The sequence below is a fragment of the Nonomuraea sp. IBHARD001 genome (assembly GCF_056106265.1).
The window spans coordinates 288,358-402,669 of record NZ_JBWBBW010000001.1; the positions used below are offsets into that span (position 1 = coordinate 288,358).

At 68.9% G+C, this 114,312-nt stretch carries 99 protein-coding genes and 2 pseudogenes; 28 read left to right on the plus strand and 73 right to left on the minus strand.

Annotated features, from left to right (window positions below):
* Positions 1-302 precede the first annotated feature (302 nt).
* A complete protein-coding gene (locus ACTWNK_RS01160; RefSeq protein ID WP_474301596.1) occupies positions 303-4,043 on the plus strand; it encodes an nSTAND1 domain-containing NTPase in 3,741 nt (1,246 codons plus the stop codon).
* Between the two features lie 165 nt (positions 4,044-4,208).
* Here ACTWNK_RS01160 and ACTWNK_RS01165 read toward each other — a convergent pair whose 3' ends face one another.
* Positions 4,209-4,589, minus strand: a complete 381-nt coding sequence (locus ACTWNK_RS01165) for a tetratricopeptide repeat protein (protein WP_474301757.1) — start codon at positions 4,587-4,589, stop codon at positions 4,209-4,211.
* Positions 4,526-4,882 carry a tetratricopeptide repeat protein gene (locus ACTWNK_RS01170; RefSeq protein ID WP_474301758.1) on the minus strand — a complete coding sequence of 119 codons (357 nt, stop codon included), beginning with the start codon at positions 4,880-4,882 and terminating at the stop codon, positions 4,526-4,528. Before ACTWNK_RS01170 ends, ACTWNK_RS01165 begins: the two co-directional genes overlap by 64 nt.
* A 412-nt stretch (positions 4,883-5,294) precedes the next feature.
* Between ACTWNK_RS01170 and ACTWNK_RS01175 the strand changes: the two genes are divergently transcribed.
* Both ACTWNK_RS01175 and ACTWNK_RS01180 read left to right on the plus strand, forming a co-directional pair.
* Entirely contained in the window at positions 5,295-5,465 is a 171-nt protein-coding gene (locus ACTWNK_RS01175; protein WP_474301597.1) for a hypothetical protein, read from the plus strand.
* A gap of 253 nt (positions 5,466-5,718) precedes the next feature.
* Positions 5,719-5,982, plus strand: coding sequence for a hypothetical protein (locus ACTWNK_RS01180; protein ID WP_474301598.1), 264 nt, complete (start codon positions 5,719-5,721; stop codon positions 5,980-5,982).
* 835 nt (positions 5,983-6,817) lie between these two features.
* Here the strand turns inward: ACTWNK_RS01180 and ACTWNK_RS01185 are convergent.
* The 4 genes from ACTWNK_RS01185 to ACTWNK_RS01200 form a co-directional block, all read right to left on the minus strand.
* The gene (locus tag ACTWNK_RS01185; RefSeq protein ID WP_474301599.1) at positions 6,818-7,162 is read right to left on the minus strand and encodes a GP88 family protein; all 345 of its coding nucleotides are present in this window, start codon (positions 7,160-7,162) and stop codon (positions 6,818-6,820) included.
* Positions 7,163-7,345: 183 nt separating this feature from the next.
* Positions 7,346-7,984, minus strand: coding sequence for an NAD(P)-dependent oxidoreductase (locus ACTWNK_RS01190; RefSeq protein ID WP_474301600.1), 639 nt, complete (start codon positions 7,982-7,984; stop codon positions 7,346-7,348).
* 102 nt (positions 7,985-8,086) lie between these two features.
* Entirely contained in the window at positions 8,087-8,458 is a 372-nt protein-coding gene (locus ACTWNK_RS01195) for a DoxX family protein (RefSeq protein WP_474301601.1), read from the minus strand.
* A gap of 72 nt (positions 8,459-8,530) precedes the next feature.
* Positions 8,531-9,469, minus strand: coding sequence for an NADP-dependent oxidoreductase (locus tag ACTWNK_RS01200; protein WP_474301602.1), 939 nt, complete (start codon positions 9,467-9,469; stop codon positions 8,531-8,533).
* Positions 9,470-9,572: 103 nt separating this feature from the next.
* On the opposite strand from ACTWNK_RS01200, the gene ACTWNK_RS01205 reads away from it, so the two are divergent.
* Positions 9,573-10,337 (plus strand): TetR/AcrR family transcriptional regulator, encoded by a 765-nt coding sequence (locus ACTWNK_RS01205; protein ID WP_474301603.1) that lies wholly within the window; start codon positions 9,573-9,575, stop codon positions 10,335-10,337.
* A 101-nt stretch (positions 10,338-10,438) separates the two neighbouring features.
* Here the strand turns inward: ACTWNK_RS01205 and ACTWNK_RS01210 are convergent, their stop codons facing one another.
* A complete protein-coding gene (locus ACTWNK_RS01210) occupies positions 10,439-11,044 on the minus strand; it encodes an NADPH-dependent F420 reductase (protein WP_474301604.1) in 606 nt (201 codons plus the stop codon).
* A 61-nt stretch (positions 11,045-11,105) separates the two neighbouring features.
* A complete protein-coding gene (locus ACTWNK_RS01215) occupies positions 11,106-11,849 on the minus strand; it encodes a 3-oxoacyl-ACP reductase family protein (protein ID WP_474301605.1) in 744 nt (247 codons plus the stop codon).
* A gap of 123 nt (positions 11,850-11,972) precedes the next feature.
* Here ACTWNK_RS01215 and ACTWNK_RS01220 point away from each other — a divergent pair, with 123 nt between their 5' ends.
* Entirely contained in the window at positions 11,973-12,578 is a 606-nt protein-coding gene (locus ACTWNK_RS01220; RefSeq protein ID WP_474301606.1) for a TetR/AcrR family transcriptional regulator, read from the plus strand.
* A gap of 9 nt (positions 12,579-12,587) precedes the next feature.
* Here ACTWNK_RS01220 and ACTWNK_RS01225 read toward each other — a convergent pair whose 3' ends face one another.
* Both ACTWNK_RS01225 and ACTWNK_RS01230 read right to left on the minus strand, forming a co-directional pair.
* On the minus strand, positions 12,588-13,382 hold the full coding sequence (locus ACTWNK_RS01225) for an alpha/beta hydrolase (RefSeq protein WP_474301607.1): 795 nt from the start codon (positions 13,380-13,382) through the stop codon (positions 12,588-12,590).
* A 40-nt stretch (positions 13,383-13,422) separates the two neighbouring features.
* Positions 13,423-14,229, minus strand: a complete 807-nt coding sequence (locus ACTWNK_RS01230) for an alpha/beta fold hydrolase (RefSeq protein WP_474301608.1) — start codon at positions 14,227-14,229, stop codon at positions 13,423-13,425.
* A gap of 163 nt (positions 14,230-14,392) precedes the next feature.
* Here ACTWNK_RS01230 and ACTWNK_RS01235 point away from each other — a divergent pair, with 163 nt between their 5' ends.
* From ACTWNK_RS01235 to ACTWNK_RS01245, 3 genes are read left to right on the plus strand one after another with little or no spacing between them, the layout of a single operon-like run.
* Positions 14,393-15,100, plus strand: a complete 708-nt coding sequence (locus tag ACTWNK_RS01235) for an alpha/beta fold hydrolase (protein WP_474301609.1) — start codon at positions 14,393-14,395, stop codon at positions 15,098-15,100.
* Positions 15,101-15,103: 3 nt separating this feature from the next.
* A complete protein-coding gene (locus ACTWNK_RS01240; RefSeq protein WP_474301610.1) occupies positions 15,104-15,577 on the plus strand; it encodes a RidA family protein in 474 nt (157 codons plus the stop codon).
* Between the two features lie 58 nt (positions 15,578-15,635).
* Complete coding sequence (locus ACTWNK_RS01245; RefSeq protein WP_474301611.1) at positions 15,636-18,329, plus strand: ATP-binding protein; 2,694 nt, start codon at positions 15,636-15,638, stop codon at positions 18,327-18,329.
* A gap of 141 nt (positions 18,330-18,470) precedes the next feature.
* Here ACTWNK_RS01245 and ACTWNK_RS01250 read toward each other — a convergent pair whose 3' ends face one another.
* The 3 genes from ACTWNK_RS01250 to ACTWNK_RS01260 all read right to left on the minus strand — a co-directional run bounded on the left by ACTWNK_RS01250 (position 18,471) and on the right by ACTWNK_RS01260 (position 21,195).
* Positions 18,471-18,692 (minus strand): helix-turn-helix domain-containing protein, encoded by a 222-nt coding sequence (locus ACTWNK_RS01250; RefSeq protein ID WP_474301612.1) that lies wholly within the window; start codon positions 18,690-18,692, stop codon positions 18,471-18,473.
* Between the two features lie 256 nt (positions 18,693-18,948).
* Entirely contained in the window at positions 18,949-19,404 is a 456-nt protein-coding gene (locus ACTWNK_RS01255; protein WP_474301613.1) for a hypothetical protein, read from the minus strand.
* A gap of 552 nt (positions 19,405-19,956) precedes the next feature.
* Positions 19,957-21,195, minus strand: a complete 1,239-nt coding sequence (locus tag ACTWNK_RS01260; RefSeq protein ID WP_474301614.1) for an IS110 family RNA-guided transposase — start codon at positions 21,193-21,195, stop codon at positions 19,957-19,959.
* A 369-nt stretch (positions 21,196-21,564) separates the two neighbouring features.
* Between ACTWNK_RS01260 and ACTWNK_RS01265 the strand changes: the two genes are divergently transcribed.
* Positions 21,565-21,753, plus strand: coding sequence for a helix-turn-helix domain-containing protein (locus ACTWNK_RS01265; protein ID WP_474301759.1), 189 nt, complete (start codon positions 21,565-21,567; stop codon positions 21,751-21,753).
* Between the two features lie 869 nt (positions 21,754-22,622).
* Here ACTWNK_RS01265 and ACTWNK_RS01270 read toward each other — a convergent pair.
* The 4 genes from ACTWNK_RS01270 to ACTWNK_RS01285 all read right to left on the minus strand — a co-directional run bounded on the left by ACTWNK_RS01270 (position 22,623) and on the right by ACTWNK_RS01285 (position 27,570).
* Complete coding sequence (locus ACTWNK_RS01270; RefSeq protein WP_474301615.1) at positions 22,623-23,435, minus strand: hypothetical protein; 813 nt, start codon at positions 23,433-23,435, stop codon at positions 22,623-22,625.
* A 220-nt stretch (positions 23,436-23,655) separates the two neighbouring features.
* Positions 23,656-24,306 carry a hypothetical protein gene (locus ACTWNK_RS01275; protein WP_474301616.1) on the minus strand — a complete coding sequence of 217 codons (651 nt, stop codon included), beginning with the start codon at positions 24,304-24,306 and terminating at the stop codon, positions 23,656-23,658.
* Between the two features lie 127 nt (positions 24,307-24,433).
* Positions 24,434-26,905 (minus strand): hypothetical protein, encoded by a 2,472-nt coding sequence (locus ACTWNK_RS01280; RefSeq protein WP_474301617.1) that lies wholly within the window; start codon positions 26,903-26,905, stop codon positions 24,434-24,436.
* Entirely contained in the window at positions 26,902-27,570 is a 669-nt protein-coding gene (locus ACTWNK_RS01285) for a hypothetical protein (protein ID WP_474301618.1), read from the minus strand. The genes ACTWNK_RS01280 and ACTWNK_RS01285 overlap by 4 nt, the downstream gene beginning before the upstream one ends.
* 59 nt (positions 27,571-27,629) lie before the next feature.
* Here ACTWNK_RS01285 and ACTWNK_RS01290 point away from each other — a divergent pair, with 59 nt between their 5' ends.
* The gene (locus ACTWNK_RS01290) at positions 27,630-27,926 is read left to right on the plus strand and encodes a hypothetical protein (RefSeq protein ID WP_474301619.1); all 297 of its coding nucleotides are present in this window, start codon (positions 27,630-27,632) and stop codon (positions 27,924-27,926) included.
* Here the strand turns inward: ACTWNK_RS01290 and ACTWNK_RS01295 are convergent.
* From ACTWNK_RS01295 to ACTWNK_RS01310, 4 genes are all read right to left on the minus strand, one after another.
* The gene (locus tag ACTWNK_RS01295; protein WP_474301620.1) at positions 27,902-28,516 is read right to left on the minus strand and encodes a hypothetical protein; all 615 of its coding nucleotides are present in this window, start codon (positions 28,514-28,516) and stop codon (positions 27,902-27,904) included. The two genes, ACTWNK_RS01290 and ACTWNK_RS01295, sit on opposite strands and share 25 nt — an antisense overlap.
* Positions 28,516-29,670, minus strand: a complete 1,155-nt coding sequence (locus tag ACTWNK_RS01300) for a hypothetical protein (protein WP_474301621.1) — start codon at positions 29,668-29,670, stop codon at positions 28,516-28,518. Before ACTWNK_RS01300 ends, ACTWNK_RS01295 begins: the two co-directional genes overlap by 1 nt.
* Positions 29,667-30,560 (minus strand): hypothetical protein, encoded by an 894-nt coding sequence (locus ACTWNK_RS01305; RefSeq protein WP_474301622.1) that lies wholly within the window; start codon positions 30,558-30,560, stop codon positions 29,667-29,669. The genes ACTWNK_RS01300 and ACTWNK_RS01305 overlap by 4 nt, the downstream gene beginning before the upstream one ends.
* Before the next feature lie 579 nt (positions 30,561-31,139).
* Positions 31,140-31,970: a GP88 family protein gene (locus tag ACTWNK_RS01310; protein ID WP_474301623.1), complete on the minus strand. Its 831-nt coding sequence runs from the start codon at positions 31,968-31,970 to the stop codon at positions 31,140-31,142.
* 677 nt (positions 31,971-32,647) lie between these two features.
* Between ACTWNK_RS01310 and ACTWNK_RS01315 the strand changes: the two genes are divergently transcribed.
* Both ACTWNK_RS01315 and ACTWNK_RS01320 read left to right on the plus strand, forming a co-directional pair.
* Positions 32,648-32,779, plus strand: a complete 132-nt coding sequence (locus ACTWNK_RS01315; protein ID WP_474301624.1) for a hypothetical protein — start codon at positions 32,648-32,650, stop codon at positions 32,777-32,779.
* A gap of 57 nt (positions 32,780-32,836) precedes the next feature.
* A complete protein-coding gene (locus ACTWNK_RS01320) occupies positions 32,837-34,156 on the plus strand; it encodes an AlbA family DNA-binding domain-containing protein (protein WP_474301625.1) in 1,320 nt (439 codons plus the stop codon).
* A gap of 915 nt (positions 34,157-35,071) precedes the next feature.
* On the opposite strand, the gene ACTWNK_RS01325 is transcribed toward ACTWNK_RS01320, so the two are convergent.
* The 4 genes from ACTWNK_RS01325 to ACTWNK_RS01340 form a co-directional block, all read right to left on the minus strand.
* Positions 35,072-35,317: a type II toxin-antitoxin system RelE family toxin gene (locus ACTWNK_RS01325; protein WP_474301626.1), complete on the minus strand. Its 246-nt coding sequence runs from the start codon at positions 35,315-35,317 to the stop codon at positions 35,072-35,074.
* Complete coding sequence (locus ACTWNK_RS01330) at positions 35,314-35,631, minus strand: DUF6247 family protein (protein WP_474301627.1); 318 nt, start codon at positions 35,629-35,631, stop codon at positions 35,314-35,316. The genes ACTWNK_RS01325 and ACTWNK_RS01330 overlap by 4 nt, the downstream gene beginning before the upstream one ends.
* Before the next feature lie 345 nt (positions 35,632-35,976).
* Positions 35,977-36,288 carry a 4a-hydroxytetrahydrobiopterin dehydratase gene (locus ACTWNK_RS01335; protein ID WP_474301628.1) on the minus strand — a complete coding sequence of 104 codons (312 nt, stop codon included), beginning with the start codon at positions 36,286-36,288 and terminating at the stop codon, positions 35,977-35,979.
* A 32-nt stretch (positions 36,289-36,320) separates the two neighbouring features.
* Entirely contained in the window at positions 36,321-37,571 is a 1,251-nt protein-coding gene (locus tag ACTWNK_RS01340) for a helix-turn-helix transcriptional regulator (RefSeq protein WP_474301629.1), read from the minus strand.
* Between the two features lie 398 nt (positions 37,572-37,969).
* Here ACTWNK_RS01340 and ACTWNK_RS01345 point away from each other — a divergent pair, with 398 nt between their 5' ends.
* Positions 37,970-40,060 (plus strand): NACHT domain-containing protein, encoded by a 2,091-nt coding sequence (locus ACTWNK_RS01345; protein ID WP_474301630.1) that lies wholly within the window; start codon positions 37,970-37,972, stop codon positions 40,058-40,060.
* Between the two features lie 60 nt (positions 40,061-40,120).
* Here ACTWNK_RS01345 and ACTWNK_RS01350 read toward each other — a convergent pair whose 3' ends face one another.
* The 3 genes from ACTWNK_RS01350 to ACTWNK_RS01360 form a co-directional block, all read right to left on the minus strand.
* Positions 40,121-41,218, minus strand: coding sequence for a DUF6744 family protein (locus ACTWNK_RS01350; protein ID WP_474301631.1), 1,098 nt, complete (start codon positions 41,216-41,218; stop codon positions 40,121-40,123).
* A 75-nt stretch (positions 41,219-41,293) separates the two neighbouring features.
* On the minus strand, positions 41,294-42,925 hold the full coding sequence (locus tag ACTWNK_RS01355; protein WP_474301632.1) for a VWA domain-containing protein: 1,632 nt from the start codon (positions 42,923-42,925) through the stop codon (positions 41,294-41,296).
* Between the two features lie 31 nt (positions 42,926-42,956).
* Entirely contained in the window at positions 42,957-44,141 is a 1,185-nt protein-coding gene (locus ACTWNK_RS01360; RefSeq protein WP_474301633.1) for an AAA family ATPase, read from the minus strand.
* Between the two features lie 845 nt (positions 44,142-44,986).
* On the opposite strand from ACTWNK_RS01360, the gene ACTWNK_RS01365 reads away from it, so the two are divergent.
* A complete protein-coding gene (locus ACTWNK_RS01365) occupies positions 44,987-45,322 on the plus strand; it encodes a histone-like nucleoid-structuring protein Lsr2 (protein WP_474301634.1) in 336 nt (111 codons plus the stop codon).
* Positions 45,323-45,707: 385 nt separating this feature from the next.
* Here the strand turns inward: ACTWNK_RS01365 and ACTWNK_RS01370 are convergent, their stop codons facing one another.
* The 5 genes from ACTWNK_RS01370 to ACTWNK_RS01390 all read right to left on the minus strand — a co-directional run bounded on the left by ACTWNK_RS01370 (position 45,708) and on the right by ACTWNK_RS01390 (position 51,806).
* Entirely contained in the window at positions 45,708-47,294 is a 1,587-nt protein-coding gene (locus tag ACTWNK_RS01370) for a hypothetical protein (RefSeq protein WP_474301635.1), read from the minus strand.
* A 1-nt stretch (position 47,295) separates the two neighbouring features.
* Entirely contained in the window at positions 47,296-47,829 is a 534-nt protein-coding gene (locus ACTWNK_RS01375; protein WP_474301636.1) for a hypothetical protein, read from the minus strand.
* Positions 47,830-47,944: 115 nt separating this feature from the next.
* A complete protein-coding gene (locus ACTWNK_RS01380) occupies positions 47,945-49,111 on the minus strand; it encodes a methyltransferase (protein WP_474301637.1) in 1,167 nt (388 codons plus the stop codon).
* Complete coding sequence (locus ACTWNK_RS01385; protein WP_474301638.1) at positions 49,108-50,151, minus strand: ABC transporter substrate-binding protein; 1,044 nt, start codon at positions 50,149-50,151, stop codon at positions 49,108-49,110. Before ACTWNK_RS01385 ends, ACTWNK_RS01380 begins: the two co-directional genes overlap by 4 nt.
* Positions 50,152-50,852: 701 nt before the next feature.
* Entirely contained in the window at positions 50,853-51,806 is a 954-nt protein-coding gene (locus tag ACTWNK_RS01390) for an SAM-dependent methyltransferase (protein WP_474301639.1), read from the minus strand.
* A 345-nt stretch (positions 51,807-52,151) separates the two neighbouring features.
* On the opposite strand from ACTWNK_RS01390, the gene ACTWNK_RS01395 reads away from it, so the two are divergent.
* Positions 52,152-52,925 (plus strand): GntR family transcriptional regulator, encoded by a 774-nt coding sequence (locus tag ACTWNK_RS01395; RefSeq protein ID WP_474301640.1) that lies wholly within the window; start codon positions 52,152-52,154, stop codon positions 52,923-52,925.
* A 1,014-nt stretch (positions 52,926-53,939) separates the two neighbouring features.
* On the opposite strand, the gene ACTWNK_RS01400 is transcribed toward ACTWNK_RS01395, so the two are convergent.
* Both ACTWNK_RS01400 and ACTWNK_RS01405 read right to left on the minus strand, forming a co-directional pair.
* The gene (locus ACTWNK_RS01400; RefSeq protein ID WP_474301641.1) at positions 53,940-55,037 is read right to left on the minus strand and encodes an alanine racemase; all 1,098 of its coding nucleotides are present in this window, start codon (positions 55,035-55,037) and stop codon (positions 53,940-53,942) included.
* Between the two features lie 51 nt (positions 55,038-55,088).
* Positions 55,089-55,862 (minus strand): GntR family transcriptional regulator, encoded by a 774-nt coding sequence (locus tag ACTWNK_RS01405; RefSeq protein ID WP_474301642.1) that lies wholly within the window; start codon positions 55,860-55,862, stop codon positions 55,089-55,091.
* A 1,150-nt stretch (positions 55,863-57,012) separates the two neighbouring features.
* On the opposite strand from ACTWNK_RS01405, the gene ACTWNK_RS01410 reads away from it, so the two are divergent.
* Both ACTWNK_RS01410 and ACTWNK_RS01415 read left to right on the plus strand, forming a co-directional pair.
* On the plus strand, positions 57,013-57,897 hold the full coding sequence (locus tag ACTWNK_RS01410; protein ID WP_474301643.1) for a radical SAM/SPASM domain-containing protein: 885 nt from the start codon (positions 57,013-57,015) through the stop codon (positions 57,895-57,897).
* A gap of 30 nt (positions 57,898-57,927) precedes the next feature.
* A complete protein-coding gene (locus tag ACTWNK_RS01415; protein WP_474301644.1) occupies positions 57,928-59,193 on the plus strand; it encodes a methyltransferase domain-containing protein in 1,266 nt (421 codons plus the stop codon).
* 298 nt (positions 59,194-59,491) lie between these two features.
* Here ACTWNK_RS01415 and ACTWNK_RS01420 read toward each other — a convergent pair whose 3' ends face one another.
* The 5 genes from ACTWNK_RS01420 to ACTWNK_RS01440 form a co-directional block, all read right to left on the minus strand.
* Positions 59,492-60,334, minus strand: coding sequence for a hypothetical protein (locus tag ACTWNK_RS01420; protein ID WP_474301645.1), 843 nt, complete (start codon positions 60,332-60,334; stop codon positions 59,492-59,494).
* 640 nt (positions 60,335-60,974) lie between these two features.
* Entirely contained in the window at positions 60,975-61,829 is an 855-nt protein-coding gene (locus ACTWNK_RS01425; protein WP_474301646.1) for a class I SAM-dependent methyltransferase, read from the minus strand.
* Between the two features lie 102 nt (positions 61,830-61,931).
* Positions 61,932-62,573, minus strand: coding sequence for a hypothetical protein (locus tag ACTWNK_RS01430; RefSeq protein ID WP_474301647.1), 642 nt, complete (start codon positions 62,571-62,573; stop codon positions 61,932-61,934).
* A 1,303-nt stretch (positions 62,574-63,876) separates the two neighbouring features.
* Positions 63,877-66,126 carry a relaxase/mobilization nuclease domain-containing protein gene (locus ACTWNK_RS01435; RefSeq protein ID WP_474301648.1) on the minus strand — a complete coding sequence of 750 codons (2,250 nt, stop codon included), beginning with the start codon at positions 66,124-66,126 and terminating at the stop codon, positions 63,877-63,879.
* Entirely contained in the window at positions 66,123-66,464 is a 342-nt protein-coding gene (locus ACTWNK_RS01440) for a hypothetical protein (RefSeq protein ID WP_474301649.1), read from the minus strand. The genes ACTWNK_RS01435 and ACTWNK_RS01440 overlap by 4 nt, the downstream gene beginning before the upstream one ends.
* A 407-nt stretch (positions 66,465-66,871) precedes the next feature.
* Between ACTWNK_RS01440 and ACTWNK_RS01445 the strand changes: the two genes are divergently transcribed.
* The 5 genes from ACTWNK_RS01445 to ACTWNK_RS01465 all read left to right on the plus strand — a co-directional run bounded on the left by ACTWNK_RS01445 (position 66,872) and on the right by ACTWNK_RS01465 (position 73,162).
* Positions 66,872-67,546, plus strand: coding sequence for a TnsA-like heteromeric transposase endonuclease subunit (locus ACTWNK_RS01445; RefSeq protein ID WP_474301650.1), 675 nt, complete (start codon positions 66,872-66,874; stop codon positions 67,544-67,546).
* A complete protein-coding gene (locus ACTWNK_RS01450; protein WP_474301651.1) occupies positions 67,543-69,591 on the plus strand; it encodes an integrase catalytic domain-containing protein in 2,049 nt (682 codons plus the stop codon). Before ACTWNK_RS01445 ends, ACTWNK_RS01450 begins: the two co-directional genes overlap by 4 nt.
* Positions 69,588-70,712, plus strand: coding sequence for a TniB family NTP-binding protein (locus ACTWNK_RS01455; protein WP_474301652.1), 1,125 nt, complete (start codon positions 69,588-69,590; stop codon positions 70,710-70,712). Before ACTWNK_RS01450 ends, ACTWNK_RS01455 begins: the two co-directional genes overlap by 4 nt.
* Positions 70,712-71,848, plus strand: a complete 1,137-nt coding sequence (locus tag ACTWNK_RS01460) for a TniQ family protein (RefSeq protein ID WP_474301653.1) — start codon at positions 70,712-70,714, stop codon at positions 71,846-71,848. The genes ACTWNK_RS01455 and ACTWNK_RS01460 overlap by 1 nt, the downstream gene beginning before the upstream one ends.
* A gap of 474 nt (positions 71,849-72,322) precedes the next feature.
* Complete coding sequence (locus ACTWNK_RS01465; RefSeq protein ID WP_474301654.1) at positions 72,323-73,162, plus strand: phosphotransferase family protein; 840 nt, start codon at positions 72,323-72,325, stop codon at positions 73,160-73,162.
* Between the two features lie 69 nt (positions 73,163-73,231).
* Here ACTWNK_RS01465 and ACTWNK_RS01470 read toward each other — a convergent pair whose 3' ends face one another.
* The 8 genes from ACTWNK_RS01470 to ACTWNK_RS01505 all read right to left on the minus strand — a co-directional run bounded on the left by ACTWNK_RS01470 (position 73,232) and on the right by ACTWNK_RS01505 (position 79,483).
* The gene (locus ACTWNK_RS01470) at positions 73,232-74,368 is read right to left on the minus strand and encodes a tyrosine-type recombinase/integrase (RefSeq protein ID WP_474301655.1); all 1,137 of its coding nucleotides are present in this window, start codon (positions 74,366-74,368) and stop codon (positions 73,232-73,234) included.
* A gap of 290 nt (positions 74,369-74,658) precedes the next feature.
* Positions 74,659-75,000: a helix-turn-helix domain-containing protein gene (locus ACTWNK_RS01475; RefSeq protein ID WP_474301656.1), complete on the minus strand. Its 342-nt coding sequence runs from the start codon at positions 74,998-75,000 to the stop codon at positions 74,659-74,661.
* Positions 74,997-76,073 carry a tyrosine-type recombinase/integrase gene (locus ACTWNK_RS01480; RefSeq protein WP_474301657.1) on the minus strand — a complete coding sequence of 359 codons (1,077 nt, stop codon included), beginning with the start codon at positions 76,071-76,073 and terminating at the stop codon, positions 74,997-74,999. Before ACTWNK_RS01480 ends, ACTWNK_RS01475 begins: the two co-directional genes overlap by 4 nt.
* Positions 76,074-76,254: 181 nt before the next feature.
* Positions 76,255-76,683, minus strand: coding sequence for an ASCH domain-containing protein (locus ACTWNK_RS01485; protein WP_474301658.1), 429 nt, complete (start codon positions 76,681-76,683; stop codon positions 76,255-76,257).
* 96 nt (positions 76,684-76,779) lie between these two features.
* Positions 76,780-76,905, minus strand: a complete 126-nt coding sequence (locus ACTWNK_RS01490; protein ID WP_474301659.1) for a hypothetical protein — start codon at positions 76,903-76,905, stop codon at positions 76,780-76,782.
* A 162-nt stretch (positions 76,906-77,067) separates the two neighbouring features.
* Positions 77,068-77,961 carry a DNA-processing protein DprA gene (locus tag ACTWNK_RS01495; RefSeq protein WP_474301660.1) on the minus strand — a complete coding sequence of 298 codons (894 nt, stop codon included), beginning with the start codon at positions 77,959-77,961 and terminating at the stop codon, positions 77,068-77,070.
* Between the two features lie 244 nt (positions 77,962-78,205).
* Positions 78,206-78,787 (minus strand): hypothetical protein, encoded by a 582-nt coding sequence (locus ACTWNK_RS01500; RefSeq protein ID WP_474301661.1) that lies wholly within the window; start codon positions 78,785-78,787, stop codon positions 78,206-78,208.
* Between the two features lie 147 nt (positions 78,788-78,934).
* Positions 78,935-79,483, minus strand: coding sequence for a hypothetical protein (locus ACTWNK_RS01505; RefSeq protein WP_474301662.1), 549 nt, complete (start codon positions 79,481-79,483; stop codon positions 78,935-78,937).
* A gap of 390 nt (positions 79,484-79,873) precedes the next feature.
* Between ACTWNK_RS01505 and ACTWNK_RS01510 the strand changes: the two genes are divergently transcribed.
* Positions 79,874-80,140, plus strand: coding sequence for a PadR family transcriptional regulator (locus tag ACTWNK_RS01510; RefSeq protein WP_474301760.1), 267 nt, complete (start codon positions 79,874-79,876; stop codon positions 80,138-80,140).
* A 166-nt stretch (positions 80,141-80,306) separates the two neighbouring features.
* Positions 80,307-80,951 (plus strand): hypothetical protein, encoded by a 645-nt coding sequence (locus tag ACTWNK_RS01515; protein WP_474301663.1) that lies wholly within the window; start codon positions 80,307-80,309, stop codon positions 80,949-80,951.
* 62 nt (positions 80,952-81,013) lie between these two features.
* Here the strand turns inward: ACTWNK_RS01515 and ACTWNK_RS01520 are convergent, their stop codons facing one another.
* The 4 genes and pseudogenes from ACTWNK_RS01520 to ACTWNK_RS01535 form a co-directional block, all read right to left on the minus strand.
* The gene (locus ACTWNK_RS01520; protein WP_474301664.1) at positions 81,014-82,243 is read right to left on the minus strand and encodes a hypothetical protein; all 1,230 of its coding nucleotides are present in this window, start codon (positions 82,241-82,243) and stop codon (positions 81,014-81,016) included.
* Positions 82,244-82,898: 655 nt separating this feature from the next.
* Complete coding sequence (locus ACTWNK_RS01525; protein WP_474301665.1) at positions 82,899-83,180, minus strand: hypothetical protein; 282 nt, start codon at positions 83,178-83,180, stop codon at positions 82,899-82,901.
* Entirely contained in the window at positions 83,143-83,439 is a 297-nt protein-coding gene (locus ACTWNK_RS01530; RefSeq protein ID WP_474301666.1) for a DUF6247 family protein, read from the minus strand. Before ACTWNK_RS01530 ends, ACTWNK_RS01525 begins: the two co-directional genes overlap by 38 nt.
* Positions 83,440-83,601: 162 nt before the next feature.
* Positions 83,602-83,880, minus strand: a pseudogene (locus tag ACTWNK_RS01535) (transposase); the annotation flags it as partial.
* A 62-nt stretch (positions 83,881-83,942) separates the two neighbouring features.
* Between ACTWNK_RS01535 and ACTWNK_RS01540 the strand changes: the two are divergent.
* Positions 83,943-84,104, plus strand: a complete 162-nt coding sequence (locus ACTWNK_RS01540) for a hypothetical protein (protein WP_474301667.1) — start codon at positions 83,943-83,945, stop codon at positions 84,102-84,104.
* A 67-nt stretch (positions 84,105-84,171) separates the two neighbouring features.
* Here ACTWNK_RS01540 and ACTWNK_RS01545 read toward each other — a convergent pair whose 3' ends face one another.
* The 14 genes from ACTWNK_RS01545 to ACTWNK_RS01610 all read right to left on the minus strand — a co-directional run bounded on the left by ACTWNK_RS01545 (position 84,172) and on the right by ACTWNK_RS01610 (position 100,612).
* Positions 84,172-84,465: a hypothetical protein gene (locus ACTWNK_RS01545; RefSeq protein WP_474301668.1), complete on the minus strand. Its 294-nt coding sequence runs from the start codon at positions 84,463-84,465 to the stop codon at positions 84,172-84,174.
* An 841-nt stretch (positions 84,466-85,306) separates the two neighbouring features.
* Positions 85,307-85,975, minus strand: a complete 669-nt coding sequence (locus ACTWNK_RS01550; protein WP_474301669.1) for a DUF4192 family protein — start codon at positions 85,973-85,975, stop codon at positions 85,307-85,309.
* 241 nt (positions 85,976-86,216) lie between these two features.
* A complete protein-coding gene (locus ACTWNK_RS01555; RefSeq protein ID WP_474301670.1) occupies positions 86,217-87,998 on the minus strand; it encodes a hypothetical protein in 1,782 nt (593 codons plus the stop codon).
* Complete coding sequence (locus ACTWNK_RS01560; protein WP_474301671.1) at positions 87,995-88,951, minus strand: AAA family ATPase; 957 nt, start codon at positions 88,949-88,951, stop codon at positions 87,995-87,997. The genes ACTWNK_RS01555 and ACTWNK_RS01560 overlap by 4 nt, the downstream gene beginning before the upstream one ends.
* 26 nt (positions 88,952-88,977) lie before the next feature.
* On the minus strand, positions 88,978-89,340 hold the full coding sequence (locus ACTWNK_RS01565) for a WGR domain-containing protein (RefSeq protein WP_474301672.1): 363 nt from the start codon (positions 89,338-89,340) through the stop codon (positions 88,978-88,980).
* A 557-nt stretch (positions 89,341-89,897) separates the two neighbouring features.
* Positions 89,898-90,353 carry a hypothetical protein gene (locus tag ACTWNK_RS01570; protein WP_474301673.1) on the minus strand — a complete coding sequence of 152 codons (456 nt, stop codon included), beginning with the start codon at positions 90,351-90,353 and terminating at the stop codon, positions 89,898-89,900.
* A 453-nt stretch (positions 90,354-90,806) separates the two neighbouring features.
* Positions 90,807-92,594: a hypothetical protein gene (locus ACTWNK_RS01575; protein WP_474301674.1), complete on the minus strand. Its 1,788-nt coding sequence runs from the start codon at positions 92,592-92,594 to the stop codon at positions 90,807-90,809.
* Between the two features lie 191 nt (positions 92,595-92,785).
* A complete protein-coding gene (locus ACTWNK_RS01580) occupies positions 92,786-93,121 on the minus strand; it encodes a hypothetical protein (protein WP_474301675.1) in 336 nt (111 codons plus the stop codon).
* 258 nt (positions 93,122-93,379) lie between these two features.
* On the minus strand, positions 93,380-94,219 hold the full coding sequence (locus ACTWNK_RS01585) for a sigma-70 family RNA polymerase sigma factor (RefSeq protein WP_474301676.1): 840 nt from the start codon (positions 94,217-94,219) through the stop codon (positions 93,380-93,382).
* Positions 94,220-94,293: 74 nt separating this feature from the next.
* Positions 94,294-95,367, minus strand: a complete 1,074-nt coding sequence (locus ACTWNK_RS01590; RefSeq protein ID WP_474301677.1) for a DUF4192 domain-containing protein — start codon at positions 95,365-95,367, stop codon at positions 94,294-94,296.
* Positions 95,368-95,628: 261 nt separating this feature from the next.
* Positions 95,629-96,168: a single-stranded DNA-binding protein gene (gene ssb, locus ACTWNK_RS01595; protein WP_474301678.1), complete on the minus strand. Its 540-nt coding sequence runs from the start codon at positions 96,166-96,168 to the stop codon at positions 95,629-95,631.
* 352 nt (positions 96,169-96,520) lie between these two features.
* Positions 96,521-99,340 (minus strand): hypothetical protein, encoded by a 2,820-nt coding sequence (locus tag ACTWNK_RS01600; protein WP_474301679.1) that lies wholly within the window; start codon positions 99,338-99,340, stop codon positions 96,521-96,523.
* Positions 99,333-99,647 carry a hypothetical protein gene (locus tag ACTWNK_RS01605; protein WP_474301680.1) on the minus strand — a complete coding sequence of 105 codons (315 nt, stop codon included), beginning with the start codon at positions 99,645-99,647 and terminating at the stop codon, positions 99,333-99,335. The genes ACTWNK_RS01600 and ACTWNK_RS01605 overlap by 8 nt, the downstream gene beginning before the upstream one ends.
* 752 nt (positions 99,648-100,399) lie before the next feature.
* On the minus strand, positions 100,400-100,612 hold the full coding sequence (locus ACTWNK_RS01610; protein WP_474301681.1) for a hypothetical protein: 213 nt from the start codon (positions 100,610-100,612) through the stop codon (positions 100,400-100,402).
* 101 nt (positions 100,613-100,713) lie between these two features.
* Between ACTWNK_RS01610 and ACTWNK_RS01615 the strand changes: the two genes are divergently transcribed.
* Both ACTWNK_RS01615 and ribD read left to right on the plus strand, forming a co-directional pair.
* A complete protein-coding gene (locus ACTWNK_RS01615; RefSeq protein WP_474301682.1) occupies positions 100,714-101,268 on the plus strand; it encodes a hypothetical protein in 555 nt (184 codons plus the stop codon).
* 1,098 nt (positions 101,269-102,366) lie between these two features.
* Positions 102,367-104,982: a bifunctional diaminohydroxyphosphoribosylaminopyrimidine deaminase/5-amino-6-(5-phosphoribosylamino)uracil reductase RibD gene (gene ribD, locus ACTWNK_RS01620; RefSeq protein ID WP_474301683.1), complete on the plus strand. Its 2,616-nt coding sequence runs from the start codon at positions 102,367-102,369 to the stop codon at positions 104,980-104,982.
* A gap of 614 nt (positions 104,983-105,596) precedes the next feature.
* Here ribD and ACTWNK_RS01625 read toward each other — a convergent pair.
* Genes ACTWNK_RS01625 through ACTWNK_RS01635 form a run of 3 tightly spaced genes read right to left on the minus strand, consistent with a single transcriptional unit; the run spans position 105,597 to position 108,723 of the window.
* Positions 105,597-106,634, minus strand: coding sequence for a serine hydrolase domain-containing protein (locus ACTWNK_RS01625; protein ID WP_474301684.1), 1,038 nt, complete (start codon positions 106,632-106,634; stop codon positions 105,597-105,599).
* The gene (locus ACTWNK_RS01630) at positions 106,634-107,926 is read right to left on the minus strand and encodes a UDP-N-acetylglucosamine 1-carboxyvinyltransferase (protein ID WP_474301685.1); all 1,293 of its coding nucleotides are present in this window, start codon (positions 107,924-107,926) and stop codon (positions 106,634-106,636) included. Before ACTWNK_RS01630 ends, ACTWNK_RS01625 begins: the two co-directional genes overlap by 1 nt.
* Positions 107,927-107,964: 38 nt before the next feature.
* On the minus strand, positions 107,965-108,723 hold the full coding sequence (locus tag ACTWNK_RS01635) for an LbetaH domain-containing protein (protein WP_474301686.1): 759 nt from the start codon (positions 108,721-108,723) through the stop codon (positions 107,965-107,967).
* A gap of 213 nt (positions 108,724-108,936) precedes the next feature.
* Between ACTWNK_RS01635 and ACTWNK_RS01640 the strand changes: the two genes are divergently transcribed.
* Positions 108,937-110,316, plus strand: coding sequence for a helix-turn-helix domain-containing protein (locus ACTWNK_RS01640; RefSeq protein ID WP_474301687.1), 1,380 nt, complete (start codon positions 108,937-108,939; stop codon positions 110,314-110,316).
* A 17-nt stretch (positions 110,317-110,333) separates the two neighbouring features.
* On the opposite strand, the gene ACTWNK_RS01645 is transcribed toward ACTWNK_RS01640, so the two are convergent.
* The 4 genes and pseudogenes from ACTWNK_RS01645 to ACTWNK_RS01660 all read right to left on the minus strand — a co-directional run bounded on the left by ACTWNK_RS01645 (position 110,334) and on the right by ACTWNK_RS01660 (position 113,255).
* Positions 110,334-110,807, minus strand: a complete 474-nt coding sequence (locus ACTWNK_RS01645; RefSeq protein ID WP_474301688.1) for a hypothetical protein — start codon at positions 110,805-110,807, stop codon at positions 110,334-110,336.
* 19 nt (positions 110,808-110,826) lie between these two features.
* Positions 110,827-111,372 carry a hypothetical protein gene (locus tag ACTWNK_RS01650; RefSeq protein ID WP_474301689.1) on the minus strand — a complete coding sequence of 182 codons (546 nt, stop codon included), beginning with the start codon at positions 111,370-111,372 and terminating at the stop codon, positions 110,827-110,829.
* 204 nt (positions 111,373-111,576) lie between these two features.
* The gene (locus ACTWNK_RS01655; protein ID WP_474301690.1) at positions 111,577-111,861 is read right to left on the minus strand and encodes a hypothetical protein; all 285 of its coding nucleotides are present in this window, start codon (positions 111,859-111,861) and stop codon (positions 111,577-111,579) included.
* A 271-nt stretch (positions 111,862-112,132) separates the two neighbouring features.
* Positions 112,133-113,255 (minus strand): annotated as a pseudogene (locus ACTWNK_RS01660) (IS630 family transposase).
* Between the last annotated feature and the right edge of the window lie 1,057 nt (positions 113,256-114,312).

Below are 114,312 nucleotides of genomic sequence, written 5' to 3' on the forward strand. Positions count from 1 at the left end.
GACAAACAACGTCGAGCGCCAAAGGTGAGACGCTGTCATTTTTGTTTGGGCGATCACGGACTTGCAGGGTGTGTTGTTCGGCGGCTCCGCGACTTTCGCGCCCCTCGCCATGTCCCGCCCTTGCGCAGTGCCGGCCCCGGGCTGGCGGACCCGGCTCGGCCGGTCGGCGCATGAGCCGTGCGCGCGGTTGCCGGGGTTCGATAGGGGTGACACGGGGGCGGTCACAAGCGAATAATCGGCCACTGGCACGAGCACTGGCACGGGTACGGGCATTGAGACTGGAACTGGCCTGGAGGTCGGGCATGCCGCGTCCGGAGCGTCCGATCGATCCTGCGGGCGGGATCGTGGAGCAGTTCGCCGTTGAGCTGAGGGAACTACGTCGCAGCGCGGGTGATCCCGGCTACCGGGAGCTGGAGAGGCGCTCGCATTTCTCGTTCACCACGTTGTCGGACGCGGCCAGCGGGAAGCGGCTGCCGACGTTGCAGGTGACGTTGGCGTATGTGCGGGCGTGCGGCGGAGAGGCCTCTGTGTGGGAGGCGAAGTGGCACGCGGCGATGGAAGGCCTGCGGGCCAAGGCTGAGGCGGCCGGGAGCCCGCGGGCAGGGGCGCGGGTGCGGGGGCCCTACCTCGGGCTCGCCGTGTACGGGCCGCAGGACGCCGATGTGTTCTTCGGGCGTGAGCGGCTGCTGGCCACGCTGACAGCCCGGATGGCAGGGCAGCGGTTCGTGGCGGTCGTCGGAGCCTCCGGGTCGGGCAAGTCGTCGCTGCTGCGGGCGGGGCTGCTGCCCGCGACCGCGCCGGTGGGCGATCAAGGCCGGTCGTCGCTGCTGATGACGCCGGGGGCGCACCCGCTACGGGAGTGCGCCACCCGAATCGGCCAGGAGTTGGGCCAGTCTGCGGACGTGATGGCGGCCGAGTTCGCCGCACAGCCGCGCAACCTCGGGATCGCGCTCGGCCGACTCGTGGTGAGCCGGCCTGGGTGCCAGGAGGTGCTTGTCGTCGTCGACCAGTTCGAGGAGGTGTTCACGCTCTGCGACGACGCCCGTGAGCGGGACTTTTTCATCACGGCGTTGCTGCAGGCGGCACACGCCCCCGAAAGCCGCAGCCGAATCGTGGTGGGGGTGCGGGCCGACTTCTACGCCCAGTGCGCCCGCCATGCGCAGCTGGCACAGGCGTTGCAGGACGCGCAGGTGCTGGTCGGGCCGATGAGCGAGGAGGAGTTACGCGACGCCGTCACCAAACCGGCCCTGCAAGCCGGGCTGAGTGTGGAGCGGGCGCTGGTCACGGCGGTGGTGGGCCAGGCGCGAGACCGTCCCGGCGCGCTGCCGTTTGTCTCGCACGCGCTGTGGGAGACCTGGCGGCGGCGGCGCGGCACGAGCCTGGCGCTGGCCGACTATCAGGCCGCCGGCGGCCTCGACGGCGCGCTGGCCCAGTCCGCCGATCAGATCTACGACGACCTTGACGAGGACCGGCGGCGGGTGGCCAAGGACGTGCTGCTGCGGCTGATCACTCTGGGCGAGGGCACCGAGGACACCCGGCGCCGGATCCCCCGATCCGAGCTGGGCGACGACGACCGGATCGAGAAGGTGGTCGCCAGGCTGGCCGAGGCCCGGCTGCTGACACTCGGCCATGACACGGTCGAGATCGCGCACGAGGCGCTCATCGGCGGCTGGCCCCGGCTGCGCTCCTGGCTCAGCGACGACAGGGACGGGCTCGTGCTGCACCGCCGGCTCACCGACGCGACGCAGATCTGGCTGTCGGCAGAGCGCGACCCCGACCTGCTGTATCGCGCCGCCCAGCTCGATCAGGCGATGGCGTGGGCCGAACTGCCCGACCACGCCGGGGCGCTCAACGCCGACGAACGCGCGTTTCTCGACCAGGCGACCCGGTCGCGGGACAAGCGGATCCGGGCGCGCAGGCGAAGAGCCCTGCGTATCCGGGCCGTCACGACGCTCGTGGTGGCGCTGCTGGCCGCCGCGACGGTGATCACCGTGATGCAGCGCAACGACGCCCGCCAGGCGCACCGCGAGGCGGTCGCACGCCAGCTCGTCGCCGAGGCGACGGCGCTGCGCGAGGTCGACCCGCTGCGCGCGGCCCAGCTCAGCCTGGCCTCCTGGCGGATAGCACCACAGCTCCCGGCCACCCGCAACAGCCTGATCAGCGCCCAGGCGGTGGCGCTGCCCATCAGGATCGCCGGCCGCAGCGGCCAGGTCCGCGATGTGGCGTTCAGCCCGGACGGCCGGGTCATGGTGACCACAGCCGACAAGGGCGCCGTCCGCATGTGGGACAGTGCGACCCACAGGCCGCTGGGCCCACCGCTCACCGGCCACACCGGCACCGTGAACGGCGCCGCGTTCAGCCCGGACGGCTCCACGCTCGTGACCGCCTCCACCGACCAGAGGCTGTGGTTGTGGGACATTGCCGGACACCGAGGGGCCGGTCGGCCTCTCACCGGCCACACCGCAGGCGTCACCGGTGTCGCCTTCAGCCCGGACGGGCGCCAGGTCGTGAGCGGCAGCGCCGACGGCACCCTGCGGGTCTGGAACACCGCGACATGGCTAACCGTGGGAACACCGCTGACCGGGCACGACGGCCCGATCACAGCGGTCGCGATCAGCCCCGACGGCTCCACCGCCGCCAGCTCCGGCAACGACAAGACGGTCCGGCTGTGGGACCTGGCCACCCGCAAACCGATCGGCCGCCTGACCGGCCACACTAGCGTCACCAACGGTGTGGCCTTCAGCCCGGACGGACGGCTCCTGGCCTCGACCAGCGGTGACAAGACGGTCCGGCTGTGGGACGTCGCCACCCGGGCGCCGGTGGGCGACCCGCTGAGCGGGCACACCAACGTCACCTACGGCGTGACCTTCAGCCCGGACGGACGAACCCTCGCCAGCAGTGGCTGGGACAAAACGGTCCGGCTGTGGGACGTCGCCACCCGAAAGCCGCTCGGCACCCCCCTCACCGGCTCCACGAGCAGCGTGCTCAACATCTCCTTCACCCCCGACGGATCCGCGCTCGCCGGTGGCGACTCCGACGGCTCCCTGCTGATCTGGCAACTGCGGACAACCTTCCTGCCCGGGCACACCGACGCGGTGTACGCCATCGCGCCCGGCCCCGACGGCGTCATCGGCACCGCCTCCGACGACCGGACCGCACGCCTGTGGAAGATCACAGGCAACCAGCCATTCGGCGCCCCCCTCACCGGCCACACCGCCGAGGTCCGCGCCATGGCCTTCGACCCGCGAGGCACACTCCTGGTCACCGGCAGCTGGGACGGAACACTTCGCCTGTGGGACACCAAGAACCACAAACAACTCGGCGCCCCCCTCACCGGACACACCGGCTGGATCCGCGGAATCGCGATCAGCCCCGACGGAGCCCTCATCGCCACCGCCGGCATGGACACCACAGTGCGGCTGTGGGACACCGCGACACGCCAACAGGTCGGCGCCCCACTGTCGGCCCACACCAACTCGGTCACCGGTATCGCCTTCAGCCCCGACGGGCGCACCCTCGCCACCGCCGCCAACGACACAACCGTACGACTGTGGGACGTGGCGACCCGAAACCCGCTCGGCCCGCCGCTCACCGGCCACACCAGCGTGGTACGCGACGTCGCGTTCAGCCCGGACGGCACCACCCTCGCAAGCGTCGGCGACGACAAAACCGTCCGCCTCTGGGACGTCAAAAGCCGCACACCCACAGCCGTCCTGACCGGCCACACTGCCGAAGTCCTCAAAGTGGCCTTCAGCCCCGACGGACACGAACTGGCCACCACCGGCCTGGACAAGACAGTCCACCTGTGGGACACCCGAAGCCGCTCAGCCACGATCACCTTCACCGCCAGCACCGGGCTGGCCGGCGTGGCCTACGTCCCCGGCGGACTGCTCACCGGCGGCGTCACCGGCAACGTCCTGCGCTGGAGCACCAAGGTCGAGCACGCCGTCGCCTACGTCTGCGCCGCAACCGCAACCGACCTCACCGACGAGGAATGGCACAGATACGTCCCCACCTGGCCGAACCAGACCCTGTGCCACTGAACACGATCAGGCCCGCGCACCCCACCATCCCGGCCACCTCATAGGCGTGCCTCCACCCGGCCCCCTGCCCGCACCAACCCACGAAACACCCGCCGCCCAGGTCAGGCGTACAGCGTCGTCGTGTGACACGAGCGGTCACCTACGAAACACCACAACGGACAGGGGTCACTTCTCCTGGCCCCCTGCGGTGGTGTCGTCTCTCCTCGCCCGCTCCAGGTTTCTGCGCACCACTCTTGTCGTCGGGTGTTCGGGTCCGAGTATCCGCTCGCTGTCAGCGAGGGTGGCCTCGTACAGTGGGCTGGCGCGCCCCAGGCTGCCCGCCGTCTCATAAGCGTAAGCGAGGTTGTTGCGGGAGATCAGACTGTGAGGGTGGTCTGCGCCCAGTACACGCTGGCAGTCGATGAGGGCGGCTTTGAACATGGGAATGGCCTGCACGAGGTCGCCCGCTACCTGGTAGGCGTGGTCGAGGTTGTTGCGGGAGGTCAGGGTGTCGGGGTGGTCTTGGCCGAGCACTCGCTTCCGGTCAGCGAGGGTGGCCTCGTGCAGGGGATGGCCCGCCCCAGATCACCTCCTGACCCGTAGGCGCTGGCAAGGTTGTGCCGGGAGGCCAGAGTGTCAGGGTGGCCGGGGCCGTGAAAGCGTTCGGCAACGGCCAGAGCGCGTTCGAGGTAGGTGATCGCCTGTCTGTGGGTGCCTTGACCTTGCAGAAAGGCGGCGGTCCGGTCCAGGAGCCGTCTGGTGGTGGGGGTGTCGGTTTCAGGGGTGGTGTGTTCAGCCAGGGCGCTGATGTGGGGAGCAGAATGCGCCAGTGAGCGGGCAGGTTCGTGCTGGCAGGGCAGGCGTGTTCAAGGAGCCGGGGCGCTGTGTTGCGGGCGGTGGTGATGTGGTCGGGCTGGCGGTGGGGGTCAGCGGGGTCGGGGGTGCGGGCGACGGCCTGCACGAGCCGGTGCACGCTGATCGTGTCCAGGCCGAGGGCGATCATGTTGTGGGCAGCCAACCGGGCCAGTGCCGCCTGCAGCCCTGGCGCTCCCTCTGAGACCTCCTCACCGAGAGGGCGAGCAGAGTGCGGGGGATGGTGTTGGCGGCGTACCAGGCCAGGATGCGCAACAGGTTTCCTGGCCAGCGGGGCGGTGTCGCGGAGGTGGTCGAGGGGGGGTGTGCCAGACCCGGGCCATCGAACACGAACACCCCCCAACCACCGTGAGGTGCACCGGCAGCGGGCACCCGGCCCGGCCGCGAAGGGAGACACCCATGACCACCACAACCCCCCGCACCGGCATTGGTCGCATCTCGCGTGCGGGCCGGCGCCACATGATCCGCAGGCTCGCCCGCACCGCCCTGTTCGCAGCCGTCCGCGGCCTGGCCTACACCACCGGCACCACCCTGGTCAGCCTCACGATCTGGTGGATCACCCACCACTGACCCCCGCTCCCACACGACAGCCCCGGGCAGACCGGTCTGCCCGGGGCTGGGCGATCCCGAGAAGTGGATCAGAGCCGAACTAGAATGGCCATTGACAGCCGAAGAGGCGGAAACGACTCAAGGGGTGCTTCTTAGTTCTGGCACAAATCTGGCACGCGGTCGGTCGCCTGTGCTTACGTGTTCGGCGTGACCTTTGATTCGGATACAGGCAGGCCTCTCAGACCTGTTGCGGCGAATACGGAGTCGGAATTCGGTGTACATCACGCCTGTCCTTGCCTTGAGCGCGGTACTCCTTCTGATCCTCAACTGGTTCGTCGCCGGCGCATCCCTGGGACGCGACTGCGTCGTGTACGAGAGCGGCAACATAACAGAATGCGCTTGGGGGCTTTCCGAGGAGCAGGTATCTGCTGCTTCAGGACTGATCGCGCTGGTCATGCTCGCCATTCAGATAGGGCTGATCGTCGTGGTGAGACGGCGCATCCGTTTCCGGCATGCGATGAGGTTGCGTGGCGAGTGACGGGCCGGCCTCCGTCGGTGCCTCGATCAACTGATCTGGGACGTGAAGTGGGTACAGGATCAGAAAGGACCGGGCTCAGGCTGGGACTCACGCCTGGGGTACAGCCGGAGGCGTACTTCAGCAGCTGTTCAAGGTGCCGGAGAAACAGTGCCCCGATGCCGTCGCGGGCCGGCTTCGAGGTCGAGGCGGTGCTCGTTTAGGTCGTCGTGGGGTGTAATGATCCGCAGGCCGGTGGCGGCGTCGTCCACCTCGTAGCGCGCCATAATTGCTCCCAGGTTCAGTCCAGGTCATCGCCGTGGTGGGTATGGCAGTAGCAGGTGAACGATCAGCGGCCGTGGCCGCTGATCGTGCGTGAGGCCAGATGGTCGAAACGGTGCGGCACCAAAGGGCCGGCCCGCGGTGGCGGCGGCGAGCAGCTCTGCGACGCTGGGCTGCGCCGTCTTCCGCACCCGGATCCGGTGCGGGCTCCTTGATCGTCCGAGGTGAGTGCTGCTGGGTTCGGCGGCGAGCGCCTTCTCGACTTCGCCACCCGCGCCGCCGACCTGGCCAACGACCACTGCCAGCGGGGGAGTGGCGACCGGGCGTCAAGGCGTGCTTCCCTTGGCCGTGCGATGGGGCATGAATAGGGGCAGGGGCTCGAACGGGCGAGCCCGGCGGGTCAAGCACGATCCGCGCCCTTGCTGCGGCGAGGCAGGCGGGCGCAGCAAGGGCGGTGCGAGATCCGTGCGTCAGGCGGGCCCAGGCCGGGGCTGGATGGGCTGGGCAGAACCCCGCCAATCGTCCTGGGAAGATTCGGGAGCGGCCTCACGGGCGAACCCGAATGTCACCGAAGCGATCACGCGTCCGGCCGCCGACTCAACAGCGGCCGCGACCTACTCTTGCCTCGGAGCACGTCGACCTCGAGCTGCCATTCGCCGAAGGTCCGGTTTCCCTGGCGCAGCTGGAAGTGGCGGATCCGGTTGCTGGCCATGCCGACCGGTGCCGGCCCAAAAGCAGCGAGCAGGTCCGATTCCCGCTGGGAGTGGAAGCCTGCCCGCTCGATGTCCTGCTCGGTCGCGAAAACGTCCGCGATGCGGTGGCGGCCGACATCGAGCCGTTCGTCCTGCGTGCCGCCCATGGAGCAGATCCACCGCGTGTTCGGGGGCGGGTCCGGCTCGATGAGCCGCTCGTAGCGGGCCACCTCCTTGGTGTAGCTGATGGTAGAGACGGATGTTGAAGCGCCTGGAATGACCCAGCAGTGCGGGGCGTGGGCCTTGATCTGGCGAGCCAGGGCGAGCGCGGCCTCGAACTGGGCCCCGAACTTCTACGGCTCCGACGACCGCGAAGTACCTGCGCCGCTGGAGGCGGCGTTGCCGAAAGGGGTTCAGTTGCTGATGGCGGGCATGGCGCGCCGGTAGCGGGTGTCGGTGAGCTGGGCCTTGAGGAAGGCGGCGATGTCGGCGCGGCTCATCGCCGAGCCGATCCGGTCGTGGCCGAGGAAGCCGGAGCGGATGCGGCCGGTGGCGGGCTTGTCGGTCGGGTTGGTGATGCGGGCGATGGTGTAGTCGATGTCGGAGGAGGTGACGGCCTCGGTCATGCCCGTGAGTTCGGTCAGCGCGTGGGGAAAGGCGATGCGGGCCATGACCGGCAGGAGGGTGTGTTTCCAGTGTGGCTTGTCGCGCGGGTCGGCCAGGGATGGCGTGGCCAGGCCGATGAAGCGGGTCACCTGCTGTGCCTGCATGACCCGCACGATGATGCGGGTCCCCTCGCTCAGCGGGGTGCCTGTGGCTGAGCGCTTCAGCGAGGGGCCGAGCGCGCTGATGACGGCGTCCGCGCCTGCGATCGCCTGCTGGACGGCGGCCTGGTCGGACAGTTGCCCCGTGATCACGGTGAGGCCCGGGTGGGTGAGGGTGAGTTTGGCCGGGGTGCGGACCAGGGTGGTGACCTGGTGGCCTGCGTCCAGGAGTTGCTGGATGAGCAGCCGGCCGATGCCGCCGGTGGCGCCGAAGACGGTGACGCGCATCAGAGAGGTTCCTTGCTGTGGAGACGGTTCCGGGTCCGGCTGCGAGGGCTTCGGACCTGGCAAGCGGGGCAGTGTCGCGGCGGTGTCGCGGCGGGGTCGGGGTCAGAGGCTGTAGGGGCCGAAGCGGCCCCAGGCCACGAAAGCGGCCAGGGCCAGCAGCACCAGGTTGAAGACGATCGCGGAGGGTTCCCTGCGGCGGGCGTGGGTGAGCGCGGCCAGGATCATCACCACGACCAGGCCGGTGGCGGCCAGCGGGGTCAGGATCGGGGCGATGCCGGTGAGGGCGGGCAGGATCAGCCCGAGCGCGGCGGCGAGTTCGGCGAGGCCGATGAGGCGGATCGTGGCCGGGGAGAAGTCTTCCACCCAGGGCAGCTTGGGCTGCAGCTTGTCCTTGGGCTGGGTGGACTTCATCACGCCGGCCATGCCGAACATGAGCGCGAGGACGGCCTGCACGATCCACAGGGCGATGTTCATCGAAGGGTTTCCTTGATCTTTCTGGCGAGGATGGGGGGTGGGCGGGGCTGGTTCAGCCGTTGGGGTCGGGGCTCAGGAGCAGGTGACGGCGAGTTTGCCGAGGGCTCCCGTGCCGAAGGCCGCGAACGCCTCCGGAGCCTGCTCCAGCGAGAAGGTGGTGGTGACCGGCACACGAAGGGCCCCGGTGGCGGCCTGTTCGGCCAGGACGGTCAGGGTCTGCGCGGTGGGGTCGGCCATGATCGGGTGCACGGTGACGTCCGCGTCCTGGACGGCGTCGGGGGTCAACCCGATGGTGGAGGCGATCTGACCGCCCGGCCGCAGCAGAGCGGCCAGGGCGAGGCCGTCACCGGCCAGGTGCAGCACGGCGTCCACACCTTCCGGGGCCAGGGCGCGGACCTGTGCCTCGACATCGGCGCTGTAGTCGATCAGGTGCACCGGGGTGTCGGTCAGGGCGGTGACGAAGTCGGCTTCGGCGCCGGGGCGTGCGGTGGCGAGCACGCGGGCGCCGCGGGCGGCGGCGAGCTGGACGGCCAGCGCGCCGACTCCGCCGGTGGCGCCGGAGATGAGCACGGTGTGGCCCGTGGCCGGGGCGATCGCGTCCAGGCTGGTCAGCGCCGCTGTTCCGGCCAGGCCCAGGGCGCCGGCCTGCTGGAGGGTCAAGCCGTCGGGGATCGGGGCGATGCCGTAGCCGGCGGCCACGGTGACGTACTGGGCCAGCGACCCGGTGCCGAGGAAGGGCTTCATCACCACGCCGAAGACCGGCTGGCCGACCTCGAAGCCGTCGACGCCTTCGCCGAGTGCTTCGACAATGCCGGCGAAGTCCTTGCCGACGATCAGGGGGAAGCGGTGTTCCATCATCTGCTGCAGGTAGCCCGCCGCGGTGGCGGTGTCGAACCCGTTGATCGAGGAGGCGCTCACCTTCACCAGCACCTGGCCGGCTTCGGGGCGGGGGGTGTCGACGTCGGCGACGGAGGGGGTGGCGGGGACGGAGTCCAGGGTCACTGCGCGCATAGGAGCTGCCTTCCGAAGAAAGTGGAACGGTCTCCCCGTTTTGTTGTCCGTCAGCGTAACAAGAGAAGTGGGTAGGTTGTTCCACTTAGGTAGAGTGGAGGGCATGAGATCCTCCGCCGACCCCGACACAACCCCGCCAGAGCAGGCCGGACAGCAGGCCCAACAGGGGGCTGAGCAGCAGGTTGAGCAGGGGCTGCGCGCCGATGCCGAACGCAACCGCGAACGCATCCTGGCCGCCGCCCGCCACCTGTACGCCAGCCACGGGCTCGACGTCTCCATGGCCACCGTCGCCCGCGAGGCCGGTGTCGGCAAGGCGACGCTGTCGCGCCGCTTTCCCACCCGTGAAGACCTCATCGCCGCGGTGTTCGCCGACCGTATGGACGCCTACGCCGAGGCCGTCGCCGAAGCGCTGGGCGACCCCGACCCCTGGCACGGCTTCACCGGCTACATCCAGGCCGTGTGCGCCATGCAGGCCGCCGATCGCGGCTTCGCCGCCGTGCTGACCATGTCCTTCCCCACCGCCAAGGCGCTGGAGGCCCGCCGCGCCGAGGCCTACCAAGGCTTGCTCGACCTCATCGCCCGCGCCAAAGCCACCGGCCATCTGCGCGAGGACTTCACCGATCAGGACCTGGTCATCCTGCTGATGGCCAACGCCGGTGTCGTGGCCGCCACCGCCGACGCCGCCCCGAAGGCCTGGCATCGCCTGGTCGGCCAGATGCTGCGCGCCTACGCCGCACCCGGCGCCGACCTCCCGGCGTTGGAGCCCGCCCCCACGCCCACCGCGCTGTACCGAGCCATGATCCGGCTCACCCGCCCCGAGGCAGGCAAAGACGCTGAGCGAGGCGAAGGCCGACCCCACGACCGGTGATCCTTACGAGCATCAGGACATGACCTGCTGTTCCGTATGGGGATCCCTCAACGGAACACTCCAGAGTCGCTGTCGACTGGCCCCGCGTGTCCGCGGGGCGATCAGGGTTGCAGCAGGAGCTTCAGGGTCGGCAGCGGACCTCCGGGGAATTGTTGCAGCCGGCCGCCGGCGGCCAGCGGGCCGAGATCGACGGCGGCCCAGCCGGCGCTCTCGATGAGGAGGGTGATGCGGTCGTTGGCGCTGGCGTCGTCGCCTGACAGGAAGATGACGCGGCGCCCGGTGGGTGTGCGGGGGGCGGCGCCCAGGACGGCTGGTGTGAGGGTGTTGAAGGCCTTGACCAGGCGGGCGCCGGGGACGAGGTCGGCGACGACCTCGCTGGAGGTGCGCCCGCCGAGGTCGGCGACCTTGAAGTCGGGCGGTCCCAGCGGGTTGGTGGTGTCGATGACGATGCGGCCGCCCCAGTTGGCCACGTCCGCCGATGCGACGGCGGCGCCCAGGTTGCGCCATGGCACGGCCAGGATGACGATGTCCTGGGCGGCGCTCTCGCGCACCGTGGCGGGTTTCAGGTAGGGGCCGAGCTTGCGGGCCAGGCCCTGCAGCGAGTCGGGGCCGCGGCTGTTGCTGATGAGGACGTGCTGGCCGGCCGCGACGAGGCGGGCGGCCAGGGCCTGGCCGATTCCTCCGGCGCCGATGATTGCGACGGGCATGACGGGCTCTCCTTGTGGTTGGTTGACGAGCGGCTGGATCAGGGGTGGTGGCCGCCGGGGGTCAGACGGCGAAGCCGCCGTCGACGTCCCAGCTGGCGCCGGTGACGAAGCGGGCTTCGGGACTGGCCAGGTACGCGACGGCGCTGGCGATGTCGGCGGGCTGGGCGTAGTGGCCGACGGGCAGCATCGCCTTCATCGATTCGGCGAACGGGCCGGCGTCGGGGTTCATGTCAGTGGCAGTGGGGCCGGGCTGGAGGGTGTTGACGGTGATGCCGCGCGGCCCGAGCTCGCGGGCCAGGCCCCGGCTCAGCCCGGCGACCGCCGCTTTGGTCAGCGAGTACACCCCGGTGCCCGGCACGGGCACCCGGTCGGCGTTGATGCTGCCGATGGTGATGATCCGCCCGCCTGGCCCGAGATGCGGGGCGGCGGCCTGGATGGCGGTGAACACACCGCGCACGTTGACCGCGATCATCCGGTCGAACTCCTCCAGCGGGAAGTCCTCCAGCGGTGCGACGTGCGCCACGCCCGCGTTGTTGACCAGGATGTCCAGGCCGCCGAACGTGGCGATCGTCTGCCGTACCGCGGCATGCACGGCGTGCGGATCGGCGCTGTCGGCCTGGATCGCCAGGGCCCGGCCGCCGGCGGCGGCGATGGTCGCGGCGAGCGCGTCGGCCTGCTCCTTGGCGCTGGTGTAGGTGAAGGCGACACGGGCTCCCTCGCGGGCCAGGCGCTCCACGATGGCCGCGCCGATGCCGCGCGACCCCCCGGTCACCAAGGCCGACTTACCGGTGAGCTGCTGTGCCATGGCTGCTTGTCCCCTCTCCGGAACGGAATATCGAACCGATCGGTTACTATTTTGTGGTGGCGGCAACACGTCGCCGCCTAGTGGTATTCCGTCCACCGGTGCCGGTGGGGAGGGAGGACGGCCGTGACGCGGGGGCGGCCCCGTTCCTTCGACCCCGGCCAGGCGCTGGAGACGGCCATGCGGCTGTTTTGGCAGGGCGGGTATGAAGGAACCTCGCTCAGCGACCTCACCGAGGCCATGGGCATCAACCGGCGCAGCCTGTACGCGGCGTTCGGCAACAAGGAGAACCTGTTCCGGCAGGCCGTCGACCGCTACCTTCGGGGGCCCGGCGCGTTCGCCGCCCAGGCGCTGGCCGAGCCGACCGCGCGCGGCGTCGCCGAGCGCCTGCTGCACGGGGCCGCCGACGCCTACACCATGCCGGACGCCCCTCGGGGCTGCCTGCTCGTTCAAGGCGCTCTGGCCTGCGGCGGCGACGCCGGCCCGGTATGCCGTGAGCTCGCCGCACGCCGGGAGAGCGGGGTGGCGGCGTTGTGCGAACGTCTTGAGCGCGCCCACGCGGAAGGCGACCTGCCCGAACAGGCCGATCCGCGGGCGCTGGCACGTTTGCTCACCGCGGTCGGTCAGGGCGTCTCGGTGCAGGCCGCCGGTGGCGCTTCTCGCGCCGACCTGCACCGCCTGGCCGATCAGGCGCTGGCCTTGTGGCCGGCTAGCCGAAGCGAGCGGCGCTGAGCGGGCCGCTCAACCGGTGCGGGGATGGGCCAGAGCCCATGACAGCGCCCGGTCGGCGACGTCCTGCCAGCCGTCCTGGCCGAGAGTGTAGTGGGAGCGGTCAGGGTAGATGTCGTGCTCGGTGATCGCGCCGGACTTGCTGTAGCGGCGGACGTTCTCGGTGTTGATGGAAGCGGGGATGACGTGGTCCTGGCCGCCGGAGATGAACAGCAGCGGCGCCCGGTCGCTGTTGTCGAAGTGCACTTTGGTGGCGGCGTGCGGGGTGAAGTTGGCCAGTGCGCCCTCGAACAGGATGTGCCCGGCGGCGGGGACGTGGTAGCGGCGATAGACCTGCAGCGACTCCTCCTCCGACAGCGTGTTGGTGAAGGCGTAGTGGAACTGGTCGGGGGTCAGCGGCACGGCGCGGTTGCGGTTGGCCGGGTTGCCGAGCACCGGGAAGGTCGAGCGCAGGGTGGCCAGCGGCAGTTTCATGACGCCCTTGACCTGGGCGGAGTCGATGGCCACGCCGGCTGAGCCGTAGCCGCGGTCCAGCAGGACCTGGGTGAAGGTGCCGCCGAAGGAGTGGCCCATGATGATCGGCGGCTCGGGCAAGTCCTTGATGATCTGCTCGTAGTGGTCCAAGACCCTGGTGATGGTGAGCGCGGCGATGGGCGAGGGGTCGGCGTTCAGCTGTTCGACCTCGCCTTCCATGCCCGGCCAGGAGGGAGCCAGGACGTGGTGACCGGCCGCGCCGTAGCGGTCGATCCAGTGCTCCCAGCTGCGCGGAGTCATCCAGAGACCGTGGATCAAGACGATGGTGGCCATGATGCTTCTCCCTGTCAGTGGAGGGGTGGGTGGTGGCGGGTCAGCGGGCGGCGCGGCGGATGAGGTCGGCGACGGCGCCGGGGCGGGAGAGCGGGGCCGCGTGGGAGGCTCCGGCGAGCTGGACGGTGTGGGCGCCGGCGCGGGCGGCCATGAAGCGCTGGGCGGCCGGCGGGATGGCGTGGTCGGCTCCGGCGACCGCATACCAGGAAGGGACGCTCTTCCAGGCGGGCGGGCCGGACGGCTCGTTCAGCGCGGAGAAGGTGATGGGCCGCTGGGCGGCGGCCAGGACGGTGGCGCTGCCGCGGGGCTGGTCGGCGGCGAAGATGTCGCGGAAGTTCGCCGCCTTGATGTAGACGTCGACGTCGCCGGAGGGCGCGCCGGGGTAGGGGCGGGTGAGCAGCGCCTCGGGGGCGATGTGGCTGCCCTTGTGGCCGGTGGTGAGCGCGAAGGCGCTCTCACCCTCCTCGGGGGCGAACGCGGCGACGTACACCAGGGCCTTGACGTCGGGGTCGGCGGCGGCGTTGGTGATGACCGCGCCGCCGTAGGAATGGCCGACCAAAACGATCGGGCCGGGCACGGTGGCGATCACGCTGGACAGGTAGGCGGCGTCGGCGGCCAGGCCGCGCAGCGGGTTGGCCGGGGCGATCACCGGGTAGCCGGAGTCCTGCAGGCGGCTGATCACGCCGCTCCAACTCGAACTGTCGGCCCACGCGCCGTGCACCAGCACGACGGTGGGCTTGGTCCGGCCGGCAGCGGCGGGTGCGGCGGCGAAGGTGGTCGAGGCGGCGATGATGACGGCCGTGGCGAGCAGGCCGGCCAGCCTCTTCAGCGAGTGGTGGTGCGTCATGGCGTTCATGCTGCGGCCGCCGCACCCCGGGGTGCATCAGTCACATGACCCAATCGGCGCACGCCCAACCGGGCCCGCCGGTTTGGGTCAGGTGACTGATGATCCGGCATGGTCCCGGTCGATACGGTTCGGGCTCCAAGCCCCCAACTCCGAGGAGTTCACCATGTCGCAGGTCACCGTCGTGCTGGTGCACGGCGCGTTCGCCGACTCCGCTAGCTGGAGCGGCGTGATCAGCCGCCTGCAGGCGGCCGGGAACACCGTCGTCGCGGCCGCCAACCCGCTGCGCGGCCTGCCGGGTGACGCCGCCTACCTGTCCAGCGTGATCGCCTCGATCCCCGGCCCGATCGTTTTGGTCGGCCATTCCTATGGCGGTGCGGTCATCACCAACGCCGCAGCCGGCCACGACCACGTGCGCGGGCTGGTTTTCGTGGCCGCCTTCGCGCCGCGGGAAGGGGAGAGCATCTTCGAGCTGACCGGCCGCTTTGATGGCAGCACGCTCGCCGGCGCGCTCGCGCCGGTACCGCTCGGCGACGGGACGCTCGACCTCTACATCCGGCAAGAGCGCTTCCACGAGCAGTTCGCCGCCGACGTGCCCGCGGCCGAGGCGGCGGTGCTGGCCGCGACCCAGCGGCCGCTGCGCGACGTGGCGCTGCACGACGTCTGCGGAGCGCCGGCATGGCAGGAGCTGCCGTCGTGGTTCGCGTTCTCCGACGCCGATCGCAACATCCCGATCGCGATGCACCGGGTGATGGCCGAGCGTGCCGGAGCCAAGGCAACCGTGGAGCTGACCGGCGCCTCGCACGCGCTGACCGTGTCCCGGCCCGGGGAGGTCGCCGACGTGATCGCTACCGCGATCGCCGCGGCCGGGTGAGCCGTGCGCCCGGCACGCCGCTGGAGCGAGCGTCTGCTCACGCTCGGCCTGGACCTGCCGCCCGCCCCGGCCCCTTCGGCCCGGTATCTGCCCGCGGCCGAAACCGGCGGGCTGGTCTTCACCGCCGGGCAGCTGCCGGTCGTGGCCGGCATCCCCACCGTCACCGGCCTGGTCGGCGCGCGGGTCAGCACCGCTCAGGCGGCCGCGGCGGCCCGTTTGTGCGTGCTGAACGCGCTGGCCGCCGTGACGACCGTGGCACCGCTGGATCGCATCAACCGGATCGTGAAAGTCACCGGCTTCGTGGCCTCCGCGCCCGCCTTCCACGAGCAGGACACCGTCCTGGACGCCGCCTCAGAGTTGCTGCACGACATCTTCGGAGACGCCGGCCGGCACGCCAGGTCCGCGATCGCGACGACGCGGCTACCGCTCGACGCCCCGGTCGAGATCGAGCTCGTCGTAGCGCTCGGCCCCGCATAACCACCGCCAGGCGGCCATGCCTTGGCCGCACCAGCCCATCCGGCATACAGTGCCCGACATGATCGGTCGCGAACGTGAGCGGATCCGCGTTCACGAACTGCTGGACGCGGCGCAGCATGAGCAGGGCGCCGCCCTCGTGATCCGAGGCGCGGCCGGGGTCGGCAAGACCACCCTCGCCGAGCACGCGCACGCCACGGCGACCGGCCGCGGGTTTCGGGTACTGACCTGCGCCGGGGTGCAGAGCGAAACGGTACTCGGCCTGGCCGGGCTGCATCAGCTGATGCACGCCGTGATCGAGCGGGCCGAGGTGCTGCCGCACCGCCAGCGCGACGCACTCCGCAGCGTGTTCGGCGTCGGCGCCGACAACGCGCCCGACCGGCTCCTGGTCTGCCTGGCGGTCCTCGGCGTGCTCGACGACCTCGCACGCGAGCACCCGCTGCTGGTCCTCATCGAGGACGTGCAGTGGATGGACGAGCCCACGATCAGCCTGATCAGCTTCGTCGCCCGGCGGGTGACAGGCAACCGGATCGCGATCCTTGTCACCCTGCGTGACGACGGCGCCGACCCGGTCGCCCTGGGCGGCCTGCCCGAACTGCCGCTGACCGAGCTGAGCGACAGCGAAGCGGCCGCCCTGCTCAGCCGACAGCACCCCGGCCTGGAGCCGCAGCTGCGCAACCGGGTCCTGGCCGAAGCAGAAGGCAACCCGCTCGCGCTCGTCGAACTGTCGCGAGGCGCACAGGAGCGCGGCCTGCTGGAGGCGCCACCCCCGCCCCACCGGCTACCCCTGACCGCCCGGATGGAACGGCTGTTCGCCGCGCAGGTCGCCCGGCTGCCGGCACAAACCCGCGACCTGCTGCTGATCGCGGCGGCCAACACCGAACCGTCCCTGACCGAACTCCAGCAGGCCGGGGACCGGCTCGGCATCGACCCAGCCGCCCTCGCGCACGCCCAAGAAGCAGGGCTCATCCAGGTGTCCGGCCCCGAACTGGTCTTCCGCCACCCGCTCGTGCGCTCAGCCATCTACGGCACAGCGACGCCGGCACGCCGCATCACGGCGCACCGGGCACTGGCCGACGTGCTCGACGGCGAACGCCGCGCATGGCACCGGGCTGCGGCCACCCCAGGCCGCGACGAGACCGTGGCCGCCGCCCTGGACGCCGCCGCCGAGCACGCCATCGCCCGCGGCAACATGGGCGCCGCCGCCCGATCCCTGGAGCGTGCCGCCGAACTATCACCCGACCCGGCCCAGGAGGCACATCGGCTCGGCCGAGCCTGCCTCGCCGCGCAACTGGCCGGCCTCACCGACGCAGCGCAGCGCCTGATCACCACCACGGCCAGGCGCACCGACGACCCGCTCGTCCTGGCCGGCTTGGCCGTCACCCGCAGCGCCCTGGCGCTCACCGCCGTCGCGGCCTACCCCGATCCGCTGGAGTTCAGCGCGATCGCCCGGCGGGCCGCCCCCCTTGACCTGCAGCGCGCCGGCGATGTCATCTATCTGGCCTCCAGCTGGTTCAGCGCCGACGGCGCGCGCGACACCCGCGTGGCGGCGCAGATCGAAGACGCGCTGCGAGACATCGCGCTCCCGCCGGAATCGCTGCATCTGGCCGCGACCCGCTCGCTGCTGGACCCGGCCCGCTACGCCCCGCTCTGCCAGCCCGTGCTCCGGGCCGCCCTGACGCACCTGGCCGACCTGCCCGCCAACGTCGACGTCGGCCTCGCCGTGGTTTCCGAACCGCTGCAGGACTGGGCCATGTCCGGCACCTACTGGAGCGCCGCCGCGGAAGGACACCGCCGAGCCGGAGCCGTCGCCGACCTCAGCTCGTGCCTGACCTGCCTGGGCCGATCCCTGATCGTCAGAGGACGCCTGGCCGACGGGCTCGCCGAAGCCGAGCGCGGCCACCGCCTGGCCGACGACCTGGACCTGCCCATCATGCTCGCCCAATCCGCCGCAGTGATCGCGCACGCCCACGCCTGGTACGGCGACACCCAAGCCGCCACCAACGCACTCGACCTCGCCCAGCGCCTCGGCCCCCCGCAACGCCAGGACATGCAGGCGTGGCAGAGCTGGACGGCGGGCCTGCTCGCCCTGGGCCAGGGCCGGCACTGGGACGCCTACGTCGAGCTCGGCAAGGCCGTGGCCGCCCACCGCGACTTCGGGCTACCGGCCATCGCCGACCTGGTGGAAGCGGCCTGCCGGGCCGGCTGCGCCGACCTGGTCACCGCCCGGCTGCAGGCAGCCGAAGAACACGCGCGACTGATCGACGCACCCCTGCTGCGCCAGCTGCTGCACCGCAGCCGAGCCCTGCTCGGCGACCAGCCCGAACAGCGCTTCCAGCTCGCCCTCGCCGAAGAGGGCTACCCGCTGCAGACGGCCCGCACCCGGCTGCTGTACGGCGAGTGGCTACGCCGCCAGCGCCGCATCCCACAGGCCCGCGACGAGCTCGCCGCAGCCGCAGCCGCCTTCGACCACGCCGGCGCCCGCCCATGGGCCGCCCGCGCCCGCGCCGAGCTACGCGCCGCCGGCGTATCGATCCCCGCCGTCGCCACGACCACGCGCCCCGCGGTGTCCCAGCTGACCGCACAGGAACTGCAGATCGCCCAACTGGCGGCGAAAGGGCTGTCGAACAAGGAGATCGCCGACCAGTTGTTCCTGTCGCACCGCACCGTCGGCAGCCACCTGTACCGGATCTATCCCAAACTCGGGATCACCGGCCGCGCAGCCCTGCGCGACGCTCTCGCTGACCTGGCCTGACCCAACCCGGCAACCGAGTAGCCCAGGCTGCTCCTTGGCGTCCGAGCCGTCGAGAGCGAATGCGCACCCCCTCCGGTCCCATCGAGACAGCCCGCCGTACCAGCCTGCCCGCGGAAGTCTTCCAGACGTTTCTTCGGTTACTCACGCTTTCATGACGCTCTTCAGCTGCCTGCGCGAGGTGATGTCGAGCTTTCTGAACACCTTGCGCAGATGGTATTCCACGGTGCTGGCGCTGATGAACAGCTCGGCGGCGACGAACTGGGCGGGGTCGTAGACGGCGCGCAGCCGGGAGCCGGCCGGGGAGGAGGCGAGGTAGGCCTGGAAGTCCGGCGCAGGCAGGATGCGGCCCAGCACGGCGAGCATGTGGAGCCATTCATAGCCCAGGACGCCTTAGGTGCGGTCGACGAAACGGCCGCCCTGCGATGTCGGCGAGGCGGTTCTTGGTGAAGCCCACCGCGATGCGGCTGATCGGGGTGGCGGGCGCGAAACGGTCGAGCAGGCCGGGGATCGCCGCCAGCGCCTGGGCGTGCTCGTACTGGCCGGTGACGATGACCCGTGCGCTGCGGTGCTCGGCGAGCAGGTCGGCGAGTTCCTGGCGTTCGCACCCCTGGCAGGCGGGCTATTCCAGGAGCACCCGCGCGGCCGGGGTAGCCGCCAGGATCGCCCGCAGCACCGGCAGGTGGTCGACGGTGGGGGCGCAGATCGACCAGAAGCCGATCGCGGGCGCCCCCTGCGGGCAGGGCCTGCACCTGGCTTTGGAAGCTTCTGTAGGCGGCGGGCAGGTCCTGATACTTGGGGTCGACGATGGACAGCTCCCCGCCCATGCCGGCGAGGATGCGGGTGTGCATGCGCCGGCGGTGCCGTAGCCGACGACGCAGGCCGACACCCCGGTCGGCGACCCCAGCGGCCCCAGCGGCTCCGGCAGGGGCGGCGGTGCGGCCGCGCCGGTCGCGGGAGGGGTGGCGGCGGGCAAGCTCTGCAGGGGGGAGAGGTAGGTGTCGTAGTAGAGCTCGTACAGGCCGGATTCGGCGATGATGTCGTCGACCAGGTCGGTGTGCACGATGACAGCAAGCAAAAACGCTCGTTTTGCCACCCGTTCCCCAGGCGAGCACCCCTGGGACGAACACCAAGGGCACCTGCTGGTCGGCGCCCGTCTGCCACCCGGTCAGGTGCAGGCTGGCGCATCGCCGACCTCAAGCCCGCCGGGCCAAGGCATGGGCCCGGCACTCGGGTTGGGGCGGTGACAGCGACGCATCGCGCCCGCTGCGGGCGCACCTCGATCAGGTCCTCGCCACGACGGCGCCGTGCGAACCCCCACCCGGCCAAGACCCCGCGCACGACGGGCACGCTATCTTGCCTGCTCCTGATCGCCGCTCGACCTCCACGGCGTCGACCTGGTGGTCTTCCACCGGTCGCACCCGGGCGCGCAGGCCTTCAGCCACGCCAGCCACCCCGGGGGCATCGGTGTCCAACACCGATGTGCGTCTACATCCAGCGCACCTGGTCGCACCTGTTCTTGGCAGGACACCACAAGCTGGGTGAGCTGACGGACGACCGGTGTGTCGTTCCCGCGTACGAGCTCGTGGCTCGGGATGGGTCCTAGACATGATCCCGGTCACCCGTCAGCTCACCCAGCCTCAGTGGGCGGGAAAGCTGTCTCCTCGTCATAGAGGAGGCCGTGGGTCAGACAGTGGTGCAGGCAACCGAGGAGTCGCCCAGCCAGGTTCCGTAGCGCGGCGGCGTAGCGGTCGCCGTGCTCGCGTCGCCGGTCGTAGTGCCGACGGCACCCTTCAGATCGGGTGAGGCTGGCGAACGCCCACTGGTGACCTGCGGCTTTGAGTCGCTTGTTGGCGACGCGGCGGTGGCTGACGGCTCGGCTGCCGCCGCTGGACCAGGTGAGGGGTGCGGTGCCCGCATACGCGCGCAGAGCTCGCTTGGAGGCGAACCGGTTCAGATCGTCGCCCAGCTCGGCCAGCAGACGGATTCCCAGAACAGGGCCGACGCCGGGAAAGGACCGGTAGATGCGGGCGTGGGGATGCTCGGCGAAGGCTTCACCGGCCTGAGTCTCGAGAGTGGTGGCCAGGTGGTGGGCGCGATCGAGAAGATCGAGGGTGGCGAGCATCGCCTGCCCCATCGCCTCTTCGACGGCCGGAGGCTGGCGCAACTGCTTGAGGCGGAACAGGTCATGCAGACGCTGTGTGTGGTCATCCAGCAGGCGGAACCGGCCTGCGCCGGACAGCGCATCGGCGATCTGACGGCGGGTCAGTCGCGCGGCCGCGGTGGGGGTAGGTGCCAGATGGAGCATCGCGCGCGCCTCGGCGCGCAGCAGCTTGTTCGGTAGGTCCTGCCAGGCCTGCAGTGCGGCGGGATAGTAGATGCGCAGCTGGCTGCGGAGCCGGCGCACGAAGTACTGCTGCTGACGCACGGCATGGCTCTGTGCTCGCGCCAGTTCGGTGAGGGCGAGCGCGTGGTCGGAGGTGGCGGGCAGCGCCCGGTGCAGATGCGGGTCGGTGCGGATGATGTTGGCCAGTAGTTCTGCGTCCCCACGATCGGATTTGCGTCGCTTGGCGGGGGAGACGCGGCCACGGTAGCGAGCCACGACGGTCGGATTGATGGCGATCACCCGCTGCCCGGCCTGGCGCAGAGCGGTCACGAGCAGAGAGCGGCTGGTCTCGATCGCGATGGGCACGTGCTTGCGGGAGTGGCGGCGCGAGGAGCTCAAGCCCGACAGCGTCTGGAGGCATGTACGCAGACCTTCGGGGGTTTCCAGGAACCGCGTCTGTGCCACGACGGTGCCATCGGCGTCGAGCACGGCCAGGTCATGGAAGGTCTCCGACCAGTCGATGCCGCACCAGAACTGTGGCATGCCCTCTCCGTTTCCCTCTGGCTAATGGGCTGGGCCCGGGTTGCTCGTTCTCGGTCTGAGGACTCACCGACGGCGCCGCGGGAAGCGGGCACCGTCATACCGGTCCGGGGTCGCAACAGGCGTTCTCCCGGGCCCAGGCAGCACCCTACACTGATCAGCCATATATGGCTGAAAGGAAGGTGGGACGATGACTCGACACGACACACGACCCAGGACGTCACAGGTGCGGGGAGGGCCCGGCGGGTGCGCAACGACCAACCCCCCAACACCTACCTCGCCGTTGGAGAATGGCCCGTGGCTGAGCTGACCTCCGACGCCCCGCCGGGAGCCCACTACGCCCAGGAGATCGCTCGCCGCCTCCAGGCAGAGATGAACGAGCGCGGGCTGTCACAGCAGGCGCTCGCCGACCGGGCAGGCCTCGGGCAGCGCACGATCAGCCGGGTACTGCTCGGCGACGTCTACTGTGATGTCGCGACGCTGGCCCGCCTGGAGCAGGCCCTGGAGGTACAGCTGTATCCTTCCGATAGATTCGCCCGGGATCTTGAGGGGCCGAATTGAGCATCTCGCCCGCCCCTCGCTGTCAGGGATGGTTGGTGGACAACGGCACCCGCCCCAGCCGATCCGCGACCTCGCCAGCCAGATATCCGGCCACGACCTGCGCCAGCAGCGCAGAGAACTCCTCACGCACCCCGCCCCCACCAGCAGCACCGCTGCGGCGGCCGCCGCGAGCTTGGCATCGCCGTCCTCGCCGACGGCGATCACGGTGCGGCCGAGTGCTCGGGCTCGCCGTGCCACGGCCAGCGCCCGCTCCCTTGGACGGCCCGGCGGCGCGAACACCAAGGTCGGCATGTTCCGCGGGCGGGCCAGGATCTCCACGTGCTCCCACTCCTCCTGGTCTTGGGCGGTGGCGAACACCCCAGCCGTCTCGACGAGCTTGGCGGCGGTGAACTGGGCGCTGCCATAGCCGGGGCCGCTGCCCAGCGCCAACATCACCGGCGCGCCGGCCACCTGCTCGGCAACCTGGGCGCAGCCATGCCGTACCAGGTCGGCGGCCGCCGCAGCGAGCTCAGCGGCGATGTCATCGGCTTCGCCGTCGCCGAGGTGGCCGCAGGCCCTGCCGGTCTCGATCGCAACGAGGTACAGGGCCAGGAGGCTGGCCTGGAAGGTGCGGGCCCCCGGGCACGGCGGCAACCCGTGCAAAGGCAGCACCAGTGCGTGCTCGGCGGCCGCACCACCGGGCTGTCTGCGGTCGAGGTGACGGCCAGCGTCCAGTCCTGCTTGGCAGCGCGCGAGCGCGTCGACGACCCGGGACCCGGGCGTTGCCGCCCGAGGCGGACACGCCCACCACCAGCGTGTGCTGGCTGCGGTCAAGGGCCTGCGACGGCCAGGGGTGGCGGTGCAGGCCCTGTCCGTGGACCGCGGGCTGATCAGGTCTCGTTGCGGGGGTGCAGCCGAACGGTGGTGTCGCAGTTGGTGCATCGGAGGCGATCGCGTTCGAAGCGGCTGTCGCCCAGGTCCGTGAGGATCGTCGTGTCGTCCTCGTCGACGGTCAGCATGTTGGTGCGGGTGGCGAGCTCGTCCTCCCCGATGGTGTCGGCCGCCTCGCAGGCCGGGCAGATCAGCTGTCCGGCTCGGATGGTGACCAGCGGGTCCAGATTCTCGGCGAACTCCCGCATCCGGGCCAGGGCGCCAGCAGCACCGTGCCGCTTGACCAGGTCGTCGACGGCTGTAGCTGGGTCGGCTCGGTAGTCGGGGTTTAGCCGGGCAAGGTGTTCGACGTCCAGGCCTGTGTGCTCGGCGTAGGCGTGCACGCCGGACGGCTGTAGTTCGGCGTAGTCGATGGCGGCCTGGACCAGGAGGTGGTTGCGCAAGGAGATCAGCTCGCTGAGCACCGACCGGATGAACGCTCGGCCCGGCTTGCGCCTGGCCTGGATTGGGTTGCCGTCGGAGCTGATGAAGGTGCGCATCTCCAGGTGGGCGGCGGTGGTCAGGCACAGGTTTCCGGTGGCCACGGTGAGGAGGAAGGTCTCGTCGTCGTGCCCGCCTGTGGCCCACGCCCCCAGCCCCTGGAGCGGCTGGCAGGCGTGGTCTTCGGTGAGGCCTGGGTGCAGGGCACGCTGAGCCTCGGCCAGTAGATTGGCCAGGTCGGCGAAGTTGAGGAGGGCGAAGTCCGGATCCACGCGGTCGAGAACGGTTTGCCATTGAGCGTTGGTCAGCGTCAGGGGACTGATGTCGGGCATGGCGAGATCTCCTGGCGGGAGTGAAAGGAGTGAGAGGGAGCGCGGTGTGCGTGGCCGAGGGGAGGCCGCGGCTGCGGTAGTTGGGGAGCCGGGCGGTAGTCGGCGCCGCACTGGGCTGGTGACGGACTCATCGGCCCCGGGCGAGGGTGGCCGGACGCCGGAGTGGGAGGAGCGCGACTGCTTCTCGCGCTGCGTCGTGCGGATGGCTGTCGGCTTGCGGTCAGGCGTGCTCACCCGTGGGGTGGTCAGCATCTGGCAGGAGCGTGAGCAGGGTGAGTTCTGCGGGGTTGAGGTGCACGTCGTGGATCACCTGGTTGCTGGCTGATCTCCAGTACGCGATGCCCTCCTGGCTGACACGGATCAGTGTCCGGCCGTCGTGGGTGCTCACCGCGCACCCGGTGGGGAAGCGGCTGAAGGCTTGCCGCAGCGCGGTGCGACGCGCGTGCGCTTCGGTCATCGCCGCCTCGAAAGCTGCGTCAGCGGCGTCGCGGTCCCAGCTGGCAACGTTCACGTCCCAGCCGTAGGGGATACGCTCGGTCACGCTGCTGGTGGTCTGGTCGAGCGAGACGATGGTGCCGTTGCCCAACCCAGGAAACTCCAGATCCTCCTCCCGTTGTCGGGCGGGCTCCTGGCCTGTCGCGTACGGCAGGCGGCCGCGCAGGAGGTGGAGGGACCGCCGTTCGGGCAGGGCGCGAAGTTCCTGGATCGTCTGGATCGAATAGCCTTCATCCGACCACTGGCCGGCGATGTACTGCTCAGCCAGTTCCCGGGTGGCGGCCACCATGACGGGCTGGGCGTACTTGTCCCACGTGCAGACCAGGTACTTCTCGACCGTCTGGGCGTAGCGTGAGTCGGGGGCGGGTTCAGTCATGATCAGTCTGACTCCAAGGACGATGGTTGATCGTGGTCACGGGGAGGCCGCGTGGAGGGGTGCGCTCGCAGCCGGCCGGGGCCGCGGCAGGTGAGCGGCCTGTTGCGCTCAACGCGCTGCGGTCGTCCTAGCCGCGATCGCGGCGGGCTTGCTCGGCCGTCAGCGCCTGAACGGCGGGATTCCAGCGGCCGGCCCGCTCGTCTCGGTCGGGCAGGCTGCTGAGCAGGTAGTCGGCCCAGCACCGGCGGGTGCTGGCGGCGTAGTCGGCGGCGCCTCGCAGCTGTTCGCTGTCCAGCGTGGTCAGGTCGACCCGCTCGCCGTCGCGCAGGCGTCGGGCGACGTCGGCTCCTGCGAGGTAGCGCTGCTTTGGCGGGAGCAGGCCGCGGCGTGTCCGCTCGGCGGCGATCGCGGTGAGGTCGGCGGCGAAGACGCCGTCCATCAGGGAGTCGTTGCCCGCCGGGTTGCCGATCCTCCAGCTGTTGATCACTTCAACGGCCTGGGGGCGCACGTCCAGATAGGTGCGGATGCCGGTGATCAGCTGGTCGAGCTCGGCGTCGGGCACGGCGCGCAGCCGCCGAAACCGTCGGCGGGCGTCGACCGGCAACCGGTCGGCGAACGCGCCGCTCAGCGCCTGCACCATGCGCTGGACCGACGCGGCGGGCAGACCGTAGACCGCTCCGATACGGGTGAGACCTTCGGCGGTGGGAAGGACGCGATCGGTTTCGTCGTCGCGGCGCAGCAGCACCCGCCGTTGGTGCTCGGCCGTGCGGAAGGTTCCCTGCCGCAGCGGGCCGCTGCGGCCGTCTTCGGTGTGCCAGGTGGCGTGCGGCTCGAAGCTCCAGATGACGCCCCGCTCGGCGGCGTGCCGCAGCTCCGGTTCACACCGCAGGCGGCCCCGGATGGTGAGCGCGGTATACGGCTCGGCTGGCGGGTCGTCCCCGTCGAGCAGATTCTGGTTGGTCCAGCCGCCCAGGGTTCCGGGCCTGCGCGTATCGGTGACGGTGGCCTCCAGCTCGATCTCGTCACCGGCCACCAGGTCCCCGACGTCACCAATGCGGTAGCCGCCCGCCGTGGCCCGCTCCTGCAGCGCCCGGGTGCGCCGCCTGCTCTCCTCAGCCGACCGGAACCCTCGCGCGGCGGCGCTGTCGGGTCGGCCACCGTCGATGTCGTGCTGGCCCAGGGCGGCCAGGGTGGCCTGGCGCAGGGTGCGGCCGTCCGCGTCACGCCAGTCCTTCATGTCGGCGAGCAGGGTGGGTGACGCCCAGGGGACCGGGATGCCTTCGGCGTCGGTGATCGCCTCCAGCACGGTGGCCACCGTGCGCGCCTGCGCCTTCGACGTCAGCGTGGTGCCCAGGGTGACCAGGCGGACCTGCCACGGGGCATACACCTGCCAGCCGCTGCCGCGCTCCGTGCCCTTGACGATCGCCAACCGGCCCGTCGAGGAAAGCTCCAGCGTCGGGTCGTCGGCGAGTCCGGCCAGGAACGCGCGCCGTGCCGCGTCGTGTTCTGCGAGCGTCTGGCGAAGGTGAGCGCGCAGGGCTTGCACGGTGGGAAAACCGCCGTCAGGAGGCTGCGCCTCGGGCGGACAGGCGGAGGCGGGCTCGGGGCCGCCCGTGATGATGCGTGCCACCGCTTCAGCTGCGCTCTCGCCGCCGCGCGTGCGGAAGGTCTTGACCCGGGTGAGAAAGTCCGGGGCGTTGAAGTCCAGCCGGTTCCCTGCGACGTCGACCAGCTCACGTTCGATCCGGTCGGCGAACTCCCGTGCCTGCTTCTCGCTGGGCAAGCCCTCGCGCACGCAGGTGCCATCGATCGTGGTGACGCCCCAGAGGAGGCCTTTGCGGACACGGACCAGCATGAGCTGGCCACCGGGTGACACCTTCAGATCCTGGGCGTTGTCGGCCATCCATCGCATGTGGCCACGGTTTTGCTCCCATCGGGCGGGGGAGACGTCCCCGGGGTCGTCGCGGCCGCCGCGTGCCCAGTAGGCGCGGACCGCCGCCGCGTCACCGACCTTTGTGCGGCCCTGGCAGCCGCGTGTGCTCGCCGCGGTGTCGCAGGCGGCGCGGTGCTCGCGCGTGATGCGCTCGGCGGCGGCCTCGAACCCTTCGCCGCGCGCCGATCGCCAGCCGTAGCGCTGATCCTCATTCGGGTTGTTCCAGTCCAGCGCGAGCCCGTCGGCGTCGACGAGGTCGCGTTCCATCCTCTGGGCGAGGTCACGCACCCGGGTCAGCGTCGCCACCTCGCCGCCGAAGGTGGGCCGCGCCCTCAGATCCAGGACTCGCCAGGGTCCACTGCGCAACTGGCGGGCAAGGACGAGGCCGCCGTCGTCGGACAGGCGCACCTCAACGTACTTGTCGGCGGCGTGCTGCAGCCGCCGCCGGTCCGTGCTGGGGCCGGGCTCCGCTTCGCCACCGGATTCCCAGAAGGCGCGCACCGCCTCGGGGGAGTTCAGGAGTATCCGCAGCGGGTCGGCGGTGTCCGCCTCCGGCCACGCGGTGTCGGCGGCCACTGCGTCGTGGGGCGCCAGGTCGGAAGCGGGCTGGTCACCGATGCCGGGGCCAAGGTCGGCGACGGCCTGGTAGTCGGGTTTCTGGCTCACCGAGCCACCCGGGGCGGCGGGCCTGGCACTTTGATGGGCTGCGGCTCGGGAAACCAGCGGCGAATCTGGTAGTCGCGCAGGCCGCTGGTCTGCCCGAGCTGGGCGACATGCGCGGTGATGTCGTCACTGAGCCGGATCGTTTCCCCGCCCCAGCGCCGCGTGGGGCCATCCAGGTGCTCACGGCAGACACGCCGGATCCGGGGGGCGGCGCTGACGGCTTCTTCCCTGCACCTCTTGTAGCCGCACAGCCGGTCATCGCCGTACAGGCCGTAGGAGACGCCCCGCAGATACCCGCTCAGGCAGATGCCGCACCGATCGCCCGTCAGGCACTGCGGCATGCCGCACGCCCGGCACAGGGTGCGTGCGTGGTCGCGGTCGGCGTGGCCGCAGAAGCGGCAGGGTTTCCAGGAGTAGCCGGGGCGGACACCGGTTCCCCACCTGCCCTGTTCCAGCTCGCCACTGGAACTGCGGCCGTCCAGGACGGCGTCGACCGCCGCTGCCAGATCGGGAAAGTCGGTGATGTTCCGCTCGTCGATCGGGTCGCCGGTCAAGGTGAGCAGCTGGATCGTTTTGCGATCTCTGCCAGGCAGGTGGACGCGATAGCCGAGCCGGATCGCCGCGGCCACACGAAGCTGGAGGTTCCGGCAGGTCAGAGGGTTGATCATGAGGTTCCCAGTTGAGAGGTTGTGGTGGACATGCGCGAGGCCTTTCGTGATCGCAGCGGTTGAGCTGGCAGGTCGCCGTGGTGAAGCTCGGCGCCACGATGAGGGGGATGCAGGGGAGGTTGCCCGGCGCAGCCGTGTCGGGCGGCACGTCCGCGTCGGCGGCAGAGTCAGGTGTCCAGGCGGTGGCCGAGAGCGGTGAATTCCTCCACCTCGCCAAGGAGGAACGGGCACCTGGTGCCGAGCTGCAGCAGGCGCCGGGCACGGTATGCCGCCTCAATCACCAGTCGGCCGTCGTCGGAAACAGACGAGCGGGCAAGAGTCTCGCCCGGCTCTATGACCGCAGCGGTTCCGGGTAGCGGTACACCCAGAGCCCTCGCGCGCCGTCAGCGATGGCGTTGGCGGCGCTCGGCTGCTGATGGCCGCCGCCTTTGGCCCCTTTGCTGGTGCGGATGCGCTCGAAGCCGTCAAAGCGGTACATGCTGCCGGGCGTGCCGGGCAGACTTGTGCTGGACAGCGCCGCGATCGTGGGCTTGCCGCAGAGTTCGGCGCTGCGCGCGTCCCACCGGGGGTAGGTGCCCAGCCACAGCGGGGCCAGGTAGTCGCGCGTCAGCCGCAACACGGCTCGCAGACAGGTTCGGTCCCGGCGGTCGGGGCTGCGCGCGATTCTGGCGAGGTCGAGGGTGTTGTACCTGTGCCAGCCTCTGGCCTGGGAGACACTGGAATTTACCGTGCTGGCCAGGACGACAGCGGCGGCCCGCCGGCCGTGCTCTTCCATCACGAACGCCAGACGTCCGTACGGCCGGGTGTACGGCCTTCCGGCCGGGTAGTCGGCGTCGGGCAGATGGAGGGGGTGGCGCCACTGAATCAGCAGTTCCTGAGCTTCTGCCATCTCCACCTCGTAGAAGGCGATCACCGGCGACACCCGCAGCGTCAACTGGCGGCTCATCAAGCTGCCGACGTTCGGCGGCGCGGGTCACGGGATTCAGGCTCGCCAGGATGATCGTGCTTTCGGCCGGCACTGCCCGGATCGAGGTGCAGGACGACGAACCGGCAGGGCTCATCCGGCGCGAGGTCGGGGTCGCACCCGGCCACGGGCTCGGCAAGCAGCGGCTGGTAGCCGTCCGCCAACGGTGGCCCGGAGACCCACACTTCATCATCCGGCGGGAACTGGCGGAGGCTGTCGATGAGGCGTGCGGCGGTGAGCCGACCGGGGACGGTGACGCTGTTCGTCCGGCGCGCTGCGGCGGCGCAGGGTGCGGCCTCGTGCGGCAGGACCTGCTGACAGGGGGCGGATTCCCGCAGCGCGAAGGTGTCCGGATCCTTCGGCGACCCCTCGACCGCGTCGCCAGGCAGGCAGGTAGCCCTTGCGGCACCGTTCACGCGACGCGATCGATGTGTGCCCAGACCACGCTGTCGGCCGCGTCGGGATCGAAGCCGCGCTCGCCTCCGTGGTAGATGAATCGGTACCCGGCCAGGCGTCACCTCCACGACGGTGTCGCTCCAGCCGAGGGTAGCGGGGTCACCGCCTCGCGCTTGCCACGCCAGCAGGTCGGCGATGGAGTAGGCCCACAGATCCGTGCAGATGCTGGCCAGACGGTCGCTTTCAGGAAGCGAGGGGTTGTCGTCATCGTCATAACCCGGGGTGGCGATGACGTAGCTGGACGGGCCGGTCCGGTAGAGACCCAGCTCGCAGTTGCTCGCCGCGCCGAACGCGCAGCCGATCGCGGCCATGTCCTTGATCGCTTGTGCTTGGCCGACGGCCGTGCTGTAGCTGCCGGGTGAGGCGTTCTGCCAGTCATAGATGGGATGCAGGCTGTCGCTGACCAGCAGCTTCCCGGACGGCACGTCGATGGCGATCTCGGTGGTGAGGCCGTCGGGGAGAGGGCACGGGTCGCGGACGACGGCAGCGCCTTCAGCCGCGACCAATGTCGGCAGCAGGCCACACACGGCGCAACGATGCGTGCCGCTCAGCACCAGGAGACGTTCGCCGTCGACCGGTCGCAGCACCCTTAGATGGGTCGCCCGTGAGATCAGATGGCCGTTGCTGCGGAGCGGCATGGTCTCGATGCCGACCCTGAACGGCAGGTCATGCTCATTCATCGATCTTTCGCCTCCTCCTCGTGGTTACCGCCGGAGGGGCCGGGTTGGCCGTCGAGGCCGTGGTCGGTGAGGAGGTGGTAGGCACGCTCAGCGAGTTCTCGCTGGCGCGTGGACAGGTCGGCGTCGGGGTCGTGCCCCATGATGAGCTCGCCTGCGGTCTTGGCGAGGCATTCGAGGTCGCGGTCGGTGAAGCTGTCACCCATGTTCGTGTGAGCGGGTTCAAGGGGGTGGGTTTGCCCGTCTTGCGGGGAGGTCGAGGCGGGCACGCCCGGTCGGGGCGCCGCCCCCATCTGGTCGATCCTGACGAGGTCGGGGACGGCGTCATCGATCTCGCCGCACGACAGCGCCACGTGCTCGCTCGTAGCGCCAAGCTCGACGTCGGCCATGTCGTGCAGGCGTTCGCGTGCTTGCCTCTCGCTGGTGGCCTTCACCATCGCGGTGAAGATCATAGGGAGGTCGAAGACGTACTCGCGGATGACATGACCACCGCGCAGGGTGTCGGCGACCTGCTCGCGGGCGGCCATGAGGTGGTCTTCTTGGTCGAAGTCGATGAGCTCGGCGGCGGCAACATCGGTGCCGCGGTCGCGGTTGTCGAGGACAATCGTCGGCCCGGACGCCGGGCAGCGGGACGCGCCCTGGATGCCTCGTGCGCCGGGCCTGGGCGGCGGGGCGGTCGGGAGCCGCTGCTGGAGCAGGTCGGTCACCCGCTGCCCGAATTCGTGCAGGTCCGTGGGCGATCCTTCGATCGCGAAAGCCGAGGACCAAGGGTTGCCGATGACCAGGGCGTAGTTGCCGGCGTCGAGGTCGAGATGGTGCTCCTCCGGGTCGTCATCGGGGGTGAGGATCTGCAGGTCGGTGGCGGCGTCGTCCACCTCGTAGCGCTTGGACACGATCGCTCCCAGGTTCAATTCAGGTCGTAGCTGTCGTGGGCGTGGCAGTGGCGGTTGAAGCAGCGGTGGCCATGGCCGCAGGTGGGGCGCGAGGCCAGATGCTCGAGAACCGCGCGGTACCAGACGGCCGGGTCGGGCTGCGGCGGCGAGCGGCTCTGCCACATCGGGCTGCGGTGGCGGCCGGGGCTGTGTCGTCTTCCCGCGCCCGGATCCGGTGCGGGCTGCTTGGTCGCCGGAGGCGGGCGCTGATGGGTTCGGCGATGGGCGCCCTTCTCAGCGTCGCCGCCCACACGGGCGACCTGGCCCACGGCCGCTGCTGGTGGGTGATGTGGCGACGGGGCGGCGAGGTGCTCGTCGTGGTCGTGCGATGGGTCATGGAATGGGCCGCGCCTTTCGCGGATGCGTGGGAGCGCCCCGCGGAAGGTGAGGGTGGCAGGATGGGCAAGCCGGTCTGGTCAAGGCACGGTTGGCGAGCCTCCTTCAGTGGGTGCGTAGGCACGGCAGAGGGCGGTGCGGGATCTGGGGCGGCGGGCGCAGGCCGGGGCTGGATGGGGCTGGATGGGGCTGGGCAGAGCCCAGCTACTGGTCTTGAGGAGATTCGGGGGCGCACCTGGAGCGGCTCCGGATGTCGCCGGAATCGGTCAACGCGTCTGACCGGTGGATCAGCAGCGGTCGTGACCTGCTCTTGCCCCGGTGCACGTCGACCTCGAGTTGCCATTCGCCGAAGGTCCGGTTTCCCTGGCGCTGCTGGTAGTGGCGGATCGGGTTGCTGGCCATGCCGACCGGTGCCGGCCCGAACGCGGCGAGCAGGTCGGATTCCCGCTGGGAGTGGAAGCCTGCCCGATCGATGTCCTCCTCGGTCGGGAAAACGTCCGCGATGCGGTGGCGGTCGACATGGAGACGTTCGTCCTGCGTCCCGCCCAGGGAGCAGATCCACCGCGTGTTTGGGGGCGGGTCCGGCTCGATGAGCCGCTCGTAGCGGGCCACTTCCTTGGTGTAGCTGTAGAAGAAGGTCTGCGGGTTGGCGCGCATGACGCGTAGCCAAGCGAGCGTGTATCGGTCGGAGAAGTAGTCGCCTGCGTCATGCACTCGGACGTAGCTGCCGACGAATCGTGGCGCGGCCAGTTCGGCCATCATCGCCGCCTCCCACCCCGCAAGGTCCTCAAGAACGAACAAGAGGTTCCGCAGATGCGCGGCGCGCACGTTGGGGTAGTTGTAGCTGCCGTTGCGCGCGTAACATACCTCGGCGCACACACCAGCCGACGGGCACGTTCGCACGGTCCGGCCATCGGGCAACGTCGCTTCATAGGCTGGGATGGCCCAGCTCCAGATCTTGTCGCGGGCGAGATTGCGGTTGCTGTTGGACAGCAGTCGTCGGGGCCGCGACGACTGCTTGACGGCTGCGTGCATGAATACTCCGTCAAGGATTGGTGCCTCACGGTGGCTCGTCTCGACCCGGTTCTCCGGGCCCGCCGATCGGGCGACGCCGAATCTGGGCGGCCGGACCGCAGCGGGCTCGGTCACCCGCTGGCTGCTCGCCGATCTCCTCATGCATGCGCGGAGTGAAGGAAGGCTCGCCCGCAGGGCGACCGCGCGCAGCGCGGCATCGGCCTTCCTGCACGCAGCGCATGCATGACATGCTCCTCGGCGGACAGCGGGGTCCGGTGCGTAAACCAACCACCATCACTCACGGGCCGTTGCTGAGACGGCTGGACAGAGGTCGCAAAATCCCGTTTGGTCATCACGATCAGGCGGGATCTTGTCGCTTCCGAAATTTCCGAATCGGGTTCGTCCGGGTTCGGGCCTGTGGATCGACGAGATGAGATGCTCTGGTGCTGCCCTGCGGTCGGGGCATGGCGAGGCCTGTGGCTGGCTGGGTGCTGGGTCGTGCGGCGGCGGGGTGCAGGTTGGGCCTGCGCTGGGGACGTTCCGTTCGGCGTGAGTGGCTCGCCTGGCTGCTGGTCAGTGAGTGTCTCGATGGTGCGTGTTGCCGTGACGTCTGGCTGGTGAAGGTGGCACCACTGGTCGAGAAAGTCATCTGTTTCCGGTGGTGAGCTGCAAAGGCTCTCACCAATCGCGCACGTGCCATGATCCGCGCCGCCGCCGCCGACGCCTGCCTGCCGCTCATGGTGGCCGCTTCTGTCAGCGATCTGGGCACCGAGGTTCGGTTCACCGCTGATGCGATGGAGCAGCATGCCCCGGCCTGTCCGGACGAATGAGAGTCGAACCTGGAGAACTGCGTTCCTCGCCCATGCAGGTCCGCGATGATGGCCGCTGTGTCCTTGATCCAGGCTCTGCTTCATGGCGCCCCTTCGCAGGTGACGATGGAACGGATCCGTCGGCTGGTGCAACTGGTGGGCCCGGAGATGCCCACCGTCGAGTACAAAGCCGACATGACCCAGAGCATCGCCAAAGCGGTGGCCGCCTTGGCCAACGCCTACGGCGGGCTGGTTCTGGTCGGTGTCAGCGACAAGCGGGTGATCACCGGAGTCAAGGAGTCAACGATCGAGGCCGTCGCTCAGCACTGCCACAGCAACCTCGAGCCGCCGTGGGCTCCGGAGATCATCCCGGTCCCGATGGACGACGACTCCGGCCGCTATGTGGTGATGCTGCGGGTGGTTCTCGGTTCGGCGCCCCGCCCCTTGCTCGTCGAGGGGGCCGCACCGATCCGCAATCACAACACCACCCACCCGGCCAGCTGGCAGGAGCTGGCCGCATTGTTCGTCGAAGGCGACAGGCGCACCCAGGCCGATCCGTGGACCATCCAGCGGCCCGACATCCCTCGCGATGTCACTGGAACAGATGAGCAGGCCGATCTCGTCATCCGTTCCGGCCTCAGCATCGACGTTGACCGGCGGGCAGTCTGGCGTCCACTGGGCGAGCAGCACGCCGACCAACTGGCACAGGCGCTGAGCCACTCGCAGCTGCCCGCCGTCCTGTCCGGGTTGGTTGCTCGAGGTGGCGATAACAGGCCCTTCGAACGGCGGGGGCACAACCGCTCACGCGTAATCCGTCTCCATTGGCAGGCGTTCCCGGCCGATCGCAGGCGAAACCCGCTGATGCCCGTCGAGGCGTCACTGACGGCCGAGATGCCTGGCGGATACGGCCACTATGGCACTCATCTGCGTGTTCATCTGGACGTCACCACGCGCCTGGCGGGCTGGGCTGCGCTCCAGGAGGAGGGCTGGCGGCCGGTGAGCGGGCGGCAGCCGCCGCCGGGGGAGCCGTGGCTGATGAGCGTCGAAGCGCTCGGCTTGGTCGTGGAAGCGATGATCTCGTCCCTGGTGGAGAAGCAGGTCGTCGGGGCTCTGGCCGGGCTGGCCTTCGTTGACGCGCTGACACTCGCGCAGCCCCGCGTCCTGCACATCGTCGCCGCGCGTCCGATCCCGCACGTTCTTGACACGGGCGACCTTGCTCCGATCCCTGAGGCTGGCACCTCTAGCGGCGCGCACCTGCTGGCCGACCCCGGCCTTGACCTGGCCGATCCCCTGCAGCGCCGCGAGCAGGTGGAGGCATGGCTGATCCAGACCGCTCTGGACGCCGGGCTTTTGGGCATGGAGCGCCATCTGCGTGCTCACCCGCTCCCGCCCATCTGAGGATCTTCAGTACCGTATGGGCCAGAGACTTGTCCGAGCACAGTGAGGATCCCGGTCACGCACCTGACGCGCTCCTGCACCAGGTCGAGCGAACTGGCGTGCCCCCTTCCCTTGTTTCGTCCTCGCTGGACATCCGCGACTGGCACGCGGTGGCCTGTTCCTCGAACGCCGCAGGTTCAGAATCCATCGAAAGCAAAGGAGTCGGGGCGTGCAGGTTGTCGAATGAACCAGCTGATTCACCATCTCCTGGGCTCAAGAGCCACCGAGGCCGAGATGAACGACCCGTTCACCTCGGAGGTGTGCTGCGGCTCTGCCCGCCTGCGTCCTGCGCGACCACGATCTGCGGCTGCCCGAGGTCGCAGCGGAGCGGCGGTTTGAGAGCGGGATCGTGGTGCTGGTCGGTATGTCGTCGAGCCGGGTGGGCGTATCTCGGCCGTCCCATGACGAGTTGAGTTCGCCGTCGCGGTGGCCGTATCGCGGTTCCACCGCAGCGGTAATCATGTTGCGGATGCGGCGTCAAAGCGTCACTGACGGGTGCGTGGTGTCGCCGCACTCTCGCCCCGACTCGTCGTATCGCCGCATGGAGACCTGACCGAGTTCGCTCGGCCGATCATCATCGCTGAGACCAGTTCGAACTTCCCCGGTTCACCTGCAGGTACAGCTCACTACTCACCCAACCACCCTAGTAAATGATCTTCACCAGTGTGGGATCCGATGTTCTCTGCGGCCAGAGAATCCCAGATCGGAGGGGTTTCGTCGGTAGGCCCAAGAAGGTGAGGTTGGGGAGCGTCCATCCTCGGCGGACTCGGGCGAGGTGGGAGGGCGCGGGCCATCGGGAGCAATGACCTGCGCGAGAGGTGGGGGCTGGCACCACCAACGCCGATCACAGGTGAGCGGGTACCCGCGCCTGGAGAGTCAGCCTGCCCACAGGATCGAGTAGACGTGCACCATCGCGGCACCGTCGTCGATCACGTATCCAACCAGGCCTGCGCTGCCGAAGAGCTGCTCGCGAAAGCGCGGATCCTCCGGATCAGGCAGGCCTCGATGGTGTGGGTCCGAGCCGATGATCAAAAGTTCCTCGACCAGAGCCTGCCAGGCGTCGGCGGGCAGGCCGGGAATCTCGGTGGCGGCGGATGCGTGGAAGTTGATGCGGTACTTCACGCCGGGCGGCTTGTGCGGCGGGCGGCCAGGTCGGCCCAGCCGGGAACGACGTCCTCGGCCGGGACAGTACCGACGCCGGCGGCTGCCTCGGTGCGGGCGAGTTCGTAGCCGGGCTTGCTGTAGGCCAGCGAGCGTAGGTGCCAGAGCCTGAGCGTCTGTGCGAGATGCTCCCACCGCCAGGTCTCGTGCGCGGCGGCGATCATCGCCGCCCGGTAGTCGGCCAGGAAACGGGCGCGGTACAGCTCGGGCAGACGGGTGAGGATCTCGTCCGGGTCGTGCTCGATCGGGTGCGGTTCCACCGGCTGCGCGCTCACGCTGTAGCCCTTCCTGCACGGGTCTGTACACCTTCAGCGTAGCCGCAGCACACCGAGGGCGGCGAGATCATGGCCCCCTTCCGCGCTGCAACGGCCCTGTTTCGAGCTTCTCATCGCCCTACCCGACTGTCCGTCCCCTGTCTGGCAGGTGGTTCACACCGCCGCTCTCGCTCCTTTGAAACACGTCGGGGCGTTGGTCTTCGGGATGGAGCGCGTGCAGGCGGTCGTCGCACGGACGGTTCCACAGTGTGTGCGCGAACCTGCCTCATCTCGGCCGGGTCCATGCTGAGCACCATCAACCAGCTTTGCGGGCGTGGTCTCACCAGAGCCGGGCACCTCTGCGGCTCACACGGGCCGGGCCTGGTGCCCGGCGGCTATGGCGTCGATGTGGGTGGCCAGCTCGAAGTCTTTGGCGGTCAGCCGATGCCCGGCGTCATGGGTGGTGATGCGGAAAGTGATGCGCTGCCAGCGGATGTCGATGTCGGGATGGTGGCCGACCTCGCGGGCCTTGGCCGCGACGTACATGGCCAGGTGCACGCACTCGTGCCAGGTGTGGGTGAAGCTGCGTTCGATCGCGTCGCCGACCCGCCGCCACCCGGGCAGGCCCGCCAGCCGGTCGCCGATTTCCTGATCGGTCAGAGGATGAGGCAGAGCCATCGTGGATGGATCCTGTTCCGGGCCGGAGCCTGTCAAAGGGAGATCGAGGTCAGCAGGTCATCCAGTGTGCGGCCGTGACGGGTGCGGGCCCACGGGTGCATGGCGCCGCGCAGGGTGGACAACGCGGTGCGCATGCGAGCCGAGCCGGTCTCACCGGCCAGTTTGATCGCCGGAGCGGCCAGGGCGAGGGCGTGCTCGGCCTCTCCTTCGACGGCAAGCGATGCGGCGTAGCGCGCCCGGAAGACACCGACGTCCCGCTGGGAGGTGGCAGGCTGGGCTGCGAGCGCCTCGGCCCACAGGGCGGTGGCTTGACGGTGAAGCCCCATTCGCCCGTAGCAGGTGGCACGCTGCACCCCCAGATGGTGCGGCGTCCGCCGGGCGGCGTTACCCCACTGGAAGGAGTCGTCGATCGAGCTGGACAAGGCGGCGGCCTTCTCCAGCGCCCGATCGCAGGCAGCGCGCTCACCTGTCAGGGACCGGCCGTGAGCACCCTGCACGAGCGCCAGGACGCGTACTTTAGGACACAGGCGTGACGCGTCCGCGAGCGCAGCCCCGGCGAGGTCGACCACGCCGGGGCCGTCGCCGGTGTCGGTACGCAGCATCGCCTTGTTGATCAGCGCGTAGGCGATCAGCTGATGGTCGTGGGCGCGGTGAGCCAGATCCAGTGTGTGGGCACGCCATCCAGCCGAACGGCGCAGGTCTCCGGCGTCTTGGTAGAGCCAGCCGATGAACGCGGCGTAAGCGGTCTGGACCTGCAAGAACCGGCGCCGGAGCTCGTCGGGCGCCTGGGCGGCCACGCCGGTGATCGTCTGATGTGAAACGATCACGCTGGGAAGCAGCTGGTGGGGGCCATGGAGCATGTCGGCCCGGTAGTGGCCGCTCAGCTGGGAGCTGAAGTAGTCGACGAGCTCCGGTGCCACGTGGGGCACCGCCATCGTGGGATGAGGGGCGATCTCCCAGGGCACCGGAAGATCGGCGCTGTCGTGGCCGGTGAGGGGAGCGAGGGCCTCGTGCCCGACCGCCGGGGGTAGCCCCTTGGCGAACAACTCCTCGACGGGGACGCCGAGAACACGGCTGAGAAGGGTCTTGTACAGCGCGCGGGGCTGGTACTCGCCCGCCTCCCAGTCGCGCAGGGAACGCAGAAGGCTGGCCTGCTGGGGAAGGCGAACCTCAGGGCCAGCTGCCTGGCGAAGCTGCGCTGCAAGGTCTTTAGGGCTCAGCAGGAGAGCTTCCCGGATGGCACGCAGCCGTACCGCCCACGCGGGCCTGTGCTGGTCTCTCATCTGCGGAGAGCTCCATCCATTGTTCCGGGTTCCGGGCTGAATCAGCGTCTCGCTCCACCCTAGCCTTCGCCAGTGTGCGGTCTTCGACGCTAGACGGTCTTTGCAGACAGTGACGCACCAGTTCGTCCAGGAATGCTCGACAGACCCTGCCCGCTATGGCCTGTGTGGGACCCCCTAGATTGGCGGGTTCACTCTCTGACAACAAAAACACTCGTTTTAGCATGCAGGATCAATCTAGCAAATGAGATCGGCGGCTCTCATGTTCAGGCGCTCTCGTGTCATAACTTCGTCCTGGAGGCCGACAACGTCTCCAGAGCATCGGCTGCTGACGGCGGCTCACGCTGTCCTTTCCTCCAAACGGCTCCTTGTGATGTTTCCGCTGCGCGATCATGAGGGGCATGTCGGGACGCGTTGTGAAATGGGCGGGCCTTGTCCTGTTGGTCGTCACCCTTGGTGTGATGGGCCTGTACGTCATCCAGGTCGAATGGGACCAGGCCGACCAGACGGCCAGCGTGGCCGGAGCGTTCATCAGTGTGATCGGCCTTGCGCTGACCCTCTACGGCATGCGCGCCGACCACGCTGCACGGGCAGCGTCGGTGCCAGCCGAGGAGGTCCTCTCGGCGGCCAAGAAGCGACTGACCGTCCAGGTGTTGCAACAATGGCGCACCGAGGAGACCATCCGGTCCCTCGATAAGCCCCAGCCGATGCCGGTCTCGTGGCGCTTGACCGGCGACGCGGGTTTGATGGATCATCCGCGTTTGGTCGGCGAGCACCCTCTGACGTTCACCGGCTCCAGCGATCAGATCCCGGCTCTGGCTCGCACCTTTCGGAACCTTCGACGTCGGCGCCTGGTCATCACCGGCGGCGTGGGCACCGGCAAGACCACCTTGGCCATCCAATTGCTGCTGGAACTCGCTGCAGAGCAGGACGCCGCTGACCCGGTACCGGTGCTGCTCCCGGTCAACGAATGGAACACCACCACCTTCCCTCGCCTGCACGACTGGCTGGCCATCCGCCTGGCCGCCGACTACCCGGCATTACGCTCGCCCGAGTTCGGCACCAATGCCGCCAAGAAGCTGGTCGCACATGGTGATGTCCTGCCCATCCTCGATGGCCTCGACGAAATCCCTGCCCCAGCGCGTGCGGCGGCGATCTCGGCGCTGAACCAGACACTGAACAAAGGCGACCAGTTCATCCTCACCAGCCGTACCCCCGAGTACGCCACCGCGATCGAGCAGGCCGACAAGGTGCTGCCCGCCACTGCGGTCATCGCACCCGACGTCATCACCCTCGCCGACGCCGAGGGCTATCTGCGTACCAGCTTGCCCCCGCTTCCGCGTCATGACTGGGCCCCGGTCTGGGCGGCCCTGCGCAACGCCTCACACCCCGGTTTGAGTCGGCTGACTCAAACCGCGCTGGGACTGTGGTTGATCCGCACCGTCTATGTCGATCCCGCCGCAGACCCCGCACCGTTGACCAGCCCTCTGGCTCGACAGGAGACAGTGCTGCGGGCGCATCTGTTCGATCACCTCATCCCCGCAGTCATCGGCAGCCGGCCTCCCAGCAGCGATCCCGCCGAGCACTTCCGGCCGCGCACTGCTTGGAAACCCGACCACGCTCGCGATCACCTGGCCTACCTCGCCCGCGTGCTGCACCAGCACAACACCTACGACCTAGCCTGGTGGCAACTCGCCCAGCACACTCTCACACCCGCCGCGCAACGCCATGCTGTAGTACGCACCGGGCTCACGATCGGTCTCACAGTCGGGCTCGCGACCGGCCTCGTAGCCGGCCTCGCAGCCGGGCTCGAGCTTGGGATCGCTGCCTTCCTCTCGGTCGGACTCCCAGTCGGGTTGGCACTCTGGCTTACGGGTGGCAAATGGTTCACCGAGGTCCCCGGATATGCCGACCTGCGGCTAGCAGGAAGAATCGGCGACCTTGCTAGACACGTGAACAACATCCTCGCGGGCGGACTCGTGATAGGGCTCGTGTTCGGGATCTCGTTCGGGATGGGCAGCGGCATCACCAACGGGATCATGGGCGGACTCACGCTTGGGATTGCGGGCTCATTCGCAGTCGGGATGATCCTCTGGGCTGAACAACCCGCATCGATCACTGTCGCGGTCACCCCTCTGTCGAGCTGGAAGGCTGACAAGAGTCTTACGCTGCTGCGAGTCATGGCCTACGGACTTGTGTTCGGGATCGCGGCCATCCTCACGGTAGGGCTCGCGGCCGAGTTCACGCATGGACCCATCACTGGGCTCACTATCCTGCTCTTAGTTGGTTTCGTGACAGGAAAGCACCACGCTTGGCTGGCCTATACGTTTGGCGTCCGGCGATTGGCCAAGGATGAGAACTTACCCCATCATCTGATGGCCTTCCTCGATGATGCGCATCGCCTAGGTCTGCTCCGCACTGTCGGGCCCATCTACCAGTTCCGCCACGCCGAACTCCAAGACCACCTCGCCGCCCTGCCGCCAACCACTTAGGACGCAATAGAGCGAGTGAGGTCGACCAGCTGATGCTGGAGCGGATGTCAGCGCCTGCCTTCAGTCTTCGTCGTCGCTGCCGTCGGCTTGGGCGAGCAGGGACACGAGCTGTAGCTGGACCAGCCGCATGGCATCAGCGGTCTCGTCGAGGCTGGTGGACAGCAGTTCGGAGTGGGCTGCGGCTGAGGCTTTGAGTCCCTCGAAGCGCTTGAACAGGCTCTGAACGGCGGCCGCGGTGCTGCCCTGATGGGTGGTGGCGGCGATTTCGGCGGCGAGTTTGTCGAGGTCGTCCTTGGCGCGGGTGGTGAAGGCTTTGGCGATCATGTCGCGCATCTCTTCCTGGTCGGGGATGGGGATGCGGCTCAGTTCACTGGGCGCGCCCATGCGCGCCACCAGGTGGCGCAGGGCGCCCAGTGTCGCGGCGTGGGAGATGGCCACGAAGTAGACGCCGCCGGTGGGGCGGATACGGATGGCGTCCAGGCCTTCGATGTAGGCGCGGATCATGGAGCGCAGCCGGTCGCCGGTCAGGAAGTGGCATTGAGTGGTGTAGGTGTCGCCGATCTCGGTGAGGAGGTCGGCGACCGCCTTCTGCTCCGGTTCGGGCAGGGCGGCGATCGCGGCGCGGTCGGGGGTGATCTTCAGCGTGCCGGCACCGGTCAAGGCTGTGGGGGAGTTGTCGCGGACGAACACGACGTCGGCCAGGCGGGCGTCGTAGGTCAGGCGCGCTTTGCGCTCGTCGCGGACCTCGCGCACCACATGGCGGAGCAGCTGGTCGCCGTCGCGGCGGACGTGGCGGACCATGAGCAGCGCTTCGCGGGCGGTGCCGTCGGTGGGGCGGCGATCGCCGCGCCGACGGCCCTGGGGGGAGTCCAGCGGGTAGCTTCTGCGCACCCCGGCGGGGCCGGTTACCCGCTCGAACACGTCCATCGGCCGGATGGGGCCGGGCAGCAGGGCGGCGTCCAGGCCCAGCTCCCGAAACCAGAGCTCGAGCTGGCCGGGGGTGACCCGGCCGTCGAAGACGCTGTAGAGGACGACATGGCCCAGCAGCGGCATGCCGCTGGCCTCCAGCGCCGCGCTGTAGGCGTCACCGAATCCCAGACCCGTGCCGTCCTGGCCTGCCTGGTGTGCCTGGCCTGCCTCGGCCGACTGGCTGCTCATGACTTCAGTATCTCCCAAGGAAACGAAAACGAGCGTTTTAGTTCTGTCCGTGTGGGCCGGCCTCGGCCGCTGTTTCTAGATGACACGGAACATGTCGGCGGTGGCCTCGACATCGGTCAGGTCCTCGATGTGGCGGAGGTTGTCGGCCAGCGCCTCCAGCACCGGCCCGGGCCTCCGCCCCACGGCGACACCGAACAGGCGGAAGTCCAGGACGGCTTTGCGTTCCTGCCAGGAACGCATCCACGCCTCGCCGACCTGGCATTCGCCATCGGTGATCAGCACGATGTCGCCGCGCGCCCGCCCGTCGGCGTCGTACTGGGCCGCCAGCAGGTCGGCTGCCGCCTCCAGGGGGAGGGTGAAGTCGGTCCCGCCGCCGGGGAAGTGCTCGGCCATCCGCACCACCTCCTCGATGGGGGCGGGCGCCGCGGCGGGGGAGTGGAAGAGATGAAGGGGCTGGCCGGTGCCGGCGAACAGCAGCGCGGCGAAGTCGCGCCGGGATTGGCGGGCCTGATCCAGCAGCGCGAGGGTGAGCGCCTTGGCCCACGCCTCACGGCTGACCCCGGCCGTGCGCTCGGCCATGGAGCCGGAGCAGTCCACGGCGGCGATGATCGCGCCCTGACCGGAGGGGGCCTCCCCTCGCGTCTGGTAGATCATCAGGCGCCCTTCGGCGAGCCGGGCGGCGAACACCGCGCGCAGGGCCGGGACGCCCAGGGAGGCGATCTCGGAGGGAATCAGCCGCCCGAGGTCGTCGCCCAGGGTGATGCCGACGAGTTCGCCGGTGGCGTGTTCGGTGCGGCGTGCCCGCTGGCCCAGGGCCATCTGCCGGAAGCGGCCGATCAGTTGCGCGAAGGCGCCCAGCCGCCCGCCGGACAGGCGGCGGGCCAGGCGGCGGCGGGCGGCGTAGTCCATGCGCTGCAGTTGCCCGGGACCGACCCCCCACGCCGCCATGAGCTCGCTTTCCCGGCGCAGTGCCTCGGCGCCGGCCGCGGCGGCGGCGCGGGCCGCGCTACGGATCGCCGGGCCCGCGGCGGCCAAGGCCGTCTCGGCGGCGGCGTCGGCCTGCTCGGCGCGGGCGTCGGCAGCCTGGGCAGCCGCCAGCGCCCGCTCGACCTCCCGCACCGCCTCAGCCAGCGCACCACCCCCGTCACCCTCGGCTTCGTCATCATCAGCGTCGGCGTTGTGGGCGGCCTGCAGGGCGGCGGCCAGCTCACCAGCGGCCTGCAGGGCGCGGGATCGGGCTTCGGCGGCCGTGCTGGCGCCTTGCTGGGCCTGCTGGGACCTCTCCAGCAGGGTGCGCAGGTGCGAGGCCTGCGACAGCACGGCCATCGCCGCGGCGTAGGCGTCTCCGGCGCTCTCGCGCCGCAGGTCGGCGAACTCCGGGCTGGACATCAGCGCGTCCATGACGCGGTGGTTGACCACCCGGGAGGGGTCCATCCGCTCGCGCTCACGCAAGAGGGGAGCGGCTTTGTAGGCGGCGGTCCACACGTCTTTCAGCAGGTCGGTGCTGTGGTCGTAGCGCTCGGCCAGTTCCTCGGCCAGCTCGCGCAGTGCATCGGCCTGGTCGTAGATCTCGCGCCAGCTCATGTCGTCGAAGCGGTCGCCGACCACCGCAGCCACAGGCGGAGCCTCGGCGGCCAGGCCGAGCCAGCGACCGGCCGTGCTGGCTGCCCTGGCCGCCAGATCCTTCAGCTTCTCCCGCACCTTCATGAAGCCGTCCCTCTCGATCGTCCGGTGGGCGTCACAGTCCGGCGTTGATCATGGACGGGTCCATCCCCAGCGCCTCCACCATGACCCTCACGTAAACGGCCTTGTGCCGCACGGCGACCCGGTCCAGCACAGCGGTGGAACGACCGGCGGCCGCGCTGTCGGCTCGCAGCTTGCCCAGCCGCTTGCCCGCCTTGGCCAGCTTGCCGTTGGCCTCCTTGATCGCCCAGCTGTTCAGCGCCTCCTTCGACTGGCCCGCCATCGCGTTCAGCTGCGCCTCCAGTTCCTCGATCGCATCGGCCAGGTCCAGCGCTTCCTTGGCGTCGGGGTTGACCAGCTGCAGCACCTCCCGCTCCACCCGGGTGCGCTCGGCCGGTGAATCCCACAGCACCGCGGTCAAGATGTCGAGGTCGGCGGGCTCAACCTCCTCCCGCCCGGCCAGATAGGCGCTGGCCTGCAACAACCGCACCGCCGCCCGCCAGCGGCGATCGGAGGCGATCAGCTCCGCGCGCCGCAACGCGGCCCGCAGCGTGCAGATCGCCTCCACAATCGCGTCACCGACACCGACCGCGGGCACCTCCACCTCCACCGCCCGGCGCAGATCGGCCAGGTCCACGGTGGTCACCTGGGCTGGGACCTCCGGGGTGATGGCCGAGCGCACCAGCGCCGCGAAGTTGCCCGGGTCGGCCAGGTAACCGACCTCCAAGCGCACCAGCAGCCGGTCGTAGATGGCGCTGATCTCCTCCCCGCTGCCCAGCTCGTTCGAGGCGGTGATGGCGCTGATCAGCGGGCACACGATCGGTGCCCCGCCGTTCTCCGGGTGATACAGGCGCTCGTTGAGGAAGGCCAGCGTCTCGTTCAACGCCCCCGCCGAGCACTTGAAGATCTCATCGATGAACGCGATGTGCGCCTCGGTCGCTCGCCCCTCGAACACCTGCCGGTACTCACCCCGGGTGAGCGCGGCCACGTCGATTGGCCCGAACATCCGCTTCGGATCCGAAAACTTGCTCAGCAGGATCTCCCAGTACCGCGCCCCGGTGAACCGGCCCGTCAGTTCCCGCGCCAGCGCCGACTTCGCCGTACCCGGCGGCCCCAGCAACAAGCTGTGCTGACCGGCCAAGATCCCCGACAACAGCGCCCGCACCACGAAATCGCGCTCAAAGAACAGCAGCGACACCTCATCACCAACAGCCCGCAAACCAGCAGCCGTATCCACCATCACACCTCCACCACATCGCCCCACCCGACCCGGCCCAGCTCATACTGCCTGCCGACACCAGCCTGCCGGCTCGTTGTGCTAGGACTCGGACACCCCAGCGCAGTTGACGCTAGGCCGGTGGTAGAAGATCGTCAACTAAAACGACCGTTTTTGATTTGAGATCGACGACGATCCAGGTGGTGACGGCCCAGGCATGCTCGATGGCCACCGGATAGCGGTGCTCGGGTGATAAGTCCTACTCGAGGAGGAGCACAGCGCCCCCACGCCGACGGGTAGTTCACGCACCAGCCGATCATGGGGTTGGGCGTTGCCGGAAACACCCACTCATGGGCCCGCCGGTTTGATGTTGCGCGCCCTAACCTGGCCGGTAGGGCCACCAGCGATGCTCACCCATACCTCGTTTACCTCGTACGAGAATCCGTTCAGGTCCTCTGTCGCATGGGCACATGCCTGGGTCCGGCGATGCTGTGGTGCGCCCGGCCGGTGTTGCTCCGCCTGGTGACGATCGCAGCCCGCCGAGCACCCCGGCGGGCAACGACGGCGGCCTTGGGGCAGACACGGCCTGGGTGACAGCTTCCGGCTGCTCACGCAGCTCACCCAGGGCTGGCCCGGCTGGTAGCGCCGTGGCATTCCCGCAAATGACGACAGGGCGTTGATTCCACTTCGCAGCAAAAGGCGGCATGCATGTTTTCGCACAAACAATGCAATCTTCGGATAATATGCGAGTGTTGAAGTCTTCCGCTGGCTTGCGAACGAAGCCAAGCTGAATCTGTGCGGCGGATGGTTTGCGCTCACGTCGTTCGCCGGTTGCGGCTTTCGGGAATCGACACTTATCGGAGCATCATATGGCGAAGCAGATTCGAGAGTATCTCATCGACGATCTTGATGGGGGCCAGGCGCAGGAGACGGTGACCTTCGCGATCGACGGTGTCTCCTACGAGATTGACCTGAGCAGCGAGAACGCTTCTGAGCTGCGCAAGGTGGTATCGCCGTTCGCTTCTCGCGCGCGTAAGGCGACAACGGCCTCCGGATTGCGCAAGCAGCGCCGCGGGCCGACGCCGGCAATGACGCGGGAAAGGTCTGCGGCCATTCGTGACTGGGCTCGCAAGCAGAATCTTTCGGTGAGCGAGCGCGGGCGGATCGCCTCCGCCATTGTGGAGCAGTACGACGCCGCTCACTGATCGATCAGGCTGCTCGTCTTTCCTGGCCTGTCGCGCGACCGGCGCCTTCATAGGCCTGCGATCACGCGGCAGGTACATCAGGGTGGGGCGGAGCGGTTCTGCTCGTTTCGGTGAGGTTCGTATGGCTTGGGATGCGCCTTCTGCGATGTGGCGGGCGGGGCCGACCGGTGAGAGTGCGTGATTCTCAAGACGCGCGCACAGGTGATGCAGCCTGTAGTGCCTGTCAGGGCAGGTGAGGCGGGCGGCGAAAGAGCATCAGTGCGGGCGCAGGCCAATCATCGGTGATGCCATTGCGTTTGTCGTGCCTGGTCCTCACTTCAGGCCCCTGGCCCGCTACGGCTGGCGCGGCCAGTGGCACCACGATCGGTGAGGGCTGCGGCCTCCCTCACCCGTTCATGTCCCGGCGGGGTTGCGCGGGTGCGTCGCGATGGGCGCAGTGATCGGGCGTGCGCGGATGCCGGGGTGAGTGCTCGGCCCTTTCGCGTGCTGCCGCGTTCGGCGGATTCGGGTTGTGATCGGCACGGGGGATGCCCGCGTGCGTGGGGCTGTTGCCGATATCGGCGAGGTCGAGCGAGATGCGGAAGGCGGCCTCGGCCTCGTCGTGCTGGCCGCAGCTGTGCAGAGTGCGGGCGATCTGCGCCCACACAGCGGGGCGGCGCAGCGGGGGGTCGTGAGCGTCGGCCACCTCAGCTGCCGCCCGTGCGTGGGCGAGGGCCTGCTCCGGGTGCCCGGTCGCGGCTGCGGCCTGGGCGCAGATGAGCAGGGCGTGGCAGCGCAGGGCCGGGTTGAGATGGCTGCGCTGCAGTGCGCGGGTGGCGTGCTGGTGGGCTCGGTGGAGATGGCCTGCGCTGAGGGCTGCGTGCGCCAGGTGCACGTCGGCTGCGACCATGTCGCGGGCGGGGGCGTGGCAGGCGCGCAGGTCGGCGCAGGCATCTTTGACGCGTGCGTAGATGCTGTCGGCGCCTCCTTGGCCGGGCAGGAGCGCGTGCTCCAGGCGCAGGCGGGCGAGCTCGAGGTCGTTGCGGGCCTGCTGGGCGTGGCTGCAGGCGAACTTCATGGCCAGATCGGCCAGGTCGGTGCGGCCTTGTGCCGCCCATCTCATGGCGATGTTGCGGCGCAATGCGATCTTGGCTCGCGCATTGCCGAAGCGGCCGTTGAGCTCGTCGTGGAGCAGGCTGAGGTCCGGCAGCAGCGCCAGGCGCAGGGTGTAGCCCGCTTCGGTGTACAGGCGGCGTAGCACGAGCAGCAGTTCAAGGTGTTCCTCGCTCCACCTGCGGTCTGGCGGGCGGGACAGGTGAGCTGCGGTGGTGAGCTGGGCGGGGGTGAGCGAGATCAGCTCGCGCAGTTCGTCCTCGGCCAAGGCGATGGCTGCGCTGTCGTCGCCGCGTTCGTGGAGCGCTTTGCACAAGGCGTGGGTGACGGCGCAGCCCAGGCCGTCGCCGGGCACAGCCTGCGCCGGCCCGGTGCGGGTGCGCGCGGCGGTGAGCCGGTCGATGGCTTCGTGCAGGTCGCCGGCCTCGTGTGCGGTTTCGGTGAGCCACAGGGCGGCTTGCTGGATTGCGGCGGGCACAGCTGGTGTCGCAGGGTGCGCCAGGACCTCACGCAGCAGCAGGTCGGCGTCGCGGTGGCGGCCGGTGTTGAGCAGGCGGCGGGCTCGAAGGAGCTGGGTGCGCAGGTGGTCGAGGTCGGTGCTGCTGACTCCGGTGGCCAGCCATTGTCGGCAGACGTCCAGGCGTCGGCTCAGGTGAGGAAGATGAGGCAGAGGGTTGCGTCGGCCTGCCTCCAGCAGGCTGATGAGGGAGTTCGACAGGTGAGGGCGGGCCAGGTCGTTCTGTGAGCGCCGCTGGGAGATGCGGGTGGTGTGGATGCGCCGGCCTATCTCCTGGGGTGTGCCGGGCGTCGGCTCCAGGGGCCAGGGCAGAGGGTCGGGAGCCAGGAGGCGCAGATGACGGCGGGCGCGGCGGTTGCTCATGTCAGGGGTGTCCAGGGTGCGGTTGGGCCGGTGCGGGCGGCTGGAGGCGGGCGTGGCGATGAAGGATGGTCGCCGCGGCTTTGATCAGACAGTGTTCGGGCGCGATGGCCGGCTGGGAGCTGATGATGCGGGCCAGCACGTGGTAGGCGGTCGCCTCGTCGACCGCGTAGCGGGCGGCTAGGCGATCCAGGGCGCGAAGGTCGAGGGAGAAGAGGTCGGAGTCGCTGCTGTCGAGGTCGCGCTGGTGCCGGGGGGCGGCGGCGGACAGCTCGGTGCGCGCCTGCTGGAGCTCGCGGCGGGCCTGCATCAGCGGCAGCGGGGTGGCGCCTTGACCGGGCAGGCAGAGCTTCCATGCCTTCCATGCGGTGGGGTCGTCCCATCCAGGGACGTCGCCGATCCACGCGGCAGGTTGGGGGCAGGCGTGGGGGGTGTCCTTGTAGCGGGTGCGCCATGTGCTGACCAGGGCGGCGTTGGCGCCGAACAGGGCACCTATCTGTTTGAGGCCCATGAAGTGGCGGGGCGGCAGGGGTGACATGGCTCCTTCTGTTGGGTGCGGGCCGCTCACCGGGGGCGTGCCGGGCGGCGTGCGGGGTGCCCGGCGGCTGCGGCTTGCCGGGCACCCCGGCGGGCGGGGCTTGTCTGCTTGGCTGTCAGCGCGCAGGCCGGGCCAGGGTTTCGGCCTCCAGCAGGACCAGGTCGTGCGGCAGAGGATGCCTGCCGGTGATCTGCAGTCCGGCGCGCAGCATCAGGCCGTCGTATTCCAGCGCGGTGCGCTCGGCCGCCCCGGGCAACAACGCGCACATCTTGAGGTCGAGGTCGAGCACCGGGTGCGGTCCTCGCACCGAGGTCGGCATGAGCGCCTCGACGACCCACAGCCGGCTGCCGGGGGCGCGGCCCATCTGCTCGGCGACGTTGCGCAGGATGAGGTGCGCCTGCGTGTCCGGCCAGTTGTGCAGGACGCTGCTGAGTACATACAGCTGAGCGCCCTGGGGTGCGGCGGCGAACATGTCGCCGGCGACGACGTCGACGCGCTCAACCAGGCCTTGACCGGCCAGCGCGGCGCGGGCGCAGGGGGCGACATCGGGCCGCTCGAGCAGGATGGCACGCAGGTGAGGGTGCTGGTGCAGCAGGACGGCCAGCAGGTGCCCGTGGCCGCCGCCGATGTCGGCCACGGTGTGCACACCGCCCAGGTCGCGCTGGGCGAGCGCGGTGGCGATGGTGTGGGTGCGGGCGGCCATGAAGGCGTGAAAGCGTGTGGCCGCCCGCTCGTCGCCTGCCAGCCGCTCATACAGCCCGTCCTTTGCTGTCCCGGCAGGGTCGGCGGTGCGGGCGACGGTGTGGCTCAGTTGCCCGGCCGCCTGCCAGGCCACGGGGTCTGCGGCCCATTCGACCGCTGGGCGCATGCTGTCGGGGCGCTCGGCGAGCAGCGTCTGCCCGGCGGGGGTGAGGGTGTAGAAGGCGTGGCTGTCGTCGGCGCGCAGGACTCCGATCGCGACGCCTTGGCGCAGGATGCGGTTGAGCACGACGACGTCGAGGGGGTGCTCGCTGCCCTCGGGGCGGCAGCGTTCGGCCAGTTCGGTGGCGTTGGCCTGCACGCCGTCACGCAGGTGCTCGACCAGCCTCAGGCTCACCAGGGTGTGCAGGGCGGCGAAGCGGATCACCCCGTTGATGAGGTCCTGGATCAGGGTGTGCGGGTGCAGGGCCTCGGCCGGTTCCCGCTGGGTGTCGCAGGGCTCTTGCAGGCGCAGGCGCCGGGGGAGCGGTTGCGTCGGGCTGTCGGGGGCGGGCAGGTGCGGCGGGCGGGGGGAGGCGTTCATCGGGTGCTCCCCGGGGTTGGCGGTAGGGGCTGCGGGGCGTGCGGTGGCAGCGCGATCACCATGGTGGTGACATCAACGGGTTTGCCGAGGTAGCCGTAGGCGAGCATGGTGTCGGCGACGCGCTGCAGCCGCTTGGGCTCCAGCGTGAGTGGAAAGGAGCCCAGGGCGATGCTGGTGCTCAGGTCCTGGGGGATTTTCGTGTAGGTGGGCAGGATGTCGGTGACGGCGACCCGGTCACGGGCGGCCACCTGCTGGGCGCGGCTGATGGCCCGCTGAAAGGCTGAGACCAGTGCGGGCTGCTCCCGCGCGGTTTTCGCACTGGTGGCCCACCCTGCGATCGGGAAGCTTTCGGTCGGCCCTTGCATCAGGTCATACAGGCGCCGATGACCGCGGGCGTCGGCGGCGGAGATGAACGGCTCGGTCATCCAGGCGGCGATGCGCCGCGAGTCGCCGCGGTTGTCCAGGGCGGCGAGCATGTCCGGCAGCGCGATCGTGGTCTGCACGATGTCGTTCTTGCTGAGGCCGACGGTGTCGAGCGCGACCTCGGTGGTGAGTGTCCCGATGGAGTTCAAGGTGGCGGTCGCCACGATGCGTTTGTCACCGCCCGGTGCAGGCTTGAGGTCGGCCAGGTCCTTGATGTCGGAGTCTTTGGCCACCATGAGGACGAAGGCACCGGGTGCGGCGGCGTAGGCGTCGGCCACCAGCTTTATCGACCCGGGTGTGTTGCCTTCGGCCGCGAGTGCGGCCGGGTAGTTGAGCAGGGCGAAGTCCAGGCCGCCGCCCAGGAGCGGGGCCAGGGCGAAGGCTCCGCCCTGGATGGTCTCCACGCGCACGCTGAGGCCTTCCGCGCGGAAGAATCCGCGCTGTGCGGCGATGTACAGCGGGGCGCAGTCGGGGATCGTCATCGCCCCGACCTTGATCGCCCTCAGCTGATCGTCTGCGTCCGCCGAGGTGTCGCCTGTGCGGGCACACCCCACACCAACAGCCAGAAGTAATGACATCAGCACTATGAGTGTTCGTTTCATGGCGTGCTCCAGCACGAGAAGAGGTGAGGGGCCTCGTCCCGAGATAGGGCTCTCAGGAAGAGGAGGAGAGGAGGGCCTGCGGTCCGGCCAGGCGGCGCCTGTCTGCAGTCACCAGCTCATCCGCTGATGGGGCACCGCTCGCAAGGCCGGGCCGCAGGAGTCTGGGCGTGCGGCGCGCGGCTGGCGCCGGCACCACGTGCCTGCCACGCACCGCACGAATCAAGGCGTCGAAATCGGCGGCGCAGGCCGGGCCGGAACGTGACAGGCGAGCCCGCCCTGGCCTGCGCCGTCCCGGTACGAATCCGCCCCTGATTCCGTACCGGGGTGGCAGCACGCCTTCCGCCCAGTTGACGAGGAATGGCTGGGCGCACGGGCGTGCTGCGGGGGAAAGGGTCAGTGTCGAGAGCTCCGAACCTCAAGCATCGGCGTGCGCCGCGCACAGGCGGGTGGTCGCGATGGCTGCCGAGCGAACAACGACGATCTTCGGGGCGCCGACGAGGTCCGCGAGCGAGGCTGTGGGGCTGGTGAAGTCACCGTCGAGTGCGGCAGCAGCCTCACCCCATCCTCAGTCAAGGTTATCTGCGTGTGCACCGGCCACGCCTTTGCGGCTGCGAGGGGGTGTTCGCGTATCTCACGCTGCGGATCCGGCATCACCGCGATCGTGAAAGCGCCTTCTTCTCCCCGCCCCTGGCCTGCGCCCGGCGATGTCACTGTGATCACGCCGCCCCCTGTCCGGTGACGCCCTCGGCCTGGATGGCCACACCACCGACGAAGCGCGCCTCAGGGTTGCCGATCAGTTCCTCAAGCAGCGTCGGCCGCCAGCGCTGAACGCTCACCAGTGGCTCCAGCAGCTGCCAGCCCGACAACAACCCCTCGATCTGCTCATGCCTGCGTGGCCACATCGAGGCCGATGCCTTGCTGTAGACGTTGCGGGCTTGCTCGAGCTTGCGCGCGTCTTCCTCGGTGAGCTCCTGGCCTCGTTGGAAGGGGCAGGCGTGCGTGATCACCAGCCGGCTGCCCTGCGGCAGGACCTGCGCCAGCTCAGCCACGATCTCCTCAGGCCGCTCATCGGGCGCGATGAAGTGGAGCAACGCCACCATCAGCACCACCACTGGCCTGCCCGGCTCCAGCAGTGCTCTGATCGCGGGATGCTGCAGCGGATCGGCGTCCGCATCACCTGGACGGGCGATGATGTCGCGCACATCGGCGCGTACCATCACCGCCCCGGGCGAGCCCGACAGCAGGGCACGGCCGTGCACGGCGACGACGTCGTCGTGGTCGACGTAGACGACGCGGACGTCGGGGTTGATCTCTTGCGCCACCTGGTGGACGTTCCGCCTCGTGGGCAGACCGGAGCCGAAGTCGATGAAGCGATCGAAGCCCTCTTTGGCGAGATGAGACACCACGCGTCCCAAGAACTCCCGGTTGTCCTGCACCGCGGCGCGGACGTCGGGGTAGAGCTTGTGCAATTGCTCGGCTGCTTCGCGATCGGCGGGCCAGTGGTCCTTTCCGCCGAGCAGGTAGTCGTAGATGCGGGCCGCGTTCGGGACCTTCGGGTCAAGGGCGAGCGGCACCGCATCCCCGTAGTCCTTCACAGTCGGCGGCGGTGACGCTCCGGCCTGTTCGGAGACGCTCTCCGCAGCGGATGACGACGGAGTGAGCGTGCTCATCACAGCCTTCCAGCGGGAATGACCCCGACGAAGCAGCAGGGGAGAGTGCGCGTTCCCTCGGGGTTCAACGAGCCCGTCTTTGGTACGGCTGTGCACTGACTCACGACGTGTACTCCTCTCACGCGACGCACCTCCACTCAAGGGAGAAGAGTCCGGCAGTTGGACGCTCATCGGCATGCGTTGCGACGCGAGCTCGACACCGGGTAGATCGGGCTCTTCCTGGCGAGGCAAGTCAGCAACGACTACGCTAAACATTAAACGTTTGACGTATGTACTGTGGCGCGAGAAGGGGAGCTCGTCAAGGTCAAACGTTTGACGTATTCGTTCCGTTACGAAGGGAAGCAGATGGGCACCTACTCCTTCCGCGAGATCGCCGATGTCGTCGAAGGTGAAATCCGCGACGGCACCCCGACCTTCGGCGACCGGTTATCAGCGGAATCGACTCTCGCTGCGCGTTTCGGTGTTTCCCGCGGTCTGGTCAACCGGGCTTTGCAGAGCCTGCACGCCCGCGGGCTTGTTCGTCCTCGTCAGGGGGATGGCACCCGTGTCACCTACTTGCGCCCCTTCACGCACTCTCCGGCCCGCTACCAGAGCGAGCACCGCGAGCGCGATGGAGCGAAAGGTGCGTTCGACGCCGAGGTCCGTGCCCGAGGCTTGACGCCCGTCCATGAGATCACCACCGAACGGGTTCAGGCCCCGGAACGCATCGCCGCTCTGATGGGCCTGCCCGCCGGGCAGGTCAACGCAATCCGGCGCCACCGGAGACTCCTAGCCTTTCGCGGCGGCCCAGAATCCAGCGTGGTCATCCGGATCAACACCTCCTGGCTGCCTCTCGACATCGCAGCGGGCACGGCACTCGAAGAGCCCGACCCCGCCATCATCGGCGGCATCAAAACAGCCCTGACCAACCTAGGACATAGCCAGCACATAGCCTGGGAGACCGTAGAAGCCCGCAGACCCACTTCTGCGGAGGTCCGTCAGCTCGAAGTCAGTTCTGAGAGCACCGTCTACGACATCGAGCACGTGGCCAGCACCAGCGACGGCCGCGTCGTCGAGGTCACATGCGCGACGGCACCCACCCACTATCTAACTCTGCACAGCTTGGTCATCCTGGATTGACGGAACGCGACAGATGAGGGGCGAGAAGGTCATGTGTGGCCCGGCATCAGCCGAGGTGTCGTGCGCTTCGGATGATCGCTCTGCACTGCACAGGTCCGGCAGGTTCTCCCGGCCCCAACACACCCGGGCGGCCGATGATGCGCATCCTGGTCTAGCTGTACTTGGCGACAGTCGGCTGATGGCTGGCCCCCAATTTTGTAAGGCTTCGATGTGGGCCAGGCTGGCGTGGTCGTTGATGGAGGTGTTCCGATAGTCGTAGCCATCCCCGCCCGTGAACCTGTTCGCTGCGACCGCATCCCCGTGGCCGTCGCCGCCGGAGTGCGGCCGAGTCTTTGACATTCAGGTGGATCAGGTCGCCGAGGCAGGATGGTCATAGCAGTTGGCGCTGCTGCGGTCGGCCGAATTCGGGTGTCGATCAGTGGGACGCAAGCCAGCAGGGTGTCGTGGCGGCGCGAGGGACGGTGATGGTGCAGGCCGACGCGCCGCACGCTGCGACCAGCCGGCCGAGTCCTGCCGCAACTCGGTACGCGAGCGGCCAGCACGTCTTTCAGTGTGCGGCGATGAACGGCAAGGGCAGGAGTGATCCACTGCGTCGTTCCTTGAGCCCGTCCCAGTCCTGTTCACACTAGCGACGTATTCAGCGATGCCCGCATTGACGCGATACGCCCATCGACCACGGGCAGCCTGCCTCCACGAGCGTGGCGGGCCAGCAGGCATCTGCCATAGAGGGCGAGGCGAGCGATGACGTGGCTCACCAAGACCTCCGGGTGCTGGTGAAGCGGCCAACTCCACCAAGCCCGGAGGTCTTCTACGTGATCAGTTGCCTACAGCCATGTGGCACCAAGATCGCGGCCAAGTTCATCTGCGATGGCGACAGGGCGCCTTAGCACTCCGATCGAGGCATGCGACGCCCCTCTTCGGCGACTCCACATTCGATCGCGAGGCCATACGTGGCCCGGCTCTTCCTCTGACCTCACAGCGCTCGGGCGTGCTCGAAGCGCAGAATGTACTCTCTCATTCGCCGACATAGGAGAACGTCGGATGCTTGTGCATCAGGAAGTCGTGGTGACTGATGTTCCAGGCATAGGCACCCGCCATGGCGAACTCAACCACATCTCCGCGCTGCAGTGTGATCGGCACCCGGGCGGCGAGCTGATCTTTTGGCGTGCACAGCTGCCCGACGATGGTGGTCGGCTCACCAGCAGGACCAGCAACGACAGGCTGATCATGACCCTTGGTTGCAGGGGTGCGGATGTGATGCGTACCACCAGCCACGACGGCGAACTTCTGACCGTGCACGCGCTTCACGTCGATTACCTGGGTGGCGTAACGGCCGCAGTAAACGGTCAGAGATCGGCCGGGCTCGATGCGGAAGGTCTCCTCCGGTCGACGTAGCGTGGCCAGACCGCGACCGTAGGCCTCCCAGTTGAAGCGCGCATCCGGGTCGGCATAGGAGACCGTCATGCCACCGCCAAGATTGATCTCCGTCAGTCCCAGGCTGCGCGCATACTCCACGATGGCGGCAGCGAGCTGCAACATCTGCTCAGCCTGCAAACCGCTAGCCAAGTGTGCGTGCAGTCCGCGCAGCCGGACCCGTGTTTGTCCCTCCAAAAGCTTCAGGCTCTCCGCGACACCTTCGGGATCCATACCGAACGGAGTGGCGCCCCCCATGGCCAACGACGCCCCGTCGATAGGAACTTGCAGATTGACGCGTAGCAGGATGTCGGCCTCGCTACCAGAGGCGAGCAGCCGGGCCAGCTCGTCTGGACTCTCGACGTGTAGGCGGAATACCTGGGGGGCCAACGCTAGCTCTTGGTCGGTCTTACCCGGGCCGCCGAAGGCGATTGGCAGCCTTGGCTGCAACTGGTGCACGTGCTCGTACTCGCCACCGGAGGCCACCTCCAAGCCGTGCACATGCCGCGCCACGACCGCGAGCAGGCGAGGGTCAGGATTGGCCTTGACCGCGTAGTACAACTCGACCTCGCCGAGCGCCTGACGAACGGAGGTCAGGTGGCGATCGAGTGCCTCAAGATCGTAGATGAACGCGGGCAACTGGCCGACCTCGGCCAACTCGTGTGCGCGCTGTGTGAGGGAGTCGAAGACTTGGCTCATGTGGGGCTCCAGATTCCTCGAACGAATGTTGCTCAGGCAGTGCGAACGGAGTCAGGCAAATGAGATGGCGAGTTCGATGATCAGATAGTTCGCCGGAGCGATGGTCTGGGTGACCTCGACCACGCGGCCGTCGCTGGTGCTGGCCACGTGCTCGATGTCGTAGACAGTGCGCTCCGGCCCGATCTCCAAATGCGCCTGTTCAAGGGCAGCAGGGAGCCGGTTGAAGATCTTCTCGCTCGCGTTCGTCTGCCGGTGTCCTAGGTTGGTCAGGGCTGTTTTGATGCCGCCGATGATGGCGGGGTCGGGCTCTTCGAGTGCCGTGCCCGCTGCGATGTCGAGAGGCAGCCAGGAGGTGTTGATCCGGATGACCACGCTGGATTCTGGGCCGCCGCGAAAGGCTAGGAGTCTCCGGTGGCGCCGGATTGCGTTGACCTGCCCGGCGGGCAGGCCCATCAGAGCGGCGATGCGTTCCGGGGCCTGAACCCGTTCGGTGGTGATCTCATGGACGGGCGTCAAGCCTCGGGCACGGACCTCGGCGTCGAACGCACCTTTCGCTCCATCGCGCTCGCGGTGCTCGCTCTGGTAGCGGGCCGGAGAGTGCGTGAAGGGGCGCAAGTAGGTGACACGGGTGCCATCCCCCTGACGAGGACGAACAAGCCCTTCGGCATACAGAACCCCCAGAGCGCGGTTAGCGAGGCCGCGGGAAACACCGAAACGCGCAGCGAGATCGGGTTCGGGGGGAAGCTTCTCACCGAAGCCAGGAGTGCCGTCGACGATCTCTCGCCGCAGGCTGGAGGCAATGTCGCGGAAGGAGTGAGTGCTCATTGAGTTCCTTTCATGCCTTCCAGGATACGCCAAACGTTTGAGGACCCTTGACGAGCCCCACGCCCAGGGCAAGGATAAACACTAAACGTTTGATCTTTATGCGTTCGGGTTGATGAGCCTACGAAGCGGGCGCAGGACCAGGGGTCTCTCATGCCGCGGCAGATGCACCCCATCGAGCCGCACTGAGCTGACAGCGGGCCCAACCGTCACGCCCGGCAAGGAGGGTGTGTGTCAGCAAGGAAGGCGATGGCAGGTCTTCCGCAGGAGACGGTTGCTGCAACCAACCCCAGCCCGAGAGGGGGAACTGCGCCGGCCAAGCCAGCCATGCGCCGATGTGTACTCGCATACACATGTCCGGCCAGGTGCAGCGTCTACTCCGACTCCCCGCGCCCTCGTAAGCAGCCTAGAGCATTGCCCCTGATTGGGTGGCCGAAAGTCATCGCGCCTACTGCCGCTGTCGACATCATTACCATCACACTGATCGAAAGCGAGTCGCTGTTCTTCCCTGGCGTCGGCGGCCTGATCACCTTCTTGCTTGAGCAAGCACGCCTGGTTGAGGTGTGCGCCCCCGTCTTCTGGGGTTCTGGAACGCTGTGCGGTGCGCCCGGAAGGCCAAGCGTCAGCCTCGGGACAAGCTTCTGTAGTGACGACCCAGGTAGCACTGGTAGACCCACCTGCCAGCGAATCCTGATCAACATCCGCTGTGCTCTGGAATACCCCTCTTCCTACGTGTGGGCATTTCGCGCGTGGGGAGAGGGTCGGACAAGTAACCACTACGCCCACTGCACTCGGAGTGATCGACGTTGGCGTCGACCGAGGCCGAGCATTGGACGCTCAGGCGAAGGCACACATCTCCAGCCCCAGCAGATCCAGCAGTTGTGCTCATGCGGCAGCGCAGTCGCTGCTGTGCTCGCTGACGCGAGGCCAGACCATGCCCGATGGATCGCATGCTGGTGGCGAGAAGCATCTGCGAACGCCCCTTGCCGGTTACTCAAGAAAGCTCGTATCAAGACACGCCGAATCCATGCGCGGGCATCCGTCCGAGTCGGTTGTGGGCGCGCCCACCAGCAGACAGGTGCGAAACCGATGGAGCACGACGGATGCGCGCCCGCACGCTGGCCCACCAGGTCCGCTCCACGAAAGGACAACGATGGCAGTTCTCCAGGACAACTCCACTGCCTGTGCAGATAGGCGCGGTCCACGGTTTGTGTGGCTCGAGGTCACCGGCAGGTGTGTCGCCTCATGTGTGCACTGCTATGCATCCAGTTCGCCTCAGGGCACTCACGGCACCATGACCGAGACCGATTGGCTTGCCGTCATCGATCAAGCCGCCGACATCGGTACCTCCACCATCAGCTTGATTGGCGGCGAACCACTGCTCTACCCAGCACTTCCTCAACTCATGGCACACGCTCTGAATGCAGGTCTGGGAGTCGAGGTCTACTCCTCGCTGGCCGTCCGAGTGCCTCATCTCGTATGGGAGCTCCTTCAACACAAACAGGCACGGCTGGCCTTTTCCTTCTACAGCGACGACCGTGACGAACACCGTCGGATCACCAAGCGCGACACCCTCTCCTTGGTCATGGCCCACATCAGCACCGCTATGGCGGAACTGCTGAGAGTACGAGCGGGAATCGTGCGTGTTCTTCCAGCACAACGGGTCTCCCACGCCAGAGCGTTACTCGCCGCACTAGGCGTGAGGGAGATCGGCCTCGATCATCTCCGTCGCCTCGGCCGCCCCGGCAGCCATCGGCCGGACATGACGCAGTTGTGCGGCAACTGCGGTCAGCGCGCAGCCGCTGTGTTGCCCGACGGAAGCCTCGCCCCCTGCGTCATGGCGCGCTGGATGGCGGCAGGCGATGTGCGTACCGGAGGCTTCGCTCAGGCTTACCGCAGCATGGTCCCGGCCGCCGCGCGTATCGCCGACGTCGTACGACCCGTCACGATGTGCGGACCTGACAACGACGGCCAGTGCCACCCTTGTGAGCCCAGTTGCACGCCTGGCTGCGACCCAGGAGTGGAAGATGACGAATGACCAGCCCTCACCCATTGAGGAGCCCTGCCTGTGACCTCCGACGCATGGGCGTCCGCGCGCTTTCGTGAACGCGCCGACACCCTGGCCGACTACCTCACTGCATGCGGCCACATCGGTGGCCTGTCTTGGGAACAGCCGTCCTGGCGGGTCGCACTGCATGAGGTGCCGCGCCACTTGTTCGTTCCTCAAGTCGGCTACGCCGCTGCCTCCAGCCCGCTGATCGCCTCCCGGGCGATCAATCGCAAAACTAACCCAGTCGACTGGTGGAATGCCGTCTACAGCGACTGCTCGATCATCACCCAACGCGACGACGGCACCGTCATGTCCGCCGACACCTCTGGCACCCCGACCTGTTCGCTTTCGGCCCCCTCAGTCGCCTTCACCTTCTTGAATCTGCTGGAGCTGGGAGATCATCACCGAGTGCTGGAAATTGGTACTGGTACCGGGTGGAGCGCCGCCGTTTTGGCCTGGCGTTTGGGAGGCGAGCAAGTCATCACCGTCGAGGTCGACGAAGACCTCGCCAAGGTAGCCGCTGAGAACCTGCGCCGCAGTGGCTTTACCTCTAGGTTGATCGTCGGCGACGGTTCCGAGGGGTACTCAGCTGGCGGGTTGTACGACCGGGTGCACGTCACTTGCGGGATCCGTGACATCCCTCATGCCTGGATCACGCAGACCCGGCCTGGCGGGCTGATCGCCCTTCCGTACATGCCCGCAGCCGCCTCGCATCACGGTGGCCAACAACTCTTGCTTGATGTCCTCGATGATGGCACCGCCATCGGCCGCTTCCACGGCCCCGCGACCTTCATGATGCTTCGTTCCCAGCGCCGCCCCGCACAGCCCCTCAGCGACCTGGCCGCCGAACAGTCACACACTCAATTCGATCCGCGCACCCTTGTGGATCTGACTGGCAGTCGAGGCGAGGCGATCACGTTGATGCTCGCCGCGCTCGCCCCCGACATCACCATCAGCACTGAGTGGCTGCGCAACGACGACGACACATGGGCCAAGGTGGTGCGGCTTCGCTCCTCGGACGGCTCCAGTTGGGCAACATGCCTCAGCACCTCTGAAGGCAAGGAGTGCACGATCACCCAAGCGGGGACCCGTCGCCTGTGGGAGGAGGCGCAGGCCGCCTACATGTTCTGGTTGCGAGCCGGTAAGCCCAGCCGGGATCGGTTCGGTATCACCGTCACCGCCCACGGCCAGTTCCTGTGGCTGGATCGCCCTGATCGGGTTCTCGCTCCCACCGCTGATCATGCACTCCCTGCGACCAAGAGCAATTTCGCGGATCTGTCCTGACAGAGCCGACTGATATTGTTCACCCGCGCCCGGCCCCGCCGGATACTTGGCCCGGGGGTAGGTTCCGCGGCGTTGACGGCGCCGGGCACCGTGGTTCGGCTACGGCGAAGCCTGACGAGGGCCCACTGCGGGTTCGCATGCGAACATCTAAGATGATCATGCTGATGGTGTCTGCTTACTGCGTCACGGATCAGCGCGTGTGTCCTGGAAGCCGAGGTAGGGTGCGGATTTCCGCCTTTCCCGCTGTGCTCGGGGCTGCCCTGCAAAGGCCCGCTGCGTTGTATCGGGCAATGGCCGCTTACCGTGCGTGTGGCGGGCGGCGCCGCCGACGTTGTGGTTCGGCCTGGACGAAGTCGGTATGGCAGGTGCCGCAGGTGATCGGGCCGCGCTCGAAGCTTGCGGGACTGGCCTGCATCTTGCGTGGCGGCACACAGGCACATGCGATCGTGATCCGGACACCGTCACGACTGATGGGGGCTTCCTGGGTTGGGGAGGGGACGTCGAGGGCATCGCCGTGGTCGAGGCCGTGGTCGTGGTCGACGAGGTCAACCGGCACCGGTGCCGCGGACGTGATCGCAGCCCCGTCGTCCTCGAGGCCAGACGCCGAGCGACTGTCCAGGTCATGATTAGGTATGGCCGGGACGTAGGGCACCCATCGACTGCGCCGATGGGGGAGGCGGGCGCCGTCAATATCGGCGATCTGGCTCTGGTAGCGGTGGGCGGTGGCATCGGTGATGGTGCACTCGCTCCAGCCGATGACCGCGTCCTTCTCCGCGGGCGGCTGCAGCCCCACCTCTGCGGCCAGGCGGGCGAACCTCTTGTTGTGGTAGCGGCTCTTGCTGCTGGTGTCCTCGATCTGGCGCACGTCCGCCAGTCCGTGTGCCGCCTCGTGCAGGAGGGTCTGCATCACCTGCCGTCCGCCGAGGCCGAGCAGTTCGCCGGAAACGAAAAGCTCTGACATTTTGCCTGCTCCGGCGTTCCAGGTGCCGGCAGCGAAGTGGCCCCAGGTAACCTCACCGTAGTCGCCTCGTCCGGTGACGGTGATGACCTGTGGTACCTGGGGGTGGTTGGCGCGGATGGCGGCCCAGGCGGTTTCGATGACCGCGATGACGCGACTGCCGCGTGCGAGCGTTTCCGTCACTCCTCATTCTTAGCATGATCATGCTAAGAATGAGGAGTGACGGAAACGGGTGGCCGTGATGTGGAGGTCGGGGCCACATCATGGTTGCCAGCTGAGTCGTCGTTCGTGCCCGTGCCGTGATCATCCAGGACGTCGTTGCGCCTGCAGCCGGTCCTGGGTGTGAAGGCAGGGGTGAGTGATCGTCCCCCTCGCTCGTCCGCCGCGCGTGCCGCCACTGGGCCTTCGGTCGCCGGCTGATGACGTCAGCGAGTGCGTCCCGCCTGCCCCCGCCATGACCTCCTTCCTGTATCTGGGCCACGAGGATGTCGTGCACCCGTGCCCCATCCGCTGGTGTCATCCGCTCAGGCTTGCTCGGTGGCAGCCTGTCCCGCTCAGGCGCAGGTGCCGGTAGTGCCCGCCGAGCGGGACAGGAGCATCGGCCAGCCTGCGGCAGTGTTCAGCATGATGGTGTGTGGTTGCGCGCGCGGGAGGTGACCCGGCCGTAAGCCACATGTAGCCCAGGCAAGCGCTGCAGGGTCGTCGAGGCGGAGTCTCGGCAGCGAGCCTCAGGTGAGCCAACAGGGTGCTTGGCTAATCAGCGTCCGGCGTTCCTGCAGCCGGACCCGTATCACGACGAACTGGCGTCTCGTCGAAGCCGGAGCTAAAACAGCTGCTCGGGCGAGGCTGCGCCGTTCCCTCTCCGGGGGGTTTCAGGAGCCTGGCGCGTGGACCCCGCAGGGTGGCCACGGCGGCTGCAAGGCTTGTGCTGGGTGAAGTCGGCGGTGACGATCTCGGTGCAGGGACTGACGTCGTGCCAATCGCCGTCGTAGAAGGCCGTGTCGACGCCGAGGTTGAAGTCGAGCGTGATCCCGGTCTGTTCAGCGAAGCGCCGGTAGGCGGGCGGGTAGTCCCACACGGACTGACGGGTGCCGCTGTAGCTGAAGGGCGCCGACGGTTGCGGGATGAGAAAGACACCGAAGCGAGCCAGCTGCGCGGCCACGTCGATGACGTGATACTCCATCGAGGACCCGCGGTAGCGAGGCGCGGCCCGGCTGGCGCGGCTGCTTCGGCCGAAGGGTGGATTGGCGATGGCGGTGTCACATGGGTTCAACCCCATCTCCAAGACCTCGCCGACGTCGGCGCAGATCCACGTCGCCTCGGGAAGCAGCCGACGCCCCACGGCGACGTAGGCAGGGTTCTTCTCCACGCACACCAGCTCCAAGGACGCGCTGTCGCTACCTCGGTTGTTGCCGTAGCACCATCGCACCGCCCACGACAGGTGTCCGATCCCGGCGCACAGGTCGATGACACGCGGCCCGCGAACGTGCAAGGCGAGATCCTTGGCCAGTTCCAGGGGCGTGAAGTAGGCGCCCTCCAGCGGATGGGTGACGACGGAGGACTCCTGCCAATGCGTGAGCACGAATTCCACCTCTTCGCTGGATAAGCAGCGTGCGGAGTCGATGAGGTCGACGGCTTGGTGGTGCCGAAGCGCCGCAGTCTTGGTGAGTTTGGGCATGCGATGTGTGCTCCGTTCGGAAGGTATGGCCGGACTGGGCGCGCCTTGCGGGGTAGCCGACCTGGTGCTGGGGCCATGTGCCGTAGCGGGTGCGAGGGCCGGTCAGGGGCGCGCTTGCATGCCTGGATGCGGTGCGGCGGGGTTCAGCGGCGCGGCATGGGCAGAGTCGGCCTCGCCGCGGACGGCATACCGGCACACTGCCGGTACGCCGTGGTGCTGGCCATCGCATTCGATGGTGGATTGCGTCCGATCGCAGACAGTGAGCTTGCTGCGCAGGTGGTCTTCGACTTCGTTGATGCGCTCGCCGTACAGGGCTTCGTGGTGTTCCTGCCGGTCGCTGGCCTCTGGGATGTCCAGATCGGTGATCAGGTCGGGAAAGGCTTGCACCATCACCCGCATGTAGGTGCCGAACCCCACGGAGTTCAACGGGACGGTGTGGGAGACGGTGCTGAGCACGCAGCACATCTCGGCAGCGGTGCCGGGCCGGGTGTCCAGGCTGGCAGCCACGCGGTCGAGGATCTCGCGACAGTGCGCGCGATAGAGCCGCTCGTAGCGCATGAGCGGGTGCGTGGCTTTCAGGAGCGAGAAGCTGTGCCAGAGGGTGTCGGCGTCCGAGGGGGCGCGTTGCATCGCCGCCTGGATCTCTTCCTCGGCCCAGGCTGTCCGTACGACAACGGAGTTGGCCTCGGCGATGGTCGCGTCGATGAGCGAGTCCAGCGTGGTGAAGCGGTCGCGTGTGGGCATGGCGTCTCCCAGGAGATAGGGGTGCATAGGGCGCCGAACACCGTTGGCCAGGAGTCGGCCAACGGGTGTTTGGCATGGATGCGGGCGGCTGCCGACTTCTCACCCGCACCTGACGGGAATGCAGTCGGCAGCAGATGCGGCCTATGTGGTGAAGCGGCGCAGCACCGGCTTGCCCGGCTCAAAGCCGCAGCGTGCTTGCCTTTGCGCTAGGCGCCCCCTGCGGGCTGCCAACGCGTGGCTCGCCCCCCTAGGTGTTGATGGGGGTGCGCTGGGTCTGGTCTGCGGCGCACACCACCAGCTCACGCGGACCCACAGGGGCGAGGGGGCTAGCGCCAGCTTGCGACGTGAGCGCGCAGGAGGGGGAGCTGTGAGGTGGAGCGTCCATCTTGCGCTTGATCGGTGACGAACCTCTTCCTCGGCGTCAGGGCGCAAAGGGCATCGTTGTTGATCGAGAGGGGAGGGAGTCAGTCGGTGGGCGGTCGGGGAAGGGTGAGCACGCGAAGCAGAGATCTTGACTTCGTCTGCCGATCACTTGCGTCGATGCCGCCTTCTGCGACAGAGACTCGGCAGTGATCTCACCGTCGGTGTTGTCCCCCTGGGCATGTGCCCGGCAGGCCTCACGCGGCTCACTTCCCTTCGGGCGCTGGACGCATCACAGACGGTCGCGGCTCCGGTCTTGAAAGCGCCCGGCACCGTCGGTGCTTCGCAGGCGAGCCGAATGATCAGTCGGGCACCTGTGTCAGAAGCCTGTGCCGCAGCGGGGCATGAGTCATCGTGTACAGCTCACCGAGCGTCAGCCCCATTCGAAGCACTCTGCCTATCCTGGCGAGAGGCAGTCGACCTCCGAGTGCAATGCGGCGCAGACTGACCGCAGAACAGAGCCCGCCAGCGCCTGGTTCTGTTGATCGGCCAGTGCCGCGAAAGGACCAAGGGTGCCCGGCGTGGTGACTCTTGATGTCAAAAGGCTTCGTTGTGACTCCACCAGGTTCGCGCTGGGCTCCCAGAGCAGGCCTGGCCCAAAAGGATCTCCCCATATGCTCGCTGCATCGGAGGCGAATCCGACACGACCAGAGGCACCAGACGGCCCCCACCCCTCGAAGGCGAACGCGCGGCGCTTGCCGTTCGTGAGGTCGCCATGCAGTTCTTCCCAGCGACACGGGCGATGAAGGGACTACGCCTGACACGACAACTGGACGTGGAGAATGAGCCATGGTGTGCCTCCGGCTCCGCAGTTCGCTTCTTGCCACACACCTGCGGTGCGCAGCGCTCGCATGTGGGCTGCGGGTATCGTGGCACTTCGACATCACGATCGAGATCCAGGGCGTCGCCGCGCGGCCGGAGCGGCATCGAGGCCCCTGCCGGTCCGGCGGGGAGCCGGAGTCGACGGGGAACGCGACACCGAGGACGTCGCCCGTGCTGCGCGCGCCGACCTTTCTCCTTGCATCCGGCGCAGCGCAGGCAGTTGGTCGGCGCCGATCGTCACACGATCGCCGCCCTCAGGGGCAGCTTCGATCACACCGCGCTCGCGCAACGTGCGCACCAGATCTGCGGCTACTTCCGGCCGCACCCACATGAGCTGTTGCAGCAAGTGTGGCGAGCAACGTTGCGCTTCCACCACCGTCAGGACGGCGCGCTGCCAGAGACGATCATCGCTGTCCTTCAGGACAGCACGCTCGATGGCAGGGACAGCATGGGCAGGGGCAGCGTTCTCTTTCTGAGCGGCGTCCGTGCGTGATCGTGAGCGGTGCACAGGAGGGCTCGGCCGCATGGGTGGGTCTTGCTGCTGTCGCCTCGTCATCGCCGCCCCATGCGGCGAGGGCGATTGCCGGACCCGTTGTCCTCGCGTTCCAGGGCGTGATCTCCTGCGTGTGCTGGCCGAGACAGCGTCGGCCCCCTGATCGGCCACCCAGCGCTGCAGGCGCCAGATCAGCACGTGAGTCTCGTTTCGTGCTGGACTGGCGAGGTCGTCACGTAGCGGCCGCTGCCCGACTGCCTCGGCCAGCGCGGTGGCGGGCTCATGGCCGAGTTGTTCGATGCGGCGCAGCATTCCGGCCAGTGTCGGCCAGGCAGGTCCGCCCACGATGGCTTCGGCATCGGCCCGCCCCTCCACCGCTGTGGCCAGCGCCTGCTTCAGGTCCGGGCGCTGAGCCGCAGCATGGTCGGCGCGCGCTCGCGGCCGCGCGCCCAGCGCCTCGGCGGCGTATTGCAGGTGCTCGCCTGCCAGACGGGCCACGCAGGCTTGGGCTTGCCTCCCGGCAGCGTGATGGTGCGCTCTCAGCGCCCGCACCGCGAGTACCGCCGCGACAACGAAGGCGAGAACAGCTGCCTGTTCCTCCCCGTGTCCGAGCGCGTGACCGGCCAGCAGGATCGCCTGCATCGCCGCCCGGGCGCGGTGCGCCGCCTGGTTGAGCTCGCGCCAAGGGGTGCGCCCCAGCCGTTGCATGTGCCGGGCGGCCAACTCCAATTCGGACCGCACCTGGGCGGGGGAGCGTTGAGCGGCGACGGTCACCAGATCCGACAGCGCCGCTGCCGTGGCCGCCACGTCCGGCGACGCACCGCGCTGGAGCACCAGGACGGCTTCGCGTACGGCGTCAGCGGCCTGCTGCCAGGCTTGGATGCGGATCTGCTGGTGAGCGTCGATCGCGTCTGCAGGCGAACGCCGCCCCATGATGGGGTGTTTGCGGGCGGCACCCGGCAGGGGCGGATACCGAGCGGCACGGGGACCAAAACGTTGCCGTATTCGAGGCAGCGACAGATCCGGGGCCAGGGTGGAGCCGGAGAACCAAACCGGGCTGCCGTCTGCAGTCACGTCGCCCGGCAGAGCCACCGCATACCCGGTGACGTCCCCGGAAGGAGTGCGGCGCATCTTGACCAGCAACCCGGCCTGCTTCAACCGCGCCACGTAGTCGTCGTCGCTGTGAGACTGGAGGGCTGCGGCTCGAACCAGCGCCTGCAGGTGCTCGCGAGAGGCGACCTTCTCTCCGCACACGCGGTGCGCTTTTCCACGTTCGCCCCGGGTGGGTGCCGACAGCGCGGTGTGATCGGGCTGGGCGGTGATGCGAATGCCGAGCTCGCGCTCCAGCTGTCCGCACTCGTGCCGCAGACGGTAGTAGTCGCCACGCAGGTGCGGCTGCTTGCCGTCTTGGCGGACCAATGTGGCCACAATGTGAATGTGATCGTCAGCATGTCGTATCGCCACCCACCGGCATCCTTCACCGGTGTCGGCGCCCAGACCTGCGGCGGCGACCAGGCGGCGGGCGATGTGAGCCCACTGGTCATCACTCAGCATCCGATCGCCGGGGGCCAGCCGCACCGAGGTGTGCCAGACGTGGCGCTCCACTGCTCCCGGGTACGCGGCCACCGGCCGATCCAGGCGCTGAGCCAGCCGCTGCAGTGCAGTGGGCAGAGGTGCTGATTCTTCGGCCGGATCTGGTTCATGCCCATCCCAACTGGCCACCATGTGCGGGGTGATGTGCTCCTCATGCCGGCCGGGGCCGTACAGGTAGCTGAGCAAGCCGTAGGTGTTGCTTCCACGGCCCACCTTGGAGATCATCGACGCCGGGCCAGCTCATGTACGGCATCGGCAGCGAGTTCCACCCGCTGCACCGCTCTAGCAACCCTGGACAATACGGCCTGAACCTGCGGCAGCTCCCGCCCAGGATCGGCCTCCCTCACCAAGTGACTCAGGCTGTTGCCGACTCGGTTCAGCGCCACCCGTGAAGCCACGAACTCCGCCAGCTGTTCACGCTCATCCAACGGCACCGGCACCAGTTCTTCCTTGGCGACCGCAACTGCGGCGGTCGCGACGAAAGCCCCCACACTCAGCCGTTGACGCTTGGCGGCGAACCTCAAAGTCGCAAGCTCTTCCTCGGAGAAGCGCAGCTTGCCCACGCTTCGAAGTCTTGGCCCACCGGTGCGACTGCGCCGTCCCGACATCGCTCTCCCTGTGACCGATGCTGTCAATGCCACGTTGCGCTAAGTCAGAGCGTGATCGTATCCGGCGATCACCTCACAAGACCGGTAAGCCTGACTTATCCACTAACTTGCTCCACGGTTCCCCGTGGGTTCACCGCGAATGAAGGTCTTCACGATGGATGTCGTTTCCGCATGAAGGCTTCGTGTTCCGGATGAAGATTGCGTGCGATGGTGATCTGTTCGGTTGAACCTTGCATGCGGTGGATCTTGGTGCGGCATGATGTCCCGTTGTGGCGGTGTTGAGGTCGGTTCAGGGTGGTGCCCCTCCTCGGGTTGAGGGGTTCGAGCTCGCGTACGTGACCAGCGCTGGCGGGCAGGCTCGGGTGAGTCTGGATGAGGCGTGGTCGCTGCGGTTGGAGCGGGCGGCGCCGGTGCGGCAGTTCGCGTCCTACCGCGGGCAGCGGCATCTGTCGGGTCGTTGGTGGTCGGCGACCGACCGGCGGCATGTGGGCTATGAGTCGTGGCTGGAGCGCGATCATCTGGCAGCGTTCGACTTCGACCCCGGGGTGGTCGCGATCGCCTCGCAACCGTTCTGGCTGTTTTGGGAAACGGTGGAGGGCAAGTCCCGTTCGCACGCCCCCGACTACTTCCTACGCCGCGATGATGGCTCGGCCGTGGTGGTCGACTGCCGTCCGGATGAGCGGCGCCCGCCACGGGACCTGGAGGCGTTCGAGGCCGCCCGCGTGGCGTGTGAGCTGGTGGGGTGGGACTACCGGCTGGTGGGTGCGCCGGACCCGGTGATGACGGCGAACATCCGCTGGCTGGCTGGTTACCGCCATCCGCGCCACCTGGTGGCCGAGACGGCGGAATGCCTCCTGCAGGTCTTTGGGGAGCCGGTGCCGCTGATGGAGGGCGCGGCGGAGGTCGGGCAGACGATTGCGGTGTTACCAGTGCTGTTTCATCTGCTGTGGTGCCACGAGCTGGAGGGTGACCTTTCGGCACCGCTGCACCAGGCCTCGCTGATCCGCACGGCCCTGGGATCAGGGGCCGCGGCGTGAACGGCAGCGGGGCCGGCGGCTGGCCGGTACTGCGGCCAGGGGATTGGGTCCACTATGACGGCAGCGAGCACCAGGTGGTCGCCCTGGCGGGGGCCTCGGTGCGGCTACGAGCCGCCGCCGGCGGGCAGAGCGTGGTGCTGGCTACCCACCTGATGAGCGCTCCGGGCTTCGGCGTGATCGATGGCGAACCGCTCCCGGAGATGACGCCGTTCGGGTTGCTGGAGGGCCTGCCCGCCGAGGTTCTGGGTGAGGCCAAGCAGTGGGAGCGACACATCATCGAGGTGATCACCGGTCTCCCGCCGGATGCCGAACCGGGCACAGCGGGACGGCCCGAATACGACCCGGTGCTGCGGACGGTGAGTCAACGGGACCGGGCCAAGGCCGACGAGCTCGGGGTGAGTGTCAGGACGGTCCAGGGCCGTCGGCTGCGGTTCGGTGAGCAGGGGTTGTGGGGGCTGGTCGATCAGCGGGCTCTGCGCGAGGTCGAGGTCACCGGCAGGGCGGACCCGCGGCTGATCGCCGCGATTCAGGAGGCGATCGCAGCCGAGACGGACTCCTCGACCGGGACCCGGTCGCGGCTGATCCGCCGGGTCACCAAGGCGCTGGAGGACGCGCACGGGCCGGGCGTGGTCTCGCTGCCGGGCAAGACGACGTTCTATCGGCTGATCGACACTCTGGCGACGGGACGCCACACGTTCGGGTCGGCGGTCACCCGGCGGCAGAGCGCCAACCGGCCGGACGGGCCGTTCACCCCGACCATCGCGACCCGGCCGGGTGAGCAGGTCCAGATCGACTCCACGCCGCTGGACGTGATGGTGCTCCTGGACGGCGGCGTCACCGCGCGGGCCGACCTGACAATCGCGGTTGACGTCGCGACGCGGACGATCTGCGCGGCGGTGTTGCGGCCAGTCGGCACGAAGGCGGTCGACGCGGCGCTGCTGCTGGCGCGGATGCTGGTGCCCGAACCGATGCGGCCGGGCTGGGACACCTCGCTGGCGATGGCCGCTTCCCGGCTCCCGCACGTCCACCTGGTCGACATCGACGCCCGGATGGAGCAGGCGGCGGCCAAGCCTGTGATCGTCCCGGACACCGTGGTGATCGACGGCGGCAGGGTGTTCATCTCCGAGGTGTTCCTGCGGGCCTGCGAACGGCTGGGCGTCTCGGTTCAGCGGGCACGGCCGCGGACCCCTACCGACAAGGCGATCGTCGAGGCGACCTTCTCGGCGATCAACACCCTGTGGTGCCAGCACCTGCCCGGTTACACCGGCCGTGACGTCACCCGCCGAGGTGCGGCGGCCGAGGCCGAGGCGGCCTGGACCGTCACGGAGCTGCAGGACCTGCTGGATGAATGGATCATCACCTGGCAGCACCGCCCGCACGACGGGCTGCGCGATCCCTACCTGCCCAGGCGGTCGATCTCGCCGAACGACGCCTACGCCGCTCAAGTCGCCGCCGCCGGCTACCTGCCGCTGCTGCTGACCGGGGAGGACTACCTGGAGCTGCTGCCAGTCGCCTGGCGCGCGATCAACGAGTACGGCATCCGCGTCGACTACCGCACCTATGACACCGACCACCGCGGCGGTCGGGACGAGTTGGGTCCCTACCGGCGCCAGCACTCGGGAGTCATGGCGAAGAAGGGCCTCTGGGAGGTCCATTACGACCCCTACGACCTCTCGCAGGTGTTCGTCCGCACCCGGGAGGGATGGGTCACCGTCCCCTGGACCCACCAGGCGATGGTCTCGGCGCCGTTCGCCGACTTCACCTGGCGGCACGCCCGCCGCCTGGCCGCCGAGCGCGGCCTGGACGACACCAACGAGACCGACGTCGCCCGCGTCCTGGACGAGCTCCTCACCCGCGCCGAGACCGGTCCCGGGCGGTGGGATAGGCGCAGCGCCAAGATCGCGGCGCGCACCAAGGCCGCCACGCGGGTCGGCGAACCCGCGCCACAGCAAGCACCTGATCACACCGAACCGGCCCCGGCCGGCCGCCAGGTGGTGGAGTTCGGGATCTTCGATGCCGCCGCCGAAGCTGAGAAGTGGATATGAGCCGCGCCCGCCGCACCCGGCCCACCGCCTTCGAGACCTGGCCTTCCGGAAGCTCACCGACGCCGCCCGTCGACAGCGATCAGCCGGTCCCGCCGGATGTCCCGCTGACCACCAAGGAGGGCTGGCGCAGGTTCGTCGACCACACGCCGCGCCCGCCGGAGCCGCTCACCAGCGAGCAACTGCTGGCGCTGCCCACAGCAGCCCGCGCCGCCCGGGAAGAGGCGCGCCGGGACTACCACTCCGACCTTCCGCTGGTGAACACGCCGACGATCCGGAAGGTCATCTCCACCGGGCGGCTGCTGGTCCAGCTGAACCGGCGGCAGATCTCGGCACGGCGCGGCGCGATCATCAGCGGCATGTCCGGGACCGGGAAGACAACGGCGCTCACCCAACTCGGCCGCGCCCACGAGATCGCCACCCGCAACCGGCACCCGCACGACAGAGACCGGCTGCCGGTCATCTACGTGACGGTTCCGATGGCAGCCACCCCGAAGATGCTGGCAGTGGAGTTCGCCCGCTTCCTCGGCCTGGAATTGCCCTCCCGCGCGAACATCACTGACGTCACCAACGCGGTCTGCTCGGTCGCCGCCCACACCCATGTCGACCTGGTACTGGTCGATGAGATCCACAACATCTCCCTGGCCACCCGCTCCGGCGCCGAGGTTTCCGACCAGCTGAAGTATTTCGCCGAACGGCTGCCGGCCACCTTCATCTACGCCGGAGTGGAAGTCGAAGCCCAGGGCCTGTTCGCCGGGGCCCGGGGACGGCAGATCGCCGGACGGTTCGCGGTCGTCCCGGCCGCGCCGTTCGCCTATGGCACCGCCGAGCAGCGCGACGCCTGGGACGCCTTGATCGCCACCTGGGAGAGCACCCTGCGGCTGCACGAGCACACCCCCGGGACTCTCCCAGGGATGGCCGAACAGCTCTATCGCCGCACCGGTGGGATGATCGGCAGCCTCTCCCAGCTCATCCGCGGCGCCGCGGTCCTGGCCATCGAGACCGGCATCGAGCAGATCACCGAAGACCTCCTCGACCTGGTCCCCATCGACTACGCCGCCGAACGCCACAGCGCCCCAACCAAGAAGGCCAAGCCCGCTCTGGGCGAGGCCACCGCTCTGTGATGTCCTCACCGCTGCCACGCCGCCTGCCCATCACTGCGCCCCCCGCCCAGCACGAGACGCTCGCCTCCTATCTCGCCCGGTTGGCCAGCCTCAACGCCCTGGACGGCGATGAACTTTGGAAGCAGGTCACCACCCCCTACCCGACGCCCAGCCGCCGCACCCCAGATCCTCATGCCTTAGCCGCGCTCACCGCACGACCAGCTGGGCATCTGGCCGGCGCCCTGCTGGAACTGCGTGACCCGCCCCCGACCTGGCCAGCCTTCCGCCACATCCCACAGATCGGCTGCCCGCGTTGCGACGCCCGCCACCCCGGCGGACCGGTGTTCCGCCTCTTTCCCCACCACCGCTATGTCTGCGCCAAGCACCAGCACTGGATCGGGCCGCCCGACCTCAACCTCCCCAGCCCGCCCCTGCACGACTTCCCCGAGATTCCCGCGGCCCAGCGGCGCCACAACCGCCTGCTGCGGCGCTTTGGATGGGCGGCGACCTACGACGCCGTCCTGACCGCGTTCATGATCTGCGGACACCTCTGGGACAGCAACAGCACCGAAGACGAGCCCGCCGGACTCGGGCTCAACAAGGCCATATGGGGTCTGCGGACCCTCGTTTTCATCCCGCCGGACACCGAACGACAGACCTTCAGCGCCTCCAAACTGTTCGCCGCGATCTACCCCGAAGCCATCCGCATAGCCGAGATCCTGGCCGACCCGATCTGGCGGAAGATGGCCGCCGCTGACGACGAGCTACTTGGTCATTTCTGCGTCATGATCGGACACCGCGTCGGAGACCCCTATTACCAGCCGCGGGACAGCAACGACCCGATCGCCCACTGGATCGAGCAAGACAGCTGGCGGCCGCCCAGCCCGCCGCCGACCACCTTCGCCGCGGCCCCCGGCCACCGCCGCCCCAGCCATCTGACAACAACGATCACCAAGGCCAACCTCGACCGCCACGCGAAAGCCGCGATGTGGTTCAGCAGAGCACGGCGATCGGGCAATGTCGTCCTCCACCACCGAACGGTTCACCCGGTCGTGATCCGCGAGTGGTCGATCCCCATGGAGAAGTACGCCGGAGCGATCTGGCAGAGCGGACGGACCCTGCACCGGTTCAAGCCCTCCACCGAAAACGCAAAGTAGTTCCGAACAACCACCGCGCCGCCGACCCAACCAACCCTGCACAACCGCAGATCGCCAAGCCGCTCACGAGCAACCTTCACCCGGAACGGACAATGGAACCCACGGGGTTTCGACAGCTCATGATCAAGATCAGGTTGAGTTCGGCTCAACACGCCTTCGATAGGTCGCTCCAGCAGACTTCGGGCGATGTGTTGAACGCCGAACTTGTGTAAGCGGAAACGCCAATCTCTTGACAGCGGCTGGCGCTGATCTGATGCCAGTAGGTAGCGAAGCGTGCGGCTTTCGCTGGACGGTGCTCACTCGGCGAGCATGCCTCGGCGGTCCAGCGCGATGGGTGATGTGGCGGCGCAGAAGCTCGGCGAGCGCATACGGCGCGTACCCAGTGTTACGGCCGGGCACCGCCCGTTCTGGTCGGTCCTCCCGGGCCACCACGCCTGGTCATCGCCATATGCGATCGTCCGGCAGGATAGCCAGATGCCTCAACCCGTCCCCGCCGACCTGCTGGAAATCGCTGAAGCACTTGTCCCCGACGCTCCTCCCGACGCTGCACGCCTTGCCGAGCACGGGAACATGCACCACGTCGTGCTGTTCCCCGGCGTCGCCGCGGTACGCATCAGCAAGCGCCCCAGTCACGCCACCGCGTTGCCGCGCCGGGTCGAGATTCTTCGGGCCGTCGCCGCGGCGGGCCTGCCTTTCGCCGTGCCGGAACCGCTGACCGCGGTGACCACGTTCGGGGAACGCGCGGCCGTCGCGCTTTCGTGGATCGACGGTAAGGGGATGCCGGAAGGCATCGGGGATCCGGCTGCGTTCGCACCGCTCTTGGAGGCACTGCGCGAGGTGGAGATCTCCCCGCAGCTGGAAGCCGTTCTCCACACGCCGCGCCGGTACGCCGATGGCCTGGGATGGGCCGACATCCTGAGCGAGGAGATCATTCCACGCCTGCCGACGAAGTGGCGTGACGGAGTCCGGGAGCGACTGGACACGATGCTGGCACTTGAGGAGGTCCCGGCCAGGCTCGTTCACGGCGACCTCGGCGGCAGCAACGTCCACTTCGGCGAGGACGGCAAGCTGACCGGCGTTCTGGACTGGGACATGGCGATCCTGTCCGACCCGGCGATTGACGCGGCACTCATCGCGACGTGGCACGGCTGGGACGTCCTCCGTGCCACCGATGAGGAAACCCACCGACGCGCCTGGGCCTGGAACGACGCGGTCGGGGTCGGGCACCTCCATGCGGTGTTCGCCGGCAAACCCTTGCCGCGCGTCGACGGTTTCGTCAGTTCGGTTCTCGCTTGGCTGGAGGAACGAGGTTAGCGCCCTCAACCACGAACGTCGGAACTTCTGACATTAGGTCCGCGCGAGGCACTGGCATTCTCACCGCACTCAACACAACACGCCTTCGATAGGACGCTCCAGCAGACTTCGGGCGATGTCCGCGTACTCGATGGCGGTCTGCGAACTGAGGTTGAAGACCAGCTCCAGGTGCAACGGATCCGCGTTGACCGCCAGTGCTTCCTGGAGGACACGGTCACCGCGGATCTGCTCAAGCTGGACGCCAAGAAGCAGTAGACGCCAGGTGAGGTAGTAGTCGCTGACGGGCTCGGTGCTGGCGGCTGACTTCCACGAGATCAGGACATGGCGATTGGGCGTCTGCGGCCACTTGCGATGGCGATCGTGCAACCAGTCGACGAGGGCGCGGTGCGTGAACTCGGACAGTTTCTGGTGATGGCCGCTGAACCGGATCTGCCGCCTGGCCAGGTCGATGTCGTCAAGAGTGAGGTGGCGAATGGCGCTCGCGCGCATGGCGTAGACGGCGGCCAGGGCGACGACCAGGCGCTGTTCTGGCGTCACCGCTGTCTTCTTCACTTCGGCGATCTCCGCGTCTGTCATGGGCTGCAACATGCGCGCTGGCGCCCGGCCGACGCTCAAGCGGCGGGTGGGATCGGCGAAGATCAGACGGTGGCGCTTGGCGAACTGAAACAGTGACCGCAATGCGGTGAAGGTGCCAGCGCGCTGGTGGCCGGTTAACGCGTCCAACACCTGGGTGACGTCGTTCTCCGTGATCTCCCGCAGCTGGTTTCGGGTTTCCGACCAAGCCAGGAGGTGTGGTCGGACTCGTCCGAAGTAGGCATAGAGCGTTGACTCCGATCGAGCCTTGGTGCGCGCACTGCCCTCCAGCAGGACGATCAGCCAGGTACGGACGTCGACGCGAAAGCCCTCGGGAAGCAGGCTGCTTTGGCGTTCGACCCACAGCCGCATCGTGGACACGGTGTCGTCGGAGAAGAGGCCGACCTCATCCAGGACTATGCGCACCAGCCGGGCCCCGCTCGAACCACCGAGTTCGGTGTTCAGCCGACTGCGATGGACCGGCTGTCCATCCGGGTGCCCATCGAAGATGCGAACCAGACCGGCCAGCGCCGGCCGGAGAGTCTGGGCGCTCCAGTTCGCTGCCTCGGCGGCCTCGGCCACCCGCTGCAGCACGGCGCGCTGGGTGGACGAAATGGTCAGGTCACCGATCACGTCGTCGAGGCGAACGGCTGATGCGGGCTGCCGGCTGCTTCTTGCTGGCCGGCACTTTTCGCAGTTCAGTCGGGGCCGCCCGCCGCGACGCTCGGAGGCATCGTGGTCCACGACGCCTCCGCATGTCCGGCATGGTTCGCTGGGCTGTTGGCCAGGGGGAGTTCGCCGCTTCTCTGTTCGCGATGGCCGACAGGAGCGGCAATACAGGCGCGGTCGTCCGCCGCGGCGGCTCGTGCTGGACTCGATCGAGCCTCCGCACCCCAGGCAGGGCTCGCCGACAGGCTGCCTATTCACCGCGGTGGAAGCGAACGGCCTGTCTGCGCCCTCGGCTTCACCATCCGGGTCGATTCCACGACGGCGCCGTCCTGGCCGACTGCGCTGCGTTCCTCCGTCCTCGATGGGGGCGCCGGAACAGCCTCGGGTTCAGCAGTGATCAGCTCGCTGATCTCGCAACCGAGTACCGCGCAGAACGCGTCCAGTTCTTCTGGACGCAGCACGTTGGGCCGACCCGACCACAGCCCGGACATTTTTCCGACGCTCATCTCCACGCCGCGCTCGGCGAGCATGCGTCGCAGCTCGCTGGCCTTCCAGATGCCTCGGTTGGCCGCCGCCAGGCGTAAGTTCCACTTCATCGAATCAGCCCTTCCCACCGCTGGGCGGCGCGTTGCTGGCCGCGCATGATCGCGTCCTCGATGCGGGTTCCGTGCACGTGGATGTAGCGCATCGTCGTGGAGATCCATGAATGTCCAAGGAGCTCCTGGAATGCGAGGATGTCCACGCCCGCCCGGTAGAGCTGGCTGGCGCAGTAGTGCCGCAGCACGTGCGGGGTCAGCTTGCCCGTCCAGCTCGGCAGGTGGCGGTCGACCGCGGCCGCCAACGCGCGCCGGACGACGTCAGTGCCTGCGCGCGCTCCCGGTCCGTCGATCTGTCGACGCTCCGAGGGGAACAACGGCGCGCCCGGCAGGGAGTGGTCGGCCTCGAATTGGCTCCAGACGTCCTGGACGAACCACGTCAGCACGCTGTCTGCGCCGTTGATCAGCGGGACCAGGCGCTGCTTCGGCCCTTTCCGGCGGGAGCCTTTGCCGTGCCGGACATTGAGCTTGCCGAACCGCCCGAGCTCCCAGCGCACGTCGTCCAGATCGAGCATGCAGGCTTCGTTGATCCGCAATCCCACGTCCGCCGACAGGCGAGACACCGCGTAGTTCCGGGCCGCTGGCGCGAACTTGCGGCAGGATGCCAGCTCTTCGCGCCAGCCGGCGAACAGCTGCTCGATCTCCGCCTCGGTCGGCGGGATGCGGATCTGCGCGTCGACCGACATCCGGGGGCGGTTCATCTCGTCGATCGGGCACTCGACCACGCGGCCCGTCAGCTCGTGTAACTCGACCTTGTGACGCACCTCCAGGAACTCGAAGTAGGTCACCAGCACCTGTGCCCGCGCCGCCCGGGTCGCCGCGGACGCGTTGCGCAGGACGGTGCCGAAGTACCGATCCGCGTCCTTGGGTTCCATCTCCCACAGGGGTCGGTCGAACCAGTCCCGGATCAGCTGGAGGTGGCTGACGTCGCCTCGGATCGTGCTGTCGGCCAGCCCTGCGGAGAGTCGTGCGAGGACGAACTTGGACAGCGCGTCCAGCTCGAAGTCGGCGAGTTCCTCCTCTGTCGCCGGCCCTCTCACGTCCCGCAGAGGTCGCACCACCGCCAGCGTCAACTCGCCCCCTCGATGTTCACTGTGGCTGAAACAGCTTCAACCGAGGCATGATCCTTTCACCCATGATCGTCTCTCTTCAAGTCGATCTAGAGACCATCTCGTACCGGTGCCCGTGGGGGCGCAGGTGCGGTGATGCCTCGTCCGGCTACACATCAGCCCAAGGGAACCGATCGTCTATTGCTTACTGGGTTTCGAGGAGTTCGATTTCAATGGCCAGCACGCCGAGGGCTTCCTTGTCTGGACCGTAAATGCGGCGGATGTCGACGAGCTGCTGTTCACGCGGACTGGTCGGGTTCACTCTCTCTGGTCCTTCGGCGTCCACCATGTCCTCAAAGCTGACGTAGCGGGCGACCCGCTTAACTTGGGTGAGCACCTCATCGCTTTCGCACACGAACCGGATGTGGTCGCCAGTGGCCAGGGTGCGCATGCGCGGATACTGCACGCGCACCTCGACCGTCTTGGAGCCATCAGCGACCAGGTCGAAGGAGCAGCGATAGAGGTCCATTTCCCGGGCGTGCACACCCGTCGGTGAGGCAGATTGTGTGGTCATGATCTTGTCCAGTTCGGCGGCGGTATGGGCGCGGTAGAAGAGCTTGAGGTCGGCGAACATCCGACTAACCATCCAGGCCATGACGTCGACGAAGGACGTCGCCGCCCCAGTCGGTGACGTTCAACATCCATCGTGCCCAGGAGGACACTCACCCGATCACACGTCCGCGATGGGGTGCTCAAACGCGTCCGTCCGGGTACGGTCCCCAGTGACCGTGGCCACCATGATGATGGCGGTGAAGCCGCGCCTGGGCAGCATCGAGGTTGGCAGGTTCTTGTCCACGGCCTTGCGCGTGGCGCTACGGGTCGACCGGTAGGCGACGGAGGCATCGGCGCGATGGTATCGCCAAGCAACCACGTGGCCTCAGCGGCGGCCATGCCATGAGCCTCGCAGGGGCGGGCTCTGAGCCCCCAAGCCCCTTCCTCCGGAGAGCGTTGGTGATGCTCAGGTCTGCAGCAGGTTGAGCAGATGCTGCGGGCGGTGCACGGGGTGGGCCCATCTGTCCGCCAGCAACTGGTTGCCCCCGTCTGTTCCCAGCCCGGGAACGGCGGCCAGAAGCCGGTGGAGCTGGTGAGCGCGGCGGGCGGTGTTCATTGTTCCGCTGCGCGCGGCGGCTTGCACCACGAGGGTGGCGATTGAGCTGGCCACCAGCCGGTTGCGGGCCAGAAAGCGTCTGCGGTCGGGCGGGGTGCCGATCGGGTACTCGCTGACCAGGAGCCCCTGCTGGCGAATGCGGGCCAGCAGGGGCTTGTTCGCCGCCGGGTAGGCGACATCGATACCGGATGCCAGCACGGCGATGGTGGGGCCGTCGGTGAGCAGGGCGGCGTGGTGGGCGGCCGCGTCCACGCCGAGAGCGCCGCCGGAGATGACGCTGCACCCGGCTTCGCCGAGGGCGGTGGCGAAGGATGTGGCCGCGTGGGTGCCGTGCTCGCTCACTGCCCGGGAGCCGATGACGGCGACCGACCGGCTGAAAGCGGTCGACAGCCGGGCGGCTCCGTGCACCCATACGGCGTACGGGGCGGCGCTGCCCAGGTCGTTCAGTTCGATGGGCCAGTCGGGGTCTCCGGGAATCACCGGGGTGGCGCCGAGCCGATGGCCGGCTGCGAGGTCGGCCATCGGGTTGGCTGTGGCCAGTCGGTGCCGCCATCGTGCGCAGGCGTGGTCCCACTGCTGGGCGGGCAGCGGTGCGGGCTTGTCGTGGTGAAGGGCGGCGGCGCTGGTGAGGGCTTCGATGGCGCCGGCCGGTGTGCGCTGGGTGACCAGGTGATCGAGCAGGTGGTCTTCGGGGTCTCTGATGCGCAGCAGGGTTAGGCGTGCGAGCAGGTCGTGCTCTGACATGAGGCCTCCTGGTGGTGGTGTTCTCGCCTTCGGGTGGGGGCGGCCGGGGGCGGCTCGGTGCCTGAAGGCAGGCGGGTGGCTGATGCCGCGCAGCAGGGCAAGGCATGCCGGGGTGTGGCAGGCCTTGCCCTGCGCAGGGGTCTCGGCTGGAGGGCAGGGCGGGCACCGGGGGCAGGCCCGGTTGGTGCGGGCGGGCCGACGAGGGAGAAACCTTGGTTGTCGGCGACAGCTCACCTGCTGTTGTTCAGGTGCTGTGTTGCGCTTCGCCCAGGTCATAGCTGAGCTGTTGCAGGGCGCGGCGTAGAGGGGTGTGCATCGTGTCCACACTGGCGCCGCTGCCCCAATCGACGCTCCCGTTGGGGAGGATCGGTGCGGCGAGCGCGACGGTGTCGTCGTATGTGGTGTGGTTCCACACCACATACCTGCGTTCGGTGTGGACGGCGAGAATGTCTCCTGGATCCAGCGTGCAGGGGAGGTCGAGCAGGTGCAGCTCGCTGGGGCGTTGCGTGATGTCACCGATGTAGGGCGGGAACATGACGCGCTGCACGGCCTGGGCGTCGGTCAGGATCGTGTAGGCGGCCGCCTGTGGCGTGCCTGGCTGCAGGTGGCCGCAGGCGTGCGTGGTGGCCGTCATGGGGTTGATGTGGCCGCAGGCGTTCGCGCGGGCGTGGAGCATGCGGGCGCTGTCACCGATCATGACGACGCGGGTGATGTTGCCGCTGGTGCGCAGTGCGGTGCGGCGGTCGGGCAGCCAGGAGATCCGGTCGCCTGCGGCTGAGACGACCAGCATGTGCCCGAAGCCGGGGTAGGAGTCGATGTCGCTCACGGGGTGCACGCTTCTTCCTCGGAAATGGGATGTGGTTGCCGCGTCGGCCGCTGGGTGTGGGCCTGGCGGGGTCGGCGACCCTGCTGGTGGCGGCTGACGTGCGGTGAAGGGCGCTGACCGGCTGCGGTTGTGCGCAGGTGACGCGGCTCAGGGGGGCAGCGCGTGGGCGCCGAGGAGGTGGCCGAGCACTTCCATGATCGCCTCGGGGTGCTGCTGGAGCAGATCCGCGAGGCGGTGTTTGATCTCGTCGGCCTGCCGGGTCAGCCGGGTGCGGTAGAACCCTCGCAGGTGGCTGATGCGGGGCCGGTTGACGTGGTAGTCGAGCAGGGCGTGAGCGAGCAGGTTCAGCGCCTGGGTGGTGCTGCCCGGCTCGTGGGGCAGGGTGTCGGCGTGTGACAGCAGTTCGCCGGCCAGCCATGCTCCTTCGTGCAGGAAGCCTGGGCCTTGGCTGCGGCTCCGGGTCGGGTCGATGCCGAGTTCGGCCGTGGCGGCGGTGACCTGGGCCAGCAGGTGGCCTGTTGTGGTCATGTTCCGCCACGGTCCGGCCAGCGAGTGAGCGTAGATCATCAGGTCGGTGATGAGTTCGGTGACGCGCTGGAGGTTGTCTGCGAGGTCGTGGTGTTCGCCGGGCGGGGTGTGGGCGAGTGCCCGGCGGGCCCGTTCGATGCGTGCGGCTCGTTCTGTTGTCCGGTCCACGTTCGGCTTGTTTTCCTTTCGTGGCGGGGCTCGGGCTGCTCCCGGCGCCTGGTCTGTGGGGCCGTGGCTGGAGCGGAGCAGGGCCAGGCTCGCCGCAGGCGACCGTGCGCAGCACGGCGTGGCCTGGTTGTGCGCAGAGGAGGCCACGTAGATCCAGGAAAGGGCGCCGGGAGTTGCCGGCAGTCGCACGGGGGTGCCGTTTCGTTCACGAAGGGTGTGGCCCACGCGTGCGGGTATCGCCTGCCAGTGGTGATGCATCGGCTTGGGCGTGTTCTGGGGGGAGTGTTTGCTGTGCTGCTGGGTGCTGGGCGGGCTAGGCTCTATCTCGACATAGGTCGAGAACGATAGGGGGGTGCTGTGGGCGTCAGACTCACCACTACCACCAAGCACGTGCTCCAAGCGCTTCAAGGTGCTGCCACCAGCGGTAACGCAACGTACGGGCTGGAGATCTGCCGTGCCACGGGTCTCGGCTCGGGCACGGTGTACCCGATCTTGAGGCGGCTTGAGCGGGCCGGGTGGGTGCGTGCCTACTGGGAGGAAGACGACGGTGACGCGACGGGGCCGCGGCGGCGCATGTACGAGCTGACCGGTGAGGGTGTAGTGGCAGCGCACGAGGCTGTTTCTCGCGCTCCGGTGTCGCGCCTTGGCTGGGTGTGAGATGCGGAGGAAGAGCGCGCTCTCGCGGAAGCTTCACTATTACTCTCTCCAGCTCCGCCGACAGAAGGAGCGTGAGTTCATTAGAAACCACAGCTTTCTATCGGGAGAGGGGGCGGTTTGTTCGTGCGCTACCTGCGAGCGCCTGAATCCTTCAATGATTCGGAAAATGATCGCGGGAGTGGCTCACGGCATCAAGCCCAATCGCCCAAGGTCGTCTTTGACCATCCATTTCACCACCCCTAGCGGCGTGATAATGGACTTCGACAGCGTTTCGCCGCTAGAGATGATTCATCTCGTTGAGCTCTTGCGGGCGAGTGACGAAGCCGCCGATATTCACGTCACGTATACCATTGAAGATATTGACGTGGTTCCCGCTCTTCCCGAAATGGCTCCGCAAGTCGCTCAGCGCTTCGTCTCGTGGGGCGCCTTGATTGCGGTGGAGGAGGAGAGCGGAGAGGAGTGGCGGCAGTCCCTTAGGGAGATCGCCGTCGAGGGTAGCGCTGCTGAGGTTGTTCGCTTCGCGGCGGGGATTCTCCTGGCCGGTTTGCGCTCTCGGGCAGCTTGGGTGGGTCGTTGTGCCGCCCGGCCGCTCCTGATCTCGCTGCGGTGGGTTTTGCGCTCTGATGTCCGGACCCGGGTTGTGCTGGCCGGCCTGTTGTTGTGGGCGGGTTTCGAGACGGCGGCCGACACGGGTGTGGGTGCTGCGATTGTTGTTGTTCTGTGTGCCTTTGGGGCCATGGCGTGGGTGGTCGACTGGTTGCGTGACAGGTATGAAGCCCATCCCCCGAAGGAAGAGAAGCCGCGGGCGTAGCGAGCACGGAGCAGAATCTCCCTCTGCAGGGTGGCTCGCGCGCATCGGTGGGACCGATTGCGCTAGTCGCTTTCGGGCAGCGCGCCCTCTGCCGCATTGAGGGCTCGATCCCCGAGTTCGGGTGCGATCGCGTCGAGGCATGCTGTGAGTGCAAAGGTCACCTGGAGCAGGGAAGCGGTGATTCTTCCCACCCGTTGCTCTGCGTGTGGGCCGTCTAGGAAGTCGCCTATGGCCTGGGCTGGGTCGTCGCCGTTTCGCTGCTTGCGGACCATGTCGATCGCGATCTGGAGTGCTTGCCCGGTTTCGACTGTGTCGCGGTCCTCTTGGGGTGGTGTGTCCAGGCGTTCTCTGAGGTGCTCGTCCATGAGGCCGGCGGCTGCTGCCGCACGGGTCCGGAGCTCGTCTGTGAGGGTGGCCGGGATGGGCGTCTCGGACGTGCCGTAGAAGGCTTCGGCTGCCTGTGCTGCTTCGATACAGGCGAGGATGACGGGCAGTATGTGCCCTGCCGCATATGAGGGTGTATGCACGCTTGGGCCGAGTTCTCCCAGCCCTAAGGTGAACTGCAGGATAGACCGTTCTTGTGCGTGGACCACCGATGAGAGGTCGCGCCACGTCGTCTCTCCGAGACCTTCCAGGAGGTTCTGGCGATGCTGCTCATACGCGTCGTGCGGGTGGAGGAACGGTTTGACGGTTCCGTTCTTGCCTTGTACCAGGGGGAAGCCATCGGCCTTTGCAGCAGCAAGGATCGCTGCCGATTCCCGTTGCCAGGCGGCGGCGGCCGTCGCGTCGCCGCCCTTGTTCGCGTCGTTCAGTTCCTGCTTGAGCATCTCCAGCTTCATGTTTGCCGCTCGAACCGTGCGCGACCTGTCATCAAGGGCCCGGTCCAAGAGAAAGGTCGCCTGAGCGCTGGCGTCGAAGACAATGCGCGCATGTGCCAGGAGTGGCCGTAGCGGTGCGCTGGAGATCGCGAAGTACGCCAGCCCCTTGAGGTGATCGCGGACGCCGGAGATCAGTCGGCCAACGATCTCGAGAACCAGGCTGTTATCGGGGTTCAGGTGTGGTGTGGCACCGCGCGTGGCCACGGAGCCCTGCCTGGGGAGTGGCAGCATGCCGGCTTCGGATGAGCTGTCTTCCCATATCGAGTTCGCGAATGCATCGTGGAAGGCGAGGAGTGCTTCACCGACCTCTGTGAGCGTTGGTCGGCTCGAGGCCAGCCTCCTGCCTCTTTCTGCGCCCTTATGCAGTGCCGCGACAAACGCTTCAGGGTCAGAGAGATCCGGGATCTCGGTCACCCCCTCAGGCTAGGGGGCGGGGTGCCCAGTTGCAGCGGGTTTTCGCGCAGCCAAGCGTGTGGAATGCGACCGCGCGCTGCGCCGCACTGTTCGAAGCTGAGCACGGGTCAGGCTACGTGTGCGCGGGAAGCGCCCTCGGGCACGCCGGTGCTAGCGACACCGGGCGGGCCCTAGGTCGCCGCCCTGTGACACCTGGACGGATCTGCGGGAACTTCCTCATGACTGCAGGGAAGGCGGCGGCCGGGTCGCACAGCCCTCTCGCCGGTTCTGGCCCACGCGTGCGGGGACGACCTGAGTGGTCGGCGAAAGAATCCGATTAGGGGCGTACGCGAGCGCTTTTGATGGTGCTTGTGCCAGGGTGGGCGCACCAGCGGTCAGGCCTGTGAAGACACCGAAGACGATCTGGTGCAGGGCGGGAACGTCAGCGAAGTTGGATGCGACACCGAGGAGCACGGTGGCGGTACTCAACCCGACGGCGAGGGCGCGGTGAGGCTGGGAGTCATTCCCTTGCCTGCTGCGTGCGCGTCCTCCCATGATCGGCACGATAGCGACATGCGGTGCGGCCATCAGGGGGTTCGGCCGACTCGCCCCTCAGCGTGCGGATCCAGCACCTGGCCCGCGAGTGCGGGGTGCCTCCGGTGATGCGTTCGGCAGGCTATCCCGCCCAGAACACGTAGGTGATCCGCACAACGAGAGCACTTTCAACGATGACGTACGTGACCAGGCCGCTTTCACCGAACGCGGCGACACGCCTATCCGGGTCCTCGGTGGGCGACGTCTCCAGCACGTCGAACGGGTCGTCGCACACCACAACCATCGTCTTGGCCAGTGCGCCGAGCGCCTCTTCGGGGATGCCATTCAGTTGCCGGAGTGCGCGCTCTGACAGGTCTGGCGGTAGGTCACTGACGGCGGGCCTGCTCAGCGGCGATGCCCTCATCCAACGGCGTGAACACCCCAGCACCGGTACGGGCCTCGTCGGCGACCTCACAATAGCCAGGCGCGTTCGACGCGGACACCATCAGCCGCCACCTGTGCAGCAGGCGCGGCAGTCGCTTGTACGCGGCGAGGTCATCGCGAGCTGCTTCCACAGCGTGATGGTAGTCGCGCAGGAAGGCAGCACGCTCTCGCTCTGGCAGATCCCGCAGGATGACCTGAGGGTCATGCGGGTCATCCTCGTGAACCGGCTGCGCGGACATGGTGCATCTCCCTCTCCTCAGGATTCGAGACTACGCGAGAGAGTACGAGAGACTGCGGTGTCACTAGGTCCTGGTGAAGGAAGTCCCCGCACTCGCAGGCCAGGCGCTGGATCCGCACGCTGAGGGGCGAATCGGCCGAACCCCCTGATAGCCGCACCGCAGGCCGCGCGAGCCGAGCTCATCCAGCATGACCCGGTACAGCTTGGCCCAGACGCGGGCGGCGCTCCATCCGGCGAAGCGGCGGTGCACCGTCTGTCAGGATGCCCCGGACAGCGGCGGCAGCTGCCGCCGTGTGCAGCCACTGGTCGCCACGAACACGATCGCCGCCAGGACCAGGCGGTCATCGGCCCGGCGACGCCCGCCACTCTGCGGCCGTGACGGCGCGGGCGGCACCACCCCCTGGAACAACTCCCACCATGCATCAGGTATCAGGCGGTCCATGAACGCATCCAGGATCAACTCAGCGATCGATCACCGAACAAGACACGGTCTAAGGAGAAGCCATGAATTTAGGCAAGATCGCCAAGACGGTCATAGCAGCGCTCTTCGCAGCTGTCGGCGTTCGATGTGTGTACTCCAGCACGGAGATCGTCAACACGGTGCTGACCGTGGTCGGCGTGCACGTGACCCCGAACGCGAAGCAGTCGGACCGGCCTCAGCCCTAGGATCCTTGCTTGTCCGGGCTGTCGTTGCCGACCAGCCGTGACAGCCCGGACTGAATGTCAGCTTCTGCTACTTGGGGGTCTGGCCAGTGCCGCCGCAGGGTCGGCAGTTGACCCACTTCTTGGTGACGACGGTGCTGCCGCTCTTGGACTTTGACTCCACCTTCTCCTCCCAGCCCCCAGCGCCTTTGCACCGGTCGCACATCTTCCTGTCCGGGCTGGTGGTGCGATGCCCGGGCAGTTCGGAGGGCAAGCCATAGTGCGCGGCTACCTCTTCGGCTTCGTCCTCGGTGAGGTTGGGGAGGGAGACGATGCTCCCGCGCGGGGTGGTCAAGCGCGCGAAGTGCTCGCGGTGGGTAGGCATACCTATGACGGTAGGCGGTCGTGTGGCGCTTTTCCCGGGGTTCACTGAGTGTGGTGGGGGAGTTCTCGCCTGGGGGTGTGGGTTTCTCCTCTACATGATCGTTTCTGGGGCTTTCGGGCGTGCGCAACCGCCGTCTATGTGCTGAGTGGGCCTCCTGCCTGCTCCGGCTCCACAACCTGGCCGGTAGGAGGCCGGATTGTGTGGTGTCGTCACCCACCTTGGCGACGGCCTCGATGGGCTTGTCGGTGCTGGAGAAAGGGGCGTACATTCCGCCCCTGGGGAAGTCTTCGCGGCGCAGATGGGTGTTCATCAGGAGGCGGCGGGTCGCTGGTACGGGGCATGTGTATTCGGCGCGCCTTGGCGGGTGGGTGCGCAGCGCGGGACCGAGGATACGCCTTGTGCAGGTGGCCCTTGACGGTTCGACTCGCCGGGTGAGCGTGCGCCGGTAGGAGTGCGGTCCGGGTGAGGGAGAACAGCGGGGGCAAGAGCAGGCGCCTTTCACGGGTGCAGGTCTTCACTGGGGTGGCGCCTTGAATGAGCGGGTGCGACACGATCCGGTCGGGGTGTGCCCAGGGGAGCGGCGGGGTGCTGACGGCTGGGCACCGGGCCTGGTGGCGAAGCAGCGAAGCCGCCAGGCCCCGGGCCCGGCGGTCCGGGCCAGATGAGTGCCGTCATGGGAGGCGCGACGGCCGCGACGCTGACGTCGGCAGCTGGCGACCGTTTCGCTGTCACGACGTGCTGGCTCTTGCGTGCGCGGCCTTTGATGATAGGGGTCCCGGCGGCGAGCTTCGGTGGGCGCGCTCTCCACGGCTACCGTCAGCCAGGGTATCGGCCTCCTCGCTCACCGGTTCATAGTCGGTGCGCCGTCGGGGACGCCGTCCAGGTAGGTTCCAGCGAGCGCCCATGTGGGCTGTAGCCATCCCTCCTCGGGCTCGCCCATGGTCTGCTTCAGTGTTTCGCGGGTCGGCATGGCATCCCACAGCTGCGACATCCTCTTCGGGTGCCGAAGGACCGCCAAGAGGAGCTGTGCCATCGAGTAGGTGTGTTCGAGGTGCAGGACGTGCTGCAGGGCTGCGGCAGCGGCGGCGCTTTCGCCTTCGAAAAGCGCCGCTACGGCCACGAGGCAGAGAGCTGCCGGGGCGAACGGGTCGTCGACGCGGGAGGCGACGGTGAGCCACAGCTTGTGGTGGGATCGGCGGTGGGGGCCGTGCACGAGGGCGGCCCAGGCGCAGTCGCGCAGGAAGGTGACCGGCAGGTCCCAGCCGAGCCGGATGATCTCGATCTCGTCGAGGGCGTCGTCTGCTGCTGCGGCTGCGGCTGCGTCGAGTCGGGCCAGCCCCCCAGTCATGACGGCGGCGACGCTATGGCGGTTGAGGTGCCTGCGAACGTGGCCGGCGAGGTGGCGAGTGAGGGGGGCTGCGATGTGGGCGCCGTCGGCGTCGCGCCTGAGGTGGCGGGTGGCGAGGCAGGCCTGGACGGCGGCCGATGTGCAGATGGGGTGGGTCGACATGGTTTCTCCTGGGATCGTGCGCATCGCGCGATGAGGTGCGGCGGCGCAGGACGCGGCCGATGCTGTGTCGGGAGGCCGCGGGCAGGGGCGGGCCCCTCAAGCGGGCGCACGCCTGGGGGAGTGGAGGCGGCCCCGTGTCGGCCGGGTGGGGCGCGTGCGGTGCCGCTCGGCCGATCACTGATGGGTGGGAGCGCCGGTGAGGCGGGGGCGGGAGGCCGCGGGAGAACGGTGGGCGTGCGGATCAGGTGCTGGCGCGCTCCAGTGCGGTGACGGCTGCCCGGCCCACCACGTGAGCGAAGGCGTCGGCGTCGTCAACGACAACGCCGACCGCGCCGGGAATCGTTTGCGATGAGCGCTGCAGGCACAGCTGCAGGGTGGGGCAGCCGCTTCGGCCGAGTCGCGCGATCAGGGCGACGGCGTCGGCCTGATCGTCGCTGTCGAGTGCGCCGTCGGAGGCGATGACCAGCAGGCGGGCGCCGCGAAAGCGAGACAGGCCCAGCGCGCCGTCCAGGGCGTAGATGGCTTCGGTCAGTACCTCGGTTCCTTGTGTGGTCTCCAGCTGGGCCACCTGGGCGGGCGCGACGCCCGGCCAGGTGACGGGGGTGAGGGTGGAGCCCCAGGCCAGCATTGCTGAGCGGCCGTGCACGCGGCCGATGGCGTGGCTGAGGATCCATGCCGCGCTGGCGCACGCCTCGGCGGTGGCCCGCATGGAGGCCGACACGTCGACGGCCAGCCCGACGTGCAGGGTCGGTTGCGGGGTGCGCAGGTGCTGCTGGCGTCGAAACGGCTGAGCGGTGAGGGGGGCGTTCAGGGCCTGCTGGGCGGCTCGTTGCAGGGCGGATCGGGGGTGAAGCTTGCCCGGCGGGAAGGCGGCCTCGGTGGTGGTGGCTTGGTGTGCGCGGTGCCGGGCGCGCCGCAGGTGGGCTGCCAAGGCGCCGGCGCGGGCGCGTTCGGCGGGCGTGGGCGGACGCTGCCCGGTGATCGGTCCGGTCGGCGCGTCGGCGGCCGGGCGGGTGGTGAACACCCGCCCGGCGTGCTGGGCTGTGGCCTGGTGGTCGTGCTCACGCTGGTGTGAGGCCAGCCGCTGCGGGTCCGGCGCGTCGTCGGCGTGCTGCTGGGCCAGTTCGGCTGCGGCTTCGTCGAGCGCGGCCCGGGCGACGTTGTCGGCCAGGCCGGTGATCGCCTGCGCCAGCTCGCCGCGCGTCGTCGAAGGAGCCGCCTTGGGGCGGCCGTTGCTGTGGCAGAGCAGGGCGGCGCCGAGGGCGTCGGGGGTGGTGGGGTCGAGTCCTGCGGCGGCCACGATGGCTGCGGCGGCGCTCAGCATGGCGCCGCTGTCTCCTTCGGCGAACGTCAGGGATTGGCGGGTGAGGTGCCGCACCTCGGCCAGGGTGTCGTCGCCCAGCTCGGCACGGACGATCGCGTGGACGTCGGTGATGTCGGCGTCGTGCAGGACGCCGACGTCGACGCGGCCCAGCACCAAAAGTGCGGCGCTGACTGCTTGCATCCTGTGCTGCTGCGGGCTGGGGTCGGTGAGGGCGGGCAGGGCCAGCAGGTGGCGGGCGCTGGCGCGCAGCCATTGCTGGTCGGCGGGCCTGTGTTTGAGCTGCAGGGCCTCCACCCACGCCTCCAGCAGCAGTTCGGCGGTGTGCGCGACCAGCGGTGACGGGGCGCGTCGGCGCAGCTGTGGCAGGTTCCAGCCGGTGCTGCGCGCGTGTCCTGCTTCGTGGCAGCACACGCCGATCAGGACCGGTTGCTGTAGTCGTCCTTTCCGGGTTGAGGGGTCGACGTGAAAGGGCAGCGTGCCGGGCGCCAGCACGGCACTGTTGACGGTGATCATGGCTTTGGCGGGGTCGAACCAGGCGGGGGGCGTGTGTTCGGGCTGCTCCCACACCATGGTGGCCAGCGCGTCGTCGCGTCCGGTGATGGTGGCGATGATGGCGTTGAGGCGCACGTTCAGTGCTTCGCGGCCGTGGTCGATCGGCTGCCGACGCGGGCGCTGGGGGGCGGGGCTGCGGCTGCTCACGCGCCGTACCGTCCCGCTACCTTGGCCGGGACCGCGCGCGGCCAGTAGGTGGAGTTGAACAGCTCCTGAATGATGTCAGCCTCGTCGGCGGGGGCTTTGGACAGCAGGTTGTCGATGGCGTACTGCTCGCCGTAGGCGGCTATCTGATCGCGGGCGGCCAGCAGGGTGCGCAGTTGCGGCGACCAAGACAGTTCGCCGGCCACCCGCCGCGTGTCGAGGTTCTTGGCGGTGGCGATCAGGTGGCCTGGCACGCCGAGCTCGCGCGCTAGTTGCCAGTCGGTGCCGACGCTGAGGTGGTGGTCGAAGCGGTCGCGCAGCGCCGGCGCCAGGTGGGCGCCGGGCGCGCCGGGGTTGTAGGTGGCGGCCAGCAGCCATCCGGGGGCGACCGGGACGGGCTCGTGGGAGGGGCGGCCGGGGATGTGCAGCACCCCGCGCCCGTCCATGACCCCGTACAGGCAGGTCAGCACGCCGGGGTCGATGACGGCGATTTCGTCGATGAGGAGCGGCAGTCCTTCGATGACGGAGGTGGTCAGCGGCCCGGGCTGCCAGGAGTAGCCGCTGGGGGTGGTGGGGTCGGGGTGGTAGCCGCCGAGGAGGTCTTCGGTGGTGGTGGCGGCGCTTCCCAGCACGACGTGCAGGCCGGGCCCGTCCGGCGATTGGAACGCCGCCTCGATGGCCGCGGTTTTGCCGCAGCCGGGCGGGCCGCCCATCAGGACGCTTTCGCCCCGTTCCCGGTAGTGGCGAAGCAGGGCGAGGTCTTCGTAGGGGCCGATGTGACGCGGCTGATACATCTGCCCGCCGGGGCGCTGACGCGCCCCGATGGGCTTGAGCCCAGCAGCCTTGGGGTCGGCTGCGGGGCGGGAGGCGGGGCCGGCGGGCAGGTGGCCGGTGTCGAAGCCGTCGTCCATCTGCTCGAGCAGGGCTTTGGCTTTGTCCTGGGTGGGGGTGCTCACGATGATCTCCGGCGGGGTGTGGCGTTTCAGGCACGGTCGCTGGTGTTGCGGGCGGCTGCGAGGAAGGCGTGGATGAGTCGGGCGCGCGCGAAGCGGGCTTGGTGGTGGTCACTGTGGGTGCACGCGTGCAGGTCGTCGAGGTCGATCTCGAACCTCAGCGGCGGGATCGACGCGACGTAGTGGCTGCGGATTTCTTTGCGGGCGGTGATGTCGAGCGCTTCGGCGCGGGCGCGGACGGTGCTGCGGCGGCGGATCATGAACCGGCCGGTGGTGCCCACTCGCCCCCAGTTCACGATGAGCGTCGAGGCAGACACGATGATGCGGTAGAACCTGTCCCTGTTGCGGGCGGGGTCGCGTGAGCGCAGTTCCCATCCTGCGGCTGCGGGCATCTGCTGATGCTCCTTTCGTGGCTCTGGCGGGCTCGTCGTGGCCGGTTCGTCCCGGGTTGCGGGCGCCTTGCGTGCTTGCTCTGGCTGGCGCTGACCGGCGGGATCGGCGGCAGCGCGCCAATCGCCGGGCGCTCATGCCGTCGAAAAGGCGCCACGGGTCGGCTGGGCTGGTGCCTGCGGCAGCTGTCGGGCTGTGCGCCCCTGCACGGCGCCGACGGCGAACGGGCGGAGCTGCGGCGGCGGGCGTGTTCGGCGCGTCGCCTGGGCGGGCGGCGCCGACTCCTGCGAGGGGTGGACGGAGGCCGCTCGGCGCTGCCGCAGAAGAAGCCGGTAAGGCCGGGCAGCGTCCGGTGCCACGCTCATGCGACCCGGAGCAGGAACGGCAGGTGCGAGCCGAGGCCCTGGTCCGGGCGTCTTTTCGTGCGCAGCCCGTTCGCCGTTTGCGCGCGTGAGGGGTGGGCTGTGGCGCGGCCGGCGATCGGTGTGGGGTGACCTGCGGCGCCGAGGGCGGCCCAGGTCCGCGACCACACGGCGGCGGGCGGCGCGGCCGGTGCGCGTCATGGGCTCGGTTTGCTCTTGGCTGCGGTGATAAGGACGACCTTGAAGGCCGGTTCGCTCGTCTTCTTGCTGTAGTGCTCGCGCTCAGGTGCCAGTTCGGGGTGGTCGTGAAAGAAGCGGTCGGTGTCGAAGCGACGGCCGGCGGGCTTTTCGACACCGCGCACGACCGGCTGTCCGTTGATCAGCCCCACCGGAGTGTGGGCGAGTTCGGCGTACATCATGGTCGAGGCCTGGGCTGTGATGGTGTCGAGTGCGTGGCGTCTGGCTTGCAGCGCCTGCTCTGCGGCCAGCAGGCCTGCCTGGGCCAGCAGGGTGTTCTTGCGTGCGTTGAGGTCGTCGGCTTCGGCGGCCAGTTGTTTGGCTTTGAGGTGGGCGCGGCGCAGCACCTCGACACAGGCGATGCCGTCGGCGCTCAGTTCGGTGGCGGCGGGGGCTGGTTTGCGGGCGGCGCTCATGTGCTGCCCGCCCTGGTGCGGGCCGCGCAGGCGGGTGTCGGCGCGGGCGTCGGGTGGGGTCGCCGTCTGTGCGCTGGCGGCGTGTACCGGTCGGTGTGGCGGCAGTGATGGTGGCCGGGGGCGCGCTGGGGGCGGGGGGCGGCGTCGGGGGTGCGGCGGAGGGCAGGTCGCGGCGTGGGGTCTGCGTGGAGTGTTACGGGGGAGGGGGAGGCGTTCGAGCGGGTGGTGTTCATGGGCGGGTGCTTTCCAAGGCCGAGCAGGACACAGGCATGCCCTGCTGTGGTGCGGGGGTGGGCGGGTCGTGCCCAGGACGCGACAGGGTGTCTGCCCCGGACGTGGCCTGCGGGGAGGTGCAAAGGATGAGGTGCGCTCAGGTGCGCACGTCACAGCGCCCGGGTGAAAGGGCTGGGTGGTGACGCGCAGGCACAGGCGAGGTCGTGGATGCGGCGCGGCTCAGCTGGCCTGCGCTGATGTGCCGTCGTCGAGCATGCTGTCGTCAAGGTCGTCGATCAAGTCACGCCTGCGGCCTGACACGGCGCGAGGGGCAAGGACGCTCGCCTGCCGCGTGCCGGGCGTTGCGCCGTCGGCAGACACCGGCGCGACCTGGCCGTCGCGCCGGTTCTCGAGGCTGTGAGCGGTGGTGCGGCTGACGGCGTCTGCGTCGCCGCCCGCCGCCGATGCCTGCTCCTCACCCAGTTGCCCGGCGCCTGCCTGTTCACCGGTGTAGGGCACGTCGTCGATGATCGAGCGCTCGATCGTGGAGGGGGTGTAGCCGAGCTCGACCAGCAGGCTCAGCCACACGGCCGCCTGCCGGCGGGTGACGGCTTCACTGCGGTCGACCCGCCAGATGTGATTCGGGTTCTTTTTGGTGGGGCTGATCGCCTCCTCGTAGGCGGCCGCCAACGGCGCCAGCAGCAGCCACGCCAGCCGGCCGGCCGGGGCTGCGGTGATGTGCTCGGCTGCGGGCGGCTTGCCGCACAGCTGCCGGTAGATCTCGCTGTGCACGGCGCGCACGTAGCGGGTGCGCACCTCGGCCGCCATGGCGCCGTTGCTTTGCTCGGTGACAAAGCGCATGATGCGCTGGCCGGGGTCGGTGCGCCGCTTCAGCGCCGCCGCCAGCCAGCTTTGGCGCACCTCGGCGCAGGCCAGCCAGGCGAGATTGCCTTCGCGTACCAGCCGCACGGCGATGGTGTTGTCGTCCTTCGTCCGCGCCTTCGGGGCGGGCGCCTGGTAGCCGTGCAGGTGCGGCTGGGTGCAGTAGTGCGTGGGCCGGGTCGGCCAGGGAAAGTAGGCCCCGCGGCCGGGGCAGGTGCTGTGGGAGGACTCCTGCACCGCGAGACCGTCCTCGCCTCGTGGCAGGTTGTACAGGGACACGGCGCCCTCGGGCAGTTCGTCGCTGACGTCGATGCCGTCGTGCTGCAGCGCGGCGCGCAGTTCGGCGTGCTCGGCTGCTTCCTTGCGGCGTTCGCGCAGGAAGGCGACGGCGTGCTGGATGCTGACCCCGTTGCCGACCTTGGCGCCGATGAAGGCCAGCGCCTGCTCGTCGCCGTCGTGTTCGGCCAGCAAAGCCAGCTCATCCAGCGTCCAGGTGGCGGCGGGTTTGATCGCCTCCACGGCCTGGCGGGTCAGCTTTCCGGCAGCCGCCCCGCTTTTGACGCGCTTTTGCGTCAGCCCGGTCTGCTGGGAGATCTCCTTGACGGTGCCTCCGGCTTGGACGGCCAGGAACAGCGCTTGGGCCTGCTGGACGTCGTTGAGCGGCTGGTGGTGGATGGCGGTGGTCAGCTGGTCGGTGTACTGCTGGGCCAGGTTGGTGGCCAGCGACGGGTCGATCATGCACGGGAAGGGGCGCTGCAGCCCGATCTGGCGTGAGCCGGCCAGGCGCCGGTTGCCGTCTTCGACGATGAAGGCGCCGCTGCCGTCGGGGTCGGGGAAGACCAGCAGCGCTTGTTTGAGGCCGGGCCGCAGCGACTCGCAAAAACCTCGGCTGAGGTCGAGGTCTTCTTCGCGGACGTTGCGGCTGTTGAGCTTCAGCCGGTGGTCGGGGATCCACGCGAAGTCGGGGTAGTCGGGGCCGCTCAGATGCTCGGGCCCGGACTCCTGCTGCTGATCGCGGGCTGCGGGCTGCTGGTGGTGGCCTTCCCGGTCCTCACCCGGCCGGGGCGCGGGATGCGGGGTGGGCGGCGGGGGGCCGGGCTCGGCGGCGGAGGGGGCGTGATCGGCGGTCGACGTGCTGGTGTTCACTGGCTGCTTCCTTCGAAAAAATGAGCGGCGAGGCACGCAAGGGGAGGCCCCATCTCCTCCTGGCCAGCCGGGCACGCGGGCACCCGGCTGCGCAGGGGGAGATGGGGCGAAGTCTTGCGATGCGCGAGGCCGCACGCACTGGACACGACAGGCGGGGGGCCGCACCGGTGCGGCTCCCGGGGCGGGCTTGGTCAGGTGAGCGGGACGGATCCGAGCACGCCGCAGCCGCTGATCGTCAGGCGGCCGGTCAGCAGGGCCCAATCCTGGCCCTGGCAACTCCAGGCGACCTCGCCGATGGCGACGACGTCACCCACCGACAGCGAGCGAAGCCGCCGCGCCCGGTAGCGGGCGGCCAGCGCGTCCTCGCCGATGTTGAACGTCTCCCACGCCTGCTCCAGGACGCGTAGCGGGGTGCGGGCATGCTCGGCGGGGATCTCGTAGGTGAACACGCGCACCATCGGGTCGGCGGCCTGCCAGCCGCCGCCGCGCCCCACAGCAGCGCTGTTGTGCCAGATCGTCACGGTCATGGTCGGCTCGTGCGGCGGGGTGAGGGAGTGAGGGCAGATGATGGCGAACCTCCGGCAGGTTTCGGGGCGGGAGCGGGGCGCTGCCGCCGTGTCGCTGAGGCGCCGCGGACGCCGGTAGCGCAGGAAGGCTCGCCCGCAGGGCGACCGCGCGCAGCGCGGCGCAGGCCTTCCGCAGCGAAGGCGATCCGTGGCAGGCTGCGGCGACGGCGGCGCCCTGCTCGCGCAGGCGCAACCCGCCCCGCCGCACAGGGGGTTGGTTCAGGCCAGGTCGGCCGGTCGTTGGGCGCCCATCGCGGCGCGCAGCGCCCTCAGGGCTTGCATCTCCAGGCGGCGGACGCTCAGGCGGGTGAGGCCGAACATCTGCCCGACCTGCTCCAGCGTTTTCGGCTCCTGCTCGCCGAGGCCGAAGCGCAGGGTCAGAATCTGGGCCTGCTGCCGGGGCAAGATCTTCAGCAGGGCGCGAACGGATACGGCGTGCTGGTCTTCGGCCACCGCGTGCGCGGGGTCGGGCACCTGCTCCTGCACGAGGTCGCCCAACGGGGGGCCGCCCTCGCGCAGCGGCGCGTCCAGGCTGAGCGGCGCCCGCCACAGCCGGTGCAACGCCTCGACGTCCTGGGTCGGGATCTGCGCGGCGTCGGCGAGTTCCTGCACGCTCGCCTCGCGTCCAAGCTCGGCGCGCAGGTCGGCTTGCAGGGCGGCCAGCCGGGCCAGTCGCTCGTGCACGTGCGAAGGCAGGCGGATCAGGCGGCCCGCCGCGTACTGACCGCGTTGCATGGCCTGGCGAATCCACCAGGCGGCGTAGGTGGAGAACTTGCAGCCGAGGGTGTGGTCGAACTTCTCCACCGCCCGCAACAACCCCACGTTGCCGTCGGCGACCAGGTCGGCGAACTCGACGCCGGCCTGGTGAAACGTGCGGGCCAGGGCGCGGACCAGCCGCAGGTTCGCGGTGATCATGCGCTGGCGGGCCTGTTGACCCGCAGCGCACACCTGCTGCAGCTCTGCTCGGCGCTGCGGGTCGCTGCAGCCGTCCAGCTGCTGGGCGGCCACGGCGGCGGCCGCGATGCGCCGGGCCAGCTCGACCTCTTCCTCGGCGCTCAACGGTGCGCCCGCCCCTTCCTGCTCCTGGTGACAGGAGCGGGATGGGGCGGGCCCGGGCCGGTCGGCGGCGCTCATCATGGTTGAAGCGGCGGCAGCGGGCGGGCGGCCTCAGGGCAGTCGCGCGCATGGGCGGACAACTGGTCGCGGCGCGCCTGACCGGCGAACACCGTGAAGCAGTGCTGGGCTGTCATCGCCTGCCGCACCGCCAGGCGCACACGCAGGCCGAACCCGCTCTCGTGCTCGCCTTCGGGGATGCGGCGCAGCGCCAGCTGCGCTCTGGCGCCGTCGTCGCAGCGCAGCGCGAACACGGCCGTCAGCAGCGCCGCCGCGCCCGCCTGTGCGGGGCTGACCCGCCTGAGCACCTCACCCCACACCTGCAGGTGGGTGTACTCGTGGCCGGGGTCGGCCAGGGCGGCCGCGGCCTCACACACCAGCGGGGCGCCGATGAGCAGGCCCAGCCAGGCGACGCTTTCGTCGCTGAGGGCCTGTCCGCGCGCGAGCGCCTGGGTTGCCTCACCGATGCGCTGATGCGCCTCGCCGTACCAGTCGTGGCGGGGAGAAGCTGCCATCCGCCGGCGCGCACGGGCGCGCACGTCGGCGCCGACCTGCCGCATCTGGTCGTGGCGCTGCCCGGTGATGGGGTCGAACTGGCGGGCGAAGTCGTCGCCGCTCATCGGGGCGAGCCCCATGAGGGTGGCCTGCGCGGCCAAGGGGGAGGCGGCCGCGTCGAAACGAATGCCTTCTGCGGGGCAGAGTCCGGCCCCGCCCGGGGGCAGCAGCGGCCAGTAGGTCTCGCCCTGGCAGCGCCAGGCCTCCACGACCTGAACTGCTCGGCCTTCCATCAGCTGGCGCACCGCGTCGATGGGCCGGGCGACCTGGCGGGCGCTGCCGTAGCCGATCAGCAGCGCCCAGGCGGCGCCGGGCGCGCCGGCCAGGGTGGCGGCGATTTCCGGGGCCGACTCGAACGCGAGCTCGCCGGGGGCGGGCAGGTCGTAGCGGGCCAGGCAGACCAGTCTGCCGTCGCCGGTCAGGGCGGCGGCCACCAGGCAGCTGTCGGGGTAGTGGCCCAGCAGGTAGGGCACCAGGGTGAGAAAGTCGGCCGGGTCGGCTGCGACAAAAGGCTGGTGCTGGGTGTCGTCGGGGAACATGACGCCTCCTGAGACTCGTGCGAAGAAAAAAGGGGGCTCCCGCTGTGGGGCCGGGCGCCCTCTGCCGGGCCCAGCCCCACAGCGGGAAAATGCGAGCATCCTGCGAGGCCGGCGCTGTCAGCGCGGCCGGATGCTGGTGTGCTCATTGCTTTGCTCTGCCTGCGCAGGCGGGCAGCGGCGCAAGCGCGCCACCGGGCCTGCCACGGACAGGTGCCGGGCTGGGGCCTGCCTGCGGCGCAGCCCCAGCCCGCAGCCCGTCCTTCAGAACGGGGCGCTGTCGCTCACACCTGCGGCCACCGGCTCCTGGCCCGCCCACTCCTGCTCGCCGTCCTGCTGCGCGACCGGCGCAGGCTCGCCCGCCGACGCCTCGGCGGGCGCCGGGCGCCGAGTGCTGGCCCCGGCCCACTCCTGCCCCGCCCCCTGATCGAAGGCACGGGCGTTGCGGGTGACGACCGCACTGGCGTGCCGAAGCGAGGGCCCCACCTCGTCGACCTCCAGCTCGTAACCGAAACGCCGGTCGCCCTGCTCATTCTCCCAGGAGCGCTGCTTGAGCCGGCCCTGCACGATGACCCGCATCCCCTTGCGCAGGCTCTCGGCGGTGTTCTCCCCGGCCTTGCGCCACACGGTGCACGTCATGAACAGGGTTTCCCCGTCCTTCCACTCGTTGCTCGCCCGCTCCAGCACGCGCGGCGTGCAGGCCAGCCGGAAACGGGCCAGCGCCTGCCCGGCCTGGGTGAAGCGCAGCTCCGGGTCGTCGACCAGATTTCCGACGAGGGTGACGATCGGGTCGCCGCTTGACATGGTGATCTCCTGACGTTGTGCCTCATCGAGCGAGCTGCTGCCGGGTGGCTGCGGGGTTCTCGTCCCGATACGGCTGCGTGACACCCGCGGCGAGCTGGAGGGGGGCAAGGGGTGCCCGGCCGCCGCCTCGTCAAGATTGTTTGCGCCCTTCGTCCCCACATGTTGGGAGCACAGACGAAGGGCGCAAACAATCTTGTAAGGGCGGCCGGGCACCCCTTGCCGCCCTGCTCGACGGGGGTGTCTGATGCCGGCCCCGGGACGAGAGCCACGCCGCCGTCAGGAGGGTTCGCCTGCCCCCGCCCCCGCGTTCGTTCGCACCCGCCGCGCCGCAGCGGCGCGCTGCCCGTGAGGCTCAGGGGCAGTTTCCGCGCTGCGGGTGGCGGGGCTGGGCCGCGCCCCGCCGCGGGCGCTTGCCCTCATCGCCGCCGCAGCCGCCCCGCTCGGGCGCGGCAGATGCTCCTGGCGGGCAGCCGGTGCCCGAGCGCAGCGCGGCCGCGCCCGGGCCGCGCCCGGCGCGCTGCGCCGCCTCCTCCGCAGAGGCGGCGACCTGTCGGCGGTCGCGCAGGTCGCCCAGGAACCGGGTGAGGGCGGCCCGGTTGAGGGCGTAGCCGCCTTTCCCCACCTGCACCAGGACGGAGCCCGGCAGGGGCGCGATGCTCCACCCGTCGCCGGCCACCCGCCGGTGCAGGCTTTCGGCCAGCTGGTCGGGCGACAGCCGCAGCGGCTGTTCCCACTGCGCGCACCGCATCTCGATCAGGTGCGGGGCGTGCGGCGACCACGACAGCGTCGCCTGATGCATCGCGGGCCGCCCGCGGGTTTCGCCCGCGCTCAGCATCACGGTGGCCGACACCTCATCGGGGGAGGGGTCGGGCTGCGGCCGTGGCGGCTGCCTGCGCGCTCGAGCCGCCTCGGCACGTCGTTGTGGCCTGTGCGCCGCCAGCCGGGTGGCGGCCTGCTCCTCGATGCGCTCGGCCTGCTGCTGAGCCCCCTCACCCACCTCCCCTCGCAGGTCGCCGAGGAAAGCGGCCACCGCGGGCCGCCGGATCGCAAAGCGGCTCACCGTACCTGGCCCCGAGCGCAGCGCGAACACCACCAGGCTGCGGTCGGCGCTGGGATACATCAGCAACCCTTCGGCCGCCACCTCGGTGCGGCGGTGCACCGCGGCCTCCAGCGCCTGGCCGGGCAGCCGCAGCGTCCGCCTGCCGCCTCGCACCTGCAGCCGCACCGGTGCAGGCTCGCCGCGCGGAGCCGACAACCACCCCTGGTGGGTGATCAGCCCGCCTGGCCCGCGGACGAGCACCTCCACCTCGGCGACCAGCGGGCGGGCCGGCGCAGGCCGCTGGGCGGGCAGCGCCGCGCTCAGGCCGCGGTTTCCGTCGGGGTGCTCGCGCACCGCGCGCGCCCGCCGGGGCAGCCGCCCGGCGATGATGTCCACCGTGTCCGGCTCGGGCCAGGGGCGGATGCCCGCCACCAAGATGAGCGGCCGATACAGCGGCTCCGGCCCGGCCAGGCCAGCGGAGGCGACGTTCTCGCGCCCGGGCGCGAACGCCTGCGGGGTGCTGAGGCCGGCAGAGCTCTGCCCCTCATACAGCGTGACGGGCTTTTCGCCGAACACCAGGGGGTGCACACGCCCGCGCGGGGCCTCCGGCGCCCGGACGACGGCGTAGATGATCTGGTGGGTGGGCGGCCTCCCGGCTGCGGGGCCGACGTAGCGCGGCCGCAGCCCCGTCAGGTCAAACAAGGCAGCGCCCGCACCACGGGGGGCGGCGAGGCCATCAGGCGGTGCGCGTCGCACATCGGCGTCGTCCGGGCCGCGCAGCGCCAAATCGATCAGCTGCCGGCGCACCGCGGCCTTCTCAGGCCCGGCGGGCAGGGCGATGAACTCCTGCATCGCGTGCGGGGTGAAACGCAACTCATATCCGCGCTCGGACGGCAAGCTCGCGGCCACCAACCTCTCGAACGCCTCCAGCCTCTCCCACCTCGCCGGCCTCTGCTGCCGGCGTCCGGCACCGGGCGCCGACGGCGGGGCGGCGGCGCGGCGACGCACGTCGATCACCACGGCGCCGGGCACCTCCTCAGGCCCGTCGCGCACCTCGACGGAGTAGCTCAGCATCCTGGCGGCGCGCGTGGCCCGCTGGTGGGCTTGCACGCGCATCCTCAGCGCGGCCACATGCCCGCTGATCGCCTCCTCACTCAGCCGCCCTGCCTCGACGGTGAGAATCTGCACCGCCTCCCGTCCGGTCGGCGACCGCCGCGGCGCCACGATCCGGTACAAGATCACCCCGTGCGGGTGAGGGGCGGCGCGCTGCGCGGCCAGGTGACGGGCCTGGGGTGCGGGCATGTCGGCGGGGATGAGCGCCAGCAGTTGCACACTCGCCCGCCCGGTGGGGCGCTCCAGCGGGGCACCGGGCGACCAGCGGGTGCGATCAGGGCGCTCGTTGCTGGAGCGGGCAGCAGGCCACGGCGTGGGCGCGTAGGCGTACAGCAGGTGAAAATCCTGCAGGATCCGCGCCCGAAACACGTACTGATGCAGGTGGGCGGGCCCCTGCTGGGGGGCGGTGAGCGCCTCGTGCCAGCCTTGGCGCCGCCACTGCTGCAGGTCTTTCATCCCCGCCCAGGTCAGGTCGTCAACTTCTTCGAGCACGTGCGTGTGCAGCTCGGCCGGCAACCGGCCGAGCTCGGCCTCCAGCTGCGGTGTGGCCGTGAGCAGGTTGACACCGCGATCGCCGACGGCGGCGCGCAACCATTTTTCGAACCCCTGGCGCCGCTGACCGTCGGCATCGAGGGTGACCAGCGCGAAATCGGCTTCGTTCCAGATGCCGCCGAGCTTGCTGGGGTCGCCGACGAGGCGGCCTTTGCCTTCCGGCACGGCGTAGACCAGGCTTTGGACCCGCAGCACCGCCTGGACGGCGTCGTCGGGGTGCAGCCGGGCCAGAGCGGGCTGGCTGCCGGGCTCCCAGATCACATCCCGGCGAGGTGTCCAGGTGATGCCACGGGCGGGCGGGGTGCGGCTGCGATCGCCTTCGATCAGCGGACCGCTGTCGAAGTGGCGGGCGTCGTCGTCGATGTCGCGCCTGGCCGGCCGGTTGAAGGCCTCCGGCTGCTGGTCGGCCCACCCGCGTTCGGCGTCGTGGCGCTCATCCCAGGGAGAAACCTGACGATCGTCACCCATCGAGCACCAGGCCGCTCCCGCCCGTGTCCGGCGCCGGGTCGTGGCCGCCTGCCGGCATGCCGGCCAGCGCCGACAGCTCTTCCAGGGACACCACGACTGCTTCGGCGGCCGCCGTCTGCAGCACCTGCTCGCGCAGGGCTTCGCGCAGGACCTGGGCGAGCTCACTGGAGATGACGAAGGCGTGTGCGCCTCCGGAGGTGGCGATCGGCATCGGCTCGGCCATGATCCCGGCGGCGTCGAGGTCGGTGACGTGCTCGGCCAGTTCTCCGGTCACGATCAGGGGCAGAAAACCATCCTGTGCGATCATGCATCCCGTTATAGTCGCCCTGACCATCTTTCCGACAGACTTGACAGCAATAGTCAACTCTTGCGGGCGCGCCGCGAACGGCCCGTCTGCGCTCGGGGCGTATGCGCGGAAAACTCCTCGCGCCAGCCACAGGGCCCCACCCGTGCGCTGGCAGACCAGGTGGACATCAAACGGCGAACGCTCGCCCTGCCGAGCCCACGCCCAGCTCAACACGGTGGATTCCAGCGACTCCCCACCTGCTTGGCCTCACGCGATGTGCGCACACTCCATTGCACCCGCTTACGCTCAGCCACGGCCCCAAGGGGCCCCCGAGTGTCCCGCTGGGCCGTCTGGAGCACGACGAGCCCTTCATCGCGGTTGATCATCATGAGGTCGGCCACAGCGCGGCGCTCGGCATCGGCTTGGTCGAAAAGCGCGTCGACCTCGAGCCGCCCGGTCCCGCGCGAGCTGGGTCCCTCATCGGCATTCGCTTCTTGATGTTCGCCGGCGTTCCTCCTGGCCTTAGATCGACCAAGGGTGCCAAGGGCGACGATATCGGCTGAGAACGTAGCGGCCCGCTCAGCATCGAGCCCGGATGGCCGCTGACTCATCGAGGCGGACGGCCTTGGAAGCGCGTTCTGGTGACCTCGGCCATCACTGGTGCTGACCCGCACGCGCGTGCGGTGCTCGTGACCAGCACGGCCACCTCAACCAGCGGAGCCCCCGGCTTGGAGATCCGAGGGCGACGCGCCTACCTGTGATTCCGCCGCGTCCTATGAATCTTGCTGCTGGAGCTTCGCGCCGACGTCGGCGAGGATCTCCGCGACGAGGTCAAGGTTGTCGGCGTAAGGAGCCAGCATCTGCTGGGCGCTCGGCTGAGCCATGTTGGCGATGTACGGTGCCGGCGCGTTGTCCTCGCGGGCCTTGGCGACGTACAACGACACCCGCCTGAAGCATTCGGCCAGGTCATGGGCCTCATCGTTCATCTTCACAGGATCGCCCCCCACGAGGCGCAGCGGGCCTGAAACAGCCCAAACGCGACTCGATCTTCCATTGCCCAGCACGACCTCTTGGAGATCACGTCATCATGTCGCATCCGTCTACTTCCGCCTCCGCCGTCGCCACTCACGAACACCGGCAGCACCAGTCGATCGGCCAGCGCGGCTTCGTCCAGAGCGCACCGGGCTGGCCGGCCAACTCCACTCTTCTACCGGCGAGCCTGCCGACGATGATGATGGTGCTGCTGGCACTGCCCGCTGGAAAGACCGTGTCTCAGCTGGAGATCTTTCTCAAGGCGGACAGCGCGATGACCGGCCTGCTCAGGGTCGCGCTCTACGACGCTTCCACCCGGCTGCCCCTCGGGGCGAGTCTGGGTGTGGGGTTGGGATCTTCGGTGGATACCTGGGTTCAGGTGCCTTTCACCGCACAGATCAATGCCGACCCCGAGGACCGCATGGTGTGGGCTGCGGTCGACTTCTCCGAGGTGTCAGGCGTCGCCCTGCCTACGGTGAAGCCCCAAGCGGGACCGTACATCCTGGCCGGGAACGTCTACAGCACGGCCACGCGCACCGTACTGCTGGCCATCCTGGCCTTCGAGGAGTGGGAGAGCGATGCTCACATCCCGATCGTCGCGCTCGGCTGACAGCACGTCTTCTGCCTGAGCTTCACCTCTAGCCCCAGCGGCTGCATGCCGCCGGGTCGTCCTCAGCGCCGGACCCGCACACTCTGGCGAGCAGTTGATGCGAGGCCGGGACGCGACACAGCGTAGTCGCGAGACTGTTGATCGAGGAGGTTATGGCGCTTCTGTAGGCTGATGTCGCATCTTGCGGACGGTGATGCCTTCCTGGCTCGTAACGCACTGTCACTCTTGCGTATTTTGTGACGCTTAAACTTAAGTGTGACAAAATAATCTGTCGATAGATCTTTCGTGCGCGACAATAAGCGTTCAGGACGAGAGTGATGCCGATATTATTAGATTCGCGATCCGCATAATTATTCCACCGGAATAATCGTGGCGTTGACGACGGCGTAGGAGAGTGTCTGGGAGTGTCGGAGAGTGTAGCGGGCGCAGCTCCATGCAGACTCTTACAGTCTCTTGCAGACTCTTGCGAAGGCTCAGCAATGTGCGTCAATGCTGAGTACTGTAGAACAACGAGAGTAGGGCCCTGGACGGCGCAAGCCGCCCAAGGCCCTACTTGAGGTGAGGTCAGCAGGCCATTGGGAGTGGCCTGCTACCTCACCGTATCGACGTACCAGGACAAGATGATGAGCAGCAGTTGCAACTGCAGCAGCATGCTTTCCCTGTCAGGTCCGCCTTGTCGGCCTCCGCCGTAGTGATCACGCAAGGTGACCTCTCCTCCTTCCTGGGCCAACTTGCCGTAGGCAGGCCGGGGCCCAGCCGGTCAGCCCCATGGTTGGTGACCGACTTGCCGGAGGACGGTGAAACGCCGAGCAAGAACACGGTAGCAACTTGGCGAGCACCTTTTCCGCGAAACCCACTTCCCTCTAGACGCTTGCGGCTGCATTTCCCGTCTGGTAATTGTCATGTTATCGTTTTGTGATCTTTCCGATTTACCTGAACTTGTTCGCGAGGCCGGGGGCATGTAGGCGAAATCCGACACTGGGGCCGAAAAATGCTAGCTAAATCGCTTCCCTGAGTGGCGCACTCGTAACGCTGAGTATCATCAACACCGTGTTGACGGAATGCTTGTGTGATACAGATCACAGCAGGGGGGTCGGATTGCTGAACCTCCGCCTGATCGTCTACTCCCCGAACGGGGGCAAGCTCGCCACACTGGCCCACCCGTTGACCGTCGAAGTCGGCTGGCCGCTCAACGACGTGCCCTCGCTCAAGCTGACCTACTCCTCCCACGCACCCGGTGCCGAGCTCATGGAGCAACCGGTCGAGGTCGCCGTCGAATGGTCGGCTGACGGGCACACCTGGACCGAAGCCCCGGACTCCCGCTTCCTGCGCATCCGCCGCCGCGGCGACGACACCGCGTTGGCCGGGGGCAGGGCGTATGAGCTGCCGGGGTATGGGTGGATGCTGCGCAAGCTGGTGCTGCAGCCGGGCACGGCCGAGCTGGTGGAGGGCAAGCGGGCGTTCCTGTCGGCGACGCCCGGCGCGATCTTGGCCACCTTCCTGTCCGAAGGGCAGGCGCGGGGCATCCTGCCCGGCCTGGCCTGGGACTTCACCCCCACGCACGACAGTCAGGGCCAGCCGTGGGCGAAGATCCTCACGATCTACTACCAGCCCGGCGTCGACGCGCTCACCGCGCTGATCAACCTGGCCGAGCAGGGCGTGTGCGACTTCCATACGGCCGGGCGCACGCTGCGCGTGTTCAACCCCGGCACCGTGCTGGAGCGTGACCTGGCCGCCGGTCCCGCCCCGGTGGATCTGCGCTACGGCCGTGACATCGTCGAGGCCCCCGACGACGGCACGCTGGAGGACGCGGCAGGGTCTGTCCTCGTCGTCGGCGACAACGGGCTGCGCCAGACGTTCACCAACCCCGGCGCGGTGCAGCCGTGGGGAGGGTGGGAGCTCTACATCGGCCAGGGCGGCGTGTCCGACCCCGGTACGGCGGCGCTCCTGGCCGAAGCCGCCCTCGAGCGCGCGGGCCGTGAACGGGTGCAGCGGCTGCGCGGTATCACCACGACCGGCGCCCGCTGGCTGCCGTGGGCGCACTACCGGCCCGGTGACCGCGTCCTTGCGCCCGGCACGGGCGGGACGCTGGAGAGCCTGCGGGTACGGCAGATCACCTTGTCGCGTAACCAGGGCGGGGTGCTCGGCGGGGTCTTGGTGCTCAACGACCGGTTCCTGGAGAGGGACCTGCGGCTGGCCCGCCGTACGGCAGGGATCGTCGGCGGGTCCACCGCAGACGGCGGCTCCGGCGCGAGGCCCGCACCCGAAGGACCAGCGCCGCGCACCCCGGCGGCTCCTGAAGGGCTCATCGCCGACCCGGTCGCCTACCTGGACGAGCACGGGTTCGCGCGTGGTCAGGTCACCGCCACCTGGGGGGCGGTCACCGCCGACACCGGCGGGGTGGCGCTGACGGTGGGCGGCTACGAGCTGTTCGGCCGCGTCAACGAGATCGGCGCACCGTGGTTCCTGGTGGCCACCACCCAGGCGGGCGACACCTCGGTCACCTACAGTCCGCTGCCGGTCGGCCGCGAGCACGAGTTCAAGGTGCGGGCGGTCAACCTCGGCGCGCGTGGCCCGTTCTCCGGTGCGGTCGCGGTGACCGTCCCGGACGACGCCGTCGCACCCCCCGTGCCGACCGTGCCGGTGCTGGCCACCCGGCTCGGCGTCGTGCACGTCACGTGGGACGGCCTCGGGGCCGGGGCGACGGCCATGCCTTCGGATCTTCCACCTTCTCACCCAGGTCAAAAGCGCACTGGAGACGCACCGTGGCCTGCCGGGCGTGGCCGAGTTCCGGACCGCCCTCGCCGACCTGGCGGCAGGCTGATGGCCAGCCCGCATGAGCGGTGGGCGATGCGCCGCGCAATCGCCCTGTCCGGGCAAGGACTGGGCGCCACCAGCCCGAACCCGCCTGTCGGGTGCGTCATCCTGGACGCCGACGGCCGGGTGGCGGGGGAGGGGTATCACTCCCGTAAGGGTCAGGCCCACGCTGAAGGCAACGCCCTGGCCGCCGCCGGAGCGGCCGCCCGAGGCGGCACCGCCGTGGTGACGCTGGAGCCGTGCAACCACGTTGGCCGCACCCCCGCCTGCCGCCAACTGCTCCTTCAGGCCGGGATCGCCCGCGTGGTCATCGCGGTGATCGACCCCACCTCCCGAGGTCTGGGAGGGGTGCATGAGCTGCGCGCCGCCGGCGTCAGCGTAGAGACGGGCGTCTTGGCCGAAGAGGCGCACCTGGTACTGGGGGCGTGGCAGACAGCGCTGCACACCACCCGCCCGGTACTCACCTGGGCCTGCGCACCAGAGCAGGACGGGACAAACAGAGCACTGATGCAGATCATCGCTGCCAGCGACCTTGCCTGGCAGGTCGACGCGATCCTCGACCGGCACGGTTCCGTGCGCGAGGCGATTCACGAACGACACGGAGCCGGCGAGATGGACCTGGCCACAGCGGGGGACACGCACAACCCCGAGGAACTGGTCAGCAGGCTGCACAACGGCGGCGTGCGGCATCTGCTCCTGGCCTGTGGCACTGACCTGGCCACACCGTTCCTGACGGCCGGACTCATCGACCACATCGAGACCTTTCTCCCCGTGCAGGAACCCGGCTCTGGTACCCACGCCGCCGGGCTGGACCTTCCTGAGGGATTCCACCTCACACGCGTGCGCCGCAGCGCCCGTCATGTGCAGGTCAGTGCGACCCGCCGAGCACCGGCATGACCACCATGGGACTCACCACCCAGGGCGTGCGCAGACGGCATGTTGCCCGGGTGTTCGTCGCCGAGGTCACTCGGCGGGCGGGGGGTGGGCCGGTTGCGGACGGGGGACCTGCGGGCTCTTCCGCTGGACAGCGTGATCGGGCCCGCGCAGGCGCAGCCGCTCCGGTCGGCGGCGTGGGCGGCCTGGCCTCCACCCCGGAGCGTGCCACCGCCTGGTGCCGCCCGGGATGGGCGTTGGCGTGCGCGCCCACGTCGCCCCGGTGTGGGCGGTGCCGCTGAGAGTGCTGGTCGGGGTAGTGGCTGGCTGCCCGAGTAGGGCCTGCACCCAGCACGGCCACCTGGCGGGCTGTGCTGACCTGGGCCTTCAAGCCATCGCCTAACAGCGCGTCTACGCCGCACTGACTCTGGTGACCGCTACGCCTGGCGCCTGGGACCTCTCTCCCCCTGGGCAGCGCTCCTTCGCTGCCCTCTGGCTGCGGCGATGCCGCCGTACGCGCACTAGGTCGGGCCAGAGCGCCGGGTCGATGTGGGTGAGCAGGTTGGGGGCGGGTCCGCCGAGGCGGAGCGTGGTGTGCTGACAGAGCTACTCACCCATGATCAGATTCCCTTTTCGGTTCAAGTGGCGGAGAGGGCTTTCAGGGCTAGGGCGCGTAGCGGCGCGAGGCGGGTGCGCGCGGCGGTGCCGTGGTAGACGGCGTTGGTGCAGATCACCAGGTAGCGGCCGGTGTGCGGGGCGAGGTAGAGGCTGGTGCCGGTCCAGCCGTGGTGGTAGGCGATGCGGCCGTCGTCGGCGAGGATCCAGGCCAGGCCGCGCTGCAGGCCCGGCTCGATGGTCGCCTGGCCGACCAGGCTGGCGTGCAGCCAATCGCTCAGTTCGCCCTGGTCGCTGGTGTGCGCGGTGACGAGGTGATCGGCGTAGCAGGCCAGATCAGCGGGAGTGGAGAAGACGCCAGCGTGGCCAGCGATGCCGCCGAGCAAGGCAGCGTTGTCGTCGTGGACGCTGCCCCAGATGCGGGGTGCACCGGGGATGCGCTGCTCGGTGGGGGCGACGTCGTCGCCGCGGGCGACGGGGCCGTAGAAGGTGGAGATCATGCCGAGGCGGTCCCACAGATCGCTGGCAAGCTCGTGGAGCGGCTGCCCACTCACGTACGCCAGGGCCAGGCCGAGCAGGATGTAGCCGCGGTTGATGTAGCGGTGGGTGCCGGGGGTATCCTCCAGCGCCTCGCGGCACAGCAGCTCGTGCAGGGGCGCCGCGGCGCCGCGGTAGTGGTCCAGCCGGGTGGCCGCGCGCAGGCCCGAGGTGTGGGTGAGAAGTTGGCGAATGGACGCCTGCCCGCTGGGCGCCTCGCCGACGAGGGAGGGCAGGAAGTCGCGGATGGGGGCGTCGAGTTCCAGCTTGCCGTCGTCGAGGAGCTGGCCGATCAACGGCCAGGTTGCCACCACTTTGGTCAGCGAGGCGATGTCGTACAGGGTGCGCTCGTGGGCGGGCGGCGCGCCGGGCTCCGTGCCGAGGCTGCCAGCGGCGATGGTGGTTCGTTCGCCGCCGCGAGTGCCGAAGACGATGACACCGCCGGGGGTGACGTGTTCGTCGATGGCGTGGCGGAGGGCTTCGGTCAGACGGGTGGTGTCGTCGAGCGTGAAGTTTTCGGGCATCAGGCTGTCTCCGCATCGTCGATGGTGATGTCGGCTCCCAGGGTGGCGAGTTTGGCCGGCAGATGACTGTAGCCGCGCCGCAGGTGGTACATCCCGGCGATGGTCGAGGTGCCGCGGGCGGCTAGGGCGGCGATCAGCAGCGCGGTGACCGCGCGGATATCGCCTGCCTGCGCCGTGGTAGCGCGTAGCGCGGCGGGTCCGCATACGTGCACGGTGGTGCCGGTGACGTGCATGTCGGCGCCGAAGCTGCAGAGTCCAGCTACGTGGGTGTCACGCCGGGGGTAGATGCGCTCGTCAACCGTAGAGGCGCCGCGGGCCTGGGTGAGTAGGGCGGCCAGTTGCGGAGCGGTGTCGGTGGGCAGACCCGGATACGGCCCGGTTGCCGCCCGCACTGCCCTCAGCTCGCCGCGCACGCCGGCCACCAGGCCGCCAGCCTCGTCGGCCAAGTGGATCCCTGCCGCGTCGAGGACCTGGCGTAGTCCCTCAGGCAGGGAACTGGTGCGGATGCCGTCCAGGCGAATCCGGCCGCCGGTCGCGGCGGCGGCCATGATGAGGGTGGCGGCCTCGATCCGGTCGGCGGCTACGGTGAACGTGCCGCCGCCGATCCGGTCGCTGCCGCTCACGTGCAGCCCCTGGTGGTCGAAGCCAACGGTGACACCGCGCTCGGACAGGAAGCAGGCAGTCTCGGTGACCTCCGGCTCAATCGACGGGCTGGTGATGAGCGAGGGGCCGTCGGCGCGGGCGGCCAGCAGCATCGCGCTCACGGTAGCCCCCAGGCTGGGCCCGTACGGAGTGGCCACGTCCACGGTGAACGAATGCACTCTGCCGCGGGCGCAGGCCGCGCGAATGAGACCCCCCTCATGGCTGATGTCAGCTCCGGCGGCGCCCATCGCGGCCAGGTGCCGGTCGATGCGGCGCCAGCAAAAGGCATCACCGCCCGGCGGGGGAAAGCTCACCTGTCCAGCGCGGGCCAGCACGGCGGCGGCCAACACCGTGGTGGTACGGACCCGGCTACCCAGGCGGGCGTCGATCACCGGGACCAAAGCGCCAGCGGGCGGATTGATCATCAGGTTGCCGCCCCGCCTGCGGGCTGGCGTGCCGGTCGCGGTGAGGATGCGTGCGCACACCCCGGTGTCCAGGATGTCCGGTGCGTTGGTCAGGACAAGCGGGTCGTCGGCCAGCAGCGCGGCTGCGTACAGGTGCAGCGCGATGTTCTTGCTGCCCTGTACCGGTACACGGCCGGCCAGTGGGACGCCTCCGGTGACCTTCAGCGTGGCGTCCGGGCTCACCATGAGGGGAGAGTTGGTGGGCGGGTTCCTGGTCATAGCGCTCACCGCACCCGTGAGCCGCTGGCCAGGAACCCGCCCACATGGTCACGGGGGTATATGACGGTGCCGGGGCCGATCAGCGTGCCCGGCGACAGCACGGTGCCAGCGGGCAGCGCGACGCCGTCGCCGATCACGGCGCCGAACTTGGTCTGCCTGGTGCCGATCCGCGTGCTGTCCAGGGTGACGGTGATCTCCTGCTCGGCAGGTTCGACCACGGGGCCGCGATCACAGCGCAATGCGGTGGTGGAACAGAACGCGCCGATGTTGACACGCCAGCCGATAACCGAGTCGCCGACGAAGCACGGGTGCTTGGCCAGCACGTCCGCGACCAGGAGGCTGCGGCAGACCTCGGCACCGAAGCCGACGTGACAGCCGGGACCGATCACGCTGTGATCACGCACCAGCGCGCCGGACGCCACCACGGCACCCGCACAGATCAGGACTGGGCCGACGAGGCGGGCGCCAGCCTCGATACGGGCCCCGGCCTGGACGATGACCAGCCCGTCCAGCAGCGCACCGTCAGCAACGGCACCGTCAGAGGGAACGCTGTCGCAGGTGAGCGCGGGGGCATCAGGCGCCTCCAGGTCGGCGCTCATGGCGGGCTTGATGTCGAACACGGTGGGGCAGCGAGCCAGCAGGCGCGCGACGTACGGGTTGGCCACAGAGGTGGCATCGACGTAGTAGGCGGGGGCGAGCCGAGGGTCGGCGATGGTGGTGCGGCCACCGGTCTGCAGGTGGCGGCGGGCGGTGATGGCGGTCACGGGGGCTCTCCTTTGATGCTATGTGGCGTCGGTGACCACGGGAAGCTGAAGCCTGTCTCCCTCCAGCAAGCCGCTTCCGCCCTGTCCCGGCGAGAGCCGTTTGCGCGGTATGCCAGCGGTTTGCGGGTCATGCAAAGCCGTCTGGCCGGAACGTGGTGTGACAGTTACGGTGAGGAGTGAGCCTCGTGTCTCCAGCCTTGGAGCAGCCAGCAGATGACTGCACCATCGACGTACCCGCCCACCAGCACCGCCGGTCGGGGTCATGGCGCGATCGTCCGCAAAGCCCGCCATGCCGCCGGGCTCACCCTGGCGCAGCTCGGATCGCGCACGGGCTACTCGGCCTCGCAGGTCTCCCGCTATGAGCGCGGCCTGGCCCCTCTCACCGACCTGCTGGTGCTGCGCCGCTTCGCCGGGGCCTTGAACATCGCCCCACAGACCTTCGGCCTCGCGCCTGAAGCCGCCGCCGACCACCACGCACGGATCCCATTGGCAACCGCCCTGCCCGCTGCCGCCACAGCCGATAACGTGGCCAGCAGGCAAGCAGGGAAGGATGATCCGGTGCGGCGACGGCAGCTTCTGACCAACCTGGCTCTCACCGCAGCAGCTGGTTCCCCGCTGCTGCGCTCGGACGATCCGGTCAGCGAGACCGACGCAGGCATCCTGCTGATCACGCGTGTGCGCGACGCCATGCTAGGGCTCGGACCGACCCCGGCCGACGTTCCCGCTGGGCAGCTCCGCGCGGCGCTGGCCGCGGCGCATGCCGACTTCCACAACTGCCATTATGTGCGCCTGGCCGAACGGCTGCCGCTGCTAGTGGCCACCGCGCACGCCGTCGGCGACGCGACGACCGATGGGGCCGCCCTCCTGGCGGAGATCTACATCTTGATCACGCGCTTGCTCGTCAAGATGGACGACCAGCAGCTCGGCTGGATGGCCGCCGACCGTGCCCGGCTCCTGGCTGCAGGTGCCGAAAGGCCGCTGCTGGCCGCCGAGGCCGCCCGTCAGCTCGCCGTCCTGGCCCGCAAAGCCCGCTGGTATGACCAGGCCATAACCATCGCACTGAGCGCCGCCCAACATCCCGCCCTCCTCGACGGGTCCGACGCCCGATGCACAGCCCAGCGCGGATTGCTGATCCAATCCGCCGCCTACACCGCCGCCCACCGCAGCGACCGGACCGGCATGCGCGAACTCACTGACGAGGCCGCAGCCATCGCGGCCCGTCTGAGCGCAGGTCCACTGCTGCTGCGAGACCATGGCGGCGGCCTCACCCCCGCCACCGTCCAACTGCACCGCATCTCCGCCGAGTACACCGCCGGGGACGTCGGCGCCGCCCTCATCGCCGCCCGGAAGCTGCGCCCGGCCAGTCTGCCCACCACCGAACGCCGGGCCCGCTACTTCACCGACCTGGCCCGCGCCCACGGACTGGGCGGCGGCCGCGACCAATGCCTGGCCGCGCTGCTGGCCGCCGAGCGCCAGGCACCACAGGAGACGCACACCCGCCCCGCCGTGCGTGACCTAGTCCAGTCACTGCTGATCTCCGGCCGGACCAGCCCCGAACTGCGTGGCCTGGCTCTACGCTGCGGCATCTCCTGACGTTCGCTGCCGAAGTCCTATCCGAGCGGGGCAGGGCCCACCACGGAAATACCGTGCTCATCCGCCCACGAACGCATCGCCTCACGGTAGGAGTCCCACTCCGCCAGAGACACTGCCCCGTCCGGCTGCACCTGCCGGATCTGCGCCATCCCGAAGGTCTGCATCAGCTTGTTGCCCAACTCCGCGAGCGCCGCGATGAGCGGCTGCCCCTCACTGTCGAGATCGTCAAGAAAGGCGACACTCTGCCCGACCGCCCCTCGGGCGGCCTGGCCCGCACGCCTCCCGCCACCGCTGGTCGGCCTGCCCGTGACACGGGCAGCGGCGCAGTGGAACGGCTCGGTATGAGCGGCCAGCGCCTCGGCCATCGCCGGATCGGTTGGATTGAAGGCTCGAACATCTGCCAGCAGGGAAGCTCTCAGCACCGCCGTCCCGGACGCGCCAGCCCGCTCCGTCGCGTGCCGTGCCAGGAAGTGCAATGCCCACTGCAGCACTGCATCATCCCGGAGTCTTTCACCGCGATCGTCCGTTCATCGCGGCCGATGCAGTCCAGCGGGAACACCATGCTCCCGCTCCGTCGGTGTGCAGCTCGGCCCAGACGTCGTTGTTGTTCACCCGGCCCCGCGCGTAGAAGCGGCCGCTGGCGACCCCCGGCCGGGCGAAGAACGGCCCACCCCAGCCGAGCAGGAGCGACTCCTGCTCCAACTCCTGGCGGAAGCGGGAGAACTCCGCCGTCGTGATGGCCAGGTCACCGGCTACCTCCGGCACCAGCGACACTGCCAGGACCGGGCCAGGCCGGGCGGAGGTTCGCAGTGCCTCGACCACGCGCTGCAGTATCTGCGACTCGACTTGGTCGACGCGGGCGCTGGTGCCCAGCGCCCTCAGGTAGCGGTCGCGGTAGGCGGTCGCTACCTTCGCCTCTTTCATCCACACCTTCCGTGACCCGTACCGCTGCGGAACCCACTGGACGCCGTCCTGAGCCGGGTCGTACACCAGGTGCGGCTTGTTCACGCTCTCGGCGACCGCCAGGAGGAAGATGCCTTTACGTGGGGTGTCCACGCTGACAGGGTCTTCGGGAAGCCAGCCGATGTCGTAGACCGGCAGCGGATCGAGACGGGCGGCGATGGCGGTGCGGACTTCCCGCTCGAACTGGTCGGTGAGGTCGACTCCTGGGATCGCCGACGGCAGCCCTTGGTGTCGGCGACGCCGACGACCAGCAAGCCTTCGCGGTGGTTGGCGAAGGTGGCGACGCCGATCGCAACGTCATGAGACTTGATCTTGCCGGCCCGGGGCAGCAGAGAGAAGGATCACGTCCACAGCGGTGGTGCATGAGCCGTTGTTCGCGTGATCCTGATCTTTCAGGTAGGCGGTGAGTCTCCGCAGGAGCGTTCTGGGAGAATGTTTCGCCTGGATCATTCGCATGCGGGCCTTGGCAGCCACGTCCAGGTCCAGGTAGCGATGGACCTTGGTTCTTTCGTCGGGCTGTTCGGCCACTGCTGCGCCGATGGACCTGACGATGGTGGCGCGGTCGGGGACGATGCCCGCCACGTCGGTGCAGTGGCGGATTTCTTTGCTTGGCCGCTCCCACGGGGTCGTTGGATCAGATCTGCATCGAGACCTCTATGTGGAGCGGCGAAGGCCAGGAGACTTTCACGGACGGATCGCCAGAGCATGGTGACGCTCGAACCGGTTGATGCCGCCTTCCACGGCTGAGCAGGCTCGGTAGTCGACGGCGTCGAACAGCGACGGCCTTCGACCCGGCTGCTGCGGCCCTGGTGGCTAGTGCTGTGACCACAAATGATCACCGGGTTGTCGAGAGTCAGGCTGCCACGCTGAGTGGGCGCCCGCCCCAGCGGATGCCCTTCTCACTGCGAATGCGGGCGCGTTCGCGGCGTTGGGCGGCGAGCACGTCGGGGTGGCGGGCGTGGGCATTGCGCCAGCGCAGGTAGGCATGCAGAGCCCGGGTCTGGACGGTGTGGTTGGGGTGGTCGGAGTTGGCCAGGGTGAACTGGCGCAGCGGGCCGAAGTGCGCCTCGATCGGGTTGGCCCAGGAGGCGTAGGTGGGGGTAAACAGCAGCCTGACCTTGTTCTTGGTGGCCCAGGTGCGGATGCGCCAGTTCTTGTGCGCTGAGAGGTTGTCCAGGATGACGTAGATCGGGGCGCCGTCCGGTCGGGCAGCTCGGATCGAGCGGAGTGCGGCCCAGGTGTGGTTGATGCCCTTGCGCCGGTGGTTGACGCCCCACAACAGGTCGTCGCCGACGGAGTAGCAGCCGTGGAAGTAGGTGACGCCGTGGGTGCGGTGGTAGGTGGCCGGCAGCCGGTCCGGCTGGCCCGCCGGTGCCCGGCTTGTGCCGGCGGTGGGCCGGGTGCCGAGCGGTCCGAACTCGTCGAAGGCGAAGGTGCGCTCGGGCCGGCGGGTCAGGGCGTAGTCGATCGCGTCGAGTTTGGTGTCGAAGTCGGGGTCGGGTGAGTCTTTCCCGGGTCTTGGTGCGCTGGAAGGTGATCCCCCGGCGGACCAGCAGCAGGCGTAACGCTTCGCGGCCGAGGGTGATCGCCCGGTCGGGAAGGCGGTGCAGGTAGTTCAGGAGTTTGCGGATGGACCAGCGGGTGAAGGGCCGGCCGAAGTTGGTCGGGCGGGTGGTGGCCGTCTTGGCGATGAAGTCTTCGTCGTCAGGACTGGTCAGGCGGGGACGGCCTCCCGCCCACTGAGGGTCCAGGCAGGCCAGCCCGATCTCGTTGAAGCGGTGGATGACGTCGCGGACGGTGTCCTCGTCGGCTTGGACCAGGCGGGCGATGACCGGCACGGTGTTGCCTCCGGCTGAGGCCGGCAGGATCATCGCTCGCCGGTAGCGGACCGTGCTGGTGGTTCCGCGTCGCACGATCCGCTGCAGTTTCTGTCCTTCTTGGTCCGTGAGCCTGCGGACCCTGACCGGTTGCGTCACCCTGCCTCCAAGACTGATCGGCCGTGGTCAGTCCATCCAATCGGCAGAAGTGTTGTGCACGCCAACCCGGTGATCATTTGTGGTCACAGCACTAGTGGCGCGGGTCGAACGGCACCCAGACGATCCACAGCATCAGCTTGGCTATGGCCGCTGACGTGCGGATCCGCCGGTGCCGTTTGTCCCGGCCGCGGTCGTCGTCCTCGTGGACCATGAGATCCTTCCTCGCCGGGCCATCCAGCGGGCCTCTGGATGGTTCGCGCGGTGGAGTTACGCCGCTCGCCCACGATGGTGCACACCGCATCGTCCTCGACCCGTTGGCGGAGATGTTTTCTTTCCACTCGGATATGCCCATCTCCGCGATCAGAGGGTCAGTCTTTTGCGCCTGGAAACGTGTCACCGACAAGGGGTGATGACCGGTTGCGGTCGCTTGTGACGAGAGCGCGCTTGTCTAGGGGAGAGGGCTGCCTCCGGGGGCGTCCACCGTTCGCGCAGGCAGGGATACAGTCCTACCTGCAGGGCGAGCTCCAGCCGCCTGAGGACGGCCACATCACGGTAGACGTCACCGAGAACGATTCTGCTGATCGTTTTCTGTGCCAGGCCAGCCAAGGCAGCAGCCTGACGCTGGCTCAGCTCTTGAGCGTTGAGTGTGACCTGAAGGCGGCGCGCGATTTCCTGTGCGACATACGCCCCAGCGGGAGCCTCCGGGACAAGGGTGGCCAAGGGCCACGGCCCGTCGCTGACGTAGGTGTTGGGGGCCGCGGTCGTTACGCATCGTCCCCGTTTCTGCCCCTCCGGCAGTGCACCCAGCGCTTGGGTCTGCGGCTTTTCATCCACGGACAACACTGCGGCTTTGGCCGGTGGCGCCAGGTAGAGCCCGACGATGTCACGGATCTTGTCGATCAGCAGCGGATCGCGGGAGATTTGAAGGTCTCCGCCTGGTGGGGTTGCAGCCCGAAGGCCACCAGATGCGGTGCACGCTGGTGGCCGAGATGCCCGCCGGCTTGGCCAGTTCGTGCTTGGAGCATGGGAGGCCCCCTCCGGCAGTTCCTCCAAGGTC

Coding starts and splice junctions, on each gene's coding strand:
- ACTWNK_RS01160 (WP_474301596.1), top strand. CDS start 303: ATGCCGCGTCCGGAGCGTCCGATCGATCCTGCGGGCGGGATCGTGGAG.
- ACTWNK_RS01175 (WP_474301597.1), top strand. CDS start 5,295: ATGACCACCACAACCCCCCGCACCGGCATTGGTCGCATCTCGCGTGCG.
- ACTWNK_RS01190 (WP_474301600.1), bottom strand. CDS start 7,984: ATGCGCGTCACCGTCTTCGGCGCCACCGGCGGCATCGGCCGGCTGCTC.
- ACTWNK_RS01195 (WP_474301601.1), bottom strand. CDS start 8,458: ATGAACATCGCCCTGTGGATCGTGCAGGCCGTCCTCGCGCTCATGTTC.
- ACTWNK_RS01200 (WP_474301602.1), bottom strand. CDS start 9,469: ATGCGCGCAGTGACCCTGGACTCCGTCCCCGCCACCCCCTCCGTCGCC.
- ACTWNK_RS01205 (WP_474301603.1), top strand. CDS start 9,573: ATGAGATCCTCCGCCGACCCCGACACAACCCCGCCAGAGCAGGCCGGA.
- ACTWNK_RS01210 (WP_474301604.1), bottom strand. CDS start 11,044: ATGCCCGTCGCAATCATCGGCGCCGGAGGAATCGGCCAGGCCCTGGCC.
- ACTWNK_RS01215 (WP_474301605.1), bottom strand. CDS start 11,849: ATGGCACAGCAGCTCACCGGTAAGTCGGCCTTGGTGACCGGGGGGTCG.
- ACTWNK_RS01225 (WP_474301607.1), bottom strand. CDS start 13,382: ATGGCCACCATCGTCTTGATCCACGGTCTCTGGATGACTCCGCGCAGC.
- ACTWNK_RS01230 (WP_474301608.1), bottom strand. CDS start 14,229: ATGACGCACCACCACTCGCTGAAGAGGCTGGCCGGCCTGCTCGCCACG.
- ACTWNK_RS01235 (WP_474301609.1), top strand. CDS start 14,393: ATGTCGCAGGTCACCGTCGTGCTGGTGCACGGCGCGTTCGCCGACTCC.
- ACTWNK_RS01245 (WP_474301611.1), top strand. CDS start 15,636: ATGATCGGTCGCGAACGTGAGCGGATCCGCGTTCACGAACTGCTGGAC.
- ACTWNK_RS01250 (WP_474301612.1), bottom strand. CDS start 18,692: ATGCTCGCCGTGCTGGGCCGCATCCTGCCTGCGCCGGACTTCCAGGCC.
- ACTWNK_RS01260 (WP_474301614.1), bottom strand. CDS start 21,195: ATGCCACAGTTCTGGTGCGGCATCGACTGGTCGGAGACCTTCCATGAC.
- ACTWNK_RS01265 (WP_474301759.1), top strand. CDS start 21,565: ATGAACGAGCGCGGGCTGTCACAGCAGGCGCTCGCCGACCGGGCAGGC.
- ACTWNK_RS01270 (WP_474301615.1), bottom strand. CDS start 23,435: ATGCCCGACATCAGTCCCCTGACGCTGACCAACGCTCAATGGCAAACC.
- ACTWNK_RS01275 (WP_474301616.1), bottom strand. CDS start 24,306: ATGACTGAACCCGCCCCCGACTCACGCTACGCCCAGACGGTCGAGAAG.
- ACTWNK_RS01285 (WP_474301618.1), bottom strand. CDS start 27,570: ATGATCAACCCTCTGACCTGCCGGAACCTCCAGCTTCGTGTGGCCGCG.
- ACTWNK_RS01295 (WP_474301620.1), bottom strand. CDS start 28,516: ATGAGCCGCCAGTTGACGCTGCGGGTGTCGCCGGTGATCGCCTTCTAC.
- ACTWNK_RS01300 (WP_474301621.1), bottom strand. CDS start 29,670: ATGAATGAGCATGACCTGCCGTTCAGGGTCGGCATCGAGACCATGCCG.
- ACTWNK_RS01310 (WP_474301623.1), bottom strand. CDS start 31,970: ATGCACGCAGCCGTCAAGCAGTCGTCGCGGCCCCGACGACTGCTGTCC.
- ACTWNK_RS01315 (WP_474301624.1), top strand. CDS start 32,648: ATGATCCGCGCCGCCGCCGCCGACGCCTGCCTGCCGCTCATGGTGGCC.
- ACTWNK_RS01335 (WP_474301628.1), bottom strand. CDS start 36,288: ATGGCTCTGCCTCATCCTCTGACCGATCAGGAAATCGGCGACCGGCTG.
- ACTWNK_RS01340 (WP_474301629.1), bottom strand. CDS start 37,571: ATGAGAGACCAGCACAGGCCCGCGTGGGCGGTACGGCTGCGTGCCATC.
- ACTWNK_RS01345 (WP_474301630.1), top strand. CDS start 37,970: ATGTCGGGACGCGTTGTGAAATGGGCGGGCCTTGTCCTGTTGGTCGTC.
- ACTWNK_RS01350 (WP_474301631.1), bottom strand. CDS start 41,218: ATGAGCAGCCAGTCGGCCGAGGCAGGCCAGGCACACCAGGCAGGCCAG.
- ACTWNK_RS01355 (WP_474301632.1), bottom strand. CDS start 42,925: ATGAAGGTGCGGGAGAAGCTGAAGGATCTGGCGGCCAGGGCAGCCAGC.
- ACTWNK_RS01360 (WP_474301633.1), bottom strand. CDS start 44,141: ATGGTGGATACGGCTGCTGGTTTGCGGGCTGTTGGTGATGAGGTGTCG.
- ACTWNK_RS01365 (WP_474301634.1), top strand. CDS start 44,987: ATGGCGAAGCAGATTCGAGAGTATCTCATCGACGATCTTGATGGGGGC.
- ACTWNK_RS01370 (WP_474301635.1), bottom strand. CDS start 47,294: ATGAGCAACCGCCGCGCCCGCCGTCATCTGCGCCTCCTGGCTCCCGAC.
- ACTWNK_RS01375 (WP_474301636.1), bottom strand. CDS start 47,829: ATGTCACCCCTGCCGCCCCGCCACTTCATGGGCCTCAAACAGATAGGT.
- ACTWNK_RS01380 (WP_474301637.1), bottom strand. CDS start 49,111: ATGAACGCCTCCCCCCGCCCGCCGCACCTGCCCGCCCCCGACAGCCCG.
- ACTWNK_RS01390 (WP_474301639.1), bottom strand. CDS start 51,806: ATGAGCACGCTCACTCCGTCGTCATCCGCTGCGGAGAGCGTCTCCGAA.
- ACTWNK_RS01395 (WP_474301640.1), top strand. CDS start 52,152: ATGGGCACCTACTCCTTCCGCGAGATCGCCGATGTCGTCGAAGGTGAA.
- ACTWNK_RS01400 (WP_474301641.1), bottom strand. CDS start 55,037: ATGAGCCAAGTCTTCGACTCCCTCACACAGCGCGCACACGAGTTGGCC.
- ACTWNK_RS01405 (WP_474301642.1), bottom strand. CDS start 55,862: ATGAGCACTCACTCCTTCCGCGACATTGCCTCCAGCCTGCGGCGAGAG.
- ACTWNK_RS01410 (WP_474301643.1), top strand. CDS start 57,013: ATGGCAGTTCTCCAGGACAACTCCACTGCCTGTGCAGATAGGCGCGGT.
- ACTWNK_RS01425 (WP_474301646.1), bottom strand. CDS start 61,829: ATGCCCAAACTCACCAAGACTGCGGCGCTTCGGCACCACCAAGCCGTC.
- ACTWNK_RS01430 (WP_474301647.1), bottom strand. CDS start 62,573: ATGCCCACACGCGACCGCTTCACCACGCTGGACTCGCTCATCGACGCG.
- ACTWNK_RS01435 (WP_474301648.1), bottom strand. CDS start 66,126: ATGATCTCCAAGGTGGGCCGTGGAAGCAACACCTACGGCTTGCTCAGC.
- ACTWNK_RS01455 (WP_474301652.1), top strand. CDS start 69,588: ATGAGCCGCGCCCGCCGCACCCGGCCCACCGCCTTCGAGACCTGGCCT.
- ACTWNK_RS01460 (WP_474301653.1), top strand. CDS start 70,712: ATGTCCTCACCGCTGCCACGCCGCCTGCCCATCACTGCGCCCCCCGCC.
- ACTWNK_RS01465 (WP_474301654.1), top strand. CDS start 72,323: ATGCCTCAACCCGTCCCCGCCGACCTGCTGGAAATCGCTGAAGCACTT.
- ACTWNK_RS01475 (WP_474301656.1), bottom strand. CDS start 75,000: ATGAAGTGGAACTTACGCCTGGCGGCGGCCAACCGAGGCATCTGGAAG.
- ACTWNK_RS01485 (WP_474301658.1), bottom strand. CDS start 76,683: ATGTTCGCCGACCTCAAGCTCTTCTACCGCGCCCATACCGCCGCCGAA.
- ACTWNK_RS01495 (WP_474301660.1), bottom strand. CDS start 77,961: ATGTCAGAGCACGACCTGCTCGCACGCCTAACCCTGCTGCGCATCAGA.
- ACTWNK_RS01515 (WP_474301663.1), top strand. CDS start 80,307: ATGATCGCGGGAGTGGCTCACGGCATCAAGCCCAATCGCCCAAGGTCG.
- ACTWNK_RS01525 (WP_474301665.1), bottom strand. CDS start 83,180: ATGAGGGCATCGCCGCTGAGCAGGCCCGCCGTCAGTGACCTACCGCCA.
- ACTWNK_RS01530 (WP_474301666.1), bottom strand. CDS start 83,439: ATGTCCGCGCAGCCGGTTCACGAGGATGACCCGCATGACCCTCAGGTC.
- ACTWNK_RS01540 (WP_474301667.1), top strand. CDS start 83,943: ATGAATTTAGGCAAGATCGCCAAGACGGTCATAGCAGCGCTCTTCGCA.
- ACTWNK_RS01545 (WP_474301668.1), bottom strand. CDS start 84,465: ATGCCTACCCACCGCGAGCACTTCGCGCGCTTGACCACCCCGCGCGGG.
- ACTWNK_RS01550 (WP_474301669.1), bottom strand. CDS start 85,975: ATGTCGACCCACCCCATCTGCACATCGGCCGCCGTCCAGGCCTGCCTC.
- ACTWNK_RS01565 (WP_474301672.1), bottom strand. CDS start 89,340: ATGCCCGCAGCCGCAGGATGGGAACTGCGCTCACGCGACCCCGCCCGC.
- ACTWNK_RS01570 (WP_474301673.1), bottom strand. CDS start 90,353: ATGAGCGCCGCCCGCAAACCAGCCCCCGCCGCCACCGAACTGAGCGCC.
- ACTWNK_RS01580 (WP_474301675.1), bottom strand. CDS start 93,121: ATGACCGTGACGATCTGGCACAACAGCGCTGCTGTGGGGCGCGGCGGC.
- ACTWNK_RS01590 (WP_474301677.1), bottom strand. CDS start 95,367: ATGTTCCCCGACGACACCCAGCACCAGCCTTTTGTCGCAGCCGACCCG.
- ssb (WP_474301678.1), bottom strand. CDS start 96,168: ATGTCAAGCGGCGACCCGATCGTCACCCTCGTCGGAAATCTGGTCGAC.
- ACTWNK_RS01600 (WP_474301679.1), bottom strand. CDS start 99,340: ATGGGTGACGATCGTCAGGTTTCTCCCTGGGATGAGCGCCACGACGCC.
- ACTWNK_RS01605 (WP_474301680.1), bottom strand. CDS start 99,647: ATGATCGCACAGGATGGTTTTCTGCCCCTGATCGTGACCGGAGAACTG.
- ACTWNK_RS01610 (WP_474301681.1), bottom strand. CDS start 100,612: ATGAACGATGAGGCCCATGACCTGGCCGAATGCTTCAGGCGGGTGTCG.
- ACTWNK_RS01615 (WP_474301682.1), top strand. CDS start 100,714: ATGTCGCATCCGTCTACTTCCGCCTCCGCCGTCGCCACTCACGAACAC.
- ACTWNK_RS01625 (WP_474301684.1), bottom strand. CDS start 106,634: ATGCCCGAAAACTTCACGCTCGACGACACCACCCGTCTGACCGAAGCC.
- ACTWNK_RS01630 (WP_474301685.1), bottom strand. CDS start 107,926: ATGGTGAGCCCGGACGCCACGCTGAAGGTCACCGGAGGCGTCCCACTG.
- ACTWNK_RS01640 (WP_474301687.1), top strand. CDS start 108,937: ATGACTGCACCATCGACGTACCCGCCCACCAGCACCGCCGGTCGGGGT.